Here is a 104,297-nt window from a genome sequence, read left to right as displayed (position 1 = left end):
CGCTCAGACAGACGCCAGTCCTTAATCCATTAAAAGCTGCGCTACTCGGCGCAGCCAGACGGGGAATTCAAACCCAACGTCAAAAGCAACAGCAACTTGGCTTCGCTGCGCTCGCCCTTGGTTTTGTTATTTATTTACATGCTGACGTAGTTCGGTCCGCCGCCGCCTTCCGGCGTGCGCCAGTTGATGTTCTGCAACGGGTCCTTGATATCGCAGGTCTTGCAGTGGATGCAATTGGACGCATTGATCTGCAATCTTGGGTTGCCCTCGTTGGTGACGATTTCATAGACCCCGGCCGGGCAATAGCGCTGTTCTGGCGCGTCGTACTGCGGCAGGTTGATGTCGACCGGGATGCTCTGGTCGCGCAGCACCAGGTGGCAGGGCTGGTCTTCCTCATGCATGACGTTGGTGAGGTAGACCGATGAGAGTTTGTCGAAGCTCACCACGCCGTCAGGCTTGGGATAGGCGATTTTGGGGCTGGAGGCTGCGGGCTTCAGGGTTTCATGGTCGGCCTTGCCGTGTTTGAGCGTCCATGGCGTGGTGATGCCGAACGAGGCCAGCCACATTTCAAAGCCCCCGTACATGCTGCCCAAGATGTTGCCGAAGCGCGACAGGGCGGGCTTGACGTTGCGCACGGCCTGCAGGTCTTTCCATATCCACGAGTTGCGGACTTTTTCCGGGTAGCTTTCCAGCGTGGCGCCGAATGTTTCCTGCGCCAAGGCGTCCACCACGGCTTCTGCCGCGAGCATGCCCGACTTCATGGCATTGTGCGAACCCTTGATGCGCGGCACGTTCATGAAGCCAGCGGTGCAGCCGATCAGCAAGCCGCCTGGGAAGGCCAGGCGCGGGATGGATTGCAGGCCGCCTTCGGTCAGCGCGCGGGCGCCGTAGCTCAGGCGCTTGCCGCCTTCCAGCAGCGGGCGGATGGCGGGGTGGGTCTTGAAGCGCTGGAATTCGTCGAACGGGCTCAGGTGCGGGTTGCTGTAGTTGAGGTGCACCACGAAGCCGATGGCCACGGTGTTTTCCTTGAGGTGGTAGATGAAGGAGCCGCCGCCCGTGCTGTTGTCCAGCGGCCAGCCTTGCGAGTGCATTACCAGGCCGGGCTTGGATTTTTCCGGCTCGATCTGCCAGATTTCCTTGAAGCCGATGCCGAACTTTTGCGGCTCGGACAGGGCGCGCAACTGGAAATGCTCGGTGAGGTCCTTGGTGAGCGAGCCGCGCGCGCCTTCGGCAAACAGGGTGTAGTGCGCGCGCAGTTCCATGCCCAGCGCAAAGCCCGGCTTCTCGTTGCCTTCCTTGTCGCGCCCCATGTCGCCGGTGATCACGCCTTGCACCACGCCGGCTTCGTCGTAGATGACTTCGGCGGCGCTGAATCCGGGGTAGATTTCCACGCCCAGCGCCTCGGCCTGCTCGCCCAGCCAGCGGCAGACGTCGCCCAGGCTGACGATGTAGTTGCCGTGGTTGTTCATGAGCGGCGGGATCAGCTTGGCGGGAATGTCGAAGCTCTTTTCCTTGCCCAATACCAGGAAGTGGTCGTCAGTGACGGGGGTATGGAGCGGGGCGCCTTTTTCCTTCCAGTCGGGAATCAATTCATTGAGGGCGATCGGGTCGATCACGGCGCCCGAGAGGATATGCGCGCCTACCTCGGCGCCTTTTTCCAGCACGCAAACGTTGATTTCGCGCTCCTGCTCCAGCGCCAGTTGCTTGATGCGGATCGCGGCGGAAAGCCCGGACGGGCCTGCGCCGACGATCAGTACGTCATAATTCATTACATCGCGTTGCATGCTAAAACTTTCATGGAATATACGGTATGTTGATTTCGTCGCTGCGCCGCACGTCGCGGGTCAGCAGCCGACAATGGTTGAGGAATTCGCGCACGGCGGCGGTCTGGTATTTCTTCTTGTGCCAGACGAACATGAACTGGCGTTTCAGGTCGAGCTCGGGCGTCGCCAGCGCTACCAGGTTGCCGCGCGCGATATCGTCCTTGAGCGCGAGGCGGGAGATGCAGCCCAGGCCGATGCCGGATTCCACGGCGCGCTTGATGGCCTCGGTGTGCTCCAGCACCATGCGCACGTGCAGGCGGCTGTGGTGATGGCGCAACGCATGGTCGAACGTCTCCCGCGTGCCCGAGCCATGCTCGCGCAACACCCAGCTCTCGGCGAGGATGTCCTCCAGGCTGGCGCTGCCCTGTTTGGCGAGAGGGTGCTGCGGCGAGCAGAACACGGTCAGCTCGTCTTCGATCCACGGTTCGACCTGCAGGTCGGGGTGGTGGCAATTGCCTTCGATCAGGCCGAGGTCGAGATCGTACATCGCCACCTGCTGCATGATGGAGTTGGTGTTCTGCACATGCAATTGCACCTGGCAATCCCGGTGCTGCTTCATGAACGAGCCGATCAGCAGGGTGGCGAGGTAGTTGCCTATCGTCAGCGTGGCGCCTACTTTTAGCAAGCCAAAGGCGGATTTTCCCTGTAAAATGCTCTCTATTTCAGCGGCGCGGTCCAGCACGGCGGCTGCCATTGGCAGCAGGCTACGGCCCAGTTCGTTGAGTTTCAGCACTTTACCCATGCGGTCAAACAGTTTGCAGTCAAACTGTCGTTCCAGTTCGGCAAGTGCAGTACTGGCGGCGGATTGCGACAATGACAAATCCTCGGCCGCTCGTGACACATTCTCCAGGCGTGCAATGGCAACGAATACTTCGAGTTGTCGTAAGGTGTGCTTCACCTGAGAATGATTCTCATATCGATGTGGTAGATATGTGATATAGTGATAATTGATTTAACAGATATTTTACCGCTGATTAAAATGTGCGGCAAATGATGGAGTGGGATCACAATATGAAAGTCTTAGTTGCTGTAAAGCATGTGGTGGATTACAACATCAAGCCCCGCGTGAAGCAGGATGGCTCAGATGTCGACATCGCCGGTGTCAAAATGGGCATCAACCCGTTTGATGAAATTGCCGTGGAAGAAGCGGTGCGCCTGAAGGAACGCGGCATTGCGACCGAAGTGGTGGCCGTGACCATCGGTAAGGCCAACAGTCAGGACACTCTGCGCCATGCATTGGCGATGGGTGCCGACAGGGTGGTGCTGGTCGAGACCGACGCCGAGCTGCAGCCATTGGGCGTCGCCAAGCTGCTCAAGGCCGTGGTGGAGCGCGAACAGCCGCGCCTCATCATCCTTGGCAAGCAGGCCATCGACGACGACCTGGGCCAGACCGGCCAGATGCTCGCCGCATTGATCAATGCAGGCCAGGGCACATTTGCTTCCGTCATCGACGTCAAGGGCGATGAAATCGAAGTTACGCGTGAAATCGACGGCGGCACCGACGTGGTGGCGCTCAAGCTGCCTGCGGTAGTCACCACCGACCTGCGCCTGAACGAGCCGCGCTTCATCAAGCTGCCCGCGATGATGATGGCGAAGAAAAAGCCGATCGACAACATCAAGGCGGCCGACCTCGGCATCGATATCGCCCCGCGCCTCAAGCAACTCAAGGTTGCCGACCCTGAGCCGCGCAAGCCCGGCATCAAGGTGGCGAATGTGGCTGAACTCGTTGAAAACCTACGTCTTGCGGAAGTCCTGTAATGAGCATCCTGATTCTGGCCGAACACGACGGCAAACATATCAAGCAATCCACCCGCCAGGCAGTCAGCGCCGCTGGCGCATGGCAACTCCCGGTCCACGTCCTGATCACCGGCTCCAATAGCGCAGCCCTGGCCAAGGAAGCCAGCGAAATCGCCGGCGTCGCTAAGGTGCTGCATGCAGAGGCAGCGCATTTCGAGCATCCGCTGGCTGAAGACGTAGCCGCCTTGCTGGTGCAGTTGGGCGCTGACTATAAGGTCATCCTTTCCGCGCATACCGCATTCAGCAAGAGCGTATTGCCGCGCGTTGCCGCTTTGCTCGACGTAGCGATGATTTCCGATGCGGTGAGCATTACCGCGCCGGCGACTTATGTGCGCCCGATCTACGCAGGCAACGTGCTTTCCACCGTCGAAAGCAGCGATGCCATCCAGGTGGTGACCATCCGCGCAACTTCCTTTGCCGCTGCTGCAAACGGCGCCAATGCGGAAGTGTCTGCGGTGAGTGTGCCTGCAAGTGCCGGTCTCAGCCGCTGGATCAAGGAAGACAAGACCGTGTCCGACCGTCCAGAGCTTTCCTCCGCGCGCGTCGTGGTTTCCGGCGGCCGCAGCCTGGCCGAGCGCTTCAATGAACTGCTTGAGCCGTTGGCGCACCGCTTTGGCGGCGCATTGGGTGCGACTCGTGCTGCCGTGGATGCCGGTTTTGCCCCCAACGACATCCAGGTCGGGCAGACTGGCACCATCGTGGCGCCTGAGCTGTATTTCGCGATCGGCATCTCCGGCGCGATGCAGCACTTGGCCGGCATGAAGGACAGCAAGATCATCGTCGCGATCAACCACGATCCCGATGCGCCTATCTTCCAGCATGCGGATTACGGCCTGGTCGCCAACCTGTTTGACGCCGTGCCCGAGCTGACCGCCGCCTTGAGCAAGTAACCAAAAATTTTAAAGAGAATCGAATATCAATGAGCGCATTTAATTCCGAGAAAGTATTGAGCGTTAAGCACTGGAACGACAGCCTGTTCAGCTTTACCACCACCCGCAACGAATCCTTGCGTTTCGAGAACGGCCAGTTCGTGATGATCGGCCTGCAGGTGGACGGCAAGCCGCTGATGCGCGCTTACAGTATCGCCAGCCCCAACTACGCGGAAAACCTCGAGTTCTTCAGTATCAAGGTGCCGAACGGCCCCCTGACTTCCCGTCTGCAACACCTGAAGGTGGGCGATGAATTGCTGGTCAGCCGCAAGCCGACCGGCACGTTGCTGCTGTCCGACCTGAAGCCCGGCAAGCACCTTTACTTGCTCTCCACCGGCACTGGCCTGGCGCCGTTCATGTGCCTGATCCAGGACCCTGAAATCTACGAACGTTTCGAGAAAGTGATCCTGGTGCACGGCGTACGCCGCATCAACGACCTAGCTTACGAAGAGTTCATCACCAAGGAACTGCCGGAAAACGAATTCTTTGGCGAACAGGTCAAGAACCAGTTGATCTACTACCCCACCGTGACCCGCGAAGAGTTCCGCAACCAGGGCCGCCTGACCGACCTGATGGAAAACGGCAAGCTGTTCCAGGACATCGGTCTGCCGCCACTCAACCCCGAGACTGACCGCGCCATGCTGTGCGGCAGCCCGCAAATGCTGGTCGATACCTGCAAGATTCTCGATGCTGCAGGGCTCAAGGTATCGGAGCGCATTGGTGATGTCGGGGATTACGTGATCGAGCGGGCGTTTGCCGAGAAGTAATCCTCAAGGTAAGTAGTTGTCGTTTTATGAAAAGCTGGCATAGCAATATGCCAGCTTTTTTATTGAGCGCAATCTGGCGCCCACATATGCAAAAGAAGCGGAGGGGTTGAGTGATTGGACTATGAGCAGAGTCATTATTCTTTCATTTGATGGTGATTGAATGAGCAACTCATAAACAAGAAAAATAATTCTCAATGAAATACTACAAAGCATTGATTGCCGTTCTGATTTGGATCGGCGCTATGTCGGTCTCTACCGTTTCCCATGCAGGTGTGACTTTATGTGCTGAAGGGGGCTGCAATATAGAAGTTATCTATCCTGTAGAGGTGATAGAGATAGGTCCCATTGCTGAGTTTCCTGTACATATCAGGCCCAGCGCATTACAGCTTATTCCATTCAAAAATGAGGACGGGTGGAATTATGCGTTCGCGCTTTCTACACAGGCTGTCGCTAGTTTGAAGCTGCCTTATTTTGGTGATTGGTCGCTTGAGCAGGCGGTGATCCCAGATAATTGGTCTGTGGCGATCGGTTACGACGGCGAAGCGTTGTTGCCTGTAGCCTATTGGAACAGAACAAATGAACAGGCGGATACCGGAACAATTTTACTAAGCTATGTATCGCAATATGCACCTGCGCTTGCTGGTCTCACTATCTTGACGACATACGACAAGCAATTTCAATATGAATTATGGATTCCGTTATCGCCGGAAGCAATGCTGGCTGGATTTGGACCAGCCACTTTACCAGTCCCTGAACCGTCTAGTGTCGCGTTGCTATCTCTTGGTTTGATATTGCTTTTCGCACGCCGCCGCCAAGCTGCTTGGCAGCGTTAAGGCACCGGATACCTAGGCGGTCCAGGCGGCGGCCTGCGGCGCTGCATGTCCAGGTAGCGCATGTCGCCATCGCCGAAGAATTCCTTGATCAGGAAGTCCTCCAGGCCGGCGCTGTCTTCCATGCGCGCGGACAATACCACCACGCGGCCCATTTGCCTTGATTCCCAGTTGAAATCGCCTGAGTAGTGGCGGCGGATCAGTTCTATCATCTTGCGCACGGTGGCGCGTTGGATGTCTTCGCCCGCCTTGGCCTCGATCTGGAATACCTCGCGCTTGGCGGTGCTGAAATCGTTGATCCAGCCACGGAATTCAAAGGTTGAAGTGTAGTTGCTCATGCTGAGGATGCGGAAGACGCCGCTGGCACCTGACGACAGGTTTTTCTTGATGGTTTCATCGCGCTTTTCTTCATCAGACAGCGAGCGGCTGCCGGATTCGCGCTGGGCGCGCTGGTTTTCCATCATCGCGGCATAGTTGTTGTCCGTGGCGCGGCGGTATTCGCGCATGGCGGCCATATAGGAAGACATGTCAGAATATTGCGAGGGATCGGGCTCCTGCGGGCGCGGCGTCGGGGCGGGCTGCGGCTCAGGGCGGGGAGCCGGTTTTTGCTCGGGCTGGGGCAGCGGCTTGCTCTTGCCGGTCACGACGGGAGGCGTGGGCTTGCTTTGCTTGGGCTGCCTGGGCGTGGGTTTGCTGGCGGCAGGCGGCGGAGGCGGGGGTGCAGCAGCTGGCGGCGGCGCCATTTCAGGTTGCGGTTTTTTCTCCGGCTGTGCCAGGCTCACGACCAGCTCTTTTTGCCCGCCATCCTGCTCGGACTCTTCCCCTTGGTCCATCGTCGGCATGATAAAGCCGAAGAACAGGATCAAGTGCAATATCAGGGAAAATATCAACGCATACAGCGTGCGGCGGCTGATGCGGAATTCGATGTATTGCTCCCGGTCGGCCGGCGATTGCCAGGGGAGGTCGGAAGGGTCCAGCTGAGTGGGCGCCTTGCCGAAACGGCTCGCGATCAATGCATTGAGATGGCGAAACAGGCGCGGTGCAGCCACGGTAAATTCAGTCCGGGGTTCTTAGGTTGGTTAGTTGGGGTTGAGGCGCGCCAGTGAGCGGTTGACGGCAATATAGGAACCCAGCCAACCCAGCACCACAGCGCATGCGATTACTCCCAGGCTGATTTCCCAGCCAGGTAACACTAAGATGAAGCTGCTGCCATAAAGTTCTGCCAAATCTGCCACCGAGAGGTTAAAGATTGTAAGAATGCCGTTGACGAACCCCAGCGCAAGCAGGCTGCCGCCGAAGCCGTACAGCGTGCCAGCGTAGAGGAAGGGGCGGCGGATGAAGCCGTCGGTGGCGCCTATCAGTTTGCTGACTTCGATTTCTTCGCGCTGGGTGGCAATCTGCAGGCGTATGGTATTGCCGATAATTGCCACCAGTGCAAACCCGAGCAGGCCGGAGAGCACCCATACCGCTTTCTTGCCCAATTGCAGCAGCGCATAGAGGCGTTTAGCCCAGTCGGCGTCCGCCAGCACGTGCTCTACGCCAGGCAGGCCCTCGATTTCATGCTGCAAGCGGGCGATGCCGTCGGGCGAATGGTCTTTGGGTTCGATAAAGAAGGCATCGGGCAGCGGGTTCTTTTCCAGCTGGCTTGCGACATCCTGTTCTTGCTGCATTTCCTGCCAGGCCGCTTGCTTGCTGACGAATTGCTGTTTTGCAATGCCCGGGTGCTGTTGCAGTTTTTGCTTGAGTTCCTGAACCGCGGCTGCCTCGGCATCCAGTTTCATGAAGACGCTGATCTGCGGCTCGTTCCTGACCCCGCCTGCCAGTTGGTTGAGGTTGTCGATCACGACATACAGGATGGCGGGCAGGCTCAGCGCGATGCCGATGACGCTCCAGATCATGAGGGTGGAAAGCTTGTTGCGCATGATGCGCGACAGGACGAGGCGCCAGACCTGGGTGTGCTGGTTGATCCAGTGTTTCATGATACCGAGAGCTTTCCGTGGTCGAGGTGCAGGACTTTCGCCGGGATGTTCTGGATGCTGTGCGCATCATGCGTAGCGATGATGACAGTGGCGCCGACCTGCTGAAAGGCGCTAAACAGCTTCATGATGTCGGTGGCATATTCCTCGTCGAGATTGCCTGTGGGCTCGTCGGCAATGAGGATGGCCGGGCGACTGACCACGGCGCGGGCAATGGCGAGGCGCTGCTGTTCGCCGCCTGACAGCGTCACGGGGATGGCCTTTTCCTTGGAAAGCAGGCCAACCTTGTCGAGCGCCGCGCGGATGCGCTTGGCGGCTTCCTGGCCGGTAATGCCGTTGATGTAGAGCGGCAGGGCGACGTTCTCGAAGCAATTGCGGTCGTAGAGCAGTTTGTGGTCCTGGAACACCAGGCCGAACTTGCGGCGCAGGTAGGGGAGCATGCGCGGGCGCAGCTTGCTGATGTTCTGGTTGCCGATGAGCACGGTGCCGCTGGTCGGGCGCTCGATCCCGGCCATCAGTTTGAGCAGGGTGCTCTTGCCCGCGCCGGAATGCCCGGTGACGAACACCAGCTCGCCTGCCGCGATCTCGAAAGTCACATGGCGCAAGATCTCGTCGCTGCCGCGGTAACGCTTGTTGACCTGGTCGAAACGTATCATGCGCGGAAGGTTTCCTTATTCGAGCAAGGCATGTGATTCAAGTAGCGCATTATTCAAACAATGCTTCTATGAACTCGCTGGCCTTGAACGGGCGCAGGTCGTCAATGGATTCGCCCACGCCGATGTAGCGGATGGGCACGGGGCGCGATTGGGCGATCGCCGCGATCACGCCGCCCTTGGCGGTGCCGTCCAGCTTGCTCAGCACAAGGCCGGTGACGCCCAGAGCATCGTCGAACGCCTTGACCTGGGTGACGGCGTTCTGCCCGGTGTTGGAGTCGAGCACCAGCAGGATCTCATGCGGCGCGCCGGGCAGCGCCTTATCGATGACGCGCTGCACTTTGCGGATCTCCTCCATGAGGTTGAGCTGGGTCGGCAGGCGGCCCGCGGTGTCTGCCAGCACGATATCGATGCCGCGCGCCTTGGCCGAGTTGACGGCATCGAAGATCACGGCAGCCGGGTCGCCGCTTTCCTGCGCGATCACATGCACGTTGTTGCGCTCGCCCCAGGCCTGCAATTGCTCGCGTGCCGCGGCGCGGAAGGTATCGCCCGCCGCGATCAGCACGGATTTGCCTTGCGCCTGGAATAGGTTGGCAAGCTTGCCGATGGTGGTGGTCTTGCCTGCGCCATTGACGCCGGCCAGCATGATGACGAAAGGTTGCGCGGTGGCGGTATCCAGCGGCTTTTCCAAGGGTGCGAGCAGTTCCAGCAAGGATTGCTTGAGCGCTTCCTTGAGCTGGGTGGTGTCGTTGAGGTTCTGGCGCTTGACGCGGGTGCGTATCTGCTCAAGTAATGTCTGGGTGGCGGCGATGCCGACATCCGAAGTGAGGAGGATGGTTTCCAGCTCCTCGTAGACGTCCTCGTCAATCTTGCCGCCGCCGAACAGGCTGGCCAGTTGCAGGCCTAATTGGCTGCGGGTCTTGGCCAGGCCGCGCTTCAAGCGTTCCGTCCAGCTCAAGGTCGGTTTTTCCTGGGTGGGGACCTGGGGCGTTGCCGGCGCTATGTTCTCCGGTTCGGGAGTTGCGGCAGGCGGATTTTTGTCTTTTTTGAAGAAATCGAACATGAAATGTGTTTTTAGCGGTAAGCAGATATTTTAAAGCAAAACAAGGCGCTTGCAGCGGCTTAAACTGGTTATTCTGACCATATCTTCAGGTATTTTTACCTATCGGCAACATTACTGCCATATATCGCATGCATATACCTGCCCTATGAAAAGATCGTGAACAGGCTCTAAGAACTAATGTTGAAATGGCTGTGTCAGAGCATCGTTGCATGGCATGTCGCCACAGGTGCGGCCAGGCAAGCGCATTAGTGCAGGCTCAGGCACTACCGCTATAATGCATGAATAATGCGGCTAAAGGAGAATCGCAAGGTGTTTATTCGAGGAATGTGGCTCGCGCTGGCGTTGATGCCGATCGCAGCCCAGGCAGCAGATACGCACGAGTTCAAGCTCGACAACGGCATGCGGGTGATCGTGCAGGAAGACCACCGGGCGCCAGTGGTGGTGTCGCAAGTTTGGTACCGCGCCGGCAGCGTGGATGAAGTCAACGGCAAGACCGGCGTCGCGCACGTGCTGGAGCACATGATGTTCAAGGGCACCAAGGCCGTGCCGCCAGGACAGTTCTCGCGATTGATCGCCGCTGCAGGCGGGCGCGAGAACGCCTTCACCGGCACCGACTATACCGCCTATTACCAGCAGCTGGAAAAATCGCAATTGCCGTTGGCGATCAAGCTGGAAGCCGACCGCATGGCCAACCTCCAGCTGACCAAGGAAGAATTCTCCAAGGAAATCAAGGTGGTGATGGAGGAGCGCCGCTGGCGTACCGATGACAAGCCGCAAGGCATGCTCAACGAACAGTTCAATGCGGTCGCCTACCAGGCCCATCCTTACGGCCGCCCCATCGTCGGCTGGATGAACGACCTCGAGAACATGACCGTGGAGGATGCCCGCGAGTGGTACCAGACTTGGTACACGCCGAGCAATGCCATCCTGGTCGTGGTGGGCGATGTCGATCCGCAGGGCGTGCTCAAGCTGGCCAAGCAGCATTTTGGCGCCATCAAGCCGCATGCATTGCCCGCGCGCAAGCCGCAGCTCGAGCCTCAGCAGATCGGCGAGCGCCGTACCGTGGTGAAGGTGCCTGCCGAACTGCCTTACGTGCGCCTGGGCTTCCATGTGCCGGTATTGCAGGATGCGAACAAGGACTGGGAACCGTACGCGCTTGAAATCCTCGCCGGCGTGCTGGATGGCAACGCCTCGGCACGGCTCAACCAGAACCTGGTGCGCCAGCAGCAGCTGGCAGTGGACGTGGGCGCCGGTTATGACCTGATCCAGCGCGGGCAGGTCGGGTTGTTCGAACTGGAAGGCACGCCCAGCGAAGGCAAGACCGTGGCCGAGCTGGAGGCTGCCCTGCTGAACGAAGTGGAGCGTATCAAGCAGGAGGGGGTGACCGACGAGGAGCTGCAACGCGTCAAGGCGCAGGTGATTGCGGCGGACGTATACCAGCGCGATTCCGTGTTCTACCAGGCCATGCAGATCGGCCGCCTGGAAACCACCGGTTTCTCATGGCGCACGCTGAAAAGCTACCCTGCCAAGCTGAAGGCGGTGACGCCGCAGCAGGTGCAGGATGTCGCCCGCAAGTACCTGGTCAGGGACAGCATGACGGTTGCGACCCTGGACCCACAACCGATTGACCCCAATGCAAAACCAAAAGGCAAGCCACATGCGCATTAATCTCTCTTTTGTCCGGCGTGCGCAGCAGGCGCTCGTCATTGCAGCCGGGCTGCTGTCCGCCCTCCATGCACAGGCCGCCCTCAACATTCAGCACTGGCAGACCGGCAACGGCAGCGCGGTCTATTTCGTCGAGAACCATGACCTGCCTATCATCGACATCAGCACCAATTTTGCCGCAGGCAGCGCCCGCGACGGCGGCAAGCCGGGCCTGGCGGGCATTACCCGCTATCTCATGACCTTGGGGGCCGGCGGCCTGACCGACCAGCAGATTTCCAACGGCATGGCCGATGTCGGCGCGATACTCGGCGGAGAACTTGATGCGGACAGGGCGGCGTTCAAGCTGCGCACCCTGAGCAGCGAGCGTGAGCAAAAGGCGGCGCTGGATATCTATACGAAAATCCTCCATCAGCCGGATTTCCCCGAGGCAACGCTCAAGCGTGAAAAAGCCCGGATCATTGCCGGCCTCAAGGAAGCTGCCACCCAGCCTGCGAGCATTGCCAACCGCACCTTCCTCAAGGCCTTGTACGGCAACCATCCCTATGCCGTGGAAGAAGACGGCGAGCCCGAATCGGTGAATGCGCTCAGCCAAGCGGACCTGCAACAGTTTTACCGCCAGTATTACGGCGCGAAAAATGCCGTGATCGCCTTGATGGGCGACATGACGCCGGAGCAGGCGCGTGCGATCGCCGAGCGCATTTCCGCGGGCTTGCCGGACAGTCCTGCCGCTGCAGCCCTGCCCGAGGTGGCTTACCCGCAAGCGGCGGTGGAGCGCCGTATCGCGCACCCGGCAAGCCAATCCCACATTATGCTGGGCTATCCTGGCAACAAGCGCGGCGACCCCGATTATTTCGCCCTCTATGTCGGCAATTACATCCTGGGCGGCGGCGGTTTCGTTTCGCGCTTGACCGAGGAGGTGCGCGAGAAGCGCGGGCTGGTGTACAGCGTCTACAGCTATTTCATGCCGATGCAGCAGCTCGGGCAGTTCCAGATCGGCCTGCAGACCAAGCGCGACCAAGCCGAGGATGCGCTCAAGCTGGTGCGCGAAACCCTGGCGAACTTCATCAGCAAGGGCGTGACCGAGGCGGAGCTCAAGGCCGCCAAGCAGAACATCATCGGCGGGTTCCCGTTGCGTATCGACAGCAACAGCAAAATCCTCGACTACCTGGCCGTGATCGGTTTCTACAAACTGCCATTGAATTACCTGGATGAATTCAACGCCAAGGTGGAAGCGGTGACGGCGGCCCAGGTCAAGGATGCGTTCAGCCGCCGTATCGACCCCGACAAACTGGTGACGGTAGTGGTAGGCGGTACCGAGAGTGGCGGCAAGTAACCGCGTACGCATCAGCGGCGGCGAATGGCGCAGCCGCCTATTGAGCTTCCCGGATGCGCCGGGCTTGCGGCCTACGCCAGATCGCGTGCGCCAGACCGTGTTCAACTGGCTGGGCCAGGACATGCACGGGCGGCGCTGCCTCGACCTGTTTGCCGGCACCGGCGCGATGGGGTTCGAGGCTTTGTCGCGCGGCGCCAGCGCCGTGGTGCTGGTGGAGAAATCCGCGCCTGCTGCGAAATCTTTGCAGCAGAACCAGTCCCTGCTCAAGGCAGGCGCCGCGCGCATATTACAGCAGGATGCCGTGCAGTTCCTGGCGCAGAACCGCGAACGCTTCGACGTGATCTTCCTTGACCCGCCCTACCAGCAGGGTTGGCTGCCCAAGCTTCTGCCCCATCTCCCAAGCCACCTGGCTGAGGGCGGATTGGTCTATGTGGAGGCCGAGTTTGCCCTCGATGACGAGCTGCCGTGGCAGGTCGTCAAGCATGGCAAGGCGGGCAATGTTTTCTATCACCTGTTAAAATTGGCAGACAGATCAACCGATTGACAGGCAGCTTGCCTGCTTCGCCTTGTAAGGATTGTGCATTTGAGCCAGCTGAAAGTCGTCTACCCAGGCACCTTTGACCCGATCACCCGCGGCCACGAGGACATCGTGCGCCGTGCCGCCGGCTTGTTTGATCATGTGATCGTGGCGGTCGCCAGGAGCCCGGGCAAGCATCCCATGTTTACGCTGGATGAGCGCGTGGAACTGGCTTCCAGCGTCTTGTCCGATTGCTCCAATGTGGAAGTGCTGGGGTTTTCCGGCCTGTTGATGCAGTTCGTGCGCGAGCAGGGCGCGCGCGCCGTGGTGCGCGGGCTGAGGGCGGTATCGGATTTCGAGTACGAGTTCCAGCTCGCCGGCATGAACCGCCAGCTCTTCCCCGAGATGGAAACCATCTTTCTCACCCCGGCCGAGCAGTATATGTTCGTCTCCGCCAGCCTGGTACGCGAGATTGCCCAGCTCAAGGGCGATGTCAGCCAGTTCGTCTCCCCCTTGGTGCAGGAGCGCATTGCGCTCAAGCTGGCGTGAGCGAGGCAGGGAGTCCGCCATGGCGCTGATGATCACCGATGAATGCATCAATTGCGACGTTTGCGAGCCCGAATGCCCGAACGGCGCGATCTACCAGGGCGAGGAAATCTACGAGATCAATCCCAGCCTCTGCACCGAGTGCGTTGGCCATTTCAACAATCCGCAATGCCAGGATGTTTGTCCGGTGGCTTGTATCCCGCACGATCCCGACCGTGTGGAGACACAAGAGCAACTACACCAGAAATACCTGCGGATCATGCTGGTGAAGCAGGCTTGAGCTTGCCTGTAACCAAGCCGTACTTTTCATCCTGGTAAAGATAGTTTCCTTCCAGGCATATTTTTTGCCTGTCTCGGATGTCTATCGTTTTCCATGCAGCCTCTTCGCCAGGCTGTTCTTCTACCATGAAGCTGATTACCTCCTTGCTGGCCTGGATATGCCCGGCCTTGTCAGAACCCGCACAGGGCGAGGGTTTGCAACCGCAGCCGCCAGCAGTGGGGGCGGGCCAGGCGAGCCGGCATCTGGCTGCATTGGCCTTGCGCCTCGGGCATTTGATGCGGCAATTGCTGAATACCGAAAGCACCCAGTCGGCGCGTTTTACCGAGGTGGAGAGCCGACTTGGTGCAATGACGGCGGAAGTCGGGCAAACCACTGCCCGCATGCGGCATAGCCTGGAAGAGGCCGAAGCCTTGCGCAGCAAGTCGCAGGAGGATTTTTCCCTGGCCAGCAGCGAAATTTCCCAGGGCTTGCTGGGGCTGGAGCAGGCCCTGGCCAGCAAGTTGTCGCGCGTCAACGAGGTGGTGCAGGGGCTGGAGCGTATCGGGCGCGAGCTGGAGCTGATCGCGATCAATGCCGCGATCCAGGCTGCGCATGCAGGCGAGGCCGGGCGCAGTTTCAGCGTGGTGGCGGAACATGTGCGTGAACTGGCGCGGCATACTGTCAGCAATTCCAATGAAGTCTCGTTGATGCTGGATTTCAGCGATTTCCAACAGCAATTGATCGGCTTCGGCCATTCCAGCCGAGACAACGTGGAGCGGGTAGACAGGGATACGGCGCAGGCTTTTGGCACCGTGCAACAAACCTTCCGCGAGATCAGCGCTTCCATGCAGACCTTGCTGGAGCACGGCAATGTCATCGAGACCATGCATCAACTGGATCGCGGCAGCTATGCGGCACAACGCCGGAAAGTCGGCTGGGCGCAGCAGCTCGCCACTGACCTTGCAGGGCTGGAAACCTGCCCTGACTTGCAATTGGGCGATGCGCTGTCCTCGTTGTTGCGCGCTGATGGCGGCTACAAGCCGCCAGGCTACGACCGCCTGGCGGATATCCAGTCGCGAGGCGTGTTGCGGGTGGCGATAGAGCCTGCCTTCAAGGGATTGTCGTTCCGCCTGCGGCCTGGGGAACCCTTGCGCGGGCTGGATGTGGAATATGCCACGGCCTTTGCCCGCGCGATAGGCGTCGAGGTCGAATTTATCGAGCACCCCTGGGACCAGTGCGTGGAGTTGCTGCATATCGGGCGCGAGCGTGGCGAACCGGAGGCCGATGTCGTCTGGAGCGCGCTGCCGCCGAGTGCCAGCTACCACCAGGTGGCATATTCCGAGGCCTATACCTACCTGCATTACATGCTCGCCAGGCGCAAGGGCGACCAGCGCATTGGCGGGTTGTCCAGCCTGGAAGGAAAGGTGCTGGGCTGCATCAACGACCCGGCGGCATTTGCCACCCTGGAAGCGGCAGGCTTGCGCTGGAGCAAGCACGGCAAGGCCGAGCGTGGCGCCGTCAGGCTGGCCAACCTCATCGGCTATACCGACCAATCCATCATTCACGATGCGCTGGCCAGCGGCAAGGTCGATGCCTTTGCCGTCGATCAACCCATATTCGCCTGGGCCTGCAACGGGCAAGATAGTCCTTGGCATGGCCGTATCGAGCTGTTGCAAGGCAATCTTGCGGCCAGTCCCTGGTACTACGTGGCGGCGGTGGCAGATGACCCATCCAGCTATACCTTGTTGCGCGAGATCAACCGGTTCATCCGGGAATTCCGCAATACCCCTGAACGCCAAGCGCTCGAAAAACGCTGGCAGTTTCATGTGGTCGAAGGCCATGCGGGCTACCGGGACGAACCGGGGAAGCTGAGAGGGGAGGAGGAGCTATACCAGGATTGGCTTGCACGCATGAACCCTCAGGCGGCATCGCTGGGGGCGCGCGTCGAGGCCCATGCATGAATCAATCCTGCCTGGAAGAATTGCACTGGAGTCTCGAAGCCTCCTGACTCGATCATTGACGCAATCCTGCCCGGCGCAAGCACTCCGACATCATTGGCATAGGCTTGGCGCATGCGCTCCATTCCCTCAGGCGAAATGTCTGCCGCCGCCATCATGTTCATCCACGCACGCAGCAAGACCTCATATTCGGGCGACTCCACATCCGAAGCCAGGTCGGAGCTTGCCAGCATCCCTCCCGGCTTGAGTTTGCGTGATATCTCTCGAAAGAACCCGGAGCGCGCGGTTTGATCGAGAATGAATTGCGAGACCAAGAAACAAGTGGCTGCTTCATATAGCCCGGTGTCCGCAAGCGAATCCAGATAGCCTTCGTGGAAATGGCAACGGGACGCGACTCCCTCCTGTTCCGCCCGTTGCCTGCACACGTCCAGCATGGGGCCGGAAGGCTCTACCGCAGTGAACCGCCACTGAGGGTTCTTCTGGGCAAGATGAACCAGTTCCGCCCCTGTGCCGACGCCGACACAGAGGATGAGGGCGTCTTCCGGCAGCCCGGCAAACAACGAGTCCAGCAGCAAGTACAAGCAGTTGCGGATAGGCAAGGTCTTGACCCATTGCGCGTCGTAGCCTGCAGCCTGCTGGTCGAATATTGCCTTGATCTCGTCTTTGCGCATCTCGCTCTCCATGTCATTGCCGCCTAATATCCAGGCTCAACTGGCTGACCATTTCTTTTCTGTTCCGCCAACCTCAAGCGCATTGGATATTGAATGAATCGCTACCCGTCAACTGGCGCATGCGGAGTTTGCAGCACAAGCTGGTAGAACGCCAAATCAAGCCAGCGGCCGAATTTGAAGCCGGCTTGCTTAATGGTGCCGGCGTGGCTGAACCCGAGCCTTCGGTGGAGCATGACGCTAGCGCCATTGCTTTCATCAATGCCTCCGATCATGACGTGGTATTGCTGCTCCAAGGCTTTTGCGATGAGTCGCTCCATGAGGATTCGTCCCAGGCCCTTGCCGCGATGATCTCGGCGGATATAAACCGAATGCTCAATAGAGTATTTGTATGCAGGCCAAGCGCGAAAGGTACCGTAGCTTGCAAACCCAAGAAGCTCGCCATCCGGTGAAATTGCGCCAATAACGGGGAAGCTGGACGCTTGCTTGGCCTTGAACCACTCCGACATATTTTCAAGGCTGCGCGGCTTATAATCGTATAGCGCGGTGGAGTTTGCAATGGCCTCGTTGAGTATCGAAAGGATGGCCGAGGCGTGTATTTCTTCGGTACAGGTCACGAACTCCACGAAATTTCTCCTTGACTGAAAGGTTGAGCTCCCTTAGGGCATCAACCATGACAAACCACAGGTGACCAGCAAAGCCGTAAGAAAGAATAGCGGGATCAGGAATATTGCAAAGACCAGACAATGAATCAGCACATGAAGACCATGTGCGCTTCGCAGATGTAAGGACTCGGCTACCTGAAAGGCAATGGCGCTGGATAACTCCTAGGGAATGGCCCCTGCGGCTGAAAAAAGAACGTCACCGATCATGATGCCGTCTCCAAGACCGTACTAGATCGAGATCGCAGCATCGTATGAGAGCATGGCGGGACAAGTCAATTTCTTTAACCCGCAATAGGTGAAAATTCATTGCGGTTATAATGAGTTTTTCATCATCGATCAATGGAGGAAAGCGCCGTGCGCATATTGCATACCATGTTACGGGTCGGCGACCTGGAGAAGTCGCTGGCGTTCTATACCAATGTGCTCGGCATGAAATTATTGCGCCGTCACGAGTATCCCGATGGCAAGTTCACGCTGGCCTTCGTCGGCTATGGCAGCGAAAGCGACCAGGCGGTGATCGAGCTGACCTATAACTGGGATACCAGCAGTTATGACAAGGGCAATGCCTACGGCCATATCGCCATCGAGGTTGACGACGCCTATGCCGCCTGCGAGGCGGTCAAGCAGGCGGGCGGCAAGGTGGTGCGCGAGGCCGGCCCCATGATGCACGGCACGACGGTGATCGCCTTTATCGAGGACCCGGATGGATACAAGGTGGAATTCATCCAGAAGGGCACCTGGACTCCGGCTTGAACCAAGCCTTTGCGGACGAATCCCGTGACTGACGAAATGAGATTCCTTCGATAGGTGGGCAGCACGCCCAATGATTGTCTGCAACAGCGGGATACTGCCGGAGGCAGTCAGTCACATGCATCGATAATAAAGGAGCAGCCGATGTCACCAGCCTTACCCCTGGCCCGTCCAGGCCAATCCCAGGATTTGTTGCAGGACCTTATCCGCTACGCACAAGGCTTGCCCGCTGTGCGTACGGGCGTGGCGCATCCTTGTGATGCCGTCAGCCTGGCAGCGGCACTGGAAGCGAAAGCGCTGGGGCTGATAGCGCCTGTGCTGATCGCTCCGCGCAGCAAGCTGGAGTCGGTGGCGCAGCAGGAGGGGCTGGTGCTGGGTGATGTCGAGATCGAGGATGTGCCGCATAGCCATGCGGCTGCGTCAAAAGGGGCGGAGCTGGCGGCTGCGGGAGAGGTGCAGGCGCTCATGAAGGGCAGCCTGCATACCGACGAGCTGATGTCCGCCATCCTGCCTTCCAGCGCGGGGTTGCGCACCAAGCGCCGGGTGTCGCATTGTTTCCTCATGCAGGTGCCGACCTATCCGCGCGCGTTCATCATCACGGATGCGGCGATCAACATTGCGCCCGACCTCTTGGCCAAGGCGGATATCGTGCAGAATGCCATCGACCTTGCCAGGGTGCTCGGCGTCGAGTCTCCCAAGGTCGCCTTGCTGGCGGCAGTGGAGACGGTTTCCCCGCACATGCCGGCGACGATGGATGCGGCCATCCTCTGCAAGATGGCGGACCGCGGGCAGATCGCCGGCGGCGTGCTCGACGGGCCGCTGGCGTTCGATAACGCCATTTCTTCCGAAGCTGCGCAGATCAAGGGCATCCATTCCGAGGTGGCAGGCGCGGCCGACATCCTGGTGGCGCCGGACCTGGAAAGCGGCAACATGCTTGCCAAGCAGCTCGAGTATCTTGGCAATGCGCATAGCGCCGGCATCGTCGTCGGCGCGAAAGTGCCGATCGTCCTCACCAGCCGGGCCGACCCCAAGCTAAGCCGGCTGGCATCCTGCGCGGTCGCCGCCATCCTCGCACAGCATTACCGGGGGAATCCGCCATGAGCAAGCTGGTGTTGGTGTTGAACTGTGGTTCCTCCAGCATCAAGTTCGGCCTGTTCGACATCGGCCACGCCGAGATTCCGCGCAAGCCGCGCTGGAACGGTAAGGTGGACGGTATTCTTGGCCCCAATCCCAGCTATGGGGACAGCCTGACCAAGCCCCACCAGGTTGAGCTCGGCAGCGAGCATCCCTATTCCGAGGCGTTGCGCTACATCATCGACCGCATGCAGGCGCAACTGCACGGCGACAAGCTGGCGGCGATAGCGCACCGCGTCGTGCATGGCGGCAGCCGCTATTTCAAGCCGGTGCGTGTGGATGAGGAAGTCTTGCGCGACCTGCGCAGCTACATTCCCCTCGCACCGCTGCACCAGCCTTTTGCGTTGGAGGCGATAGAGCGGCTGCTGGAAATCGACCCCGGCCTGCCGCAGGTCGCCTGTTTCGATACCGCCTTCCACCATACGCTGCCCGAGGTCGAGCAAGTGCTGCCATTGCCCTATGCGGCGTTCGAGCGCGGCATCAGGCGCTATGGTTTCCATGGCCTGTCCTACGAATACATGGCTGTGCACCTGCCCGAATTGGCTGGAGACCGGGCCAGCGGGCGGGTGATCGTTGCGCACCTGGGCAGCGGCGCCAGCCTGTGCGGCATGCAGAACCTGCAGAGCGTGGCGACCACCATGAGTTTTTCCGCGCTGGACGGCCTGATGATGGGCACGCGCTGCGGCGCGCTCGACCCCGGCGTGCTGCTGCATATGATGGAGGTGGAACACCTCACGCCTGCGAGGGTGGGGGAGATGTTGTATCACGAGTCAGGGTTGCTGGGCGTGTCCGGCATCGCTTCCGATCCGCGCATCCTCCTGCAATGCGAGGCAGCGGAGCCGCGCGCGCGGCTGGCGCTGGAAGTGTATGTGCGGAGCATCGTGTGCGAGATCGGCGCCATGACGGCGGCGCTGGGCGGGCTGGACATGCTGGTGTTCACGGCCGGGATAGGCGAGCACAATGCGGCAATCCGCGAGCGCGTGGCGCAGGGGCTGGCGTTCCTGGGCGTGCGGCTCGATGCTGCGGCCAACCAGTCGCATGCCACGGTGATTTCCTCTGCCGCAAGCGTCATCCCGGTGCTGGTCGCCCTGACCAATGAGGAGTGGCTGGCGGCACGCCACGCACAGGCAGTCCTGCAATCGGGATTGTAAGGCTTTGTAAGCTGCCGCAAAAGTAAAGCGACCGGTATGTAGGGTTGTGTAAATTAGTTTGCGGCAAGCGAAACGGGCAAATAATATTATGCGCAAGAATACAGCTTGATCGTGGCGGTTAAGGTATCGCCAGACTGCTTCCATTTTTCAATTTATGTCTTAAATTCCTATGTCCAGCCCATTATTGAAAACCCTGCGCCCCTGGTTAATCTTGTCTATCGTATTGGCTGCTGTTGCGTATGCATTGTGGAAATATGTGCCCTTGTCTTCTTCCCCTAATCAGGGGTCGCCGGGGATGGGACAGGGGATGCCGCCGGGCGGTCCTGGGGCAGGCGGGCCGCGGCCCGGAGGCGGTTTTCCCGGCGGTGGCCGTCGCGGCATGTTCGGGGAGAGCATGCTGGTGAATGTCGGAGAGGTCGTAGAGGCACCGCTTTCCGTGCAACTGGAAGCGGTAGGTACGGTGACTTCGCTCAATACCGTGAACGTGACGGCCCGGGTGGAAGGGCAGTTGAGCCGGATATTGTTCACCGAGGGCCAGGAGGTCAAGCAGGGCGACGTGCTGGCCGAGATAGACGCCCGTCCTTACGAGGCCGCGCTCAAGCAGGCCGAGGGTATCGTGAGCCAGTACCGGGCCCAGCTCAAGAATGCCGAGATCGATCTTGCCCGCTATCAGGAACTGAAGGACGAGGACTCGATCGCGATCCAGACGCTGGATACGCAGGCAGCGTTGGTGCGCCAATATCAAGGCAACCTGGACAATGCGCTGGGTCAGCTAGAGGCCGCCAAGCTGAACCTCGACTTTACCAAGGTGCGGGCACCTATCAGCGGCCGCATCGGCCTGCGCCAGGTCGACGTCGGCAACCAGGTTGCCGTTAACGCCACCACCCCGATCACGGTGCTGACGCAGACGCGCCCGATCAGCGTGGTGTTCAGCCTGCCGGAGCAGCAGCTTTCCACGGTGAGGCGCCAATTGAAGCAGAATCCCGACAAGTTGGTGGTCGAGGCGCTGGACCGCCAGCGCCAGGTGCGCATTGCCAAGGGCAAGGTGGCGAGCATCGATAACCAGATCGACGTCACCACCGGCACGTTCAAGTTGCGTGCGCGGTTCGATAACGACGACGACAGCCTGTACCCCAACCAGTTCGTCAATGTGCGCCTGCATGCCGCAGAAGTGACCAATGCGCTGCTGATCCCAAGCGGTGCCTTGCAGCGCGACGACCAAGGGACCTACGTTTATACGATCGATACCGAGAAAAAGGTAGCCAAGCAGCGCGTCACGGTCGGCATCAGCCAGGCCGAGCAGGTGGAAATACGCCAAGGGCTGAATGCAGGGCAGCGCATCGTCATCGACGGCGTGGATCGGCTGTCGGACGGCATGGTGGTGCGCGTTGCGGGCGAGGATGACGCCCAGCCTGCGGCAGGCGCCCCTGGCGAGCGCAGGCGAGGCCAATGGCAGGGCGGCCAGCCTGGGCAAGCCGGCGGAGACAACCAGAACAGGGCAGGTGCCCAGGGCCGGGGCCCGCGCTCATGAATCCCTCCCGGATTTTCATCGAAAGGCCGGTTGCGACTACGCTGCTGATGCTGGCCTTGCTGATCTCCGGCATCCTGGCCTACCGGCTGCTGCCTGTCGCCTCGCTGCCGGAGGTGGAGTATCCGACGATACAGGTCAAGACGCTGTATCCGGGCGCAAGCCCGGAGGTGATCAACTCCATGATCACCGCCCCGTTGGAAAGCCAGCTCGGCAGGATAGCCGGCCTGGACGAGATGTCGTCCAGCAGCGCGGGCGGCGCTTCGGTGATCACGCTGCGCTTCAATCTCAACACCAGCCTTGGCATTGCCGAGCAGGGCGTGCAGGCGGCGATCAATACCGCTTCCAACCTGTTGCCTAGTGACTTGCCGAGCCAGCCGGTCTACAGCAAGGTTAACCCCGCGGATGTGCCCGTGCTGACCCTGGCGGTGACGTCGGACGCCTTGTCCATGCCCAAGGTGCAGGACCTGGTCGATACGCGGCTGGCGCAGAAGATTGCGCAGATTTCCGGCGTCGGCATGGTGAGCATCAGCGGCGGACAGCGCCCGGCCGTGCGCGTGAGCGCCAATTCCACGGCATTGGCGTCCTACGGCCTCAGTCTGGAGTCCATCCGCACCGCGATTGCCAGCAACAACCTCAACGGCTCCAAGGGCAGCTTCAACGGGGCCACCCGTTCCACCACCATCGATGCCAATGACCAGATGCGCAGCGTGGAGGAGTACCGCAACCTGATATTGAGCTACCAGAACGGGGCGCCGATACGCCTCAAGGACGTGGCGCAGGCTTATGACGGCGCCGAGAACGAATACCTTGCCGCCTGGGCGGACGACAAGCCGGCCGTGATCGTCAATATCCAGCGCCAGCCGGGCGCCAATGTGATTGACGTGGTCGAGCGCGTGCGCGAGCTGTTGCCGGATCTAGAGGAAAGCCTGCCCGAGAATGTGAAGGTTTCCATCCTGAGTGACCGCAGCCATACCATCCAGGCCTCGGTCAAGGATACGCAGTTCGAGCTGTTGCTCGCGATCGCGCTGGTGGTGCTGGTGACTTTCCTGTTCCTGCAAGATGGACGCGCGACCCTGATCCCGTCCATTGCCGTGCCCTTGTCGCTGATCGGCACCTTCGGCGTCATGTACCTCTCCGGCTTCTCCCTCAACAACCTCACCTTGATGGCCTTGACGATCGCCACTGGCTTCGTCATCGATGACGCCATCGTGATGCTGGAGAACATCGAGCGCTACATCGAACAGGGCGACAATCCGCTGCAGGCGGCATTGAAGGGGTCCAAGCAGATCAGCTTCACCATCATCTCGTTGACGATTTCGCTGGTCGCGGTGTTGATTCCGCTCCTGTTCATGAGCGACATCGCGGGGCGCCTGTTCCGCGAGTTTGCATTGACCCTGGCGATCGCCATCCTGGTGTCGATGCTGATCTCCCTGACGTTGACCCCCATGCTGTGCTCATTGTGGCTCAAGCATGTGCCCGATACCGAGAAAGGCCGGTTCTCCCTGGCCGGCGCGCGCATGATGCAGGGCGTGATCGACGGCTATGGCCGCGCATTGAAATGGGTGCTGGCGCACCAGCTGCTGACATTGCTGGCGGCATTGGTGACGCTGCTCATCACCGTCTTGCTCTACCTCTACCTGCCCAAGGGCTTCTTCCCGACCCAGGATACCGGGCTGATTCAGGGCATCAGCGAGGCGCCGCAGTCGGTGTCCTTCGCCGCCATGGCAAAGAAGCAGGAGCACCTTGCGCGCGTGATCAAGCGCGACCCTGCGGTGGAAAGCGTATCTTCCTATATCGGGGTGGACGGCACCAATGAGGCGCTCAATACCGGGCGCGTGCTGATCAACCTCAAGCCGCATGCGGATCGGGACGTCAATGCCAGCGAAGTGATCGCCCGCCTCAAACAGGCCACGGCGGACATCCCCGATTTCAAGCTCTACCTGCAGCCGGTGCAGGACTTGACCATAGAGGACAAGACCAGCCGCACGCAGTACCGCTTCCTGCTTACCGATCCTGACATTGCCGTATTGCAGTCGGCGATGCCGCGCGTGATGGAGAAACTGCGCCAGTTGCCGCAGATCACCGACGTTGCGAGCGACCTCCAGGACAAGGGCCTGCAGGCATACCTGGTGATAGACCGCGACAATGCCACCCGTCTCGGCGTGACCGTTTCCAATATCAATGCGGTGCTGTACAACGCCTTCGGCCAGCGCCTGATTTCCACCATCTATACCCAGGCCAGCCAATACCGCGTGGTGATGGAAGTGCCGCCTAACTTCCGCAGCGGCCCGGAAGCATTGGCCAATCTCTATGTGCCGGGCAGCAGCACCGATAGCGCGGGCAATACCGTGACCACCCAGGTGCCGCTCAATGCGCTGGTGCGGGTGGAGGAACGCAACACCCTGCTCACCATCAACCATATCAGCCAGTTCCCGGCCGCGACCGTGTCTTTCAACCTGGCGGACCGCGTCGCGCTCGGGGATGCGGTAAGCGCCATCCGCGAGGCGGTGGCCGAGCTGCAATTGCCGGGCAGCGTACAAACCCGCTTCCAGGGTGCGGCGCTCGCTTTCGAGGCTTCGCTGTCCAATACTCTGTTCCTGATCCTGGCAGCGCTGGTGTGCATGTATATCGTGCTGGGAATACTCTACGAGAGCTTCATCCACCCTGTCACCATCTTGTCCACCTTGCCTTCCGCCACGGTCGGGGCCTTGCTGGCCTTGTGGGTGCACGGGCAGGAGATCGGCATGGTGGCGATCATCGGCATCATCCTGCTGATCGGCATCGTCAAGAAAAACGCCATCATGATGATCGACTTCGCCCTGGCTGCGGAGCGCGAGCAAGGGCTCAAGCCGGTGGACGCGATCTACCAGGCCAGCCTGCTGCGTTTCCGCCCGATTCTGATGACGACGATGGCTGCATTGTTCGGCGCCTTGCCATTGATGTTCGCGACGGGCGCCGGGGCGGAATTGCGCCAGCCCCTTGGTATCACCATGGTGGGCGGCTTGCTGCTGTCGCAGTTGCTGACCATCTTCACCACGCCGGTGATCTACCTGTTGTTCGACCGCCTGGTGCGCCGCCGTGCCAGGGTGGAAACCCGCATCAGCGATGCGGATGAGGAACTGGCGTGATGCTGGCGGACGGTCGCATATGAAGCGCATCATTTCCTGGTCCAAGCTCAGGAGCGACGAGCGCGGACCTGCCACCTTGTTCATTCTGCGGCCGGTCATGACCCTGCTGGTGTCGCTGGGCATGATGCTTGCAGGCTGGCTGGCATTCGGCCTGCTACCGGTTGCGCCGCTGCCGCAAGTAGATTTCCCCACTATTAGTGTCACGGCGTCGCTTGCAGGCGCCAGCCCGGAAACCATGGCTTCCTCGGTAGCGACGCCACTGGAGCGCAGCCTGGGCCGGATTTCCGGCATCAGTGAAATGACCTCGTCCAGTTCGCAGGGAAGCACGTCGATTACCTTGCAGTTCGACCTTGACAAGGATATCGACGTGGCCGCGCGCGAAGTACAGGCCGCGATCAATGCCGCTGCGAGTATGCTGCCTAGCGGCATGCCGAACCGGCCCAGTTACCGCAAGATGAACCCAGCGGATATGCCGAGCATGGTGCTCACCATGACCTCGAAGACCAAGAGCATGGGCGAGCTGTACGACCTGGCGTCCAATATGGTGTCGCGCAAGATTTCACAGGTGCAGGGCGTGAGCCAGGTCAATGTCGCCGGAAGTTCGCTGCCTGCGGTGCGCGTGGATATCAACCCCGACGCCCTGGTGCAGCAAGGGCTGTCACTGGATTCGGTGCGCAACGTCATCAGCGCCGCCAACGGCAACGGCCCCAAGGGCTATCTGCAGAACGACGAATATAGCTGGCAGCTGGATGCGGACGACCGCCTGCTGCGGGCCAAGGATTACCGCTCGCTCATCATTGCCACCAACAATGGCGCGATCACGCGCTTGAGCGATGTCGCCACGGTGTACGACTCGGTGGAGGACATCCGCAACGTGGGTTTCCACAACAACCAGCGCGCGATTTTGTTGATGGTGAGCCGTGAGCCGGGCGCCAATATCATCGAGATGATAGACCGTATCCGCACGGAGCTGCCGAGCATCCAGAGCAGCCTGGGCGAGGACATCAAGCTTGCCGTGGTGGAGGACCGCAGCCCGAATATCCGCGCCTCCCTGCATGAGGCTGAATTGACGCTGGTGATCGCGGTGGCGCTGGTGATCCTGGTGGTGTTCCTCTTCCTGCGGAACGGCCGCGCGACATTGATCCCTGCGCTGGCCGTGCCGGTATCGCTGATTTCGACGTTTGCGGCCATGTATCTTTGCGGTTATTCGCTCAACAACCTCACCTTGATGGCCTTGATCATCTCCACCGGCTTTGTCGTGGATGACGCCATCGTGGTGGTCGAGCATATCAGCAAGCGCATCGAGCAGGGCGAAACCCCGTTCAGGGCGTCGCTGCGCGGCGCGCGCGAGGTCGGCTTCACCGTGATTTCCATGAGCCTGTCGCTGGTGGCGGTATTCATCCCGCTATTGTTCATAGGCGATATCACCGGCCGCCTGTTCCGCGAGTTCGCGGTGACGCTCTCGGTCGCAATCCTGCTTTCGCTGTTCGTCTCGCTGACGCTGACGCCGATGCTGTGCGCCTACCTGCTGCGGCGCAAGGACGCCATGGCGATGGAGGGCGAGAACGCTGCAGGCCAGCCCAGGGAGGGCTTGTTCCAGCGCGTGCAGCGCCGCTATCGCCGGAGTCTGGCCTGGGCACTGAATCATTCATTGTGGATGATGGTGATTTTGCTATTCACCATTGCGGTCAACGTCTATCTTTATATCGCAATCCCCAAGGGCATGTTCCCGGACCAGGATACCGGCCGCCTGTTCGGCAACGCCCGCGCTGACCAGGGCGTATCGTTCAATGAATTGCAGAGAAAGCTGGAAGCGTTCCGCAGCATCCTGCTCACCGATCCCGCGGTGGACCAGGTGATGGGGATGTCGGGCAGCGGGCGCGGCCCGGGCGCCTCCAGCAATTCCGGCAACTTCATCATCATCCTCAAGGACATCCATGAGCGCGAACCTGCGGAAACCATCATTGCACGTTTGAGGCCCAAGCTGGCGCAAGTGCCCGGGGCCTCCATGTTCTTGGTCAACATGCAGGACCTGCGCATTGGCGGCCGCTCTACTGACTCCAGTTACCAGATGACGCTCAAGAGCGACGACATCAAGGACCTGCGCAAGTGGGAAAACAAGGTGCTGGAAACCATGCAGTCCGTGCCCGAGATCACCGATGTCGGCGGGGGAGGCCGCAGTCGTGCGGTGCAGGTGTACCTCAATATAGACCGCGAGGCGGCCAAGCGCCTGGGCATCGACGTGGAAATGGTGATCGCGCTGTTGAACAACTCCTACGCACAGCGCCAGATTTCCACCATCTACGAGGACCAGAACCAGTACCGCGTCGTCATGGGCGTGGACGACAAATACATGCAGAGCCCCGATATCCTGTCCAGCCTCTATGTGCTCACTACCAGCGGAGCGCGCGTGCCATTGTCCAATTTCGTGACGCTGGGATACAACACTTCTCCTGCATCGGTGCAGCACGAAGGCCAGTTCGCCTCTATTACCTATTCCTTCAACCTGCCTGAAGGCGGCAACCTGGAACATGCCAAGCAGCAGATCAGGAACGCGCTGGCCGACCTCAAGATGCCGCTCAACGTGCAGGCGACCTTTTCCGGCACGGCCAGCGCCCAGGGCAAGGTGCTCAAACAGATGCCGTGGCTGATTTTGGCTGCGCTGGTCTCGGTCTATATCGTGCTGGGCATGCTGTACGAGAGTTACGTGCACCCGCTCACCATCCTCTCGACCTTGCCCTCCGCCGGCGTGGGCGCCTTGCTGGCCCTGATCCTGTTCGATACGCCGCTGACCCTGATCGCCTTGATCGGCATTATCCTGCTTATCGGCATCGTGAAGAAAAACGCCATCCTCATGATCGATTTCGCGCTGGTGGCGGAGCGCGAGCGCGGCCTGTCGTCCAAGGATGCCATCATGGAGGCCTGCCAGCAGCGCCTGCGCCCCATCCTCATGACCACCATGGCGGCATTGCTGGGCGCCTTGCCGCTCATCATGGGCACTGATGGCGATGCGCCATTGCGCCGGCCGCTCGGTATTGCCATCGTCGGCGGCCTGCTCTTGAGCCAACTGCTCACGCTATACACCACGCCCGTGGTCTACCTTTATTTGGATCGTCTACGCTTGTGGGTGTTGCGTCGCAAGCCCCAGGCTGCAATGTTGGAGAAAATGGAATGAGTCCCTCTTCTGCCAAGCTCGGCATCATCAGCTTGTCCGTACTATTGTCCGCCTGCATGGTCGGCCCGGATTACCATAGGCCGCAGACCGTGGTGCCTGCCGCATTCAAGCACCAGGAGGGCTGGAGCATCGCCGCTCCAGCGGACGAGGCGCCGAAGGGCGAGTGGTGGGAGCGGTACGGCGATAGCGAACTGAACCAGCTTGTGGCACGGCTCAACGACAGCAACCAGACCGTGGCCCAATACGAGGCGCAGTACCGCCAGGCATTTGCCCTTGCGCAAAGCGCCCGCGGCGCCTTATGGCCGCAACTGGATGCAACCGTGGGCAAGACCAGGGCGGGGCAGGGCACCGGCAGTTCGACCTCCAGCCAGGCGGTGCAGACCAGCGGCATACGCACGACGTATAACGCCGCCCTTAACGCGAGCTGGGAAATCGATATCTGGGGCCGCCTGCGGCGTACCCTGGAGGCAAACAAGGCAAGTGCCGATGCCAGCTTCGCCACCCTGGCGGCGATGCGGCTCAGCATGCAGTCCGAGCTGGTGCAGAACTATCTGCAGATCAGGGTGATGGACCAGCAAAAGCGCCTGTTGACGGAAACCGTGGATACCTATCGCCGTGTGGTGCAACTGACCGAGAGCCAGTACAAGCGCGGCGTGGTGGCGAGCGCCGACGTGGCTGCGGCCACCACGCAGCTCAAGAATGCGGAGGCCGACCTGGTCGACCTGGTCTGGCAGCGGGCGCAGCTGGAAAACGCCATTGCGGTGCTGATCGGGGAGGCGCCGGCGAATTTCAGCGTGGCTGAAAGCGACCAGATGCCGCAATTGCCCATCGTACCGGCATCGGTGCCCAGCCAGTTGCTCGAGCGCAGGCCGGATGTGGCGGCAGCGGAGCGCTCGGTCATGGCGGCCAATGCCAATATCGGCGTTGCCAAGTCCGCTTATTATCCTAGCCTGACCTTGTCCGCGACCGGCGGCTACCGCAGCAGCACGTTCAACGACTGGATGAGCATGCCGAACCGCTATTGGTCGGTCGGGCCGCAGCTTGCGATGACCTTGTTCAACGGCTTGCAGAACAAGTACAACGTCGTGCAGTCCGAAGCCAGCTACGATGCCGCGGTGGCAACTTACCGCCAGACGGTGTTGACCGCATTCAAGGAGGTGGAAGATTATCTGGTGGCTCTGCATACTCTGGGCGAAGAATCCGCATTGCGCGAGGAATCGGTAACGGCGGCGCGCAAGGCGCTCAAGCAATATACCAACCAATACCGCGTGGGCCTGATCGGCTTCCTGGACGTGGTGACCGCGCAAACCACCGCGCTCAACAGTGAGCGCACCTTGCTTACCTTGCAGCAAAGTCGCCTGATCAGCAGCGTGCAGTTGATTGCCGCGCTGGGCGGAAGCTGGGAAGGCTTGCCGGTACAGGACTGAGAGGCTGTTTCCTGGCTTTGGCCTGGCCGCTAGCCATGCTGATCCGGCGAGCTGAATCATATGCCGGCTTGCCTGTCTGACTTCCGAGAAGGAGGCAGATGGTTACAATAGGTATGAATACCGGCCATTCATTCACGGATGGGCTGGTCCTGGACGAGCTGGCGGCTGGGATACGCCAGTGCAGACTATGCTCGCCCTATCTCCCGCTTGAGCCGCGTCCCGTGTTGCAGGTCGGCGCTACGGCACGCATCCTGGTCGCCTCACAGGCTCCAGGCCGCAAGGCGCATGCATCCGGGCGGCCTTTCACCGATGCGAGCGGCGAAAGGCTGCGGGCCTGGCTGGGCATGCCGCGCGATGTATTTTATGACCGCAGCCAAGTGGCGATTGTACCCATGGCGTTCTGTTACCCCGGCACCGGCCGGGCCGGTGACCTCCCGCCCAGGCCGGAGTGCGCGGCAGCATGGCGGGCAAGGCTGCTGCAATATCTGCCCCATCTGCAACTGACGCTGGTCATTGGGCAATATGCCATGGCGTACCACCTGCCCCATGCCGGGAAAACCGTCACCGACATCGTAGGCAACTGGCGGCAATATTGGCCTGACACCGTGCCCTTGCCGCATCCCAGCCCGCGCAACAATCTATGGCTGCAGCGCAATCCGTGGTTTGAAGCGGAGTTGATTCCGCAGCTGCAGCAGCGCGTCGGCGCCATTCTGCAACAGGGTTAGACGCTTCTGACAGAGTTGTCAGCGATTGGCTGACAGACTGGAGCCGACAGGGTTGCTAGAGTCGGGATTCACTACAATCTGAGCCGGAGATATATCGTGAATATCCTTGACCCGATTATGCATACCCTGATGCCCGAGACGGATCAATACAGTGGCGTGGAACCCAAAACCCGGGCATTTCTCGAGGAGCTGGCGGCATCCGACAGCAAGCCGGTGGAAGAGTTGAGCCCGGAAGAGGCGAGGAAGGTACTGAGCGACCTGCAGGCCGGCGTGGATGTCGAGCTGGGCGGCGTGACCGTCGAGGAACGGGAAATCGCGATCGAGGGCCACTCCATCCATCTGTTCATCGTCAAGCCGGCCGATATCGCCATTGACCCGCCCGTGGTCATGTTCTTCCACGGCGGCGGCTGGGTGCTGGGCGACTTTCCTACCCATCAGCGCCTGGTGCATGACCTGTGCGTAGCCTCAAACTGTGCGGTGGTCTTCGTCGACTATTCCCGCTCGCCGGAGGTGAAGTACCCTACTGCGATCATCGAATGCTACCTTGCCACCAAATGGGTGGCGCAAAACGGCGCGGAAATCGGCGTTGACCCAGCCCGCCTCGCGGTTGCCGGCAATAGCGCCGGAGCCAACATGGCGACTGTCGTCTGCATGATGGCCAAGGAAAAACGCGAGCCCTTCATCAAACACCAGACCCTGTTCTGGCCCGTGACCGATGCCAGCTTCAACACCGAGTCCTACCAGCAGTTCGACGATGGCTATTTCCTTACCCGCAACATGATGAAATGGTTCTGGGACAATTATCTTGAAAACAAGGATGCACGCGAGGAGGTTTATGCGTCGCCGCTCAATGCCAGCCTGGAACACCTGGCAGACCTGCCGCCCGCGTTGATTCAGACTGCAGAATTTGATGTCTTGCGTGACGAGGGCGAAGCTTATGCCCACTTGTTGACGGATGCCGGCGTGAGCGTGACCTGTACCCGCTACCTGGGGGCGATCCATGATTTCGGCCTGCTCAACCCGCTTGCCAAGACTCCGCAGGCATATGCCTCCATCATGCAGGCTGCGGGGGAAATCAGGAAGCATATTTAACAGCACAGTCCTGGACGGAGGGCATCGACTGTCGGCTGGTTTTAGCCACAGGTTTGACAGAAACGGTGCCTTCTGTTTATGATTAACTCCATTATGCAAATCCAGCAGTCCGCATCATTCGTGTTTTCTTCCTTGGCTTTCCTTAGCCTGGGCCTGCTGCTGCGCTTCGCGCGCATCTAATCCTACCTCTTCCTGCCAGTTAGTTTGTTTTGTCCTCGTCGTTGGAGGGCGGAACGATATTGTTTGAATTCCGGTTTATTTCAGAAAGTATTTGCATCATGCGTCACACGCCATATCATTTCCGGCAGTTCCGACTGCCCCGCGGTTGTCAGGCCTTGCGTGAGCGGTAGCCTGCCAGCCGTGGATATTGTCATGCCGCTGACCAAAGTGATATATCGAACTGAGACCTTGAGAGAATAATGATGTTAAAGAATCCAAGCAGCAAATACCGCCCGTTTACCCCGATTGATTTGCCCAACCGGCAATGGCCGGCCCGCACCATCACCCAGGCGCCGATTTGGATGAGCACCGACCTGCGCGACGGCAACCAGGCCTTGTTCGAGCCCATGAACGCCGAACGCAAGATGCGCATGTTCAAGATGCTGGTCGAGATCGGCTTCAAGGAAATCGAGGTGGCATTCCCTTCCGCCTCGCAGACCGATTTCGATTTCGTGCGTACCTTGATCGAGAACGGCCATATTCCCGATGACGTGACCATCGAGGTGTTGACCCAGGCGCGCGAGGACTTGATTCGCCGCACGTTCGAATCCTTGCGCGGCGCAAGGCGCGCAATCGTCCATGTCTATAACGCGACTTCCCCCGTGTTCCGCGAGACGGTGTTCCGCACCGACAAGGCCGGGGCCAAGAAGATTGCCACCGATGCTGCCCGCCTGATCAAGCAGCTTGCGGACGAGCGCCCGGAAACCGAATGGGTGTTCCAGTACAGCCCGGAAACCTTCACCGCGACCGAGCTGGATTTCGCCAAGGAAGTCTGCGATGCCGTTACCGACATATGGCAGGCCACGCCCGAGCGCAAGGTGATCCTCAACCTGCCCGCGACGGTGGAAATAGGTACACCGAATTATTACGCCGACCAGATCGAATGGATGCACACCAACCTGGCGCGCCGCGACAGCGTCATCATCAGCGTGCACCCGCACAATGACCGCGGCACCGCGGTGGCGGCGGCGGAGTTGGCTGTGATGGCGGGCGCGGACCGTATCGAGGGCTGTCTCTTCGGTCACGGTGAGCGCACCGGCAATGTCGATTTGGTGACCTTGGCGCTCAATCTCTATACGCAGGGCGTCGATCCCGGTTTGGACTTCTCCCAGATCAACAGCATCGCCCGCACCGTGGAGGACTGTACCCAGTTGCCGGTGCATGCACGACATCCCTATGCAGGCGATCTCGTGTTCACGGCATTTTCCGGCTCGCACCAGGATGCGATCAAGAAGGGCTTCGCCGTACAGCAGCCTAATGGCCTCTGGCAAGTGCCTTATCTGCCGATTGACCCGCATGACGTGGGCCGCACCTACGATTCCATCATCCGCGTCAACAGCCAGTCGGGCAAGGGAGGCATTGCCTACTTGCTGGAATCTGGCTATGGCCTCGCCATGCCGCGCCGCATGCAGGTCGAGTTCAGCGGCGCCGTGCAGCGTCTCACCGACAGCAGCGGGCAGGAAGTGAACGCCGAGGGCATCTGGCAACTGTTCAATGAGGAGTATATCTCGGCGGATGAGCCCGTGCGCTATATCGACCATGTGCTCGACGAGCAAGACGATATCCAACACATCAAGCTTACCGTGCGTATCCACGGCGTGGAAACCGTGCTCGAAGGCCGTGGCAACGGCCCGATCGACGCCTTGGCGCATGCTTTCGGCAGCAAGTTCCGTATCCATGACTACGAGGAGCGCGCCCTCGGCGCGGGCGCTGCCGCCAAGGCCGTGGCGTTTGCCGAGCTGGAGAAGGATGGGCAGCCCGGCACCGTGTATGGCGCGGGAATACACGACAACCTGGTCACGGCCTCCATCCTTGCCGTGATCAGCGGCATCAACCGTTTGTACCAGCGCCTCGATGAGGCTGCGCAGCATACGTTCCTGCCGCGATGAGTAGTTAACGCTGACGATCGAAACAAAAAGCCCGCGAATAATCGCGGGCTTTTTGTTATCTGCTATGTCTCCGGATATAGCGCACGATGATCAGGCGGTGCGCCAGCCACGCCCCTATGCCGCATCCCGCCATGACGGTCACCATCGGGAAGGTCGTGCCGTCGTGCAATAGATTGACGAGGCCGCCTGCAATGGTGGCCAGGCCGAACTGCAGCGATCCCATCAGGGCGGACGCCGTGCCTGCCTGCTGGCCGTGGGTGGCCAGCGTGGCTGCGCCCGCATCGGGTCCGATATAGCCGATGCTGGCGACAAAGAGGAAAATGCCGATCAGCAGCAAGGGCAGGGTGATGTGCCCGGTGAGCGACAGGCCCAGCAGCAACACGCCGATGCCGCCAGGCAGCCACAGGGCGCGTGAGAGCAGCACGGTGGCCCTATGCTTCTTCAGGCGCCAGGCATTGATCTGGCTGACCAGGATCAGCCCTGCGGCGTTCAGCCCGAATATCCAGCCATAATGCTGCGCTGGGATGTGGTAATACTCGATGAAGACAAACGGCGAACCGGCAATATAGGCAAACATCCCGGCACGCGCCAGGCCGCCGCTCAGCGTATAGCCGATGAACCTGCGGTCTATCAACAGCTTGCCGTAGTTCCGTATGATGCGGCCCAGCGCCAGCGGCGGTTCGTGGCGCGTGTCATGGGTTTCCTCGAGCTGGAAATACACCGCAATCAAGCCCAGGATGCCAGCTACGCCCAATGTGACGAACAGGGCGCGCCAATCGAATACTGTAACGATCCAGCCGCCGATTAGCGGCGCGAGGATGGGCGCCAGCCCCATCACCAATATCAGCATGGAGAATGCGCGCGCCGCATCATTCGCGCTGCAGCGGTCGCGGATGACCGCCATCGTTACCACCATACCAGCACAGCCGCCCAATGCCTGCAGGAAGCGCCAGAAAATCAGCTCGGGGATGCTACTGGTAAACGCGCAGCCGAACGACGCCAGGATATAAATCACCAGCCCGACAAGCAATGGCAGACGCCGCCCGAAGCGGTCGCTGAGCGGGCCGTAGAACAACTGGCCGACCGCCAGCCCGACGAAATAACTCGCCAGCGTCAGCTGTGCGCTGCCTGCCTGAGCGAGCAGGCTTTTCTCGATCGCGGGAAAGCCTGGCAGGTACATGTCGATCGACAGCGGCGCAAGGCCGGTGAGGGCTCCCAATAGCAGCAGCCAGCCGCTCATGAGGGAAATGTTGGAATTAGAGGGGGCAATATTTTTGTTGGACATGGAATATAGGTTTGTCTTTGCAGATGACAGGCTGCAAATGCAGCAATCTGCTATGGATATAACAGATGACAAGCAAGGATGAGTTTAGTTTGGGGCCGAATGAAAATTATTTGGTGCCGGACTCTTGCACATGAATATGGACGTTTTGTCCAAGTAATTTATGCTATGCCGAGTACTGAATAATTAAAAAGAAAAAGCACGGGTTGTACCGTGCTTTTTCTTTCATTTCAGGGTTTACTGAAAGAAATCCTTCACCTTGGTCATCCAGGATTTGGCCCGTGGGCTGTGTTTCCCGGAATCCTGTTGGTTGATGTCTTCCAGTTCGCGCAACAGCTCCTTCTGGCGCTCGGTCAATTTGACAGGCGTTTCCACCACGACATGGCACATGAGGTCGCCCATGTCGCTGCTGCGCAATGGCTTGATGCCTTTGCCACGCAGGCGGAATACGGCGCCGGTCTGGGTTTCCGGCGGCACCTTCATCTTGGCGTGGCCGTCCAAGGTCGGGATTTCGATCTCGCCGCCTAGCGCCGCAGTGGTGAAGCTGATCGGCATTTCGCAATGTAGGTTGGCGCCGTCGCGCTCGAAGATTTCGTGCTTCTTCAAATGCACTACGACATAGAGGTCGCCCGGAGGGCCGCCGTTGACGCCAGCTTCGCCCTCGCCAGAGAGGCGGATGCGGTCGCCTTCGTCCACGCCTGCCGGAATCTTGACCGACAGCGTCTTGTGTTGCTTGACGCGGCCGCCGCCATGGCAGGTCGGGCAGGGTTCCTTGACCATCTTGCCAGAACCGTGGCATTTCGGGCAGGTCTGCTGCACGGAGAAGAAGCCCTGCTGCATGCGCACCTGGCCGTGGCCGCCGCAGGTGGTGCAGGTGACGGGCTGCGTGCCGGGGCGTGCGCCCGAGCCGTGACAGGTTTCGCATTCCGCCATGACGGGGATGCGGATCTTGGTCTCGGTGCCGCGTGCGGCGTCTTCGAGCGAGATTTCCATGTTGTAGCGCAGGTCTGCGCCACGGTAGACGTTGGAGCGTCGGTTGCCTCCACCGCCGCCACCGAAAATATCGCCAAAGATGTCACCGAACGCATCGGCAAAATTGCCGAAGCCGCCGGCACCTGCTCCAGCTCCCGCGCTCGGGTCCACGCCGGCATGGCCGTATTGGTCATAGGCGGCGCGCTTCTGGTCGTCGGACAGGATTTCGTAGGCTTCCTTGGCTTCCTTGAAGCTTTCTTCGGCCTTGGGGTTGTCCGGGTTGCGGTCCGGATGGAATTTCATCGCCAGCTTGCGGTAAGCCTTCTTGATGTCATCATCCGAGGCATCGCGGTTGACGCCCAGTACCTCGTAATAATCTCTTTTTGCCATATTTCTCTACTAACAATAAATGAGGCACAGCAGGGAAAACCCTGTGTGCCTCATGAGGTTACATGGTAAAGGATTTACTTCTTGTCATCCTTGACTTCCTCGAACTCGGCATCCACCACGTCGGCGTCCACGGTCTTTTCCTGCGGCTCGGCTTGCTCGGTACCGGCTTCGGCCTGGCTCGCGGCGTAGACCTTTTCGCCCAGCTTCTGGGATGCCTCGATCAAGGCGTTGGTCTTGCTCTCGATGGCGTCCTTGTCGTCGCCCTTGACGACGTCTTCGAGCTCCTGCACGGCCTTCTCGATGGCTTCCTTCTCGGCGGCGTCGAGCTTGTCGCCGTGTTCGCCCAGGGACTTCTTCACGCTGTGGATCGCGCCGTCGGCGCTGTTGCGCGCGTCTACCAGTTCACGCAGCTTCTTGTCTTCATCTGCGTACTTGGCCGCATCTTCTTCCATGCGCTTGATCTCTTCATCGGACAAACCGGAGTTCGCCTTGATGGTGATCTTGTTTTCCTTGCCGGTCGCCTTGTCCTTGGCCGATACGTGCAGGATGCCGTTGGCGTCGATATCGAAAGTGACTTCGATCTGCGGCATGCCGCGCGGTGCAGGCGGAATATCGCTCAGGTTGAACTGGCCCAGGCTCTTGTTGCCGGAAGCCACTTCGCGCTCGCCCTGCAGCACGTGGATGGTCACGGCGGACTGGTTGTCGTCGGCTGTCGAGAACACTTGCGATGCCTTGGTCGGGATCGTGGTGTTCTTCTGGATCAGCTTGGTCATCACGCCGCCCAGGGTTTCGATACCGAGGGAGAGCGGGGTGACGTCGAGCAGCAACACGTCCTTGACGTCGCCTTGCAGCACGCCGCCCTGGATGGAGGCGCCGACCGCTACGGCCTCGTCAGGGTTCACGTCCTTGCGCGGCTCCTTGCCGAAGAATTCCTTCACTTTTTCCTGTACTTTTGGCATACGGGTCTGGCCGCCGACCAGGATCACGTCCTGAATGTCGGAAACCTTGACGCCTGCGTCCTTCAATGCCACTTCGCAAGGCTTGATGGAGCGCTCGATCAGGTCTTCCACCAGGCTCTCGAACTTGGCGCGGGTGATCTTCACCACCAAGTGCTTGGGCCCGGAAGCGTCAGCCGTGATGTAAGGCAGGTTGACTTCGGTCTGTGTGCTGGAGGAAAGCTCGATCTTGGCCTTTTCGGCAGCTTCCTTCAGGCGTTGTTTTGCCAGCAGGTCGTTGCGCAGGTCGAGGCCGTTTTCCTTCTTGAACTCGTCGGCCAGGAAGTCGATCAGGCGGTTGTCGAAGTCTTCGCCGCCGAGGAAGGTGTCGCCATTGGTGGACAATACTTCAAACTGGTGCTCGCCGTCGATCTCGGAGATTTCGATGATGGAGATGTCGAACGTGCCGCCGCCCAGGTCATACACCGCAATCTTGCGGTCGCCTTCCTGCTTGTCGAGGCCGAAAGCCAGCGCAGCCGCGGTCGGCTCGTTGATGATGCGCTTGACATCCAGGCCGGCGATACGGCCGGCGTCCTTGGTGGCCTGGCGCTGTGCGTCGTTGAAGTAGGCCGGCACGGTGATGACGGCCTCGGTGACTTCCTCGCCCAGGTAGTCTTCCGCGGTTTTCTTCATCTTGCGCAGCACTTCCGCGGAGATTTGCGGAGGCGCCAGCTTGCTATCGCGCACTTCCACCCAGGCATCGCCATTGTCTGCCTTGGTGATGGTGTAGGGCATCAGGCCGATGTCCTTTTGCACTTCCTTCTCATCGAAGCGGCGGCCGATCAGGCGCTTGACGGCGAACAGGGTGTTCTTGGGGTTGGTCACCGCTTGGCGCTTGGCTGGCGCACCAACCAGGATTTCGCCGTCTTCCTGATACGCAATGATGGATGGCGTGGTGCGGGCGCCCTCGGCATTCTCGATCACGCGTGGCTTGCCGCCTTCCATCACGGCTACGCAGGAGTTGGTGGTGCCTAAGTCAATACCAATAATTTTTCCCATTGTCTTGATTCCTTGTGTTCTTTTAACTCTAAAAGTGGATAACTATGTTGCCAAAGTGGGGATAGGCGATGCGATTTCAAGCCTGGTTTGCAAAAATCATCTGCAAAATCCCGATGGCAAAGCTGGATGATTTATTTTGCAACCATGACCAGCGCCGGGCGCAGCACGCGATCGTTGAGGGTGTAGCCCTTCTGCAGTACATTGACTACGGTGTTGGCTTCCGCATCGCTTTCAACCGCGCCGATCGCCTGATGCTTGTTGGGGTCGAATTTCTCGCCGACCGGGTTGATCTCGACAATGCTGAATTTCTCGAATACGGAAGTCAGTTGCTTGGCAGTGAGCTCAACGCCGTCGCGATAGCTTTCCAGTGTGGCGGAACCCACGTTCAGTGCGGCATCCAGGCTGTCCTTGACGGCGAGCAGCTCGTTCGAGAACTTTTCCAGCGCGAACTTGCGCGCCTTGTCGATATCATCCGCTGCACGGCGGCGAATGTTTTCGCCTTCCGCCTTGGCATACAGCACGGCGGCTTGCTGCTCGGCCAGCTGGGCTTCCAGTTCGGCAATCCTGTCATCAATCGAACCTGCTGCACCAGCTTCTTGCGCTGGGGTGGCGGCATTTTCCTGCAGGTCGGTTTCTGGCGTCTTGTCTTCGTGTTGCATGATAGTCCCTGTTGGTGATGATGTAACAACGAAGCAAATGGGGGTATATGCCCGGATTACAAGAGGGGCGGAGTAATTTTATTCGAGCGGGATTGGGTGAACCGGCTAGCGTACTATTGTGCCGTGACCTGCGCCAAGGCCTCCAGCACGGCATCGACTGCCGGAACCTGGCCTTGTCCGCCGAGGTTGCTGATTTTGTGCTTGTCTTGCGCAAGCACCCCCGTCAGCCGCGGGTCGGTGTCGGTATAGATCGCCACGGTGGGCCGGTTGAGCGCAGCGGCGAGATGCACCAGGCCGGTATCGACGCCGATCGCGGCATGGCTGCTGCCGATCACGGCAGCGAGCCGGGTGAGGGACAGCCGCGGCAACACCACGCAGCCGGGGACGGCGCTGGCAATGCGCTGCGCGCGGGCCTCCTCGATTGCGTTCCCCCAGGGCAGCACCAGTGCCAGGCCTTGACCGAGCAAAGCGTTGCCCAGCTGGGCCCAGTGGTTTTCCGGCCAGAGCTTGGAGTCCCGGCTGGTGGCGTGCAGCCCGGCAATATAACGGCTGGGCAATCCCAGCGCGGCGTCGGGAGCTACGGCATGAATCCTGTAGTCCGGCGGGCTGGATGGAATGGCATAGCCCAGCGCGCGTGCCGCCAGTTCTCGGTTGCGTGCGACTGCGTGCTGGCCGCGTGCCACGGGGTGGCGTTGCTGGTAGAGCAGGGCCGCCCAGGATTCCCGCGCGGATGCGCTGTCCTGTCCATGATAGGCGCCGCGGGCTTGCCAGCCGATCAAGGCGCTTTTCAGCAGGCCTTGGGTGTCGATGACATAGTCGTAATCGTGCGCGCGTAACTGGCGCCGCATGTGGCGGATTTCCTGCCAAGTGTTGGCCTGGAACAAGTGCTTGCGCCAGCGCCGGACTGCGACAGTAATGACTTCGCTTACGCTCGGATGCAGCCTCGGAATATCGGCAAAACTTTCTTCCACCACCCAGTCTATCTCCATGCCGGGAAACATGGCCTTGATGTCCGTAATGGCGGGCAGATTGTGGATGACATCACCCAAGGAAGTGGTTTTGATCATGAGCAAACGAGGCATGGGCGGCATTTTCGCATACAATTCAGCTTCTTTTCCCAATTGAAGGCTAGAGCCATTGAAGTTTGCTTTCCTGATCTTCAAATATTTCCCTTATGGCGGCATGCAGCGCGACATGTTGCGCACTGCCACCCGGCTTGCCGAGGCCGGGCATTCCGTGGACATTTTCACCATGTCTTGGGACGGCCAGATGCCAGGGGAGAGCCTGCCGGAACGTAATATCCGTGCGCACATCATGCCGGGCAATGGCTGGTTCAATTTCCAGAAATATCAGGATTTCATCCGCCAGGCGCAAGCCCGCATTGCGTGTGAACCCAGCTTCGACCTTATCGTGGGGTACAACCGCATGGGCGGCCTGGACGTGTATTTTGCCGCCGATCCCTGTTTTATCGAGCGCGCCCATAGGCAGCGCAACTGGCTGTATCGGCTGACGCCGCGCTACCGCTGGTTCCAGAAGATAGAGCAGGCCATTTTCTCGCCGCAGGCGAAGACGCAGATGCTGATGGTGGACATGGCGGAAAAAGCCGTATTCCAGCGCTGGTACCAGACCCAGGACGACCGTTTCCACTACATTCCGCCCTATCTTTCCGGCGAACGCCTGCAATTGCATGACCGTGCGGAAATGCGCGCCTATCTGCGCAATGCATTCAGCCTGCCGCCGGAGACGAAGATTGCCCTGCTGGTGGGCTCAGGGTTCTACATGAAAGGGCTGGATCGCGCCGTGCAGGCCTTGGCGAGCTTGCCTCCCGACATGCGCAAGGATTTCAAGCTGATCGCGATCGGGCAGGACAAGCCTGCGTCGTTCATCAGGATGGCAAATAAGCTCAAGGTGGCGGACAACCTGATCATTTCACGCGGCAGGCCCGACATCCCGCAATTGATGCAAGGCGCGGATTTCTACCTGCATCCGGCCTACCGGGAAAATACCGGGTTGGTTATCCTGGAAGCGCTGGCGAGCGGCTTACCGGTGCTGGCGACCGCCAGCTGCGGCTATGCGGTGCATGTCCAGGAGGCCGATGCCGGGCAAGTGGTGCCGGTGCCGTTCGAGCAGGCGACATTAAATCGGATGCTGTTGGAGATGGTGTCGCTTGTGCATGCAAGGGACACCCGGTTGGAGAGGTGGCGCGACAACGGTTTGCAATATGCGCGCAGATTGATGGCGGAAAACGACGGCAGCGCCGAGGCTGCGATCATGCTGCGGATTGCCGGGCAAAAGCAGGAGGCTGCGATATGACTTGCGAAGCGTTGCAGTTGTCGCCGGAACTGGCACAGGCGCTGGGGGAGGGCGACGTATTCGCGCGCGTGATGGCGCTGGAGGGGGAAGTGTTCCGCGATGTGCCGGGACGCAAGACCATACGCGTGAAGATTGTCGGCCAGCCCTATTTCATCAAGCAGCACTTCGGCGTGGGCTGGGGGGAGATTTTCAAAAACCTGTTGGCGCTCAAGGTGCCCGTGGTCAGTGCGAACACCGAGAAGCTGGCAATAGAAAAGCTGGGCGAGATCGGCATTGCCACCACGCCGCTGGCAGGTTTTGGCAGCCGGGGGTGCAGCCCGGCAAGCCGGCAATCTTTCCTCATCACCCGCGACCTAGGCGAGATATTGTCGCTGGAGACCCTGGCGGACCAGTGGATGCAGGCGCCGCCCGAGCCGCGCTTCAAGCGCCGCTTGCTGCTGGAAGTCGCCGCCTTGGCAGCGCGTCTGCATGACAGCGGCCTCAATCACCGCGATTTCTATATCTGCCATATCTGCCTTGACCTGCCGCGGCTCAGGCACGGAGATATCCATTTGTACCTCATAGACCTGCACCGGGTCGGAATTCGTGAGACAATCCGCTCCCAGGATCGCATGAAGGATATAGCAGCATTATATTTCTCTGCGATGAATGCGGGACTAGTCCCCAGGGATTATCTGCGTTTCCTGCGCCGTTACCGTGGCAAGCCGATCAGGCAGGTCATGCGCGAGGAGCGTGATTTCTGGCAGCAGGTGCAGGCCCGCGCCATCAAACTTTATATCAAATTACACAAGGTTGAGCCTGGGCTGCACCAGATTGGCGGTATGATCGGCTAATGCATGGCAGCTCTGGCGTACAGCCGGAAAATCTATGCAAATGCCATTCAATTTCGCCTGGAAGCGTTCCGACTGGAGCGCTTGGTTCAACTACTACCTGTTCTTCTTCTATTTCTCCGGCATCACGCACATCCTGCTGCAAATCAGCGGGGCGACCATCTTTGTCGGCATGCGCCAAGCAGTCGTGATGAGCCTGCTGTGGCTGATACCGGTCATGCTGGTGCCGCGCCACGCACGCAAGATAGCCGCCGTGATCGGGCTGGTGCTATGGGTATTCTCGCTGGTCAGCCTCGGGTATTTCTGTATTTATGGGCAGGAGTTCTCGCAAAGCGTGATGTTCACGATTTTCGAGTCCAACCCGGCCGAGTCCAGCGAGTTCATTGCCCAGTACTTCGTCTGGTGGATGATCCCGGTATTGCTGTTGCATAGCGGAGTGGCGTACTGGCTCTGGCGCAGGCTGGGACTGCTCCAGATCAGCGTGCGCGCGGCTTGGGCAGTGACCGCTGGCATCCTGGTCTTGCTGTTCGTGCAGCCGATGTTCAAGCAGTTGGTGCTCAACAAGGCAAGCCTCGACGATGCCGTGGAGAAATTGCAAACGCGCATGGAGCCTGCCGTGCCCTGGCAGATGGTGATAGGCTACATCCACTACCGCAAGCAGCTTGCCAATATGGAAACCTTGCTCGAGCAGAACAGCAGGATTCCACCGCTATCCAACCTGCAGGACGCCAACGCCGGCCAGCCTGCGACTTTGGTGCTGGTGCTGGGCGAATCGACCAACCGCCAGCGCATGAGCCTGTACGGCTACCATCGCAAAACGACGCCCAAGCTGGACGCCCTGCGGCAAGAGTTGAGCGTGTTCGACAATGTGGTGACGCCACGGCCCTACACGATAGAAGCACTGACCCAGGCCCTGACTTTTGCGGACCAGGAACATCCCGAGCTGTATCTTACCAAGCCTTCGCTCATGAACATGATGCGCCAGGCGGGTTATAAGTCGTACTGGATCACCAACCACCAGACGATTACCAAGCGCAATACCATGCTGGCCAACTTCTCCAAGCAGACGGACGAGCAGTTCTACATGAATAACAGTCGTGCACAGAACTCCCGCGAGTATGATGCCAATGTATTTGCCCCGTTCGAGGAAGTGCTGCGTGACCCTGCGCCCAGGAAATTCATCATCGTGCATTTGCTTGGTACGCATATGAAATATGAGTACCGTTACCCTGCGGAATTTGACGTCTTCAAGGGGCGCGAGGGCGTGCCCGCGATACTGAACGAGGGGCAGGCCAAGGTCTATAACCAGTATGATAATGCCGTGTTTTACAATGATTACGTGATGTCCACCCTGATTGAAAGCCTGCGCGAGCGCGCCCCGAACAGCCTGCTGGTCTATTTCTCCGACCACGGCGAGGATGTCTACGATGCACCGGGCCATGGCATGCTGGGGCGCAACGAGGCCAAGCCCACCCTGCCTATGTATACGGTGCCTTTCATCATATGGGCGTCCGAGCAGTGGAGGGCCGGGCATGACATGCGCTTCGACGGCATGCTCGAGCGCCCCTACAGTAACGCGCATTTCATCCATACCTGGGCGGATCTGGCCGGCTTGAGCTTCGACGGCTTCGAGCCGTCGCTCAGCATTGTGAATGCGCAATTTAAGGAGCACCCATTGCTGGTTGGCGACCCGTATCAGCCTGACACCATCCGTCCGCTGGACATTCATGCCCATGACTGACCCCGCTGCGCCCTCCATCCCTGATTTGCAGCAATATGCAAAAGGGGCTGCTGCTGCAACATTCGGCCTGGTGCTGGATGACGGCAGCGAATTGCAGTCGTTGGAGGTCGTGCGTCGTGTCCCGGGCAAGCGCCTGGTTTGCCGCGGCTTGCTGAACGGGCAGGCCATTTACGCCAAGTTTTTCATCGGCGGCCAGGCGGCCAAGTATGCGGCGCGCGACAAGCGCGGCTCCCTCTGGCTGGCGCAGGCGGGGCTTGCAACACCTGCCTTGCTGCTTGAGTCCCGTGTGGCAGCTCAGAGAGGCGAAGTCCTGCTTTACGCAGCCGTTCCAGCCCGTAATGCCGAACATGCTTGGCAAAGCCTCGATGCCGAGGGGCGTCTTGCGCTGGCCCGGCGCCTGGTCGCGGAGGTTGCCAGGCATCACCGCGCGGGACTGCTACAAACGGACTTATACCTAAAAAACTTCCTGGCGGATGCGCAGGCTATCTATACCCTGGATGGTGACGGCGTACGGCAGCTGCGCGCCTTTGGCAGGCAGCGGCAACAATGGGACAACCTGGCGCGGCTGATCTCGAAGTTCGATGTCGATGCAGTGTCTGCCTGGTTGCCCGGCCTATTGCAACAATATGCGGCCACGGCAGGCGAGCAGCCGCCCGATATCGGCAGAATGCAGCGGCTTATCGCGCGGCACTGGCAATACGAGATGCGCCAGTACGCGAGGAAAGTGCAGCGCCCGTGTACCGATGTCTATGTGGAGCAGACATGCCGGCATTACCTGGCGGTCAATCGCGCCAAGGACAGCCAGGTGTTGCGGCAGGTATTGGCCGCGCCCGACGGTTTGCTCGATGCCGCAGGCGCATTGCGGCTCAAGAGCGGGAATACCTGTACCGTGGCTGCGATTGAAATTGATCAGCGCAACATGGTGATCAAAAGGTACAATATCAAGAATTTCTGGCATGGCCTGGGCCGTGCTTGGCGGCCTTCCCGGGCTATGCTGTCATGGGCCAATGCCTTCCGCTTGCAGTTGAAAGGCATTGCTACCCCGACGGCCGTGGCCGTGCTGGAGCGCCGGTGGCTGGGTTTGCGGCGCGAGGCTTATTTGCTGACCGAGTTCGTGCATGCCTGTGATGCGGCGGAGTTCTATGCCGATGCGTCAATCGATCAGGAAGCGCGCGAGCAGGTAGCGCGGCGCATCGCCAGGCTGTTTTTCCAGTTATTTTGCCTGCAGCTGGAGCACGGCGATTTCAAGGCGACCAATGTCTTGATACATGACCAGCATCCGTTGCTGATCGATTTGGACAGCATGCGGCAACATAGGTGCAGAAAGCGGTTTGAGCGCAGGCACGTGCGCGACCTGCAGCGGTTCTTCAAGAACTGGCAGGCCGACGCCGAGACCAGCTGGTTGCTGACAAAGGCCTTCAGGGCGGTTTATACGGATGGTCGCGTGCTGGACCAGGCGGGCATCGTAGTTAAATAAAGCGAAAAAGACGAATGATCATTCTAGGTTTATCAGGTGCGTTGGGGCATGACGCCTCGGCTGCCATTATTGTGGATGGAAAAATTGTAGCGGCTGCGGAAGAAGAGCGTTTCATCCGCGACAAGCATGCCAAGAACAAGTTTCCCCTGGAAGCGGCAAAATACTGTCTGCGCGAGGCCGGGGTGCGGCCCGAGCAGGTCGATATCGTCGCGTTTCCCTATGGCGAGATTCCATTGAGCAGCGGCGCGCGCTGGCATTATGCCAAGCGCTACTGGTATGCGCCCGACCGCGCGCTCGATGCCATCTTCAACGGCAACCGCCGTTTCCGTCGCAACCGCGACAAGTCGCTGGACCTGATGCGCGAGCTTGGCCTGACCAAGGCGCGCTTCGTGCCCGTCGAACACCATCTGGCGCATGCCAGCAGCGCCTACCACCTGAGCGGATTCAAGGAAAAGACCGCGATCGTCGGCATCGACGGCAAGGGCGAATACGCCACGACCTTCTTCGGCTACGGCGAGAACGGCAAGATCCACAAGATCAAGGAGTTCTACGATCCGGACTCCCTGGGCGGCATGTACGGCGCGATTACCGAGTACCTCGGCTTCGAGATGCTGGACGGCGAGTTCAAGGTCATGGGCATGGCGCCTTATGGCGATCCTAAACGTTACGATTTGTCGCGCCTGGCTAGATTCGAGAACGGCGAACTCGAGATCAATACCGATTACGTCAACGTAGTCGGCTTGCGACGCTACAAGGAAAAAGGCAAGGGCTTCTACTTCACGCCCAAGCTGATCGAGTGGCTGGGCCCCAAGCGCCAGGGCGACGAGATCGACGACCCCTATATCCATTACGCCGCCTCCGTGCAGCAGTTGCTGGAAGACATTGTGCTGGAAATGATCGAGTACTATCTCGGCGACATCATCCGCGAGACCGGCCGCATTGCGATGGCAGGCGGCGTGGCGCTCAACGTCAAGCTCAACCAGCGCATCATTGCCTTGCCGCATGTGAAAGAGCTGTTCGTGCAGCCTGCATCCGGCGACAACGGTACCTCGCTGGGTGCCGCCAGCTATGTGGCTGCGGAGATGGGCGAGCCGCTGGAGCCGATGCGTCATGCCTACCTCGGCCCGTCGTTCACCACAGAGGAGTGCCTGGCAGCCTGTGAGGCGCATCCTGCCAAGCCCAAGTTCCAGCGTGTTGAAAACGCGCCGCAGAAAGGCGCCGAGATTCTGGCTGCGGGCAACCCGCTGGCCTGGTTCCAGGGTCGTATGGAGTTCGGCCCGCGCGCACTGGGCTGCCGCAGCATCCTCGGCGATCCCAGCCATCCCGGCGTGGCGGACCGCATCAATGCGCAGATCAAGTACCGCGAGCGCTGGCGGCCGTTCTGTCCCAGCATGCTGGACCGGGTTGCCGCCGATATTCTGCAGACAGACCATCCTGCGCCTTACATGACGTTTACTTTCGATGTGGCCGAGCACTGGAAGCCGCGCATTCCAGAGGTCGTCCATGAGGACGGCACTGCACGCGCGCAGATCGTGACCAGGGAAACCAATCCGCGGTATTACGCCTTGATCGAGGAACTCGAACGCCTGCGCAATGTGCCTGTGGTGCTCAATACTTCATTGAACCGGCGGGGCGAACCGATGATTTGCAGCCCGACGGATGCACTCAATATGTTCTACGGGTGCGATCTCGAATATCTTCTGATGGAAGATGTCCTCGTGACCAAAAACTAGGCCGGGCAGGGCTTGCAGCGAGAGAACAGATGTTGCAAGCCCATGGTTTTTTTACCTTATCCCAGTCGTGGTTAATTTGACGATGCCCGGCGCTTTCAGCGATAATTCCCGGCTAAATTCAACTTTTCAGCAGCACACCATTAATGACACAAACCCTGATAGAAGTCACCGAGCGCATTCGGGAACGTAGTGCGCCGACCCGCAAGGCCTACCTGCAACGCATCGACCAGATCATCAACCGCACGCGCGGCGCTGACCGCCTGGGCTGTGCGAACGTGGCGCATGCCTTTGCCGCCCTGCCTAACAACGACAAGTTCCGCGTCGTGGCGGAAAAGGCGCCGCATATCGGTATCGTGACGGCTTACAACGATATGCTGTCGGCACATCAGCCATACGAGACCTATCCCAATATTATCCGGGACGAAGCGCGCAAGCATGGCGCAACCGTGCAGGTGGCGGGCGGCGTGCCCGCGATGTGCGACGGCATTACCCAGGGCGAACCCGGCATGGAGCTGAGCCTGTTCTCGCGCGATACCATCGCGATGAGTACGGCGGTCTCCCTGTCCCACGATGTGTTCGATGCGGCCTTGATGCTTGGCGTGTGCGACAAGATCGTGCCGGGGCTGCTGATCGGCGCCTTGCATTTCGGCCACTTGCCGACCGTTTTCGTGCCTGCGGGCCCGATGGCGACCGGCATAGACAATACCACCAAGTCCAAGGTGCGCGAGAAATACGCCCAGGGCCTGGTTGGCCGTGACGAGCTGCTGGCTTCCGAGTCCGCCGCCTACCATGGCGCCGGTACCTGTACCTTCTTCGGCACCGCCAACAGCAACCAGATGCTGATCGAGGCGATGGGGCTGCATGTGCCGGGCGCCGCCTTCGTGCATCCGCACGACGATATGCGCGAGCTGTTGACCCGTGAGGCGGTCAAGACCGTGCTGTCCATCACCAAGGGGCAGCGCTTCACGCCAATCGGCAAACTGGTGGATGAGCGCGTCATCGTCAATGCGATCGTGGCGCTGCTGGCCACCGGCGGCAGTACCAACCACCTGATTCACTGGGTGGCCGTGGCCCGGGCGGCCGGTATCATCATCGACTGGTCCGATTTCTCCAAGCTGTCGCAGAACACCCCGTTGCTGGCACGCGTTTATCCTAACGGCACAGCCGACGTGAACCAGTTCCAGGCGGCTGGCGGCCCAAGTTTCGTGATCCGCGAGCTGGTGGATGCCGGCTATATGCATGGCGACGTGAGTTCCGTCGTGATCGGCGGTTTGCGTGATTTCGGCAAGAAGCCGGTCAAGTCCGACGACAGCCTGATCTGGGTCGACTTGCCGAAGGAAAGCCCCGATGAAACGATCGTGCGCAACGCCTCCAAGCCGTTCAGTTCCTCTGGCGGCCTGCGCCTGTTGACTGGCAATTTGGGCCGTTCCGTGATCAAGAGTTCTGCCGTGCCGGAAGACCGCCAGATCATTGAAGCCCCTGCCATTGTGTTCAACGGCCAGGAGGAATTGCTGGCAGCGTTTGAGCGCGGCGAGCTGGAAAAGGATTTCATCGCCGTCGTGCGCTTCCAGGGACCGCGCGCCAACGGCATGCCTGAGCTGCATAAGCTGACCCCGCCGTTGTCCGTGTTGCAGGGCAAGGGCTTCCGCGTCGCGATCGTGACCGATGGCCGCATGAGCGGCGCTTCCGGCAAAGTGCCGGCCGCGATCCACTTGAGCCCGGAAGCGGTTGCCGGCGGCGCAATCGGCAAGATCCGCACTGGCGACATGATCCGCCTTAATGCGATTGTCGGCACGCTCAACGCCCTGGTAGACGATGAGGAATGGCAGGCACGCACTGTGGCTGTGATGACCGAGGCGCAGCGCAACAACAATGGCCATGGCATTGGCCGCGAATTGTTCGGCGGGATGCGCAAGAACGTGCACTCGGCCGAAGAAGGCGCCGTCACCTGGCTCTAGCCATTTGAAATGCGCGGGGGACTGCGTTTTTTCGCAGGCCGTACTAGCGTACTGCCTGCGCTCAAACGACTTGTCCGCCGCGATTTTGAAATGGCAATATAGTTTGCCTTCCCACTTGTAGATTTTTAATAATCAACCATAGGTATATAGAACATGAGCACACTCGATTTAGCCAACCATGGCCCAGTCATCCCGGTCATTGTCATCAACAAGGTGGAAGACGCGGTGCCGATGGCGGAAGCATTGCTCGAAGGCGGCATCAAGGTGCTGGAAGTGACCTTGCGCACGCCAGTGGCCTTGCAGGCGATGGAAGCCATCGCCAAGGCCGTGCCTGATGCGATTGTCGGCGCTGGCACGGTTCGCAGCATCAAGGATGCGCAGGCTGTGAAGGATGTCGGCTGCAAGTTCGCCGTCAGCCCCGGCTATACCAGCGAGATCGGCCGTGCGGCGCGTGAGATCGGCCTGCCATTGCTGCCGGGCGTTTCCACCGGCAGCGAGATCATGCAGGCGAATGCCGATGACTACTATTTCCTCAAGCTGTTCCCGGCTGTTGCCGTGGGCGGCATCAACTTGCTCAAGGGTTTTGCCGGCCCGTTCGGCGATGTCAAGTTCTGCCCCACTGGCGGCGTGACGGTGGAGTCCGCCCCGCAGTTCCTTGCACTGCCTAACGTCGTGGTTTGCGGCGGCACCTGGCTTACGCCTGGCGATGCCGTGGCGCGCAAGGATTGGGCGCATATCACCAAGCTGGCGCGCGAAGCCAGTGCAATCAAGGCCGCAGCTTAACTAGCTCATCACAGGCCCCTCGGGGCCTGTGTTCTTCATACTTCCGGCATGTTTTGCCTTCCCAGTGGCATCAACCTTCAGGGCGCGCTATGCTGAATCTCGAGCAATACCACACATGGGTGTTTGATTGCGATGGCGTCATCCTCAACTCCAACCATCTCAAGATCGAGGCGTATTACGCCACTGCCAAGAACTTTGGCGCGGACGACCAGCAGGCGCAGGCGCTGGTGGATTACCATATCAAGCTGGGCGGTATTTCCCGCTTTGTCAAATTCGAGTATTTTCTCAAGCAAATCCTGAACAAGCCGTTTGCTCAGGATGATGTGGAATTCCTGTTGCAGGATTTCGGCCGCGAGGTGCGAGAGCGCCTGGCGAGTTGTGAAATTGCGCCTGGTCTGCAGGCACTGCGTGAAAAAACCGCAGCCAGCAATTGGCTGGTGATTTCAGGTGGGGACCAGGAAGAGTTGCGTGCCATTTTTGCCGAGCGTAAGCTGTCCCCATTATTTGACGGCGGCATTTTTGGCAGCCCTGACAACAAGGACGAGATCATGGCGCGCGAAATCGGCCGCGATAATATCCGCCGGCCCGCGATTTTTATTGGCGATAGCCGCTACGATCATGAGTCTTCGAGCCGTGCCGGCCTGGATTTCGTCTTTCTGCACAAATGGACCGATTTTCCCGGTTGGCAGGCTTATTGCGCCAGCCAGGATATTGCCACATTGCCCGATATCAACGCCTTGTTAACGCATACATGCTGATTCCCCGCCTGAATATTCGCAGCAGCCACCTACTTACCCCAGAAGACTTTGCGCAATTAAGCCGGAATGCCAAGGTGCTCGAGCAGGATGAGCGCGGCATCAAAGTGCTGCAGATGGAGAATGGCAATATCCTCAAGGTGTTCCGCGTGCGCCACACCTTTACCTTGGCCCGCGTGTATTCCTATGCGCGCCATTTCTGCCGCAATGCGGATAGGCTCAAGCGGCTCGGCGTTCCTACGGTCGAGATCGTGCAATTGTTCCATTTCGAGGAAAGCACCGATACTGCCGTACTCTACCAGCCATTGTTGGGTCATACATTGCGGCAATTGCATATCTCGGGCTTGACGGATCATGCCCTCATGGAAAATTTGGGGCGCTTTGTCGCGCAATTGCATGAGGATGGCATTTATTTCCGCTCGCTGCATTTCGGCAATGTCGTCAAGACGCCGGAAGAAAGGCTTGGCTTGATCGATATCGCCGACCTCAAGGTATATCACCATAGCCTGACCAATTGGCATCGCGCGCGCAATTTCCGCCATCTACAGCGTTATCGGGATGATTGGATGTCGCTCTCTATGGCTGAACGCAAGGCTTTTGCGGATGGCTATTTCACAGCGGCGCAATTGTCGCCCAAAGCCGCGTCTGCGCTTAGGCAGAAGCTGAAGTTTTTACCCGGTGCTTGAACATGTACGTACTGCATATCTGCCATAGCTATTATCCTCCCTTCCTCGATTGCGCCCGCCAATATGCTGCCTTGTTCAAGGATAGTCCCTACAAGGTGGTGACGGTCTACCTGACTGGGAAACCTGATCCCGAGGTGGAGCGAGGCAGCGCTTCCGATGAGGTGGTTTTCCTTGGTTATAGCAGCAAGCAAGTAAAAGGGCTCAAACTGGGGGCGATTGCGAAAATCCGGCAATTGGTGAAAAGCCGGAACTTCACATTTTGTATTGCCCATCGCGCCAAGCCGACCTATGTGGCATTGCTCGCTACCGATCTGCCCGTGGTGAGCGTACACCATAACTACAATGACTACGGGCGGTTCACCCGGCGCATCCTCGTCAATTTTTACCGCAAGCGTATATTGATGTTATGCGTGTCGAATTCCGTGCGGGACGAAATGCGCCAGCACCTCAAAAACTGGCCAGCCGAGCAGATTCAGACTTTGTATAACCGCATTGACGTGGACGCGGTCAGGCAATCCCTGTTGCCCAGGCAGGAAGCACGCCGCCTGCTTGAATTGGAAGAGGATACTTACGTAATCGCCAATGTCGGCCGCTTGCACCGGGACAAGGACCAAGCGACCTTGTTGCGTGGATTTGCCCAGGCACTGCCGGGGTTGCCTGCGAACACCCTATTGTTGATCCTGGGTAAAGGCCCGCTAGAGAAGGAGCTGAAGGCATTGGCGAGTGAGCTGGGTATTGCCGGAAAAGTCCGCTTTGCGGGCCAAGTACCAGAAGCAAGGCGGTATTTTCGTGCGTTTGATACATTCGTCTTGACCTCGGATCATGAACCTTTCGGTATGGTATTGCTTGAGGCAATGGCGGCGGAACTGCCCATTATCTGCAGCAATAGTGGAGGCGGGGCAGAGGTAGTCGGGAGTTTTGCGCCTTTATTTACGCTTGGAGACGCATCGAGTTTGTCGCATGCCATCGTGGAAACAGTTGTAGCTTGCCAACAATATCCACGGCAGATCTCATCTGCAATATTAACTGATACCTTCTCCGATGAGGCAGCAAGACTACGATTTTTTGAATTAATTCATCGGCTTGAAATAGTGGCAAGCTAATACGACGTAGGTAGTGCTTTCAAGGGTATAAAGACAAGACATGAAAAAGATTTTAATGCTCGATGGTATCTCGGGCGTGCCGTTAGGCAAGGATTTAAGCCAAGCCTTTCAGAATATTGGCATTGAAACTGCCTATTATGATCTGTTGAAAATGCCAAAGATTGCATGGTATGGCTCTAAATCCGCCTTCGCGAAACTGCTAAATCGTGCACGTGATAATAGCGGCGATGCCTTTTTTCATTTACCCAAAGGCAAGCTTGGTGCACTCGAGAAATTAATAGAAGAAACCAGGCCGGATACTCTCTTGGTCGTCGGTTTTATATACAAGTTCATTCACCCAGCAGCTCTGTATGCTTTGGCACAACGTCACAATGTGGAGCTATATTTGTATGACACAGATAGTTGCAATCTCTACACCAAACGTCGGGAATTCATTTTTTTTCTAGAGCATGAGCTTCCGGTATATAAGAAAATATTCTCGTGTTCGAAAGTCACCGCTGACTTTTTCAATAAAACTAGAAATCTCGATGCTAAATTTGTTCCATTTGGTGCGAATTTTATTGCTAAACCAAGCAGTTCGGATGAGGGTAAAAAGCATGATGTTTTATTCGTTGGCAGTGGGGATCTGCGCAGGATATTAGTGCTGGAAAGTGTAAGTGAACATATTTCCATTTTTGGCAACCGATGGAAGCGGAATTATCCATTAATGTCGAAGGCGTTGATCGAGCGGGTAGATGATCATGCAGTTTGGGGCAGTGATCTATATGAGTTACTGCAGAGCTCTAAAATCATACTGAATATCACGCGTGGTCCTTATTATGCTGCTGGTACCGGTGTAAACCTAAGAATTTTCGAGGCGCTGGCAGCAGGCTGCTTCTTGATCACGGATTATTGTGATGAAGTCGCTGAGCTCTTTAAGCCCGGGGAGGAAATTGAAACCTTCAATGGTCCTCAGGAGTTGCAGGAAAAGGTAAATTTCTATCTGGCTCACCCAGAGAAGCGTATGGCAATCGCCCAACAAGGACATGCCGCTTATCTCAAGAGTTTTACATGGGAGGCCAGGGCGCAGGAGATGCAGATGCTTATGCTGCAATAAGTCAAGAGGCCTCAAATAAATTGATACTTAAGTGGCTGTTTTTGCCAGCTTGGATGGGCTATGTAACTCTTGTGCGATCAATAAAGCTAAAGGTAAATGGAAGACTAGCCAGCGCTGGCTTGTACTATGAAACAAGCTGCTTCCATCAAAGCATAATCCTAATGCACCCACCATGAAGTACCAAGCTGCCCAGGATTTTTCTTGTAAACCTCTAATGATCGCCCATACGGTAAGCGTTACTAATGGTATGAACCCAACTATGCCTGCTTTATAAAACTGTGTGACGAATGCACTATGCGAGTGCAGGATATCTACTTGATCTTGTGTAATAAAAGTAAACTTGTGTTCCGGCCCACAGCCGAGCCAGACGCCACAGCGCAATGTTTCCGCAATAAAGCCGTCCCATATTTCAAAGCGATAGAATTTGCGTGTGAGCAAGCTATCACCAATAGAACTAAAGAAGATCAGCCCAATGATCATCATGATAAATACTAATCCAACCGAAATCAGAGATACCATGAGCTTGCGATTGAATAATCCTTGGCGGTAAAGGGATAGGCTAGCCAATAGAGTAATTAATGCCCAAATTCCAATGATGCTTCTTGTTTGTAGTATGGTTAGGGAAAAAAATAGCACCAATATGTGTGCAATCAGTACTTCACGATAGCGCTTAGCCCTCATACCTAGGAATGTGATGATGGCCATCATGCCTCCCATGGTATTAGTGACGTAAATGACATTTTCTAGTTTTGCATATAGCTCGCCAAGTCTTGAGCCTAATGTCCAACTGCCTTGTGCATATTGAAGGATGGCATTGAAAATGACGTATGTAATGAGCAGCCCTAGCAACGCCCAGGCAGCTTTGTAAACTGTTTCATCAAGGAGCAGCGGTAATCGTGCAACTGCGAGATAAAACAACAACACAACAGCGCCAAATTTGGCTTGTTTCCAGGGGCTGCCATCGCCAATGCAGGCAGATAAAATCAGTGAAAATATAACGACCACAAGCATTTTTGCTAAAGGGTGCTCAAGAAGTTTATTGATTTCTTTAAGTTGCAACGACAGCAAGACAGGAATAAACAAGATGAGATAGCCCACATTGTTGTGGGCTTGTGAGCCAGCGATTACGAGAAAGCTGATGACCCATGCACTAATCGAGAATAGTGCAAACGTTGGGCTACGGAAAAACTGGAGAAGCCTCATGAGAGTCTTTCTTAAATATTTAATGTGGTTTCGATGAGCTGGCGGTAGCTTTGGCGATAATGATTAATGCCATGGTGTTTTACCAGATAGCGGAATCCATACTCTCCCTTTTGTTGGAGCGCATGGATATCCATAGATAAATAGGCACGTAAGGCTTCGGCAAGGCCATCGACATCTTTGGGTTTTACGGCGATCCCACCAGCCCCCAAAATAATATGACGTAATTGTGGAATATCCGAAGCAATCAGAGGTAGGCGACCAGCCATTCCTTCCATCAACGCTAGCGGCAGGCCTTCTTGCAGCGAAGGGAGCGTCCAAATGTCAAAGGCTTTGGCATATTGTGCCGCATTGTCGCGCCATCCCAGCATATTTACACGATCAATAATATTAGATTCCTTAATCAGTATATTGAGCGCACCTTCTTCTTTGCCATTCCCAATGATTGCCAATCGAGCCGAGGGAAATTCATCCTTGATACGTGCGAAGGCGGAAATAAGATAGCGATGCCCCTTGACGGCTACTAGTCTGCCGAGTGCACCGACGATGATGGCATCCTGGGGTAGTCCGAGACGTTCCCTTGCGATATGCTTTTCCAATTGTTGTGTTGCTACCTTATCTATGTCGATGGCGTTCTGAATGGTGACAGTGTTGTTTGTTTTGAAGCCTGAGTGATATGCAATCAGTTTTTCTCGAACAGTCTCTGATACACCGACAAAGCGCCAGCGCTGGTCAGCTAGTAGCTTGACCTGTAATTGCCGATATTTGCGTTTGTATTCATCCATGCTGTGTGCAATGCCAATGCATAAAGGAACGCGCATGATTTTGTTGAGCTGGAGTACTAAACTGATTACCTTGAATCTGTTACAGATAATGACATCAGGGCGATTCTTTTGACAGAATCGGTAAAGTTTCCACATAGCTTTCAGGCGCAGGCCAGTGACGTCCTTTTCTTTTAAGTCGAAATATTCAATATGTTCGGCAATACTGCTTGGTTGCGTGCTCGTGGGACGGCCAGACAAATAGCCTGAGAACACTTCATATTGCTCTGCTGGCAAGCCTTTGACGATTTGCTCGGCTAGATCGGAGGCGTCATTTGGCTTTACATTGTAATTAGGCTGTAGCTGTAATACTTTGATGCGGTTTTTCATTGTTCAGTATTCAGTGAGCAGTGCTGAAATAACGTTTGTAGGCTGAATCTGCCTCAAGCAGTTCAAATGCCCCAACGGACATTCCCGCTGAAAACACGGGCTGCATTCTAGGCCGAGGTACTCAATGACAGCCTTGCTGCTCATCGGCGGCGTGTGATGCGGGTCGGAGGAGCCGTAGATGGCGACGAGTTTCTTGTCTAGCGCTGCCGCGACATGCATGAGCCCGGAGTCGTTGCTGACCACGGCGTCGCATAGCGACATCAGGTCGATCGCATCCCCTAGTTTGGTTCTTCCGCCCAGATCCAGGCAAACCATGTTGCTCAGGCGGTTGATTTCTGCGGTAAACGGGACGTCCTTCTCGGAGCCGAATAGCCAGACTTGCCATCCGTGTGCATATGCGGCGCGTGCAACCTCGGCATAATATTCTATCGGCCAGCGCTTGGCTTCACCGTACTCAGCCCCTGGGCACAAGCCTAACACCGGGACTTGCGGAATATCGACTTCTAATCTCTTTAGGCAGGTCTGGGCATTTTCCTTGCTGGCCACCAGGCTGGGATTGGGGATCGCAGATGGAATCCCTGCATCTGCATTGACGCCGAGGGCGACAAAACGGTCCACAGTCCTTGGCAGCTTGGTTTTGTCGAGAAGACGGATGTCGTTGAGTAGGCCGTAGCGCATTTCACCAAGGAAACCGGTGCGGCGCTTGATGCCGCTGGTAGCGGGCAGGATTGCTGATTTCAGGGAGTTGGTGAGCATGATGGATTGCGTGTAGTGCCTATCCTTCAGGCTGCGGCCAAAGCGGATACGTTCCTTCAGCGCCAGTTGGCCGTGCTTGAAAGGCAGTGCGATGGATGCATCGACTTCCGGCATGCGTTCCAGCAAGGGCAGGGTCCATGCCGGCGCTGCGACTTCAATGATACAGTCCGGCTTTTGCTGCTTGAGGGTCTTGAACAGGCTTTGCGCCAGCACCATGTCGCCTACCCAGGAAGGGCCCATGACGAGGATTTTGTCTTGCCGGTTGTTGGCCATCTAGCGAACCTCGGCCATCAGGATGCAAGCTTCCTGATGATATTGCTGGTGCTACGGCCCGGGACGACATCGATCAAGGCGACCTTGCCGCCCCAGGATTTGACTTCCGCGCCGCCTACCACTTGGTCTTCCGTGTAGTCGCTGCCCTTGACGATGACGTCAGGGCGGAGGGCCTTGATCAGGTCGATAGGCGTATCTTCATCGAACAGGATGACGGCATCCACGGATTCGAGCGCGGCAAGCACACGGGCCCTGTCTTGCTCATGGATCACCGGGCGGGTCGGGCCTTTCAACGCACTCACCGAGCGGTCCGTGTTGAGGCCCAGTACGAGGCGGTCGCCGGTGTTGCGGGCTGCCTCCAGGTAAGTGACATGCCCGGCATGCAGCAGGTCGAAGCAACCATTGGTAAAGACGATACGCTCACCGTGATTGCGCCAGGTTCTTACCCGGGCTAGCAGGCTGTCCAGGTTGCAGACCTTGTCCGCCTGCGCTGCGGATTGCTGGGATTGCAGCTCATGCTCCAGTTCCGCCTTGGTTATCGGCATCGTGCCGACCTTGCCCACCACGATGCCTGCCGCGATGTTGGCGAGCTCGATCGCATCGTGCAGGGGAAGGCCGTGTGCCAAGCCTGCAGTGAGTGTGGCGATCACGGTGTCGCCGGCGCCTGAAACGTCGTAGACCTGGCGTGCAGTGGCAGCCAGATGCGCGCTGCCCTGGCGATCCAGCACGGTGATGCCTTCCTCTCCGCGGGTGACGGCGAGGAATTCGAGCTGCAGCACGCTGCGCAGCTGTTCTGCAGCAGCAAGCAGTGCCTGGTCGTCATGGATGGCGACATGGCAGGCTTCGGCGGTTTCGCGTTTGTTCGGGGTTAGCCCGCTCGCGCCCTGGTATTTGCTGTAGTCGCGCCCCTTGGGATCGACCAGTACCGGGATATTGGCGGCTGTGGCTTGCGCAATTACCGACTGGCACAAGGTTTCGCTCAGTACGCCCTTGGCATAGTCGGAAAGGATGACGGCGGCTGGCCCGTCCGCCAGTGCCGTGCTGATGGCGGCTTGCAGGGCAAGTTGTTCTTCTGCTGCAAATACCGAGGCATCTTCCTGATCCAGGCGCATCATTTGCTGGTGGCCGCCAAGGATACGGGTCTTGGTGATGGTGGGCCTGAGCGTGCTGCGATGGACGTGCTGCGTATCGGCGCCGATATCGCGCATCAAGCCGAGCAAGGTCTCTGCTTCGTTATCCTGCCCAATCACCCCCGCAATCCTGGTCTTGATCCCGAGGCCGGCCAGGTTGGCCGCCACGTTGGCCGCGCCCCCGGCACGCTCGTCCTGGGACTTGAGCAACACGACAGGCACCGGCGCTTCGGGCGAGATGCGCTGCACATCGCCGAACAGGTAGCGGTCCAGCATCAGGTCGCCGATAACCAATATCCACACCGGATCATGTCCGAAGCGATGATGAATGGTATTGAGGAAGAACTCGCGCATATGGGTAATGTTGTTGAATTGTTAGTCAGCTTCCACCAGGTCGCACAGGCTATGCCCGATCAGAATATGGGCTTCCTGGATGCGGGGGGTGTCGCTGGTGGGCATGGTCAGCACATGGTCGCAGAGGCTCGCGAGCTGGCCGCCGCTGCCACCAGTCATGGCCACGGTGACGGCGCCGATTTCGCGCGCCTTTTCTATGCCCAGCACCACATTGCGGCTATTGCCCGAGGTGGAAAAACCAATCACCAGGTCTGCGGGCAAGCACAGCGCTTCCACTTGGCGGGAGAAAATAAAGTCGAAGCCATAGTCGTTGCCGACCGAGGTGAGGATGGAGGTGTCCGTAGTCAAGGCTATGGCTGGCAATCCACGGCGCTCTTTCTTGTAACGACCGACGATTTCCGCGGCGATATGCTGGCTGTCGGCAGCGCTGCCGCCGTTGCCGAACAGCAATATCTTGCCGCCATTGGCGAGGCAGGCGCGCATCGCTTGCGCCACATCGGCGATTTTGGGGAGCAAGGGCTCCAGCGCCGCAATGACGGCCTGGTGTTCGCTAAAAGCTTGTTTCAAGGTGTCGACAGCATTCATGGTGTTCTCCTGGCCAGGCTCAGCAATAAGGGTCGGCTTGCATGAGGTATTGCTGGACATAATCCTGCACACCTTGCTCCAGCGTGTGGAACGGGGCGGTGTAGCCTGTATTGCGCAACTTGCTGATATTGGCCTCTGTGAAATATTGGTACTTGCCCATGAGGTCTTGCGGCATGTCGATGTATTCAATGCTGGGTTCGCGGCCCATGCTGGTCATGACGGCGGTGGCCAGGTCCTTGAATGCGCGCGCCTCGCCCGTGCCGATGTTGAACAGACCGGAATGCTGCGGTTGCTCGAGGAAATGCGCCATCACGGCCACGGCGTCCTTCACGTAGACGAAGTCGCGCAATTGCATGCCATCCTCAAAGCCAGGCTTGTGGCTCTTGAACAGCTTGACATGGCCTTGCTCGCGGAACTGGTTGAAGGTGTGGAAGGCGACGCTGGCCATGCGTTCCTTGTGGTATTCATTCGGGCCATAGACATTGAAGAACTTGAATCCGCACCATTGCGGCGGGGTTGCCAGCCCTTCGCTGGATTGGCGCAAGGCCCATTGGTCGAAAAACTGCTTTGAATAGCCGTAGCCGTTGAGCGGCCGCAACTGGTCGATCGCCGACTCCTCGTCGTCATAGCCAAACTCGCCTCCGCCATAGGTGGCGGCGGAGCTTGCGTAGAGGAACGGCACTTCATTTTCTGCACACCAGCCCCACAGCAGTTGGCTGTAGCGGATATTGTCCTGTACCAGCTTGTTGAAGTCGCGTTCCGTCGTGGCGCTGATGGCGCCCATATGGATGATGGCGTCTATTTCGCCGATCTTGGGCAGCCAGCCGAGCAGCTCGTCCTTGTCCAGGTAGTTGGCATAACGGCGATGGCAAAGGTTTTGCCATTGTTCGGGGTGCGCAATGCGGTCTACGATCACAATATCGTCGCGTTGCAGCACGGTATTGAGATGCCAGGCCATCATGCTGCCTATCATGCCTGCGCCGCCAGTGATGACTATCATGGTTTGAATCCGTTTCTAGCTAATTCGAGAGTATAACAAAAGCCCATTCCTTCTTGGGCGGGGTTTGACGAAGATTAGCGCAGCGTCATCCAGCCCTGCAGGTTGTCGAGGGCGATTTTACGCATGGCTTTTATCCAGGTGTCGCTGTCGTTGAGGGCTGGAATGTAGTGGTATTCGCCGCCGCCGGCTTCGAGAAACAGGCTCTTGCCTTCCATGGCGATCTCCTCCAGGGTTTCCAGGCAGTCGCTGGAAAAGCCCGGGCATACCACATCCACGCGGCGCAGCTTCTGTTTGCCTAGCGCTTCAATGGAAGGTGCGAAGTAGGGCTGCAACCATTCCGCAGCGCCGAATCGCGACTGGAATGCGATCAGGTACTGGTCTTCCGTCAGGTCCAGCGCCTGGGCGATTAATTTACCGCTGGCCTGGCATTGGTCGTAATAGGGGTCGCCCAGGTCATAAGTGCGCCGCGGCACGCCGTGGAAACTCATGACCAGCTTGTCGGGCTTGCCGTGCTGGTGCCAATGGAGCCGGATGCTTTCCGCCACTGCGTTGATATAGGCCGGGTGCGTGTGATAGTCGCGTATGGTGCGGATTTCCGGCATGTTGCGGGTACGGATCAGCGTGCGCATCGCCTCGTCAAGCGCAGAGGCGCTGCTGCTCGCGGCATATTGCGGATAGAGCGGGAACAGCAGGATGCGGTTGCAGTTCTTTGCCTTGAGCTTCTCGATGGCGGACTGGACCGAGGGTCGGCCGTAGCGCATGCCGAGCTCCACGGCATAAGGCGAAGCCACCTGCTCGTGCAGGTAGCCCTCCAGCAGCCTGGCCTGCTTCTGGCTGTTCACCATCAAGGGCGAGCCGTCCTTGTCCCATATCGTGGCGTATTTATGCGCGGATTGCCGCGGGCGCAGTACCAGAATGACGCCATTGAGGATGAACCACCAGATGAAGCGGGGAATCTCGATGACGCGGCGGTCGCTGAGGAATTGCCGCAGATAGGGGCGCAAGGCCTTGGCGGTGGGCGCTTCCGGGGTGCCCAGGTTCATGACCAGGATGCCAGTGCGTTCAGGCTCCTGGGCGGGAATGTTCGGCTCTTTCAGGTAAAAAGACATGCACGTTCCTCTTGTTGGGTCACAGCTTGCCAGGGGCGCCGCCTAGCTGGCCGTCGCAATGCCGAAGGCCAGTCTGGCATGGCTCAGTGGTTGTTGGACAATGCATTCGAAAGTAGTTTCGCCGTGATGTCCACGATGGGGATCACACGCTCGTAAGCCATGCGCGTCGGGCCGATCACGCCCAGCGTGCCGATGGTTTGCCCGTTGGTTTCATAAGGGGCGGTCACCATGCTGCATTCATCGAGCGGCAGGTAGCCCGATTCCCCGCCGATGAAAATCTGTACGCCGCTTGCTTTCTGGCTATGGTCCAGGAGTTGCATGAGCGAGGTGCGGCGCTCGAATATCTCGAACAGTTTGCGCAGGGAGCTGACATTGGCGGAAAGATCCTGCACATTCAGCAGGTTGCGCTCCCCCGCAATGACGACGCCGTCCTTGTCGTTGTCCGCGGTCTTGCTGCTGGCCTCCAGCGCGGCGGCCATCAGGCGGGTCATGTCGGACTGCATCTGCTTCAGTTCCTCGTGCAGCTTCTGCTTGACTTGGTCCAGCGTGTTGCCGGCATAGTTCTGGTTGAAGAAATTGCTCGCCTGCGTGAGGTCTGCCGCGCTATATGGCTTGTCGGCGAGGATGATGCGGTTCTGTACCGTGCCGTCCGTCGTGACGATGATGACCAGGATGCGCTTTTCCGATAAAGGTAGGAACTCCAGGTGGCGGAATGCGATGCTCTGGCGCTTGGGGATCAAGACCAGGCCGGCGAAGTGCGTCAGGCTGGACAAGAGTTCAGCGGCAGAGTTGATGAGTTCCTGCGGGTCAGGGGACGACAGCACATGCTCCAATTTGCGGATTTCCTGGTTCTGCAGCGGCTGCACGGTGAGCAGGGTATCCACGAACAAGCGGTAGCCGCGCTGGGTGGGAATGCGGCCGGCAGACGTGTGCGGGCTGGCGATAAAGCCATGGTCCTCGAGCTCCGACATGATATTGCGGATCGAGGCCGGGCTGAGGTCGAGCCCGGAGGCCACCGACAGCGTGCGCGAGCCTACAGGCTGGCCGTCGCTGATGTAGTGCTCTATCAGGGTCTTCAGCAATATCTGGGCGCGTTTGTCTAGCATATTCTTATAGATGAGGGTGTGACATTGCTAATTCAATGCATAAATTCAATGCATATCGACAGGCTTCAATGAATGAAAAAATTATCCGATACAGGCCGGTCTTGCGCAATCTATTATTGATCCCGATGATTGATTTGACATGCGGCAGGGTTTTACGCGCCAATCTTCTATGATTTAATGCCAGCCATGAAAAGTGCGTTCCAGACAGTGGCATTGATCGGCAAGTACATGAACCCGGAAACCCGGGATCAGATTCTTGCCTTGGCGCGTTTCCTCGGGGAACGCCATATCGGCGTGTTCATCGAGGAAAAAACGGCGCAGCATTCCAGCATCAAGGGCTATACCACGCTGCAGATGAACGCCATAGGCGCTTATGCCGATCTGGCGATCGTGCTGGGCGGCGACGGCACCATGCTGACGGTGGCGCGGGCGCTGGTGGATTACAAGATTCCGCTGGTGGGCGTCAATCGCGGCCGTTTCGGCTTCCTGACCGATATCAATTCGGACCATATGCTGGAAAGTGTGGCCGCTATCCTGGACGGCGTGTTCGATACCGAGCAGCGCATCCTGCTCGAGGCGTGCATCGTGCGCGAAGGCATAACTGTCGGGCAGGGGTACGCCTTGAACGATGTGGTCGTGAACAAGAACGGCCTGGCGCGCCTGATCGAGCTGGAAATCCATATTGATGGGCACTTCGTGCAAAAGCAGCGCTCTGACGGCCTGATCGTCGCGACCCCCACCGGGACAACGGCTTATTCATTATCCGCCGGCGGGCCCATCCTGTATCCCACGCTCGATGCGATCGCCCTGGTCCCCATTTGTCCGCATACGCTGAGCAACCGCCCGATTGCGATCAGCAGCGCCAGCGACGTGGTGATCCAGGTCGTGCACGCCGAGGATGCCAGCGTGCACCTGGACGGGCAAATGAAGATGGCGTTGCAGCCTGGCGACCATGTACAGGTCAAGCGCGCGAAAAACACCATAACATTGCTGCATCCGCCGGGGCATAACCATTTCGACGTCTTGCGTGAAAAGTTGCATTGGGGATAGTAGGCATGCTCACAGAAAATTCATATCCGCGTTGCCAAGACAGAGGGAACAGGCCCTAGATGCTGCAAACACTCTCGATCCGTGATTTCGTCATCGTCGACAAGCTCGAGCTTGAATTCAGCCCCGGCTTTACCGTATTGACCGGTGAAACCGGCGCCGGGAAATCCATCCTGATCGATGCATTGTCGCTGGTACTGGGCGCGCGCGGGGAGGGCGGCATTACGCGCGCCGGAGCGGAAAAGGCCGAGATCAATGCGGTGTTCGATATCGCAAATCTGCCGGATTTGCAGGCATGGCTGCGTGAAAACGAGATCGACGCGGATGATGCGCAATTGTTGCTGCGCCGCGTCATCTATGCCGACGGGCGCTCGCGCGCCTTTATCAACGGCTCGCCTGCGACCATTCAGCAATTGCGTGACATAGGCGAGTTCCTGGTCGATATCTATAGCCAGCACGCCCATCATGCCTTGCTCAAAGCCGGCACGCAGCGGCAGGTGCTGGATGCCTATGGCGGTTTGCAAAGCCAGGCGGCGGAAGTCGCCAGCGCCTATCAGGCCTGGCAGGTGCTGTACCGCAAGCGGATGGATGCCGAGAAGAATGCCGAAGCCTATGCCGCAGAGCTGGCCGAGTTGCGTGACCAGGTGCGCGAGCTGGCTGCGCTGGCGCCCTCCGCCGATGAGTGGGAACCATTGCAGCAGGAGCATGTGCGCCTCGCCCACGGTGCCAGCATATTGGCCGGCGGTGAGGCCTGCCGGGAATTGTTGAGCGAGGGCGAACTGGCCGCGATCAGGCAGTTGAGCAGCGTGCAGCACAAACTGCAGGAACTGGTGGCGTACGACAGCGGATTGCAGGAGGCGCTGGACACCCTGGAAGGCGCCGTGATCCAGCTGGAGGAAACCGACCGTTTCCTCAACCGGTATTTGCAGCGCGCGGATCTGGACCCTGAGCGCCTGAACGAGGTTGAAAGCCGTATCCAGGCCTTGCATGCCGCGGCGCGCAAATACAGGGCGCGGCCGGAAGAGCTGCCTGGGTTGCTCGCATCGTGGCAAGCGCGCATGGCGGAGCTTGAGTCCGCAAACGACAACGGCCAGTTGCAGCAAGAGGAAGAACATGCGCGCGCCGGCTATGACGCGTTGGCGCAGCGCTTGAGTGCCGCGCGCCAGCAGGCAGCGCTAAGCCTCGGCGACAAGATCAGCGCCGAAATGCAGCGGCTCTCATTGAGCGGCGGGAAGTTTGCCGTGGCGCTCAATGCACAGGAGCCCGCAGCGACAGGAAATGAACAGGTTGAGTTCCTAGTGGCCGGCCATGCCGGCGTGGCGCCGCGCCCTTTATCCAAGGTGGCTTCGGGCGGCGAGCTGTCGCGTATCAGTCTGGCGATTCGCGTCGTCACGGCGCAGCAGGGCGATACGCCGACCATGATTTTCGACGAGGTGGATGTCGGCATCGGTGGCGGCGTGGCCGAAGTGGTCGGGCAACTGCTCAAGACATTGGGCAGCCAGCGGCAGGTGCTGGTGATTACCCATTTGCCGCAGGTGGCGGCGCAGGGCGCCCAGCATCTGCGCGTGAGCAAGCATTTGCATGATGGGCAGACACTGAGCCGGATCGAGGCGCTGACGCATGCGCAACGCGTCGACGAGGTGGCGCGCATGCTGGGCGGGGTGGAGATCACCGAGACGACGTTGCAGCACGCGAGCGAGATGTTGGCTGCCAGTGCTTGAGCCGGCCGGGCATGTAAAAATCTGGAATGGCGGCAATATGCCTGAAAACCGGCTTTGATGTCGTGGTATATTACGCCATTTCTTGCCAAAGTCGTGGTGTGATGCGTCATATAATTCTTTTAGCTGCGCTGCTGTGCGCAGCCTGCAGCTCTGCACTGCCTTCCTTCAAGCCTTACAAGATGGACATCCAGCAAGGCAATGTCGTGACATCGAAGATGATGTTGCAATTGCGGCCTGGCATGACCAAGTCGCAGGTGCGCTTCATCATGGGCTCGCCATTGATCCAGGATAGCTTCCACCGCGACCGCTGGGATTATTTCTACCAGATGCGCAAGGGCGGCAAGGTCGTAGAGCAGCGCCGGGTCATCATGGAATTCGAGAACGACGCCCTGAAGCGTGTGCGCGGCGACGTCATTCCTGCCTCGCCGGAAGATACTGCGGTGACGGCGGCAACGCCTGCCGCACCTATCGTGGTAGAGCCGAAAGCGCCTGAGAAGAAAGGCATGCTCGATCGCCTGAAATTCTGGAAAAGCGACGATGAGCAGCCCAGTGGGGCCGAGTATTACGACATGAAGCCGACAACCCCGGTCGTGCAGGAAGATCCTGTTGCGCCGAGAAAGGTTGTGCCGGAGCTGGCGGCTCCCGGCGTTGCGCCTGCAGCTGCTCCAGCTACAGTCCAGCCGTCGACACCTCAGTCCGCTACCCAGCCGGCGCCAGCGAAACCTGCGGCCAAGCCCGCAGCGCAACCTGCCGCCGGTGCAGCTGCGGCAACCCAGCCAACCGTTGATGCGGATGAAGAAGAGGATGATGACGACTTGCCATCTGAGGATGAGCCCGGCTACTTCGAACGCATGCTGGAAAAGATCGGCTTCTAGGTTTGCGGGATAGCTCACTTAAGCTTGCGTGGCAGTTTAATCAATCAATGAATGTGGTTTGAAAATGCAAAAAATCGTCATTGCCGGTTGTTCCGGCCGCATGGGGCATGCCCTGCTCGAAGGAGTGTTTGAGGATGAAGGGCTGAAATTGCATGGCGCGCTCGATCGTGCGGATAGTCCGCAGATTGGACGCGATGCCGGCGAGCAGTTCGGACGCGATGCCGGCGTCAAGATCACCGCTGATATCGCCGAGGCAATCAAGGGAGCGGACGTACTGGTGGATTTCACCCGCCCGGAACCCAGCCTGGAATACCTCGAAGCCTGTCGCCAGGCAGGCGTAAAGCTGGTGATTGGCACCACTGGCTTCAGTAACGAGCAAAAGCAGCAGATCGAGAGTGCGGCGCACGACGTGGCCATTGTGTTTGCGCCGAACATGAGCGTTGGCGTGACATTGCTGATCAACCTGGTGCAGGCCGCGGCCAAGGTGCTGGACCAGGGCTACGATGTGGAAATCATCGAGGCGCATCATCGTTTCAAGGTGGATGCGCCTTCCGGCACGGCGTTGCGCCTGGGCGAAGCGGCCGCCGAGGCACTGGGCCGCAACCTGGATGAAACTGCCATCTATGGCCGCCAGGGTGTGACGGGCGAACGCGATCCGAATACCATCGGCTTTGCCACGGTGCGCGGCGGCGATGTGGTGGGAGATCATACCGTGCTGTTCGCCGGCATCGGCGAGCGTGTGGAATTGACGCACAAGGCGTCCAGCCGCGCCACTTTCGCGCTGGGGGCATTGAGGGCGGCGAAGTTTCTCGCTGACCGCAAGGCCGGGCTGTACGACATGCAGGATGTGCTTGGCCTGAAAAAATAGCGAATCGGCGGCTTGCGGTCGTGCCGAATGGCCGTAGTATGAAAATTGTTTAATGCGCGCGTTGAAGGCAATGCTGCTTTAGGCTATAATTCTGCAAAAATTAAAGCGGGATGGGCGGGAGCCCGTCCCGCTTTGCACATCCGCTTTCCGTGCTTGTCTTTGTGCGGAATATCAAATAGTTACAAGGAGTTAGAATTGCCGCAAACCCCAGCCGTACTTGTGCTCGCAGACGGGACAGTGTTCAGGGGCATTTCAATCGGTGCCTTGGGTGAGACTGTAGGGGAGGTGGTCTTCAACACCTCCATTACCGGTTATCAGGAAATTCTCACCGACCCATCCTATACCAAGCAAATCGTGACATTGACCTACCCGCATATCGGCAACGTCGGGGTCAATGTCGAAGATGTCGAGTCCGGGCATGTCTACGTAAGCGGCCTCGTCATTCGCGACCTGCCCTTGCTGAGCAGCAGCTGGCGCAGCGAGAAACCCCTGTCAGAATACCTGGCCGAAAACAACGTGGTGGCCATTGCCGATATCGACACCCGCAAGCTTACCCGCATCCTGCGTGAAAAGGGCGCGCAGGCCGGCTGTATCATCGCCGGCGAGGTGGACGAGGCGCGCGCGCTGGAGTTGGCGCGCAGCTTCCCTGGCCTGGCCGGCATGGACCTGGCCAAGGTGGTCAGCCGCAAGGACGCCGGCACATTTGATCTGGGCGAATGGAAGCTTGGGGAAGGCTATGCCGCCCAAGATCATGCCAAGTTCAACGTGGTCGCTTTCGACTACGGCGTCAAGCACAACATCCTGCGCATGTTGGTGGAGCGCGGCTGCAAGGTCACTATCCTCCCAGCCCAGGCGACTGCCGAGGAAGCGTTGGCGTTGAATCCCGACGGCATCTTCCTTTCCAACGGCCCGGGAGACCCGGAGCCTTGCGATTATGCGATCAAGGCCATCAGCACATTGGTCGATACCGGAGTGCCGGTATTCGGCATCTGCCTGGGGCACCAGTTGCTGGCCCTCGCGAGCGGCGCCAAGACCGTCAAGATGAAGTTCGGCCATCATGGCGCCAACCATCCGGTGCAGGACCTGGACGACAAGCGCGTGTTCATCACCAGCCAGAACCATGGCTTTGCGGTCGATCCCGAAAGCCTGCCAGCCAACCTCAAGTCTACCCATGTCTCCTTGTTCGATGGCAGCCTGCAAGGGATCGCCCGTACCGACAAGCCTGCGTTCAGCTTCCAGGGGCACCCCGAAGCCAGCCCGGGCCCTAACGAGATGAGCTACCTGTTTGACCGCTTCATCAACCTGATGGGACAGCAAAAGCAATAAATACCATGGCAAAACGTACCGATATCAAATCCATACTCATCATAGGCGCCGGCCCGATCGTGATCGGCCAGGCCTGTGAATTCGACTATTCCGGCGCCCAGGCCTGCAAGGCGTTGCGCGAGGAAGGCTACCGCGTCATCCTGGTCAACTCCAACCCGGCGACCATCATGACCGATCCGGACATGGCGGATGCAACCTACATCGAGCCCGTCACCTGGCAGATCGTCGAGAAGATCATTGCCATCGAGCGCCCGGATGCGCTGTTGCCTACCATGGGTGGACAGACCGCGCTGAACTGTGCATTGGACCTGGCCAAGCATGGCGTGCTGGAAAAATACAATGTCGAGCTGATCGGCGCTTCCAAGGAAGCCATCGACAAGGCCGAGGACCGCGAGAAGTTCAAGCAGGCCATGACCAAGATCGGCCTCGGCTCCGCCCGCTCCGCAGTAGCGCACAGCATGGAAGAGGCGCTGCAGGTGCAGGCCTCGATCGGTTATCCTGCCATCATCCGTCCGTCGTTCACCATGGGTGGCAGCGGCGGCGGCATTGCCTACAACCGTGAAGAGTTCATCACGATTTGCGAGCGCGGCCTCGAGGCCTCCCCGACCAGCGAGCTGCTGATCGAGGAATCCCTGCTCGGCTGGAAAGAATACGAGATGGAAGTGGTCCGTGACAGCAAGGACAACTGCATCATCATCTGCTCCATCGAGAACCTTGACCCGATGGGCGTGCATACCGGCGACTCGATCACTGTGGCGCCGGCGCAGACCCTGACCGACAAGGAATACCAGATCATGCGCAACGCCTCTCTGGCGGTATTGCGCGAGATCGGCGTGGATACCGGCGGCTCCAATGTGCAGTTCGCGATCAATCCCGACGACGGCCGTATGATCGTGATCGAGATGAACCCGCGCGTGTCGCGCTCATCCGCCTTGGCCTCCAAGGCCACTGGTTTCCCGATTGCCAAGGTGGCAGCCAAGCTTGCGGTTGGTTTTACGCTAGACGAGCTGCGCAACGAGATTACGGGTGGCGCGACACCGGCTTCCTTCGAGCCTTCCATCGATTACGTCGTCACCAAGATCCCGCGTTTCGCGTTCGAGAAATTTCCGCAGGCCGATTCCCGTCTGACGACTCAAATGAAGTCGGTGGGCGAAGTGATGGCCATTGGCCGTACTTTCCAGGAATCATTCCAGAAGGCCTTGCGCGGCCTTGAAGTGGGCGTGGATGGCCTGGACGAAAAGACTGCCGACCTGGACGAAATCCAGAAGGAGCTTGGTGAGCCCGGCCCTGAGCGTATCTGGTATGTGGGCGATGCGTTCCGCGCCGGCCTGACGGTGGACCAGGTATTCGACCTTTCCAAGATCGACCGCTGGTTCCTGGTGCAGATCGAGGACATCATCAAGCGCGAGCAGGCGCTCAAGGGCCGTCACCTCGCCGACCTGGACCGCGACGCGCTGTTCCAGCTCAAGCGCCGCGGTTTCTCCGACAAGCGCCTCGCCAGGCTGCTGGGCACAGACCAGCATGCCGTGCGCGCCTATCGCCAGGCGTTGAACGTGCGTCCGGTCTACAAGCGCGTGGATACCTGCGCCGCAGAATTCTCGACAGACACCGCCTATATGTACTCCACCTATGAGGAAGAGTGCGAGGCGCAGCCGACCAGCAAGAAGAAGATCATGGTGCTGGGTGGCGGACCAAATCGTATCGGCCAGGGCATCGAGTTCGACTATTGCTGCGTGCATGCCGCCTTCGCGATGCGCGAGGATGGCTATGAGACCATCATGGTCAATTGCAACCCGGAAACCGTTTCCACCGATTACGACACTTCCGACCGCCTCTATTTCGAGCCATTGACGCTGGAAGACGTGCTGGAAATCGTGGCGCTGGAAAAGCCGGAGGGCGTGATCGTGCAGTATGGCGGACAGACTCCGCTCAAACTCGCGCGCGACCTCGAAAAGGCCGGCGTGCCCATCATCGGCACCAGCCCGGACGCGATCGACCGTGCGGAAGACCGCGAGCGCTTCCAGCAGATGCTGCAGGAACTCGACCTGAAGCAGCCGCCCAACCGCACGGCGCGTACGCCTGAAGAGGCGATCCGCCTGGCGCAGGAAATCGGCTATCCATTAGTAGTGCGTCCTTCCTACGTACTGGGCGGCCGCGCGATGGAAATCGTGCACGAGCAGGCACAGCTGGAGCGCTACATGCGTGAGGCCGTCAAGGTTTCCAACGAGTCCCCGGTATTGCTCGACCGCTTCCTCAACGATGCGCTCGAAGTGGATGTGGATGCGCTTTCCGACGGCGAAGACGTCATCATCGGCGGCATCATGGAGCACGTCGAGCAGGCCGGCGTTCACTCAGGCGACTCCGCATGCTCGCTGCCGCCATACAGCTTATCGGCTGCGATGCAGGACGAGCTGCGCGAGCAGACCGTCAAGATGGCCAAGGCGCTGGGCGTGGTCGGGCTCATGAACGTGCAGTTCGCTATTCAGGGCAATACCGTTTACGTGCTGGAAGTCAATCCGCGCGCGTCCCGCACCGTGCCCTTCGTGTCCAAGGCCTGCGGCCTGCAGCTGGCCAAGATCGCGGCGCGCTGCATGACCGGGCGCAAGCTCAAGGACCAGGGCGTGACCCGCGAGGTCGTGCCGCCTTACTATTCCGTGAAGGAAGCGGTATTCCCGTTCATCAAGTTCCCGGGCGTGGATACCATTCTTGGGCCGGAAATGAAGTCTACCGGTGAAGTGATGGGGGTAGGCAAGACCTTTGCCGAAGCCTTCGTCAAGTCGCAGCTCGGTTCCGGCACCAAGCTGCCCAAGGGCGGCAAGGCGTTCATCAGCGTACGGCGCGAGGACCGCGAGCGCGTGGTCGAAATCGCACAGGCCCTGGCCGGACTCGGGTTCCAGCTGGTGGCTACGCGCGGCACCGCTGGCGCGCTGACCGAGGCCGGATTGAGCGTGACGCCGGTGAACAAGGTGGCGGAAGGGCGCCCGCACATCGTGGACATGATCAAGAACGGCGAGATCAGCTTCATTGTCAACGTGACCGAAGACAAGCGTGCCGTGGCGGACTCCTATGAAATCCGCCGCAGCGCCCTGCAGCAGAAGGTGACGTATTACACTACGCTGGCTGGCGCCAAGGCCGCCTGCATCGGCATGGCGCATATGCAGGAACTGGAAGTGCAGTCCTTGCAAAGCTTGCATAAACAGCTTTCTAAGTAATAACATAGTTACTGACCAGACCACGCCTGTACAAGCAGGTGTGGTTTTATTTTTATCCGGCATGCCTGTTGCGGTTCGTTTCGGCAGGCAATGCATTGTTTTCAAGCAAGTTGTGGATGCCAAGGAATAACAAATGAATCAAATCCCAATTACCGTCAAAGGCGCTGAACTCCTTAAGGCCGAATTGCAGCGCCTGCGCAGCGTGGACCGGCCTGACGTGATTCAGGCCATTGCGGAAGCGCGCGCCCAAGGCGATCTTTCCGAAAATGCGGAATATGATGCGGCCAAGGAGCGCCAGAGCTTCATTGAAGGCCGGATTGCCGAAATCGAGGCCAAGCTTTCCAATGCGATGGTCATTGATCCCGCAACCCTGAATGCCGAGGGCCGCTGCGTATTTGGCGCCACGGTTGAGGTTGAAGACCTGGATAGCGGGGACGTGGCGACCTATCAGATCGTAGGCGACGACGAGGCGGACATCAAAAGCGGCAAGATTTCGATTGGTTCGCCGATTGCCCGTGCATTGATCGGCAAGGTCGAGGGGGATGTTGCTGAAGTGGCGGCTCCTGGCGGCCTGCGTTCCTACGAAGTGCTCAACGTGCAGTATATCTAGAGAGGCTAGGCGAATGAATGCATGGTCTGACAGGTTGGCATTAATCGTCATTACCCTTTGGGTAGGAGCCTTGTGGATAGTCGGCTATGTCGTGGCGCCCAGCCTGTTCAGCCAACTTGCTGCAGACAAGCCATTGGCGGGAAATCTTGCGGGACGTTTATTCGAACTGGTGGCCTATATCGGCTTTGCAAGCGCGGTCTACTTGCTGCTGCACCGCCTGCTGCGTTCAGGGGTTTTTGCATTCAAGCAAGGCTTTTTCTGGGCTGTGGTCATCATGCTCCTGATCGCGATCGGCGGACAGTTCGTCATACAGCCCATGATGGCGGATCTGAAGGCGCAGGCATTGCCTGCCGATGTAATGCATAGCGACTTCGCGGACCAGTTCAGCCTGGTACACGGCATCGCCAGCGTGGGCTACTTGGTTCAGAGCCTGCTTGGCCTGGTGCTGATATTCAAGGCAAGGCCGTAACGGAGAAAAGCCGCAATTCACAATGATGATGAGTTGCGGCTTTTGTCTTAGGTAAGGGCTCGTTCTATTTCGGAATGGCGATCTTGGGCTGCTCGGCCTGGCGGTAGATGATCAATTGCTTGCCGATATGGTGCACGGGAATGGCGCCGGTCTTCTCGCAGATTTCCTGCAGCATGGCGACGCGGGCCGCCCGGTCGTCGCCGAATACCTTGATCTTGATCAGCTCGTGCGACTTCAGGCTGACCTCAATCTCTTTCAAGACCTGTTCCGACAGGCCGTTATTACCTATCATCACTACAGGATGCAGGTCGTGGCCCAGGCCACGCAAAAAGCTGATTTGTTTGGAATTCAATTGATTTATCTTGTTGATTCGAAAAGGCTCGCAGTTTAGCAGATGAAACGCCGACCTACCAGTAAAGCTTGGTTGCAGGAACATGTGAATGACGAGTTCGTCAAACGTGCCCAGCGTGACGGCTACCGTGCCCGTGCCGCCTACAAATTGCTCGAAATTGATGAAAAAGACCAATTGATCAAGCCGGGCATGACCATCGTCGATCTGGGCTCTGCGCCTGGCAGCTGGTCGCAAGTGGCAGTCCAGCGCCTTGCCGGCCAAGGGCGCGTGATTGCGCTGGACATTCTGGAAATGCCGCCGGTGCCTGGCGTCGAGTTCATCCAGGGGGATTTTCGCGAGGAGGAAATCCTGCGGGCCCTTGAAAAAACCCTGAACGGAAAGCCGGTAGACCTTGTAATTGCCGATATGGCCCCCAATATCAGTGGCATCAGCGACGTGGACCAGGCAAGGGCGGCCTACCTCACCGAGCTTGCACTGGAGTTTAGCCGGGAATGGTTGAAACCGGGGGGCAATTTCCTGGTCAAAGTGTTCATCGGCTCCGGCTTCGACGAGATTGTGCTGGCAATGCGAGAAAGTTTCGAGAAAGTGGTGACGCGCAAACCTAAGGCGTCGCGGGACCGCAGCAGTGAAGTTTATCTTCTGGGCCTGAAGCGCAAGAATGCCTGAATTGTAGGGCATGACGGTGCAAATAGGTTTAGAATAAAGCAGTAAACGTCCATATGAATAAGGATCAGGACTTTGAATAACATCGTAAAGAACGTTGCCATCTGGCTGATTGTGGCCCTGGTGCTCATGACGGTTTTCAACCAGTTCGGCCCCAAGGGTTCTTCCGAGAGCCAGGTGGTGTATTCGCAGTTCATCAATGAGGTGAAAGAGGGCAGGATCGCCAAAGTCACCATCGACGGACGCGTGCTGCGCGGCGTGACCAACGAAGGCCGCAAGTTCAATACCTATGCGCCTTCCGACCCATGGCTGGTGTCCGATCTACTCAAGAACAACGTGACGGTGGAAGCCAAGCCCGACGAAGAGCCTTCCATTCTCATGAGCATTTTCGTGTCATGGTTCCCCATGCTGCTCCTGATCGGCGTCTGGATTTTCTTCATGCGCCAGATGCAGGGCGGCGGCAAGGGCGGTGCGTTCTCGTTCGGCAAGAGCAAGGCGCGCCAGCTCGATGAAAACTCCAACCACACCACTTTCGCGGATGTGGCCGGTTGCGACGAAGCCAAGGAAGAAGTTTCCGAACTGGTGGAATTCCTGCGCGACCCGACCAAGTTCCAGAAGCTGGGCGGACGCATCCCTCGCGGCGTGCTGATGGTGGGCCCTCCTGGGACCGGTAAGACCCTGCTTGCCAAGGCCATCGCCGGCGAGGCCAAGGTGCCTTTCTTCACGATTTCCGGTTCCGACTTCGTTGAAATGTTCGTCGGCGTGGGCGCGGCGCGCGTGCGCGACATGTTCGAGCAGGCCAAGAAGAATTCGCCTTGCATCATCTTTATCGATGAAATCGATGCCGTGGGCCGTCACCGTGGCGCAGGCACCGGCGGCGGCAATGACGAGCGCGAACAGACCCTTAACCAGATGTTGGTTGAGATGGACGGTTTCGAGGCCAATTCCGGCGTGATCGTGATCGCTGCGACCAACCGTGCCGATGTGTTGGATAAAGCCCTGCTGCGTCCCGGCCGTTTCGACCGCCAAGTGATGGTGGGCCTGCCCGACATCCGCGGCCGTGAGCAAATCCTCAAGGTGCACATGCGCAAGGTACCTATCGATGCCGACGTCAAGGCAGATATCCTCGCGCGCGGCACGCCCGGCTTCTCGGGCGCCGACCTGGCCAACCTGGTGAATGAGGCAGCGTTGTTCGCTGCGCGCCGTAACAAGCGCACCGTGGATATGCAGGACTTCGAGGATGCCAAGGACAAGATATTCATGGGCCCAGAACGCAAGTCCATGATCATGCGCGAGGAAGAGCGCCGCAATACGGCTTACCACGAATCCGGCCATGCCGTGGTTGCAGCCCTGCTGCCGCACGCCGACCCTGTGCACAAGGTGACCATCATGCCGCGTGGCTGGGCGCTGGGCCTGACCTGGCAGTTGCCGGAGCATGACCGCATCAGCAACTACAAGGACAAGATGCTGGAGGAAATCTCCATTCTGTTCGGCGGCCGCATTGCGGAAGAAATCTTCATGAACCAGATGTCGACCGGCGCTTCCAACGACTTCGAGCGCGCCACCAAGATCGCACGCGACATGGTGACCAAATACGGCATGTCCGATGTATTGGGTACCATGGTGTATGCAGGTAGCGAGCAAGATTCGTTCTTCGGCAGCATGTCTTCCAAGACCGTGTCCGAGGCGACCCAGCAAAAGGTGGATGCGGAAATCCGCCGTATCCTGGATGAGCAATATGCCGTGGCGCGCAAGCTGCTGGAAGAAAACCGCGACAAGGTGGAAGTCATGACGGCCGCTTTGCTGGAGTGGGAAACCATCGATGCCGAGCAAATCCAGGACATCATGGAAGGCAAGCCGCCACGTCCGCCCAAGCCAGCGCCATCCAGCAGCAAGCCTGCCGCCGATAGCGACAATGGCGGCGGCACGACCACAGAGCCAGCGCCGCAGCCTGCTGCAAAAGCCTGATTCAGTTCCCGCTTCTAGGCCACATTGACTCGAAAGCAAATACTTCGGGACTTGTGGCCTTTATTGTTTCTGTCTGTTGATGAACTATGCCAATCTCTAACCAATTCATTTGCGGCAAGTACCAGCTTGACCTCACCCGGCCCCATGTCATGGGCATCGTCAATGTCACTCCGGATTCCTTTTCAGACGGCGGGCGCTATGCCTCGACCGAGCTGGCCGTCTCGCATGCCTTACAACTGGTAGCCGAGGGAGCCGATATTCTCGACATCGGCGGCGAGTCGACCCGGCCCAATGCGACGCCAGTCGGGCTGGAGGAGGAGCTGGAGCGGGTGATTCCCGTAATAGAGAGCCTGGCAAGGGAAGTCGATGTACCGCTTTCCATTGACACCTACAAGCCGCAAGTGATGCGCGAAGCGGTGAAAGCCGGTGCCGCCATCATCAACGACATTCGCGGCTTGCAGGAGCCTGGCGCATTGCAGGCGGCTGCGGAAGGCAATGCCGGGGTTTGCGTCATGCATATGCAGGGGACCCCGCAGACCATGCAGCAGGATCCGGTTTATCAGGACGTGGTGCAGGAGGTAAAGGCATTCCTGCTGCAGAGGTTGCAGGCATGCGAAGCGGCGGGCATCCCTGCCGAACGCATCGTGCTCGACCCGGGCTTCGGTTTCGGCAAGCGCACGGCGCATAATATTGCCCTACTCAACGGCCTGCAGGATATCCTGGCGCTGGGCCGCCCCTTGCTGGTCGGCTTGTCGCGCAAGTCCGTGCTTGGGCAGATCGTCGGTAGCGATGTCGATCGAAGGCTGCATGCCAGCCTGGCGGCGTCGGTGATTTCGGCAATGAAGGGCGGCCGTATCGTGCGGGTGCACGATGTGAAGGCCACGGTGGATGCGCTAAAGGTAGTCGATGCAGTCATCAATGCATGAGCGGCGCTGGTAAAAAAACTAACGAGTCATAAAAAATGAGCAGAAAATATTTCGGTACTGATGGTGTGCGCGGCAAGGTGGGGACGTTTCCCATCACCCCTGATTTCGTCATGCGCCTTGGCTATGCGGCCGGTCGTGTGTTGACGCGTATGGACCACCACCTGGCGCCCGGCACCAAGCCGCTGGTGATCATCGGCAAGGATACCCGCATCTCGGGATATATGTTCGAGACGGCACTGGTCTCCGGCCTGTGCGCAGGTGGCGTCAACGTCCGTATTACTGGGCCTTTGCCGACGCCCGCCATCGCGCATGTGACGCGCGCGCAGCGTGCGCAGGCCGGCATTGTGATCTCGGCATCGCATAACCCGTTCGATGATAACGGCATCAAGTTTTTCTCGGCGCAAGGCACCAAGTTGCCGGACGAGGTAGAGCTGGCTATCGAGGCCGAATTGGACCAGCCCATGGAGCTGGTCCCGACGGAACAGATCGGCCGGGTGAAGCGGATTGACGACGCCGCAGGCCGCTATATCGAATTCTGCAAGAGCACCTTCCCGAATGCACTGGATTTGCGCGGGCTGAAGATCGTGCTCGATTGCGCCAACGGCGCGACCTACCATGTGGCGCCGCCTGTGTTCCACGAGTTGGGCGCCGAAGTCATCAGCATCGGTACCCAGCCGAACGGCCTGAACATCAACCTGGACGTCGGCTCCACCCATCCGGAGTCCTTGCAGCAGGCCGTGGTAGAGCACCAGGCCGATCTGGGCATTGCGTTCGACGGCGATGGCGACCGCGTGGTCATGGTCGATAGCCAAGGCCAACTGCTGGATGGCGACCAGCTGCTCTATATCATCGCCCACCATCGCCATCAACGTGGCCGGTTGGGTGGCGGAGTGGTTGGCACCCTCATGACCAACCTGGCACTCGAACATGCGCTGAGCAAGGAAGGCATCCCATTCCAGCGCGCCAAGGTCGGGGATCGCTACGTGCTGGAACTGCTCAATGCCAATGAATGGCAACTGGGCGGGGAAAACTCCGGGCACATTCTCTGCCTGGACAAGCACAGCAGTGGTGATGGCATCATCGCCGCATTGCAGGTGCTGCATGCCTTGCGCGCCTCCGGCCTGAGCCTGGCCGATTGGGGCAGGCGCTTGCCGCTCTATCCGCAGGTGCTCATCAACGTCAAGGTCGCGCAACGCATTGACCTGGATGGCAATAATGTATTGCAGGCAGCCGTGAAAGCTGCCGAGGAGACATTGAACGGTAGCGGTCGCGTCTTGCTGCGCGCTTCTGGTACGGAGCCCAAGATTCGCGTCATGGTCGAAGGGCAGGACCGCTCCCTGGTGCAGAGCTTGGCCGAGAATATTGCCGCTGTGGTGCGGCAAGCGGCAGGAAACTAAGAGCCGCGAACAAAACTCTCCTGGCATCGTTGCTCTGCCTTGCCGTACACCTTGTACTGTCTGCGGCAGAGCGCCTAGCCAGGACCAACGTTGCTGGGTTTTATTAGCCTCTCTCAAAGCGGCTGTCATCATAAATTCAGCGTAGTGACACGGTTTTGTCATGAGGGAGTGCCAATCTGCGCCCATGCATAACCGACCGCTGACAAATTATCTTGAACGTATCTGTGCGCTGGATAGTGCCTTGTGCATCAAGGCCAATCGCAGCAGCCATTACCGTTTGGTACGCTGGAGTTTCCGTTTGGTGAGCCGCCTGGGCGATGGCGTGTTCTGGTATGCCATCATGCTGGGCCTGATCCTCACACAAGGAGAGGCTGGCATTGCGGCCAGCCTGCATATGATGATCGTAGGCCTGAGCGGAACGTTGATCTACAAATGGCTCAAGGGCAAAACTCTGCGTCCGAGGCCTTATGCAGTGCACCAGGACGTGTGGCTGGCGGGAAAACCGCTCGACAAGTTCAGCTTCCCCTCGGGCCATACCCTGCACGCAGTCGCATTCAGCATGGTCGCCTTGGCCTATTATCCGGAACTCAGCATGCTGGTCCTGCCGTTTGCCGTATTGGTGGCGATGTCGCGCGTGGTGCTGGGGTTGCATTATCCGAGCGATGTGCTGGCAGGAGCTGCAATTGGCGCCTTGATCGCCTCGGTATCTTTCTTATTCGTCTAGCTGTTTCTATTTTCCTCACATCATCGCAATGGCGAGCGTAGCGATGCCAAATTGCTGTTGCTTTTGACGTTGGGTTTGGTTTCCCCGTCTGGCTGCGCCGAGTAGCGCAGATCTGTCTGGAAAAAGAGCTTGCGTCTGTCTGAGCGAAGCGAGTTCAGCAAGCTCCCAGACAGATTGAGCAACGCAGGGGACCGGGAGCTTGCTCCCGGCGTAGACTCCGGGGTCGCCTTTTGTTTGGTTCCTTTATTTTGGCGAAGCAAAATAAAGGGACTCGCTGGCAAGCGAAAGGCAACAGCTCAATGGATTGCGATGGGGGCAAGACCATGTTTGCTTAACTCATTATTCAAACCCCAGACCCACCGATCTCCACGGTTTTTAGTCTTCATCCATATTGTGATTGGCGAGAGGACGGGTTTCGCCTCGCCGGGCGAGTATCTTTCTTTTGCTTCGCCAAAAGTAAAGATACGAAAGAAAACGCAGTTTCGGCTTTAATGGGGACTGGCTGAACTCGCTAACGCTTAGACAGACGCCAGTCCTGTTTCCATTAAAAGCTGCGCTACTCGGCGCAGCCAGACGGGAGGAGAACCAAAGCTACTTGGCATCGCTATGCTCGCCCTTGCAGAATAGGTCAGTAAAAGTATTCGATCGGGCTATTGAGCCTGCGCTTGAGGTCAGCCAGGCAACGCTTGCGCCAACGTTGCATCTGTTCGCTGGAAACGTGGTTGAGTTCCGGCTCCCAGTGCGGCCTGCCGCCTTGCAATAGGGTGCCGATATGGCTGAGGGCGCTCTGGGTTCTGGCTATATAGAAGGCGAAATTCCGGAACAGGCGCTTATCCATTAAACGCATGCCATGGTAGATCATGCCTGGCAGGCGGGATACGCGCAGCAGACGGTCGGCTTTTCCCAGCCTGGATATGGTGCGGGTGGCTTCAGCCGGACTGCAGTTGAAGTAGGGGGCGATAAAATGTCCCAAGGTATGCCGATGGTTGAGCAGCAGTTGTGCAGGAGTATGCTCCAGCAAAGGGGCCAGGTAGGCATCCATGGCCCATTCCGCGCCGATGTGCGTGATCATGCTGCCTTCCATCCACATGGCTTCATGGGCGGGAACGAAGTGGTTGTGCGCGATGACGTCTATGTAGAGGTGGCTGGCGTAGCCGATGGCAATCGCGGTTTCCTCATCGTCGCTGGCATTGGCCAGCATTTGGTGGGCGTTTTCCCAGTAATGGCTGTGGCTGAAGCGCGGCGATACGATGGCGAGGTCCGGCAGGCACGCTCCCGCCATCACCAGTTGCGGGAAGCGGCTGATGGCGCGTTGCAGGCGCGGGTCGAGCAAGGGCATGGCCCAGAGCAGCGAGTGGGCGAAGTAGACATGGGTGACCAGGCCCCAGGCCTGGGCGTCCGCACTGTAGCCCACGATCGGTGTGAACCACAGCAATGAAGTCAATATCTTGCCGGTATTCATGCCGCTAATGTGCTGGCCGGCGATGAATGGATTGTGGCAAATCCGTGATGTTATCGTGACAATGGCAGGGGCTGCCGGCAATTTGCTATACTGCCGCGCTTAATCTCCCACATACCGTTCCGAGGAACTCATGGAAAGTCCGTATAAGGGCAAGACCGGTTTGCGCCGCCTGATCAATGCGTTTGGCTACTCTGTCGACGGGCTAGCGGCTGCTTACCGCAATGAGGACGCGTTCCGTCAGGAAGTGCTCATGGCGGTGATTATGATTCCCTTGGCCATTTACCTTGGCAGCGATGCGATTGCCAAGGCCTTGATGATAGGCAGTGTGCTGCTCGTGATTATCGTCGAATTGCTCAACTCGGCGGTTGAGGCGACGGTAGACCGGATTTCGCTGGAAAATCACCAGCTTGCCAAACGCGCCAAGGATATCGGCAGTGCCGCCGTATTGATTTCCCTGATCAACCTGGTGGTGGTCTGGGGCCTGTTGATCTTCGGCTAGCGTATTTTCTGGCCGCGCCTCACCAAAGCGGGGCGGAGAGCAGGCGCAAGCCGATGCTGAGCCAGCGCTCGTCGGTATTGCTGTGCATGCGGTTGCCGTAGGTGGTGTCGATCTGCACCCGGTCCTGCGCCAGCCAATAGCGCAGGCCTGCCTGGTAATAGGGACGCGAGCGATGGTCGCCATAGGTTTCCGCAATCAGGTCCAGTTTGCCTGCCAGCGGGATTTCCGAACCGAATCCCCAGGTCATGTCGGTCCGGCTTTTTTCCTTGTCGTGCAATGCGCCCAGGTTGGCGTGCAGGATCAATTTGTCGCTGAAGAATGAGGCGCTGACCGGGATATAGGCATAGGTATTGCCCACCATGCTGGAATTGTTGTTCAGCCTGGGGTGCCGGGCATAACCTATGACCAGCCCGTAGCCGTAGCTGTTGGTTTCCAGCGGCTTGAACAATGCTTTCGCCTGCATCATCAGGTCGGTATTCTGCGAGGCGCTGTCTTCACGCGTCATGGCCCCCCCGAGCGTCAGTTCCAGGTTCTCCGCCGGGCTGCATCCGGGCAACGCCCAATATTCCGTACTGTCACGGTTGCGCTTTGCCCATGATTCGAGCTGGCAGCTTTGCGGATCGACAACACGCGCATCGTCCGTGACCATGGGGCGTGCAGCCATGGCGGGCGGGGCCGCTAATATGGCAAGCGATACGAATACGCAGAAAAGATGCTTCATGGCGCAAGTCTAGTCAAAAAATGTGACGGGTGCATGGCAATTCATGGAAGCGTCACAATCCTCCGGTATCTTCACTGCCATGTGTTCTCAATACTGGAGCATAACCGCTTGAAGATATTATTCATCTCTGATGTGTACTTCCCCCGGGTCAACGGTGTATCCACCTCGATTCGCACTTTTGTCAGCCAGATGCAGGCCTTGGGTCACGAGGTGCACCTGATCGCCCCGGATTATGGCGTCGCAACGGAAGATGAGGCTTGGATCAAGCGTATCCCTGCACGCAATATCTATTTCGACCCCGAGGACAGGTTGATGCGCTACGGTGTCGTACTCAAGTTGCTGCCGGAGCTGCGCGAAGAGAATTACGATGTCGTGCATATCCATACCCCGTTCGTGGCGCATTATCTCGGCATCAAGCTCTCAAGGCTGCTGGACATTCCCTGCCTGGAAACCTATCACACCTTCTTTGAAGACTATATGCACCACTACCTGCCATGGATACCCAGGTCCATGGCCCGCAGGATCGCGATCAATACCTCGCGGCGGCAGTGCAATGCAGTCAACGCAATAATTGCGCCATCGCAGCCCATGCTGGACGCATTGCGCAGTTATGGCGTCAAAACCAGCGCGGAAGTGATTCCCACCGGCTTGCAGGAAAAAAGCTTTGAAGAAGCCGACGGTGAGGTTTTTCGCGACCGTTACGGCATCTCGCGTCAGCGGCCGGTGGCCTTGTTCGTGGGTCGCGTCGCGCACGAAAAGAATATCGATTTCCTGCTGCGCATGGCCAATGAGCTGCGGCGCCAGCAGCCCGACATGCTGCTTGTCGTTGCCGGTGAAGGGCCGGCGCAAAAACACTTGCAGGCCTTGAGCGCCGAGCTGGCGCTGGGCGACAACATCAAGTTCATCGGCTACCTGGACCGCAACACCGAACTGAATGCCTGCTACAAGGCGGCGGATGTCTTCGTGTTCGCCTCCAAGACCGAGACGCAAGGACTGGTGCTGCTGGAGGCGATGGCACAAGGCGTACCCGTCGTGGCACTGGCGGAGCTGGGCACCAAGTCCATCCTGATAGAAGGGGAGGGCGCGATGATCGCCCCTGAGGATGAGCGTATTTTTGCCTCCAAGGTGTTCAGCCTGTTTGCCAACCCAGGCAAGCGCGCCAAGCTGGGCCAGGCAGCCCGGCAATATGCGGTAAAGCGCTGGACCGCACGCTTGCAGGCCGAGCGCATGCTGCAGTTTTACCAGCGCGTGCAAAGCCGCAGCGCATTCCATGCAATGAACATGGACAACAACCTCAAAGCCCGGGGCGGCTAAGAGCGGCTGACAAAACTCAGTGAAACGATTCTGGCTAGGCGCTCTGTCGAAGGTAGTATATGGAGTACGGCAAGGCAGAGCAACAATGCCAGAAGGATTTTGTTCATGGCTCTAAGCGGTAGGCTCTGCTTCGCCCAAGATGCCGGCTTGATGCTAAGCTAGCCTTATCTGGCATGGTGAGGAGGCAATGTGAGAGTGATCGTCCTGGGCAGCGGCGTGATCGGAGTGACGACTGCCTGGTATCTTGCCGAGGCCGGGCATGAAGTCATCGTGCTGGACCGGCAGCCCGGTCCTGCGCTTGAAACCAGCTACGCCAATGCCGGGCAGGTTTCTCCCGGCTATTCCAGCCCCTGGGCAGCGCCCGGCGTTCCCCTCAAGGCGCTCAAATGGATGCTGCGCCGCCATGCGCCATTATTTATCAAGCCGGACGGTACCTGGCAGCAGCTGCGGTGGATGTGGCAACTGCTGCAGAATTGCACGGCCGCGCGTTACGAGCAGAACAAGGCGCGCATGGTGCGCCTGGCCGAATACAGCCGCGATTGCCTGGATCGGCTGCGTGCCGATACCGGCATCGAATATGAGGGCAGGCAGGGTGGTACCCTGCAACTGTTCCGTACCCAGGAGCAGCTGGATGCCGCAGTGCGGGACATCGAAGTATTGCGCTTTGCCCATGTACCTTTCGAGTTGCTGCCGAGATCATTGCTGTCTAAGGCAGAGCCTGCCCTTGAACGTGTTAATCAGAAGCTGACGGGCGGCTTGTGGCTGCCGCATGATGAAACCGGGGATTGCCACCTGTTCACGACCCGCCTGGCGGAAATGGCCGCGGCCAGGGGCGTACAGTTCCGCTACGGACAGGACATCACCCGTCTCGATATTGAATCTGGCAGTGTCCAGGGCGTGGTGGTGAATGGTGAGCGATTGCAGGCGGATGCCTATATTGTCGCCTTGGCGGCCTACTCGACCAGTTTTCTCAAGGGCGTGCTCGACTTGCCCGTTTATCCAGTCAAAGGCTACTCAATCACCATTCCCATTATTGACGAGGCCTCAGCGCCTGTTTCGACAGTGTTGGATGAAACCTACAAGACCGCCGTGACGCGCTTCGACAATCGTATCCGCGTGGGCGGCATGGCCGAATTGGTCGGGTTCGACCACCGCCTCAGTCCAAGACGGGAAGGCACGTTGAAACTGATCGTCGACGACCTGTTCCCCGGTGCCGCCGACCTGAGCCAGACTAATTTCTGGACCGGCCTGCGCCCCATGACCCCCGACGGCACCCCCATTGTCGGAGGCACGCCCTTGCCAAACCTCTACTTGAATACCGGTCATGGCACGCTGGGCTGGACCATGGCTTGCGGATCAGGGAAACTGCTTGCCGATATCATCTCGGGTAAGGAAGCGGATATCCAGCATGACGACCTGGGGCTGGATCGATATGCAAAATAAAAAAGCCGGAGCAATCCGGCTTTTCTGACATTGCCTGAAAACTCGATTAGCCGAACTTGCCGGTAATGTAGTCTTCGGTTTCCTTGCGGCTGGGGTTGGTGAAGATCTTGTCGGTGTCGTCATACTCGATCAGCTCACCCAGATACATATAGGCCGTGTAGTCGGAAACGCGCGCGGCCTGCTGCATGTTGTGTGTCACTACCAGGATGGTGAGCTTGTTGCGCAGTTCGGACATCAGCTCTTCGATGTTGGCGGTGGCGATCGGGTCCAGCGCCGAGGTCGGTTCGTCGAACAGCATGATCTCGGGATCGGTCGCCAATGCGCGGGCGATACAGAGGCGCTGTTGCTGGCCGCCTGAGAGGTTGAAGGCCAGGTCGTGCAGGCGGTTTTTCACTTCGTCCCAGAGGGCAGCGCCCTTGAGCGCTTCTTCTACCTTGTCGTCCACCACGCGCTTGCTGCGCTCGCCGCGTACGCGCAAACCGTAGGCGACGTTTTCGTAAATGGACTTGGGAAACGGGTTGGGCTTCTGGAACACCATGCTGATGCGCATGCGCACTTCGATCGGGTCGACGCCATTGTCGAGGATGTTGGTGTTGTCCGGGTGCATGACGATCTGTCCGTCGTACTTATTGCCGGGGTAGAGGTCGTGCATGCGGTTGAAGCAGCGCAGGAATGTGGACTTGCCGCAGCCGGATGGGCCGATCAGGGCCGTGATGCGCTTTTCGTACAGCGGCATGGTGATGCCCTTGAGCGCCTTGTGACCGCTGCTGTAGTAGAAGTTAAGGTCACGTGATTCGGCTTTTACCGGGCTAGTTGTTGTTACCATGATGTCAATATCCTGATTCTGAATTCGTTCTGTTTTATATGCTGTTCTAGTTGGCTTACCACTTGATGTTCTTGCGGATGCGGTAGCGCAGCCAGATCGCCGTGCCGTTCATGAGCAAGGTCACGACGATGATCAAGGCGCCGGTAGCCGCAGCGTTGATGTGGAAGGCATGGTCGGGGCGCGACAGCCAGTTGAACATCTGGATAGGCAACACGGTGAAGCCGGATTGCAGCCATTCAAAATTGATGAACGGCGCCACATCGCTGACTGGAGATGGCGGCAGGAAGGCGATAAAGGTCAATGCGCCGATCGTGATGATAGGCGCGGTTTCGCCCAGCGCACGCGCCATGCCGATGATGATGCCGGTCAGGATGCCGCCGGAGGAGTAATGCAGCACATGGTGGAAAACCACCTGCCATTTGGTTGCCCCTACGGCATAGGCCGCTTCGCGGATGGAAACCGGGATGCCGCGGATGGATTCGCGCGTGGTCACGATGACGATAGGCAGGATGAGCAAGCCAAGGGTCAGGCCCGCGGTCAGGATGCTTTCGCCAAAGCCCAGGCCATAGACGAACAGGCCGAGTGCCAGCAGGCCATAGACGATCGAAGGTACGCCAGCCAGATTGGTGACGTTGATCTCGATCAGATCGGAGAACCAGTTCTTGGGGGCGTATTCTTCCAAGTAAATACCGGCAGCCACTCCCATGGGAACGGCAGAGAAGAATGTCACCAGCATGACCAGCAGGGAGCCCACCCAGGCCGATAGCAAGCCGGCACTGGCTGCACGGCGGGATGGATAGTTGGTCAGGAAGTCAAGGTTGAAGCGGGGATAGCCGTCTGCCACCAAGTCGATGAACAGGGTGAGCAGGGTAAGCAGGCCTATCATCAATGCCAGCAAGCCAACGATGGAGAAAATGAAGTCGTTGCGTTTGTGCTTGCGGATCATGGTCCGCACTTCGGCGAGGTTTTCCAGTACGGATGCTTGTGTCGTCATGATTAATATACCTCGCGGAATCTCTTGCGGGTGAGGTGGCCGATAATGTTGAATGTGAGCGTCATCAGCATCAGCACCAGGCCGGCAGCAAAAATACTTTGGTAACCGATGCTGCCGTGCGGCAGGTCGCCCATGGCGACTTGCACGATGTAGGCGGTAATTGTGGCCGCGCTTTCCATCGGGTTGAAGGTCAAGTTGGGTTGCTGGCCAGCGGCGAGCGCTACCACCATGGTTTCACCTACGGCACGGGAAATACCCAGGATGTAGGCTGCGATGATGCCGGAGATGGCGGCAGGCGTCACCACGCGGATGGCGGTCTGGAAGCGGGTCGCTCCCATGGCGTAGGAGCCCTCGCGCATGCTCATTGGCACGGCGCGCATGGCGTCTTCCGCCATGGAGCTGATATAGGGAATGATCATGATGCCCATGACGATACCTGGCCCGAGCATGTTGAAGCCAGGCAGTTCCGGGAAGATTTTTTGCAGCAGAGGCGTGACGAACAGCAGGGCAAAATAGCCGAACACCACGGTCGGCACGCCGACCAGCAATTCCAGGATGGGCTTGACGATTTCACGGGTACGGTGCGAAGCGAATTCCGAGAGGTAGATCGCGCCTATGGTACCCAGGGGAATCGCCACGGCCAATGCGATGGCCGAGGTGGTCAGGGTGCCGGACACCAAGGGCAGGATGCCGTAATGCGCGTTCTCGAACAGGGGCGTCCATTCCGTATCGGTCAGGAAGTCCCACAATGATACATGCTCAAAGAAAGTGAAGGATTCATACAGCAGAATCACGACGATCGAAATCGTGGTGGCGACGGCGGAAAGCGCCGCCAGCATCAGGATGAATTCAATGACCCGCTCCAGGAGGTGACGGCGCACATTCTTGGCCAAGCGGGCACTGATGGGGAGTTCGGCGGGTTTTTGTAACACTTGAGAGACCATGATCACATTGATAATCCGTGCATTGTAACGGAATGCAGTTATGCGGGCGATGCCGGGAAGCCTGAAAATATCCGGCTTTCCGGCATCGTAAGTATTACTTGATACGCTTCAGCAGATCAGTGATCTTGACGCCCACTTCAGGCTCGCCGCCAAAGCCGGTGCCGACTTTCTGTGCCTTCCAATGCTCGTTGACCGCAGCGTATTCATGCGCAGGCAAGGCGACATATTTCACTTCCTCGACTAGCTCCTTGCTGTTCGCCAGGTAGAAATCGATGAACGCTTTGACGTTGGGATTGTTTTTTGCGGCCGTTGCGCTGACGTAGATAAAGAGCGGGCGTGACAACGGTTGGTACGTACCGTTCATCACGGTTTCGCGGGATGGCAGCACCGCAGGCGCGCCAGCCTTGGCCACGATAGGCACGGCCTTCACGCGCTTGCTGTTCTCTTCATAATAGGCGAAGCCGAAATAGCCGGTGGCGGCGACATCGCTGGCAACGCCCTGCACCAGGACGTTATCGTCCTCGGAGGCGGTGAAGTCGCCGCGGCTGGACTTGGCCTTGCCGACAATCGCCTCGGTGAAGTAATCGAACGTACCGGAATCGGAACCGGCGCCGAACAGCTTCACTGGAGTGTCGGGCCAGCTTGGGTTGACTTGCTTCCAGGTCTTGATCTTGCCTTGCGCTTCAGGCTCCCAGAGTTTCTTCAGTTCTTCGACGGTGAAGCTCTTAATGAATGCGTTTTTCGGGTTAACCACCACGGTCAGGGCGTCATAAGCCACCGGCAGTTCGATGAATTCGATGCCGGCTGCCTTACAGGCTTCGATTTCCTTGGTCAGGATAGGACGTGAAGCCTCGGAGATGTCGGTTTCGCCGCGGCAGAATTTCTTGAAGCCGCCGCCTGTGCCGGAAATGCCGACGGTCACCTTGATGCGCTTGGCCTTCTGGAATTCTTCGGCCACCGCTTCAGTGATTGGGTAAACGGTGCTGGAGCCGTCGATGCGGATAATGTCGTTTTTTGCTGGCGCTGCTTCTGCATGGGGCATGGAGAATACAGCGGCAACGAGGGCAGCAACACCTGCTGCCTTCAGTAACTGGCTTGGAACAAATTGGGATTGCATATAGGCTCCGTAGATTGGTCAAGTGTTGCCTGGAGCCTCAATATCAATTATGCCCCGATGACAACCCGGCAAATATAAAGCGTAAATATTTCATATTTGTGACAAATAGGCAAAATGTCATGCTGCCGAGCCTGCCTTGCGGTGAGCGCGCCTGGCTTCCGCGAGCGGGCAGGCGAGCAGCGCAATGCCAAGTATCAGCAGTATATAGGAGGCAGGTTCGGGAACGGCGCTGACCTGGGCCACAGCGAGGGCCGGCAATGTGCTGGAGCCGGAAGGCGTACCCACCCAGTTCAATTTCTGGTGGATTGCCTCGTCGGGATCGGTAGGAGTGTAAAGCAGCATGGTGATATCCAGCCAGTCGTGATAGGCCGATGGCTGGACGTAGCAAGACTTGTTGGTACGGCAGATGGCGGAGGCGATGCCGCCCAGGATCAGATCATCTTCATCGTATGCGCCCAGGAATAACCCGCTGCCGCTATCCCCGCCTTGCACGATCGCGCTGCCGCTGGGCGTGCTGTCGGTGATGATCCAGTGCACGTTGTAATTTCCGACGCGTGCAATATTGTCGGTCAGCGTGGTTTCCACATAGCGTCCATCGCCGTTCCCGCCCGCATTGGCCAACGTCACCGTGCCATATGGCTCGACATCCTCGATATAGGCCAGGTTCAGCGCCGCATAGCTGTCGGCGACAATCGGCGTGGCCAGGTGCAGGAGCGCCAGGTCGTTGCCGGGGAACTGGTAATTGGGAAGCACGAATTTATCATCGATCACGGCGTCGCCGTACCCCGAAGAAAACACCTTGCCGGTCGTGGCCGCATGCCCGGCAGTCAACACCCAATTGGGCGCCACCAGCACGCCGTCGGCGCCGCCCACAATTTGCCCTACCAGGCCAAAGCCGGTGGTAGGGGCACTGCCAACCAGCGCCAGCGCCGGCTGGGCGAAGGCCAGGCTGCCGATGAGCATGAGGTACGCGGGATGGGGTATACGCATGGTGCATCCTAATTAAAAGAAGGGATACGTTGGATTCTAGATAAAACCCGGGCGGGAGAATACATGACTGCGGGCATGGGTATTCTGCACAGCAAACAGCGGCCGTCTGGGCATTAATGTATAATTACGCGCTTTGAATTCAGTCAGTTCGGACATTGCATGGAAGCGGAACAACTTAATCTCATCGCCAACCGCCTGGATGACCTTGCGGAGCGTCACCAAGCCCTACGGGGGTATCTTTGACTTCGAAATCAAGCAGCAACGCCTGGAAGAGGTTTCACAGCTTTTAGAAGACCCCAACATCTGGAACGACAACGAGCGCTCGCAGAAGCTGGGCAAGGAGCGCCGCGAGCTGGAGTTCGTCGTCAAGTCGCTGACCGACGTCGATAACGGCGTCCGCGACAGCCGCGAGCTGTTCGAGATGGCGCGCGAGGAAAACGACGACGATACCCTGCGCAGCATAGACGCCGATACGCAGGCGCTGGAAAAGATCGTCGCGGAAATGGAGTTCCGCCGCATGTTCGCCCACCCGATGGACCCGAACAATTGCTTCCTCGACATCCAGGCCGGCTCGGGCGGCACCGAGGCGCAGGACTGGGCCTCCATGCTGTTGCGCATGTATTTGCGCTATTGCGAGAACAAGGGCTTCAAGGTCGAGGTATTGGAAGAGTCCGAGGGCGACGTGGCCGGCATCAAGAGCGCCTCGCTGAAAATCTCCGGCGACTATGCCTATGGCTTCCTGCGCACCGAGAGCGGTGTGCACCGCCTGGTGCGCAAGTCGCCGTTCGATTCCGGCAATCGCCGCCATACCTCGTTCGCCAGCGTGTTCGTCTACCCCGAGGTGGACGATTCCATTGTAGTGGAGATCAACCCGGCCGACCTGCGTATCGACACCTACCGCGCCTCCGGCGCGGGTGGCCAGCACATCAACAAGACCGACTCCGCGGTGCGTATCACCCACTTGCCGACCAATACCGTCGTGCAGTGCCAGAACGACCGTTCGCAACACCGCAACAAGGACGAGGCGATGAACATGCTGAAGGCGCAGCTGTACGCGCTGGAGCTGCGCAAGCGCAACGAAGAGAAACAGGCGATGGAAGACGCCAAGACCGATATCGGTTGGGGGCACCAGATCCGTTCCTACGTGCTCGACCAGTCGCGCATCAAGGATTTGCGCACCAATGTCGAGGTCGGCAATACCCAGGGGGTGCTGGACGGCGACCTGGATCCGTTTATTTCTGAAAGTTTGAAGCAGGGAGTGTAAGGGTGAGTGACGCACAAAATTCCAAGACGGCGAATGAAGCAGCTGAAGCAGCCAGCGCGCAGCAGGATGAAAACCATGTGATCGCCGAGCGCCGCGAGAAGCTCAAGGCGATTCGTGAGCAGGGCGTGGCTTTCCCCAACGACTTCAAGCCCGAGCATGCCGCGCAAAGCCTGCATGACAGTTACGACCCGGTCGAAGGCGAAGAGCTGGAATCCCAGGCGCTGGGCGTGGCGATCGCCGGCCGCATGATGCTCAAGCGCGTCATGGGCAAGGCCAGTTTCGCCACGGTGCAGGACAAGAGCGGCCGCATCCAGGTGTTCGTCACCAGGGAAAATGTCGGCGAAGAAACCTACGACGCCTTCAAGAAGTGGGACCTGGGCGACATCATCGCGGCACGCGGCACCCTGTTCAAGACCAAGACCGGCGAGCTTTCCGTCAAGGTGAGCGAACTGCGCCTGCTGACCAAGTCCCTGCGTCCCTTGCCGGAAAAATTCCACGGCCTGGCAGACCAGGAAACCAAATACCGCCAGCGCTATGTCGACCTGATCGTTTCCGAGGAAACCCGCAAGACCTTCGTGGCGCGCAGCAAGATCGTCGCGGCGATCCGTGCCTTCATGCTCAGCCACGAGTTCCTGGAAGTGGAGACGCCCATGCTGCATCCGATTCCCGGCGGGGCGGCTGCCAAGCCGTTCATCACGCACCACAATGCGCTGGACATGCAGATGTACATGCGGATTGCGCCCGAGCTCTACCTCAAGCGCTTGATTGTGGGCGGCTTCGAGCGCGTGTTCGAGATCAACCGCAACTTCCGCAACGAAGGCCTGAGCGTGCGCCACAACCCGGAATTCACCATGATGGAATTCTATGCGGCCTACACGGATTACAAATGGCTGATGGACTTCACCGAGAGCTGTATCCGCGCTGCGGCGATCGCTGCCTGCGGTTCTGCCGTGGTGGAGTACCAGGGACGCGAGCTCGACCTGGGCAAGCCGTTCGAGCGGCTGACCATTGTCGGCGCGATCCAGAAATACGCGCCGCAATACACCTTGGAGCAATTGAGCGACCAGGCTTTCCTGCGCCAGGAGCTGAAGAAATTCGGCGTGGAGGCGTTTGCCCACCTTGGCCTGGGCGCCTTGCAGCTGGCCTTGTTTGAAGAGACGGCAGAAAGCCAGCTCTGGGACCCCACCTATATCATCGATTACCCGGTCGAAGTCTCGCCGTTGGCGCGCGCATCCGATACCGATCCTGCGATCACGGAACGGTATGAGCTGTTCATCACTGGTCGCGAGATCGCCAATGGCTTCTCGGAACTGAACGATGCGGAAGACCAGGCGGCGCGCTTCCATGCCCAGGTGGCTGCCAAGGAGGCCGGGGATGACGAGGCCATGTATTACGATGCGGACTTCATCCGCGCGCTCGAATACGGCATGCCGCCGACAGGCGGGTGCGGCATCGGCATCGACCGCCTGGTGATGCTGTTGACCGATAGCCCCAGCATCCGCGACGTGATCCTGTTCCCGCATATGCGGCCGGAACACTAACCTTGCCAAGGCCGGTCATACCGGCCTTTTTTATTGCTTGCATAGTTCCGCAATTGTTGTCTGTCAGCGACAAGCGCTTTATTTGTAGGACTCAATGACGCTTTTCAGCTGCCGTGGCCGCACGGCTGATATAGCGTTGTTTGTCGCCTGTATCCCATACGGCTTTAATCCTCACCATGCTGGATCGCTGAGATGGCGAGGCCCGCGATGTCGTACATCAGCGACATTTTGAGCAGCAATCTCTTGTTGAATATGAATTTATTTTCATAATAATTTGATTATGAACAATTAATATTGCGTGGCATATACCTTGCTGACTGTCGATGGTCTTGGCTTATTGATCAAATAAGCCTGTCTGTCATCAATAGAGAGGTTTTTTCCATGTTAAACAAGCAAGGTCTATTCAACCGCACTTCTACTCCCCAAAGCAGCTCCAGCGTCAATCCAGTTTCTACTCCCTTGAATAGCAAGCCGGAAACCACCTCGGTGCCTTACCAGGCCACGCCAGTCACGAATACCGCGGCTTCCGCCTCCAAGCCCGAGACGTCATCGGCAGCAGGCGTACACGCCGATGCCCAGACCGGCAGCCGCCTGATCGTCGGGCCCGACGTCAAGTTGAAGGGGGCCGAGATTCAGGACTGCGACATTCTCGTGGTGGAAGGGCGTGTCGAAGCTACGATGGATAGCCGTGTGATCCAGATCGCGGAGCATGGTGCTTTCTCCGGCAAGGTGGGCATTGATGTGGCCGAGGTCCATGGCAATTTCGAAGGCGAGTTGACGGCACGCAGCCAGCTGATCATTCATTCCACCGGCCGTGTGAGCGGGAAAATCCGTTATGGCAAGATCCTGATTGAAGAAGGAGGGGAGCTGTCTGGCGATATCGCTTCCCTCTCTGCGGATGAAGGCAATAGCAAGGTCAAGCGTATCCAGTCTGCATAGGCGGTGCCCCGAGACAATAAAAAAGCCCCGTCAGGGGCTTTTTTATTGTCTTCTCAAGCTATCAAATGCCGTTGGCAGCCGCCGCCTCCTTGGCGTGGTATTTGCCAATCAGGCTATCCCATTCGATAGTGACATTGCCGCCAGTCATCTGATACTGCTTTTGCCAGCCATTGAGCAGCTCAATGCATGCATGATCGATGTATTCGAGATCATCAAACTGCACATGGATATCGCGACCGGCTTCCAGATGATCCAGCACGGAAACCAGCTTGGGGATGCCGAGCTGCGTGGCGGAGCCCTTCAGGTGCAGCGTGGTTTGCTTGCTGTGGGGCTGGTGCTCTGCCTTGATGGAGACATGGGAGAACACGTACAGCAGTTTTGCAATCGACAATGCCAGGCCGGTCACGACGCCTGCCAGCAGGTTGAAGCTGACAATTGTGATGATGGTGATGATGTAGATCGCAAGTTCGGCCTTGCCGTAAGCCAGCAGCTCCTTGGCCACCTTGGGGTAGGCCAGTTTGTAGCCGGTGTAAACCAGTACACCGGCCAGGGTGGCGACCGGGATGTATTCCAGTGTAAACAGGAAAATACTGATGAACAGCAGCAGCCACAAGCCGTGCAGAATGGTGGAAACGCGGGTGGTGGCGCCTGCTTCGACGTTGGCGCTGGATCGCACGATCACCCCTGTCATCGGCAGCGCGCTGAGGAAGCCGCAAATGGCGTTACCCACGCCTTGCGCCATCAGCTCGCGGTCGTACTTGGTACGGGCGCCCTGGTGCATCTGGTCGACTGCTGCGCAAGACAGCAGGGACTCCGCGCTGGCAATGAAGGCGAGCGACACGACCGCGAGCAGCACGCCGGCTGTCATGGATGCCTCGACAGTGCTCATCGTGGGGGTAATGATGGTGCCCAGGATGTTCTGCAGGTTGGTGGGGCCGTCGAACAGGTCGGTGAGGTACTTGATGTCGAAGCTGAACAGGTTGGCGACAATCACCGCCAAGATGACCCCGATCAACGCGCCTGGAATCAGCTTGAGCCGTGCAGGGGCATAGCGCGTCCAAAGGACGATGGAGGCGATGGTGATGATGCCGGTGATGGCGGCATAGATATTGCCGCCGTGCGTTTCGAACGTTTCCAGCAGGCCGTTGGGGATGTCCAGCAGATTCTTGATGCCGCTCGACAAGGGGTCGCGATCCAGCATGATGTGGAATTGCGAACCGATGATCAGTATGCCGATACCGCCCAACATGCCATGGATCACTGCGGGCGAGATGGCGCGGAACCAAACCCCCAGCTTGAACACGCCGGCGAGAATCTGCACAAAGCCCGCAGCCAGAACGATCACGCCATAAATGGCAAGGCCGAACTCGGCGACGATATCGGCCACGATCACGACCAGCCCGGCGGCCGGGCCGCTAACGGTCAACGGGGAGCCCGAAATCGAGCCGACCACCAGTCCGCCGATAATGCCCGTGATGATGCCGGCTGTCGGCGGGAGGCCTGAGGCAATCGCGATGCCAAGACATAATGGCACTGCCACCAGAAACACCACAATGGAGGCAAAGAAGTCTTTGCTGAGGCTGCCCGCTTTTACTTCAGCCGTATTGCTTTGAGTTGTCATGCTAGTTTAATCCTGAGAAAGAGGTAGTCGCGGTTCGCCTAGTTCTGCACCAAGGGATGGTCTGCGCTGAATATCTGGTAGGTCTCGGGGAAATCCACCTTGGCTGTGGCCAGGTCGTATACGCCGCCGACAATGCCGATTTCGCCTTTGTTCAAGAGCTCTCGCAGGATGTCGCTGGAGTTCCAGATGGTGTCGATCTGGGTTTTGACGTTGAGTTCGCACACATGGCCGACAAAGGCATCGTTCGAGGATGAGCGGTTTTCCTTGGTCTGCTTTTCAGCTTCGACGGCAGGAAAGATCATCTTGGTGATTTCGCCGATATGGCCGCCGGAGAAACCGTCGCAGGCTGCCTTGACTGCGCCGCAATTGGTATGGCCAAGCACGACGATCAGCTTGCTGCCCAGGTATTTGCATGAGTATTCCAGGCTGCCAATCGCCTTGCGTGAGGCAATGTTCCCTGCCAAGCGCACGCTGAAAAGATCGCCCAGGCCCTGATCGAAAATCAATTCTGTCGAGGTGCGTGAATCGCTGCAACTGAGGATGGCGGCAAAAGGATGCTGCTTGTCCTTGGTGATGTTCACTACGTTAAGCAAATCCCGGTGGGCCGAAATATTCTGGGTGAAGCGTTCGTTGCCTTCCAGCAGGATGGCCATGGCTTCTTGCGGCGACATTTTGTCGCGGTCTTTTAGTGGGTGTTTGTACATGTTTTTACTTCCCCTGCTAAGTTAAAAATTTATCGTATTAATAGATGATGTATGGGTAAACGGTCTTATGAAAGACAGGATCGGAATTATTTTGTTCCGTATAAATATGATTATTATAGGTAAATTTTATTGTTTCTATAAAAAACTTATTGTAAAGAAATGTAAGTTTATGAAAGGATTTGGCAAAAATTTCATCGCATCATGCAGTTAAACCATGACGGTTTGATGAAAATAATGGAAAGGAAGGAGGTTTTCTAGTTCTTTTTTGATGCCGGAATTTACCTGTATGTCATAAAACTGTCATTTTCAGTACATCATTCAGTCACATTGCAACCACATACTGCACGCCATATTGCCTTGGAAGCCAAGCTCCATCAGCGATAGGCGGTCTTGCCGCCATGAGCAAGTATCAAGTTCTGATACATAGTCCTAAATAAAATAAGTGCATGGATTGTAAAGTGATTGCGATGACAACAGGGAAAACGGCCCGCAAAGCCTTAGCGACAGCAGTAATGCTGGCAACGACATCAGCCACTGCAATGGCGGATGCTCAAGTGTTGGAGTTGTATGTGGACTCCACGACCAAACAGATTTTCTCCGAACCCGGACCTAACCGGGTGAAAATGGGAACCTTCAAACCAGTTGATAGCACAGCAGAGGCCAAGAGCGAGAACGCTGCCAGCATCGATCTGGTTGAAATGAAGCAGGAGCTGGAACTGAGGCAAAGAGAGCTGGAGGAAAAGCTCGACAAGATCGCCATGGCGCCTGCGCCAAAGCCTTCCAGTTCCGGCAAGAGCTGGGCTGACACCATGAAGGTGCGGGGCTACATGCAGATCCGCAGCAACCCCATCATCGGCGGCGACAAGGAGATTGCCCACCAGGCGGACCGCTCGATTGGGGATAACACCAACTTCCTGATCCGCCGTATGCGCCTGATTTTCTTCGGCGATATTGGCGAGCGCCTGTCCTATTATATCCAGCCAGATTTTGCCAGCCGTACAGGCGATGGTACTGGCAATATTGCTCAGTTGCGCGACGCTTACGGCGATATCTACTTGACCAAGGACCGGATACACCGTTTGCGTGTCGGCCAATCCAAGATTCCCTACAGCTTCGAGAACCTGCAGTCGAGCCAGAACCGTATCGCGCTTGACCGTAACGACGCATTGAACAGTTGCTGTAAGGATGAGCGTGACCTGGGCGTGTTCTACTACTACACGCCGAAAGACAAGCAGGAGATGTTCAAGTACCTCGTGGACAGCGGCCTGAAAGGCTCGGGCAACTACGGCGTATTCGCCTTCGGCGCCTACAACGGCACCGGCGCCAACCGCTCCGAGAACAACGACAATCTGCATTTGGTCTCGCGTTTCACTTATCCGGTCAAGTTCGAGAATGGACAGATTTTCGAAGCGGGTATCCAGGGGATTTACGGCACCTTCAAGCCGAGCAGAAGCGGCACGGTGGCGGCAGATTCCAAGACCGACGGCTTCAAGGATCAGCGCGTTGGCGTTCACGCTGTGCTGTATCCTCAGCCTTTCGGCCTGCAGGCGGAATGGAACTGGGGCAAGGGGCCTTCGCTGAACGACGCGGGCACCATGGTTGAGGAAAAATCTCTCAACGGCGGCTACATCCAGGCCATGTACCGGATCAAGGATTTCTACGGCTACGGCGTCATGATCCCGTTCGTGAAATGGCAGTACTTTGACGGCGCGCAGAAATTCGAGACCAACGCGCCGCAGAACCATGTCAATGACTGGGAAGCCGGTTTCGAGTGGCAGCCTGTGCCGGAGATCGAATTCACGGCTTATTACTCCAAGCTGGACCGCAACAACCTGGCGACCGCGCCATACTCGAAATACAACACCGATATATTGCGATTCCAGTTGCAATACAACTTCTAAAACCGGTTCAACACACGCTTCAGCCCGCCATGCGCGGGCTTTTTATTTGTTGAAAGATTTTTAACCGCAGTTGTAGGAATTTACTACTACAATGCGTAGATTATGTATATATCAAGTCACCAGTCTGCTCAACGAACCAGGCCGATCCGATATTTGCTGATCTCGGTGGCGATAGCCCTGGGATATTTCCTCCTCGGGCATAGCACCATCCAGCTCGGGACGCCCGCCACCTTTTCCACCTTCATCTGGCCGCCCGCCGGGTTTGCGCTGGCGGTATTGATCCTGGGCGGGGCGCGCATGCTTCCCGGATTGCTGTTCGGGGTGGTGGCGACACAATATAGTGCCGGACTGCCCTTCGCCGCAGCGCTCTTGGTCGGCACCGGCGCGCTCACCGGCGCTGTCGCAGGCTACTACATCCTCAAGCGCTACCTCAGGTTCGAGCCTGCGATGACGCGCCTGCGCGACCTCATGGGGATGGTGCTGGTAGGCGCGGTTTTCAGCCCATTGCTCAGTGCAAGCCTGGGTAGCCTGGTGCTGCAGTTATTCGACGTCGTGCAGGGCCCGGACCTGTATGTCACCTGGCTGCAGTGGTGGATGGGGGACGCCCTGGGCATTATCCTGTTGACGCCTGCCGTCCTGGCTTGCTTCCACTACGAGCCTATCCGCTGGACCAAGGCTAGGGTATTGGAAGCCGTCGCTTTGGCCGGCATGCTGCTGGGCTTGTGCTTCCTCGCGTTCAATGACCTGTTGTCCCAGGCAGGGGAACTGGAAGCCAAGGCGTTCCTGGTCTTTCCGTTGGTGATCTGGGCGGCGTTGAGTTTTCATCAACGGGGGGCGGCCGTAGCCTCCCTGTTGATCGTCATGACGGCCTTGTGGGGCGGTGGAGGCTACCACGGCTATTTCAGCATGGAAATTAGCAATGCGGCCTTGTTCAATTATTGGATGTTTGCGTTGGTGACCGTGTCGATAGGCGTGGGCTTGTCGGGCCTGCATGTTGGGCGCCTGCATGCGGATGAGCAGCTCAGGCGGCAACTGGGGCTTTACAACGCGCTGAGCAATGCCCAGTCCGATGCCGGCGAAGGCGTGGTGGTGATCGAGGACGGCAAGATCATCTACGCCAACGAGGCCCTATGGAAAATTGGCGGATACGATGCCCGTGACATCCCGATGGGTTCAAGCTTCCTCAGCCTGATCCATCCGAGCGATCGCGAGCGCGTGGCCCAGCATTATGCGCAACGCATCCGCGGCGAATATACGCCGAGCCGTTATGAAGCGATGGCGATCAGCAAGTCGGGCAAGCCCATCCCGATCGAGGTGGCGGCGGCCAACTATCGTGACGGCAGCGAGCGCGTCGTGGTGCTGATCATCGATATCAGCAGCCGCAAGCAGGCGGAGGAGGCCTTGCTGCAAAGCCGGGCGGAATATCGCGAGCTGGTGGAGTCCGTGAAGGCCGTGGTGTGGCGGGCGACGCCGGATGCGGCCTTCACTTTCGTCAGCCAGGAGGCAGAAAGCCTGCTGGGATACCCGATACAGGAATGGACGGGCAATCCCGGTTTCTGGGCGGAGACCATGCATCCGGACGACCGGGAGTGGGTGGTCGACTTCTGCGCCTGGGAAACCCAGCAGCTCAAGGACCATGTATTCGAATACAGGATGCTGGCCGCGGACGGCAGAGTAGTCTGGCTGCAGGATATCGTGCGCGTCATCCCTGACCGGTTCGGCAAGCCGCAGGAATTGCTCGGCGTGATGCTGGACATCACCGCCCGCAAGGCCGCGGAAGCCAGCCTCAACCTCTCCAAGCAGGTGTTTGACAATACCAGCGAAGCCATCCTGATCGCGGATCGCGACCTCAATATCCTGGAGGTCAACCAGGCCTACCTGGACATGACCGGATGTGAACGCGGGGATTGCATCGGCGTGCGCTTGTCCCTGCTGGATGAGCCCGGCGACGGCGGGCAGACGATCGGCAGCCTGGTACAGCAGGATGGGAAATGGATGGGCGAATTGCTCGCCCACAAAAAGAGCGGCGAATACTACCCGGAATGGGTGTCCATCAGCACCGTGCACGATAGTAACGGCATCTTGCAGAACTACGTCGTGGTGTTGACGGATATCAGCCAGCGCAAGCAATCCGAGGAGCGGCTGCAGTTCCTCGCCACGCATGACGGCCTGACCGGCCTGCCCAATCGCGCATTGCTACAGGAGCGCACCGACCTGGCCTTGTTGCGGGCGCAGCGCTATCAGCAGCGGATCGGGGTGCTGTTCATCGATCTCGACCGGTTCAAAATCATCAATGACACGCTGGGCCACCAGGCCGGCGACATGCTGCTGCAGGAGGCGGCGAGCCGGTTGAGGGAGTGCTTGCGGCAGACGGATACCATTGCCCGCCAGGGCGGGGACGAGTTTGTGGTGCTGGTGGAGGACTTCACCGAGCAGCAATACCTGGCTGGCGTGGCGCGCAAGATCATGCATGCGCTGGCGCAGCCGTTCATCCTGATGCAGCAGGAGCTGTACATCAGCGCCAGCATCGGCATCAGCGTCTATCCCGAGGACGGCGTCGATATCTTCTCCCTGCTCAAGAATGCGGACATGGCCATGTACCGCGCCAAGGACGACGGCAAGAACACCTTCCATTTTTATTCCGCGGAAAGCAACGCCAGCAGCGTCAGCCGCCTGACGCTGGAAAACAGCCTGCGTCGCGCACTGGAACGCAACGAATTCACCTTGCTGTACCAGGCCAAGCTGGACCTGGCCGAGCAGGGCATCATCGGCGCGGAAGCCTTGATCCGCTGGCATAGCGCAGAGCTCGGCCTGGTGTCTCCCCAGGACTTCATCCCAATTGCCGAGGAAACCGGCCTGATTATCGAGATCGGCGAATGGGTGCTGCAACAGGCATGCCGCGACGCCTGCCGCTGGCAGGCAATTGCAGGCCGTCCGGTCCGGGTGGGCGTGAATATTTCCGCGCGGCAGTTCCGCGAGGACAGCCTGCACAAGGCGATCAGCAATGCATTGGAGAAAAGCGGCCTCACGCCGGATTGCCTGGAACTGGAAATCACGGAGAGCATGATCATGCAGAATGCGGAACGCGCCAGCCAGATGCTGCAGCATTTCCGCGACCTGGGCAGCCATGTGCTGATCGATGACTTCGGCACCGGTTATTCATCGCTGGGCTATCTCAAGCATTTCCCCATCGATTCGTTGAAGATCGACCGATCCTTCGTGCGCGACATCCCGCAGGATAGCGACGATATGGCGATTACGCAGGCCATCATCGCCATGGCGCACAGCCTCAAGATCAATGTGGTGGCCGAAGGAGTGGAAACCCAGGCGCAGCTCGAATTCCTGCGGGGGCAGGGATGCGACCAGCTGCAGGGGTATATCTTCAGCCGTCCACTCGCGGGGGAGGATTTCCTCGGCATGCTGCGCTTTGACACGGCGCGGCGCGCAGGGCGCACCCATATCCGTGGTTTGCAGCTTGAGGAGCCCGGGCTGGCCGAGGCCTGAGCCGGGGATGGTTCCGGCTAGTGGGGCGGCTCCTTGGCCAGGTTGAGGGAGTAGATCGGTATTTCCACCACGATATCCTCGTCCCCGACGATGGCCTGGCAGGAAAGGCGGGAATTGGGTTTAAGCCCCCAAGCCTGGTCCAGCATGTCCTCCTCTATTTCCTCAGGCTCGGATAGCGAGTCGTAACCCTTCTGGATATAGACATGGCAAGTGGTGCAGGCGCATACGCCGCCACATGCGCTGTCGATCTCAATGTCCTGCTTGTGCAGGTTATGGCAGATTGACCTGTCCGGCTGCGCTTCGAACGTCTTGCCCTCAGGGCAGTATTCCGGATGGGGAAGAACAGTAATTTTTGCCATGGCCTAGAGTTCCAGAGTATTCAGTGATTGCCCGGCAAGCGCCTGCCTGACCGAGGCATCCATGCGGCGCGCGGCAAAGGTTTCCGTCGCGTGGTTGAGGGCATCGACGGCCTGGTTGATCGCGTCGCTGTCCTCCTGTCGCGCACAGTTGCGCAGGTTTTCCATTTGCGCGGCGATCTCGGTTCTTTCCTCGTCGTTCAGCAGCGCGGCGCCATCCTGGCGCAGGGCTGCTTCGATCGCTTCCAGCAGCCTGGCGGCATCGACCCTGGCTTCCTGCAACGCGCGGGCGTGCTTGTCCGCTTCCGCAGATGTGAAGGAGGCTTGCAGCATGCTGGTGATCTGGTCTTCGCTCAGGCCGTAGGACGGCTTGACCACGATATTGGCATGGGCGCCGCTGGCCTGTTCCTGCGCCGATACCGAGAGCAGCCCGTCGGCATCGACCTGGAACGTCACGCGAATGCGTGCCGCGCCTGCCGCCATCGGTGGGATGCCGCGCAATTCGAACCTGCCCAGCGAGCGGCAATCCGTCACCAGCTCGCGCTCCCCCTGCAGAACGTGGATGCTCATGGCCGTCTGGCCGTCCTTGAAAGTAGTGAAATCCTGCGCGCGCGCGATAGGCAAGGTGGAGTTGCGAGGAATGACTTTCTCGACCAGCCCGCCCATGGTTTCCAGCCCGAGGGATAGCGGGATAACGTCCAGCAGCAGCAGTTCGTCGTCATGACGGTTGCCCGCGAGGATGTTGGCCTGGATGGCGGCCCCGAGCGCGACGACCTGGTCCGGGTCCAGGTTGGTCAAGGGTTCCTGCCCGAAAAAGCCGGTGACGGCCTGGCGTACTTGCGGCATGCGGGTCGCCCCGCCGACAAGCACAATGCCCTTCACGTCCTCCACCGCCAGCGAGGCGTCCCGCAATGCTTTGCGTATCGGGGTCAAGGTGCGGTTGAGCAGTTGCTGAGTGAGGCTGTGGAATTCCGCCTGGCCCAGGGTCAGGTTCACTATTTCGCCATCACTGAGCACGGCGGTGATATTGGCGCTTGCATGCTCGGTGAGCCATTCCTTGGCTTCCTTGGCCTTGGTCATCAGCAGGCGCGTATCGGCAGGATTGAGGGGCTGCAGGCGCGCCTGTTCCAATATCCAGCAGAATATGCGGCGGTCGAAGTCGTCCCCGCCAAGCGCGGAGTCGCCGTTGGTCGACAGTACCTCGAAAACGCCCTTGGTCAGGCGCAGGATGGAAACGTCAAAAGTGCCGCCGCCAAGGTCGTAGATGACGTAAATGCCTTCCGAGGAATTATCCAGGCCATAGGCGATGGCGGCCGCCGTCGGCTCGTTCAACAGGCGCAGCACGTTCAACCCGGCAAGGCGGGCGGCATCCTTGGTGGCTTGGCGCTGGGCATCGTCGAAGTAGGCCGGCACTGTAATGACGGCGCCGGTCAGTTCTCCACCAAGGACCTGCTCGGCACGCGTTTTGAGCGTTTTCAGGATTTCGGCGGAAACCTCGACCGGGCTCTTGATCCCGGCGCGGGTTTCAATTTGCACCATGCCCGGCATTTCAACAAAGCGGTACGGCAGATGGTTGGTATCCCCGATATCACCCAGGCCGCGCCCGAGGAAACGCTTGACCGATACGATAGTGTTCTGCGGGTCCTGGCTTTGCTGTAGCTGGGCAGGGTGGCCTACCTCGATCTGGCCGTCGGCGGTGTAGTGCACGACGGAAGGGAGTAATGCATGTCCGGCTTCGTCCAGCAAGACCGTGCTCAGTCCGCTGCGCACCGTCGCGACAAGGGAATTGGTCGTGCCCAGGTCTATGCCCACCGCCAGGCGATGCTGGTGCGGCGCAGTGCTCATGCCGGGTTCTGATATCTGTAGTAAAGCCATAGCTTGCCGTTACTCGTCTTCCAGTTTGCTTATCTTAAGTTCGACATCGCTGCGTATCTTGTCGACGAAACTCAATTTGCGCACAATGTCAGCGGATTCCTGCCATGCATGTTGCCGGTCCAGCGTGTCGGCCAGCGCCTGTTCCAGAATCTTGGCCTGTTCGCGCATGTCCTTGAGCAGGGCGTCCAGGGCCGTGACGTCGCCCTCGTCAAACGCTTCTTCCACTGCTTCACGCCACTCCATTTGCAGCATGAGGAAGTCGGCGGGCATGGCCGTGTTGCTTTCCTCCTCAGTGTCCACCCCTTGCAATTGCAGCAGGTACCGAGCGCGCGACGTTGGGTGCTTGAGGGTACGGTAGGCCTCGTTGACCTGGGTTGCCCACTGCATGGATTGCATGCGCTCGTTGGGCGAGGCCGCCACGAAACGGTCGGGATGCACTTCTGTCTGCAGTTTTCGGTAGTGCTGGTCCAGCAACGCCATATCCACGGCAAACCGGGCTGGCAAGCCAAATAACTCAAAGTGGTTCTGCTGTATATTGAACATAAAGGGTGGAGATTGAACAGGAGAGGCAGCCAGGCTACTGCTGGCCGCCAGCGACATGGGAAAGCTGGCTATACCGTAAAGCTTTCACCGCAGCCGCATTCGTCCTTCACGTTCGGGTTGTTGAACTTGAAGCCTTCATTGAGGCCTTCCTTGGCAAAATCCAGTTCCGTGCCATCGATGTAGACCAGGCTTTTCGGATCGACGATCACCTTGACGTCATGGCTTTCAAACACCAGGTCTTCCGGATGAATGTCGTCAACGAATTCCAGGGTGTAAGCCATACCGGAACAGCCCGTCGTCTTGACGCCCAGGCGCAGGCCGACGCCTTTGCCGCGGTTGGCGAGGAACTTCTGCACCCGCTTGGCTGCAGTTTCTGTCAGCGAAATTGCCATGCATGACCTCCTTCAGGCTGCCTGCTCGTCCTTGACGCCCCGTTTGGCCTTGAGGTCCGCCACTGCTGCACGGATGGCGTCTTCTGCCAGCACGGAGCAATGGATCTTGACTGGAGGCAGCGCCAGCTCTTGTGCGATGTCGGAATTCTTGATTTCCATCGCCTGGTCGAGGGACTTGCCCTTGATGAGCTCGGTCACGAGCGAGCTGGATGCAATCGCGGAGCCGCAGCCATAAGTCTTGAACTTGGCGTCCTCGATGATGCCGTTGTCATTGACCTTGATTTGCAGTTTCATCACGTCGCCGCAAGCAGGAGCACCTACCATGCCGGTGCCGACAGAGGGATCGTTCTTGTCCAGAGAACCTACGTTACGTGGGTTCTCGTAGTGGTCGAGTACTTTGTCTGAATAAGCCATTTTTCTACTCCTCAATATTGCCAATATGCCGCTGTTATTGAGTCACTAGCGTTGCACATTGGCAGGTGCATTTATCAATCTTGCCACCTGTGTGGCCAACCAACTTGTTGCCTTGGGTATTCCCTAATGCGCTGCCCACGCCACTGTGTTCAGGTCCACACCTTCCAGATGCATTTCCCAAAGCGGGGACAATTCGCGGAGCTTGCCGATCTTGCCTTTCATCAGTTGCACGGTGTAATCGATATCCTCTTCCGTCGTGAAGCGCCCGATCGAGAAGCGGATGGAGCTATGCGCCAACTCGTCGGAGCGTCCCAGCGCCCTCAGGACATAAGAGGGCTCCAGGCTGGCCGAGGTGCACGCGGAACCGCTGGAAACGGCGATGTCCTTGACCGCCATGATCAGCGATTCGCCCTCGACAAAGTTGAAGCTGATGTTCAGGTTGTGGGCGACGCGGTGTTCGAGATCGCCGTTGACGTAAACCTCGTCAATTTCCTGCAAGCCCTTGAGCAACCTGTCGCGCAACTGGCGAATGCGTACGTTCTCGCTATCCATTTCCTCACGGGCGATACGGAAAGCCTCGCCCATGCCGACGATCTGGTGCGTTGCCAGCGTGCCTGAACGCATGCCGCGTTCGTGGCCGCCGCCATGCATCTGAGCCTCGATGCGCAC

Annotated in this window: 89 protein-coding genes (1 of these 89 running past the window's edge); 52 read left to right on the top strand and 37 right to left on the bottom strand. The window is 58.5% G+C overall.

Annotated features, from left to right (window positions below; all coding sequences use genetic code 11):
• Nucleotides 1-134: 134 nt before the first annotated feature.
• Together ACJSDX_RS08805 and ACJSDX_RS08800 are read right to left on the bottom strand one after the other, a co-directional pair.
• Entirely contained in the window at nucleotides 135-1,784 is a 1,650-nt protein-coding gene (locus tag ACJSDX_RS08805; RefSeq protein ID WP_407994378.1) for an electron transfer flavoprotein-ubiquinone oxidoreductase, read from the bottom strand.
• 10 nt (nucleotides 1,785-1,794) lie between these two features.
• Nucleotides 1,795-2,721, bottom strand: a complete 927-nt coding sequence (locus ACJSDX_RS08800; RefSeq protein ID WP_407994377.1) for a LysR family transcriptional regulator — start codon at nucleotides 2,719-2,721, stop codon at nucleotides 1,795-1,797.
• Nucleotides 2,722-2,834: 113 nt separating this feature from the next.
• Here ACJSDX_RS08800 and ACJSDX_RS08795 point away from each other — a divergent pair, with 113 nt between their 5' ends.
• The 4 genes from ACJSDX_RS08795 (at nucleotide 2,835) to ACJSDX_RS08780 (ending at nucleotide 6,149) form a co-directional block, all read left to right on the top strand.
• The gene (locus ACJSDX_RS08795) at nucleotides 2,835-3,581 is read left to right on the top strand and encodes an electron transfer flavoprotein subunit beta/FixA family protein (RefSeq protein ID WP_407994376.1); all 747 of its coding nucleotides are present in this window, start codon (nucleotides 2,835-2,837) and stop codon (nucleotides 3,579-3,581) included.
• Nucleotides 3,581-4,510, top strand: coding sequence for an electron transfer flavoprotein subunit alpha/FixB family protein (locus ACJSDX_RS08790; RefSeq protein ID WP_407994375.1), 930 nt, complete (start codon nucleotides 3,581-3,583; stop codon nucleotides 4,508-4,510). The genes ACJSDX_RS08795 and ACJSDX_RS08790 overlap by 1 nt, the downstream gene beginning before the upstream one ends.
• A 29-nt stretch (nucleotides 4,511-4,539) precedes the next feature.
• Entirely contained in the window at nucleotides 4,540-5,316 is a 777-nt protein-coding gene (locus ACJSDX_RS08785) for a ferredoxin--NADP reductase (RefSeq protein WP_309564666.1), read from the top strand.
• A 194-nt stretch (nucleotides 5,317-5,510) separates the two neighbouring features.
• Nucleotides 5,511-6,149 carry a PEP-CTERM sorting domain-containing protein gene (locus ACJSDX_RS08780; RefSeq protein ID WP_407994374.1) on the top strand — a complete coding sequence of 213 codons (639 nt, stop codon included), beginning with the start codon at nucleotides 5,511-5,513 and terminating at the stop codon, nucleotides 6,147-6,149.
• Here the strand turns inward: ACJSDX_RS08780 and ACJSDX_RS08775 are convergent.
• Genes ACJSDX_RS08775 through ftsY form a run of 4 tightly spaced genes read right to left on the bottom strand, consistent with a single transcriptional unit; the run spans nucleotide 6,146 to nucleotide 9,838 of the window.
• The gene (locus tag ACJSDX_RS08775; RefSeq protein WP_407994373.1) at nucleotides 6,146-7,195 is read right to left on the bottom strand and encodes a hypothetical protein; all 1,050 of its coding nucleotides are present in this window, start codon (nucleotides 7,193-7,195) and stop codon (nucleotides 6,146-6,148) included. The two genes, ACJSDX_RS08780 and ACJSDX_RS08775, sit on opposite strands and share 4 nt — an antisense overlap.
• 30 nt (nucleotides 7,196-7,225) lie before the next feature.
• Nucleotides 7,226-8,125 carry a permease-like cell division protein FtsX gene (ftsX, locus tag ACJSDX_RS08770; RefSeq protein WP_407994372.1) on the bottom strand — a complete coding sequence of 300 codons (900 nt, stop codon included), beginning with the start codon at nucleotides 8,123-8,125 and terminating at the stop codon, nucleotides 7,226-7,228.
• Nucleotides 8,122-8,778: a cell division ATP-binding protein FtsE gene (gene ftsE, locus ACJSDX_RS08765; protein WP_407994371.1), complete on the bottom strand. Its 657-nt coding sequence runs from the start codon at nucleotides 8,776-8,778 to the stop codon at nucleotides 8,122-8,124. Before ftsE ends, ftsX begins: the two co-directional genes overlap by 4 nt.
• A 49-nt stretch (nucleotides 8,779-8,827) precedes the next feature.
• Entirely contained in the window at nucleotides 8,828-9,838 is a 1,011-nt protein-coding gene (gene ftsY / locus ACJSDX_RS08760; RefSeq protein ID WP_407994370.1) for a signal recognition particle-docking protein FtsY, read from the bottom strand.
• 324 nt (nucleotides 9,839-10,162) lie between these two features.
• Here ftsY and ACJSDX_RS08755 point away from each other — a divergent pair, with 324 nt between their 5' ends.
• The 6 genes from ACJSDX_RS08755 to ACJSDX_RS08730 all read left to right on the top strand — a co-directional run bounded on the left by ACJSDX_RS08755 (nucleotide 10,163) and on the right by ACJSDX_RS08730 (nucleotide 16,119).
• Nucleotides 10,163-11,506: a M16 family metallopeptidase gene (locus tag ACJSDX_RS08755; protein WP_407994390.1), complete on the top strand. Its 1,344-nt coding sequence runs from the start codon at nucleotides 10,163-10,165 to the stop codon at nucleotides 11,504-11,506.
• Nucleotides 11,496-12,836 (top strand): M16 family metallopeptidase, encoded by a 1,341-nt coding sequence (locus ACJSDX_RS08750; protein ID WP_407994369.1) that lies wholly within the window; start codon nucleotides 11,496-11,498, stop codon nucleotides 12,834-12,836. The genes ACJSDX_RS08755 and ACJSDX_RS08750 overlap by 11 nt, the downstream gene beginning before the upstream one ends.
• Nucleotides 12,823-13,380: a 16S rRNA (guanine(966)-N(2))-methyltransferase RsmD gene (gene rsmD / locus ACJSDX_RS08745; protein ID WP_407994368.1), complete on the top strand. Its 558-nt coding sequence runs from the start codon at nucleotides 12,823-12,825 to the stop codon at nucleotides 13,378-13,380. The genes ACJSDX_RS08750 and rsmD overlap by 14 nt, the downstream gene beginning before the upstream one ends.
• Nucleotides 13,381-13,419: 39 nt before the next feature.
• The gene (coaD, locus tag ACJSDX_RS08740; RefSeq protein WP_309564674.1) at nucleotides 13,420-13,902 is read left to right on the top strand and encodes a pantetheine-phosphate adenylyltransferase; all 483 of its coding nucleotides are present in this window, start codon (nucleotides 13,420-13,422) and stop codon (nucleotides 13,900-13,902) included.
• Nucleotides 13,903-13,921: 19 nt separating this feature from the next.
• On the top strand, nucleotides 13,922-14,179 hold the full coding sequence (locus tag ACJSDX_RS08735; protein WP_309564675.1) for a YfhL family 4Fe-4S dicluster ferredoxin: 258 nt from the start codon (nucleotides 13,922-13,924) through the stop codon (nucleotides 14,177-14,179).
• 125 nt (nucleotides 14,180-14,304) lie between these two features.
• Entirely contained in the window at nucleotides 14,305-16,119 is a 1,815-nt protein-coding gene (locus ACJSDX_RS08730; RefSeq protein ID WP_407994367.1) for a methyl-accepting chemotaxis protein, read from the top strand.
• On the opposite strand, the gene ACJSDX_RS08725 is transcribed toward ACJSDX_RS08730, so the two are convergent.
• Both ACJSDX_RS08725 and ACJSDX_RS08720 read right to left on the bottom strand, forming a co-directional pair.
• Nucleotides 16,077-16,787 carry a class I SAM-dependent methyltransferase gene (locus ACJSDX_RS08725; RefSeq protein ID WP_407994366.1) on the bottom strand — a complete coding sequence of 237 codons (711 nt, stop codon included), beginning with the start codon at nucleotides 16,785-16,787 and terminating at the stop codon, nucleotides 16,077-16,079. The genes ACJSDX_RS08730 and ACJSDX_RS08725 overlap by 43 nt on opposite strands.
• 101 nt (nucleotides 16,788-16,888) lie before the next feature.
• Nucleotides 16,889-17,410 (bottom strand): GNAT family N-acetyltransferase, encoded by a 522-nt coding sequence (locus tag ACJSDX_RS08720; protein WP_407994365.1) that lies wholly within the window; start codon nucleotides 17,408-17,410, stop codon nucleotides 16,889-16,891.
• A gap of 393 nt (nucleotides 17,411-17,803) precedes the next feature.
• Here ACJSDX_RS08720 and gloA point away from each other — a divergent pair, with 393 nt between their 5' ends.
• The 10 genes from gloA to leuA all read left to right on the top strand — a co-directional run bounded on the left by gloA (nucleotide 17,804) and on the right by leuA (nucleotide 33,670).
• Nucleotides 17,804-18,202, top strand: a complete 399-nt coding sequence (gene gloA / locus ACJSDX_RS08715) for a lactoylglutathione lyase (RefSeq protein WP_309564679.1) — start codon at nucleotides 17,804-17,806, stop codon at nucleotides 18,200-18,202.
• Between the two features lie 141 nt (nucleotides 18,203-18,343).
• Nucleotides 18,344-19,300, top strand: a complete 957-nt coding sequence (locus ACJSDX_RS08710) for a bifunctional enoyl-CoA hydratase/phosphate acetyltransferase (RefSeq protein ID WP_407994364.1) — start codon at nucleotides 18,344-18,346, stop codon at nucleotides 19,298-19,300.
• Complete coding sequence (locus tag ACJSDX_RS08705) at nucleotides 19,297-20,484, top strand: acetate/propionate family kinase (protein ID WP_407994363.1); 1,188 nt, start codon at nucleotides 19,297-19,299, stop codon at nucleotides 20,482-20,484. Before ACJSDX_RS08710 ends, ACJSDX_RS08705 begins: the two co-directional genes overlap by 4 nt.
• A gap of 169 nt (nucleotides 20,485-20,653) precedes the next feature.
• Entirely contained in the window at nucleotides 20,654-22,015 is a 1,362-nt protein-coding gene (locus ACJSDX_RS08700; protein ID WP_407994362.1) for an MdtA/MuxA family multidrug efflux RND transporter periplasmic adaptor subunit, read from the top strand.
• On the top strand, nucleotides 22,012-25,143 hold the full coding sequence (locus ACJSDX_RS08695; RefSeq protein WP_407994361.1) for an MdtB/MuxB family multidrug efflux RND transporter permease subunit: 3,132 nt from the start codon (nucleotides 22,012-22,014) through the stop codon (nucleotides 25,141-25,143). Before ACJSDX_RS08700 ends, ACJSDX_RS08695 begins: the two co-directional genes overlap by 4 nt.
• Nucleotides 25,144-25,162: 19 nt before the next feature.
• Nucleotides 25,163-28,318, top strand: a complete 3,156-nt coding sequence (locus ACJSDX_RS08690) for a multidrug efflux RND transporter permease subunit (protein WP_407994360.1) — start codon at nucleotides 25,163-25,165, stop codon at nucleotides 28,316-28,318.
• Nucleotides 28,315-29,745, top strand: a complete 1,431-nt coding sequence (locus ACJSDX_RS08685; RefSeq protein ID WP_407994359.1) for an efflux transporter outer membrane subunit — start codon at nucleotides 28,315-28,317, stop codon at nucleotides 29,743-29,745. Before ACJSDX_RS08690 ends, ACJSDX_RS08685 begins: the two co-directional genes overlap by 4 nt.
• A 98-nt stretch (nucleotides 29,746-29,843) precedes the next feature.
• A complete protein-coding gene (locus ACJSDX_RS08680; protein ID WP_407994358.1) occupies nucleotides 29,844-30,470 on the top strand; it encodes a uracil-DNA glycosylase family protein in 627 nt (208 codons plus the stop codon).
• Nucleotides 30,471-30,566: 96 nt separating this feature from the next.
• Nucleotides 30,567-31,562, top strand: a complete 996-nt coding sequence (locus tag ACJSDX_RS08675) for an alpha/beta hydrolase (RefSeq protein ID WP_407994357.1) — start codon at nucleotides 30,567-30,569, stop codon at nucleotides 31,560-31,562.
• Nucleotides 31,563-31,984: 422 nt separating this feature from the next.
• On the top strand, nucleotides 31,985-33,670 hold the full coding sequence (gene leuA / locus ACJSDX_RS08670) for a 2-isopropylmalate synthase (RefSeq protein ID WP_407994389.1): 1,686 nt from the start codon (nucleotides 31,985-31,987) through the stop codon (nucleotides 33,668-33,670).
• Between the two features lie 55 nt (nucleotides 33,671-33,725).
• Here leuA and ACJSDX_RS08665 read toward each other — a convergent pair whose 3' ends face one another.
• From ACJSDX_RS08665 to waaC, 5 genes are all read right to left on the bottom strand, one after another.
• The gene (locus ACJSDX_RS08665) at nucleotides 33,726-34,955 is read right to left on the bottom strand and encodes a Bcr/CflA family multidrug efflux MFS transporter (RefSeq protein WP_407994356.1); all 1,230 of its coding nucleotides are present in this window, start codon (nucleotides 34,953-34,955) and stop codon (nucleotides 33,726-33,728) included.
• A 234-nt stretch (nucleotides 34,956-35,189) separates the two neighbouring features.
• Nucleotides 35,190-36,314, bottom strand: coding sequence for a molecular chaperone DnaJ (dnaJ, locus tag ACJSDX_RS08660; RefSeq protein ID WP_309564697.1), 1,125 nt, complete (start codon nucleotides 36,312-36,314; stop codon nucleotides 35,190-35,192).
• Between the two features lie 74 nt (nucleotides 36,315-36,388).
• A complete protein-coding gene (dnaK, locus tag ACJSDX_RS08655; RefSeq protein ID WP_407994355.1) occupies nucleotides 36,389-38,308 on the bottom strand; it encodes a molecular chaperone DnaK in 1,920 nt (639 codons plus the stop codon).
• Nucleotides 38,309-38,439: 131 nt separating this feature from the next.
• Nucleotides 38,440-38,967, bottom strand: coding sequence for a nucleotide exchange factor GrpE (grpE, locus tag ACJSDX_RS08650; RefSeq protein ID WP_407994354.1), 528 nt, complete (start codon nucleotides 38,965-38,967; stop codon nucleotides 38,440-38,442).
• Nucleotides 38,968-39,080: 113 nt separating this feature from the next.
• Nucleotides 39,081-40,034, bottom strand: a complete 954-nt coding sequence (gene waaC, locus ACJSDX_RS08645; RefSeq protein ID WP_407994353.1) for a lipopolysaccharide heptosyltransferase I — start codon at nucleotides 40,032-40,034, stop codon at nucleotides 39,081-39,083.
• A gap of 70 nt (nucleotides 40,035-40,104) precedes the next feature.
• Here waaC and ACJSDX_RS08640 point away from each other — a divergent pair, with 70 nt between their 5' ends.
• The 11 genes from ACJSDX_RS08640 to ACJSDX_RS08590 all read left to right on the top strand — a co-directional run bounded on the left by ACJSDX_RS08640 (nucleotide 40,105) and on the right by ACJSDX_RS08590 (nucleotide 53,442).
• Nucleotides 40,105-41,280 carry a glycosyltransferase family 4 protein gene (locus ACJSDX_RS08640; protein ID WP_407994352.1) on the top strand — a complete coding sequence of 392 codons (1,176 nt, stop codon included), beginning with the start codon at nucleotides 40,105-40,107 and terminating at the stop codon, nucleotides 41,278-41,280.
• Nucleotides 41,277-42,113: a lipopolysaccharide core heptose(I) kinase RfaP gene (rfaP, locus tag ACJSDX_RS08635; protein ID WP_407994351.1), complete on the top strand. Its 837-nt coding sequence runs from the start codon at nucleotides 41,277-41,279 to the stop codon at nucleotides 42,111-42,113. Before ACJSDX_RS08640 ends, rfaP begins: the two co-directional genes overlap by 4 nt.
• 34 nt (nucleotides 42,114-42,147) lie before the next feature.
• Nucleotides 42,148-43,851 carry a phosphoethanolamine transferase CptA gene (cptA, locus tag ACJSDX_RS08630; RefSeq protein ID WP_407994350.1) on the top strand — a complete coding sequence of 568 codons (1,704 nt, stop codon included), beginning with the start codon at nucleotides 42,148-42,150 and terminating at the stop codon, nucleotides 43,849-43,851.
• The gene (locus tag ACJSDX_RS08625; RefSeq protein ID WP_407994349.1) at nucleotides 43,844-45,328 is read left to right on the top strand and encodes a lipopolysaccharide kinase InaA family protein; all 1,485 of its coding nucleotides are present in this window, start codon (nucleotides 43,844-43,846) and stop codon (nucleotides 45,326-45,328) included. The genes cptA and ACJSDX_RS08625 overlap by 8 nt, the downstream gene beginning before the upstream one ends.
• Nucleotides 45,329-45,342: 14 nt before the next feature.
• Complete coding sequence (locus ACJSDX_RS08620) at nucleotides 45,343-47,061, top strand: carbamoyltransferase family protein (protein ID WP_407994348.1); 1,719 nt, start codon at nucleotides 45,343-45,345, stop codon at nucleotides 47,059-47,061.
• A gap of 143 nt (nucleotides 47,062-47,204) precedes the next feature.
• Nucleotides 47,205-49,019, top strand: a complete 1,815-nt coding sequence (edd, locus tag ACJSDX_RS08615; RefSeq protein WP_309564705.1) for a phosphogluconate dehydratase — start codon at nucleotides 47,205-47,207, stop codon at nucleotides 49,017-49,019.
• 153 nt (nucleotides 49,020-49,172) lie between these two features.
• Nucleotides 49,173-49,802, top strand: a complete 630-nt coding sequence (gene eda, locus ACJSDX_RS08610; RefSeq protein WP_309564706.1) for a bifunctional 4-hydroxy-2-oxoglutarate aldolase/2-dehydro-3-deoxy-phosphogluconate aldolase — start codon at nucleotides 49,173-49,175, stop codon at nucleotides 49,800-49,802.
• An 89-nt stretch (nucleotides 49,803-49,891) separates the two neighbouring features.
• Nucleotides 49,892-50,560, top strand: coding sequence for an HAD family hydrolase (locus ACJSDX_RS08605; RefSeq protein ID WP_407994347.1), 669 nt, complete (start codon nucleotides 49,892-49,894; stop codon nucleotides 50,558-50,560).
• Nucleotides 50,554-51,243, top strand: a complete 690-nt coding sequence (locus ACJSDX_RS08600) for a BUD32 family EKC/KEOPS complex subunit (RefSeq protein WP_407994346.1) — start codon at nucleotides 50,554-50,556, stop codon at nucleotides 51,241-51,243. Before ACJSDX_RS08605 ends, ACJSDX_RS08600 begins: the two co-directional genes overlap by 7 nt.
• A gap of 71 nt (nucleotides 51,244-51,314) precedes the next feature.
• Nucleotides 51,315-52,346, top strand: coding sequence for a glycosyltransferase (locus ACJSDX_RS08595; RefSeq protein ID WP_407994345.1), 1,032 nt, complete (start codon nucleotides 51,315-51,317; stop codon nucleotides 52,344-52,346).
• A gap of 40 nt (nucleotides 52,347-52,386) precedes the next feature.
• Nucleotides 52,387-53,442 (top strand): CgeB family protein, encoded by a 1,056-nt coding sequence (locus ACJSDX_RS08590; RefSeq protein ID WP_407994344.1) that lies wholly within the window; start codon nucleotides 52,387-52,389, stop codon nucleotides 53,440-53,442.
• Between the two features lie 27 nt (nucleotides 53,443-53,469).
• Here ACJSDX_RS08590 and ACJSDX_RS08585 read toward each other — a convergent pair whose 3' ends face one another.
• The 8 genes from ACJSDX_RS08585 to hrcA form a co-directional block, all read right to left on the bottom strand.
• Entirely contained in the window at nucleotides 53,470-54,645 is a 1,176-nt protein-coding gene (locus ACJSDX_RS08585) for a hypothetical protein (RefSeq protein WP_407994343.1), read from the bottom strand.
• 11 nt (nucleotides 54,646-54,656) lie between these two features.
• The gene (locus ACJSDX_RS08580; protein ID WP_407994342.1) at nucleotides 54,657-55,793 is read right to left on the bottom strand and encodes a glycosyltransferase; all 1,137 of its coding nucleotides are present in this window, start codon (nucleotides 55,791-55,793) and stop codon (nucleotides 54,657-54,659) included.
• 3 nt (nucleotides 55,794-55,796) lie between these two features.
• Nucleotides 55,797-56,822: a lipopolysaccharide heptosyltransferase II gene (gene waaF / locus ACJSDX_RS08575; protein WP_407994341.1), complete on the bottom strand. Its 1,026-nt coding sequence runs from the start codon at nucleotides 56,820-56,822 to the stop codon at nucleotides 55,797-55,799.
• 17 nt (nucleotides 56,823-56,839) lie between these two features.
• Nucleotides 56,840-58,306 carry a bifunctional D-glycero-beta-D-manno-heptose-7-phosphate kinase/D-glycero-beta-D-manno-heptose 1-phosphate adenylyltransferase HldE gene (hldE, locus tag ACJSDX_RS08570; protein ID WP_407994340.1) on the bottom strand — a complete coding sequence of 489 codons (1,467 nt, stop codon included), beginning with the start codon at nucleotides 58,304-58,306 and terminating at the stop codon, nucleotides 56,840-56,842.
• A gap of 21 nt (nucleotides 58,307-58,327) precedes the next feature.
• Nucleotides 58,328-58,891, bottom strand: coding sequence for a D-sedoheptulose 7-phosphate isomerase (locus ACJSDX_RS08565; protein WP_407994339.1), 564 nt, complete (start codon nucleotides 58,889-58,891; stop codon nucleotides 58,328-58,330).
• 19 nt (nucleotides 58,892-58,910) lie between these two features.
• Nucleotides 58,911-59,891: an ADP-glyceromanno-heptose 6-epimerase gene (gene rfaD, locus ACJSDX_RS08560; protein WP_407994338.1), complete on the bottom strand. Its 981-nt coding sequence runs from the start codon at nucleotides 59,889-59,891 to the stop codon at nucleotides 58,911-58,913.
• Between the two features lie 74 nt (nucleotides 59,892-59,965).
• Complete coding sequence (gene hemH, locus ACJSDX_RS08555) at nucleotides 59,966-61,000, bottom strand: ferrochelatase (protein WP_407994337.1); 1,035 nt, start codon at nucleotides 60,998-61,000, stop codon at nucleotides 59,966-59,968.
• A gap of 83 nt (nucleotides 61,001-61,083) precedes the next feature.
• The gene (gene hrcA, locus ACJSDX_RS08550) at nucleotides 61,084-62,106 is read right to left on the bottom strand and encodes a heat-inducible transcriptional repressor HrcA (RefSeq protein WP_309564718.1); all 1,023 of its coding nucleotides are present in this window, start codon (nucleotides 62,104-62,106) and stop codon (nucleotides 61,084-61,086) included.
• A 186-nt stretch (nucleotides 62,107-62,292) separates the two neighbouring features.
• Here hrcA and ACJSDX_RS08545 point away from each other — a divergent pair, with 186 nt between their 5' ends.
• The 8 genes from ACJSDX_RS08545 (at nucleotide 62,293) to ACJSDX_RS08510 (ending at nucleotide 72,234) form a co-directional block, all read left to right on the top strand.
• Nucleotides 62,293-63,156, top strand: coding sequence for an NAD kinase (locus ACJSDX_RS08545; protein WP_407994336.1), 864 nt, complete (start codon nucleotides 62,293-62,295; stop codon nucleotides 63,154-63,156).
• A gap of 59 nt (nucleotides 63,157-63,215) precedes the next feature.
• On the top strand, nucleotides 63,216-64,874 hold the full coding sequence (recN, locus tag ACJSDX_RS08540) for a DNA repair protein RecN (RefSeq protein ID WP_407994335.1): 1,659 nt from the start codon (nucleotides 63,216-63,218) through the stop codon (nucleotides 64,872-64,874).
• Between the two features lie 101 nt (nucleotides 64,875-64,975).
• A complete protein-coding gene (locus tag ACJSDX_RS08535; protein WP_407994334.1) occupies nucleotides 64,976-65,749 on the top strand; it encodes an outer membrane protein assembly factor BamE in 774 nt (257 codons plus the stop codon).
• 64 nt (nucleotides 65,750-65,813) lie between these two features.
• On the top strand, nucleotides 65,814-66,617 hold the full coding sequence (gene dapB, locus ACJSDX_RS08530) for a 4-hydroxy-tetrahydrodipicolinate reductase (RefSeq protein ID WP_407994388.1): 804 nt from the start codon (nucleotides 65,814-65,816) through the stop codon (nucleotides 66,615-66,617).
• Nucleotides 66,618-66,812: 195 nt separating this feature from the next.
• The gene (gene carA / locus ACJSDX_RS08525) at nucleotides 66,813-67,943 is read left to right on the top strand and encodes a glutamine-hydrolyzing carbamoyl-phosphate synthase small subunit (protein WP_407994333.1); all 1,131 of its coding nucleotides are present in this window, start codon (nucleotides 66,813-66,815) and stop codon (nucleotides 67,941-67,943) included.
• A gap of 5 nt (nucleotides 67,944-67,948) precedes the next feature.
• Complete coding sequence (carB, locus tag ACJSDX_RS08520; RefSeq protein WP_407994332.1) at nucleotides 67,949-71,155, top strand: carbamoyl-phosphate synthase large subunit; 3,207 nt, start codon at nucleotides 67,949-67,951, stop codon at nucleotides 71,153-71,155.
• Nucleotides 71,156-71,288: 133 nt separating this feature from the next.
• On the top strand, nucleotides 71,289-71,765 hold the full coding sequence (gene greA / locus ACJSDX_RS08515) for a transcription elongation factor GreA (RefSeq protein WP_309564725.1): 477 nt from the start codon (nucleotides 71,289-71,291) through the stop codon (nucleotides 71,763-71,765).
• A 13-nt stretch (nucleotides 71,766-71,778) separates the two neighbouring features.
• Entirely contained in the window at nucleotides 71,779-72,234 is a 456-nt protein-coding gene (locus ACJSDX_RS08510) for a DUF4149 domain-containing protein (RefSeq protein WP_407994331.1), read from the top strand.
• Between the two features lie 64 nt (nucleotides 72,235-72,298).
• Here ACJSDX_RS08510 and ACJSDX_RS08505 read toward each other — a convergent pair whose 3' ends face one another.
• Nucleotides 72,299-72,595 (bottom strand): YhbY family RNA-binding protein, encoded by a 297-nt coding sequence (locus tag ACJSDX_RS08505; RefSeq protein WP_407994387.1) that lies wholly within the window; start codon nucleotides 72,593-72,595, stop codon nucleotides 72,299-72,301.
• A 33-nt stretch (nucleotides 72,596-72,628) separates the two neighbouring features.
• On the opposite strand from ACJSDX_RS08505, the gene rlmE reads away from it, so the two are divergent.
• The 5 genes from rlmE to ACJSDX_RS08480 all read left to right on the top strand — a co-directional run bounded on the left by rlmE (nucleotide 72,629) and on the right by ACJSDX_RS08480 (nucleotide 78,264).
• Nucleotides 72,629-73,252 (top strand): 23S rRNA (uridine(2552)-2'-O)-methyltransferase RlmE, encoded by a 624-nt coding sequence (rlmE, locus tag ACJSDX_RS08500; protein WP_407994330.1) that lies wholly within the window; start codon nucleotides 72,629-72,631, stop codon nucleotides 73,250-73,252.
• Between the two features lie 72 nt (nucleotides 73,253-73,324).
• Nucleotides 73,325-75,217 carry an ATP-dependent zinc metalloprotease FtsH gene (ftsH, locus tag ACJSDX_RS08495; RefSeq protein ID WP_309564728.1) on the top strand — a complete coding sequence of 631 codons (1,893 nt, stop codon included), beginning with the start codon at nucleotides 73,325-73,327 and terminating at the stop codon, nucleotides 75,215-75,217.
• Between the two features lie 86 nt (nucleotides 75,218-75,303).
• A complete protein-coding gene (folP, locus tag ACJSDX_RS08490; RefSeq protein ID WP_407994329.1) occupies nucleotides 75,304-76,143 on the top strand; it encodes a dihydropteroate synthase in 840 nt (279 codons plus the stop codon).
• Nucleotides 76,144-76,178: 35 nt separating this feature from the next.
• A complete protein-coding gene (gene glmM / locus ACJSDX_RS08485) occupies nucleotides 76,179-77,540 on the top strand; it encodes a phosphoglucosamine mutase (RefSeq protein WP_407994328.1) in 1,362 nt (453 codons plus the stop codon).
• A 184-nt stretch (nucleotides 77,541-77,724) separates the two neighbouring features.
• The gene (locus tag ACJSDX_RS08480) at nucleotides 77,725-78,264 is read left to right on the top strand and encodes a phosphatase PAP2 family protein (RefSeq protein WP_407994327.1); all 540 of its coding nucleotides are present in this window, start codon (nucleotides 77,725-77,727) and stop codon (nucleotides 78,262-78,264) included.
• Nucleotides 78,265-78,892: 628 nt separating this feature from the next.
• Here the strand turns inward: ACJSDX_RS08480 and ACJSDX_RS08475 are convergent.
• Nucleotides 78,893-79,726, bottom strand: a complete 834-nt coding sequence (locus ACJSDX_RS08475) for a zinc dependent phospholipase C family protein (RefSeq protein WP_407994326.1) — start codon at nucleotides 79,724-79,726, stop codon at nucleotides 78,893-78,895.
• Between the two features lie 130 nt (nucleotides 79,727-79,856).
• On the opposite strand from ACJSDX_RS08475, the gene ACJSDX_RS08470 reads away from it, so the two are divergent.
• Nucleotides 79,857-80,225: a diacylglycerol kinase gene (locus ACJSDX_RS08470; protein ID WP_407994325.1), complete on the top strand. Its 369-nt coding sequence runs from the start codon at nucleotides 79,857-79,859 to the stop codon at nucleotides 80,223-80,225.
• Between the two features lie 19 nt (nucleotides 80,226-80,244).
• Here ACJSDX_RS08470 and ACJSDX_RS08465 read toward each other — a convergent pair whose 3' ends face one another.
• On the bottom strand, nucleotides 80,245-80,946 hold the full coding sequence (locus ACJSDX_RS08465; protein WP_407994324.1) for a PA4824 family protein: 702 nt from the start codon (nucleotides 80,944-80,946) through the stop codon (nucleotides 80,245-80,247).
• A 108-nt stretch (nucleotides 80,947-81,054) separates the two neighbouring features.
• On the opposite strand from ACJSDX_RS08465, the gene ACJSDX_RS08460 reads away from it, so the two are divergent.
• Nucleotides 81,055-82,260: a glycosyltransferase gene (locus ACJSDX_RS08460; protein ID WP_407994323.1), complete on the top strand. Its 1,206-nt coding sequence runs from the start codon at nucleotides 81,055-81,057 to the stop codon at nucleotides 82,258-82,260.
• 189 nt (nucleotides 82,261-82,449) lie between these two features.
• A complete protein-coding gene (locus ACJSDX_RS08455; RefSeq protein WP_407994322.1) occupies nucleotides 82,450-83,703 on the top strand; it encodes a D-amino acid dehydrogenase in 1,254 nt (417 codons plus the stop codon).
• A gap of 46 nt (nucleotides 83,704-83,749) precedes the next feature.
• Here the strand turns inward: ACJSDX_RS08455 and pstB are convergent, their stop codons facing one another.
• The 5 genes from pstB to ACJSDX_RS08430 form a co-directional block, all read right to left on the bottom strand.
• Nucleotides 83,750-84,529: a phosphate ABC transporter ATP-binding protein PstB gene (gene pstB / locus ACJSDX_RS08450; protein ID WP_407994321.1), complete on the bottom strand. Its 780-nt coding sequence runs from the start codon at nucleotides 84,527-84,529 to the stop codon at nucleotides 83,750-83,752.
• A gap of 55 nt (nucleotides 84,530-84,584) precedes the next feature.
• Nucleotides 84,585-85,523 carry a phosphate ABC transporter permease PstA gene (gene pstA / locus ACJSDX_RS08445; protein WP_309564738.1) on the bottom strand — a complete coding sequence of 313 codons (939 nt, stop codon included), beginning with the start codon at nucleotides 85,521-85,523 and terminating at the stop codon, nucleotides 84,585-84,587.
• A gap of 2 nt (nucleotides 85,524-85,525) precedes the next feature.
• Nucleotides 85,526-86,467, bottom strand: a complete 942-nt coding sequence (gene pstC / locus ACJSDX_RS08440; protein ID WP_309564739.1) for a phosphate ABC transporter permease subunit PstC — start codon at nucleotides 86,465-86,467, stop codon at nucleotides 85,526-85,528.
• Between the two features lie 94 nt (nucleotides 86,468-86,561).
• Complete coding sequence (locus tag ACJSDX_RS08435; RefSeq protein ID WP_309564740.1) at nucleotides 86,562-87,584, bottom strand: PstS family phosphate ABC transporter substrate-binding protein; 1,023 nt, start codon at nucleotides 87,582-87,584, stop codon at nucleotides 86,562-86,564.
• Nucleotides 87,585-87,701: 117 nt separating this feature from the next.
• A complete protein-coding gene (locus ACJSDX_RS08430) occupies nucleotides 87,702-88,574 on the bottom strand; it encodes a trypsin-like serine protease (RefSeq protein WP_407994320.1) in 873 nt (290 codons plus the stop codon).
• 159 nt (nucleotides 88,575-88,733) lie between these two features.
• On the opposite strand from ACJSDX_RS08430, the gene prfB reads away from it, so the two are divergent.
• The 3 genes from prfB (at nucleotide 88,734) to ACJSDX_RS08415 (ending at nucleotide 92,318) form a co-directional block, all read left to right on the top strand.
• A protein-coding gene (gene prfB / locus ACJSDX_RS08425) for a peptide chain release factor 2 (RefSeq protein ID WP_407994319.1) occupies nucleotides 88,734-89,838 on the top strand; the annotation gives its coding sequence in 2 pieces (ribosomal slippage) (nucleotides 88,734-88,814 and nucleotides 88,816-89,838; 1,104 coding nt in all).
• A gap of 2 nt (nucleotides 89,839-89,840) precedes the next feature.
• On the top strand, nucleotides 89,841-91,379 hold the full coding sequence (lysS, locus tag ACJSDX_RS08420) for a lysine--tRNA ligase (RefSeq protein ID WP_407994318.1): 1,539 nt from the start codon (nucleotides 89,841-89,843) through the stop codon (nucleotides 91,377-91,379).
• Between the two features lie 381 nt (nucleotides 91,380-91,760).
• Nucleotides 91,761-92,318: a bactofilin family protein gene (locus ACJSDX_RS08415; protein ID WP_407994317.1), complete on the top strand. Its 558-nt coding sequence runs from the start codon at nucleotides 91,761-91,763 to the stop codon at nucleotides 92,316-92,318.
• Nucleotides 92,319-92,379: 61 nt separating this feature from the next.
• On the opposite strand, the gene ACJSDX_RS08410 is transcribed toward ACJSDX_RS08415, so the two are convergent.
• Together ACJSDX_RS08410 and ACJSDX_RS08405 are read right to left on the bottom strand one after the other, a co-directional pair.
• Nucleotides 92,380-93,939: a SulP family inorganic anion transporter gene (locus tag ACJSDX_RS08410; RefSeq protein ID WP_407994316.1), complete on the bottom strand. Its 1,560-nt coding sequence runs from the start codon at nucleotides 93,937-93,939 to the stop codon at nucleotides 92,380-92,382.
• Between the two features lie 38 nt (nucleotides 93,940-93,977).
• The gene (locus tag ACJSDX_RS08405; protein ID WP_407994315.1) at nucleotides 93,978-94,643 is read right to left on the bottom strand and encodes a carbonic anhydrase; all 666 of its coding nucleotides are present in this window, start codon (nucleotides 94,641-94,643) and stop codon (nucleotides 93,978-93,980) included.
• 539 nt (nucleotides 94,644-95,182) lie between these two features.
• Here ACJSDX_RS08405 and ACJSDX_RS08400 point away from each other — a divergent pair.
• Both ACJSDX_RS08400 and ACJSDX_RS08395 read left to right on the top strand, forming a co-directional pair.
• The gene (locus ACJSDX_RS08400; RefSeq protein WP_407994314.1) at nucleotides 95,183-96,544 is read left to right on the top strand and encodes a porin; all 1,362 of its coding nucleotides are present in this window, start codon (nucleotides 95,183-95,185) and stop codon (nucleotides 96,542-96,544) included.
• Between the two features lie 102 nt (nucleotides 96,545-96,646).
• On the top strand, nucleotides 96,647-100,048 hold the full coding sequence (locus tag ACJSDX_RS08395; RefSeq protein ID WP_407994313.1) for a bifunctional diguanylate cyclase/phosphodiesterase: 3,402 nt from the start codon (nucleotides 96,647-96,649) through the stop codon (nucleotides 100,046-100,048).
• Nucleotides 100,049-100,065: 17 nt separating this feature from the next.
• Here the strand turns inward: ACJSDX_RS08395 and fdx are convergent, their stop codons facing one another.
• The 6 genes from fdx to ACJSDX_RS08365 all read right to left on the bottom strand — a co-directional run.
• On the bottom strand, nucleotides 100,066-100,407 hold the full coding sequence (fdx, locus tag ACJSDX_RS08390) for an ISC system 2Fe-2S type ferredoxin (RefSeq protein WP_309564749.1): 342 nt from the start codon (nucleotides 100,405-100,407) through the stop codon (nucleotides 100,066-100,068).
• Between the two features lie 3 nt (nucleotides 100,408-100,410).
• Entirely contained in the window at nucleotides 100,411-102,279 is a 1,869-nt protein-coding gene (gene hscA / locus ACJSDX_RS08385) for a Fe-S protein assembly chaperone HscA (protein ID WP_407994312.1), read from the bottom strand.
• A 9-nt stretch (nucleotides 102,280-102,288) separates the two neighbouring features.
• A complete protein-coding gene (hscB, locus tag ACJSDX_RS08380) occupies nucleotides 102,289-102,822 on the bottom strand; it encodes a Fe-S protein assembly co-chaperone HscB (protein ID WP_407994311.1) in 534 nt (177 codons plus the stop codon).
• A gap of 68 nt (nucleotides 102,823-102,890) precedes the next feature.
• Nucleotides 102,891-103,214, bottom strand: a complete 324-nt coding sequence (iscA, locus tag ACJSDX_RS08375) for an iron-sulfur cluster assembly protein IscA (protein WP_309564752.1) — start codon at nucleotides 103,212-103,214, stop codon at nucleotides 102,891-102,893.
• A 12-nt stretch (nucleotides 103,215-103,226) separates the two neighbouring features.
• Nucleotides 103,227-103,628 carry a Fe-S cluster assembly scaffold IscU gene (gene iscU / locus ACJSDX_RS08370; protein WP_309564753.1) on the bottom strand — a complete coding sequence of 134 codons (402 nt, stop codon included), beginning with the start codon at nucleotides 103,626-103,628 and terminating at the stop codon, nucleotides 103,227-103,229.
• A 123-nt stretch (nucleotides 103,629-103,751) separates the two neighbouring features.
• A protein-coding gene (locus ACJSDX_RS08365) for an IscS subfamily cysteine desulfurase (protein ID WP_407994310.1) crosses the window boundary here: on the bottom strand, nucleotides 103,752-104,297 show its 3' portion. 672 nt of this gene lie beyond the right edge of the window; only the last 546 of its 1,218 coding nucleotides appear in the window; its start codon lies beyond the right edge, outside the window; its stop codon occupies nucleotides 103,752-103,754.

The organism is Methylobacillus draconifructus, from assembly GCF_045984355.1.
Lineage (GTDB): Bacteria > Pseudomonadota > Gammaproteobacteria > Burkholderiales > Methylophilaceae > Methylobacillus > Methylobacillus flagellatus_A.
This window is presented reverse-complemented; position numbering and strand designations above follow the sequence as displayed.

Excerpts from the sequence above, each read along its gene's own strand:
- ACJSDX_RS08600 (WP_407994346.1), top strand. The coding sequence starts at position 50,554 with ATGCTGATTCCCCGCCTGAATATTCGCAGCAGCCACCTACTTACCCCA.
- rfaP (WP_407994351.1), top strand. The coding sequence starts at position 41,277 with ATGACTTGCGAAGCGTTGCAGTTGTCGCCGGAACTGGCACAGGCGCTG.
- recN (WP_407994335.1), top strand. The coding sequence starts at position 63,216 with ATGCTGCAAACACTCTCGATCCGTGATTTCGTCATCGTCGACAAGCTC.
- ACJSDX_RS08790 (WP_407994375.1), top strand. The coding sequence starts at position 3,581 with ATGAGCATCCTGATTCTGGCCGAACACGACGGCAAACATATCAAGCAA.
- hemH (WP_407994337.1), bottom strand. The coding sequence starts at position 61,000 with ATGTCTTTTTACCTGAAAGAGCCGAACATTCCCGCCCAGGAGCCTGAA.
- ftsY (WP_407994370.1), bottom strand. The coding sequence starts at position 9,838 with ATGTTCGATTTCTTCAAAAAAGACAAAAATCCGCCTGCCGCAACTCCC.
- ACJSDX_RS08700 (WP_407994362.1), top strand. The coding sequence starts at position 20,654 with ATGTCCAGCCCATTATTGAAAACCCTGCGCCCCTGGTTAATCTTGTCT.
- ACJSDX_RS08510 (WP_407994331.1), top strand. The coding sequence starts at position 71,779 with ATGAATGCATGGTCTGACAGGTTGGCATTAATCGTCATTACCCTTTGG.
- pstC (WP_309564739.1), bottom strand. The coding sequence starts at position 86,467 with ATGGTCTCTCAAGTGTTACAAAAACCCGCCGAACTCCCCATCAGTGCC.
- ACJSDX_RS08535 (WP_407994334.1), top strand. The coding sequence starts at position 64,976 with ATGCGTCATATAATTCTTTTAGCTGCGCTGCTGTGCGCAGCCTGCAGC.
- eda (WP_309564706.1), top strand. The coding sequence starts at position 49,173 with ATGAGCACACTCGATTTAGCCAACCATGGCCCAGTCATCCCGGTCATT.
- ACJSDX_RS08435 (WP_309564740.1), bottom strand. The coding sequence starts at position 87,584 with ATGCAATCCCAATTTGTTCCAAGCCAGTTACTGAAGGCAGCAGGTGTT.
- ACJSDX_RS08705 (WP_407994363.1), top strand. The coding sequence starts at position 19,297 with ATGAGCAAGCTGGTGTTGGTGTTGAACTGTGGTTCCTCCAGCATCAAG.
- ACJSDX_RS08735 (WP_309564675.1), top strand. The coding sequence starts at position 13,922 with ATGGCGCTGATGATCACCGATGAATGCATCAATTGCGACGTTTGCGAG.
- ACJSDX_RS08710 (WP_407994364.1), top strand. The coding sequence starts at position 18,344 with ATGTCACCAGCCTTACCCCTGGCCCGTCCAGGCCAATCCCAGGATTTG.
- ACJSDX_RS08680 (WP_407994358.1), top strand. The coding sequence starts at position 29,844 with ATGGTTACAATAGGTATGAATACCGGCCATTCATTCACGGATGGGCTG.
- leuA (WP_407994389.1), top strand. The coding sequence starts at position 31,985 with ATGTTAAAGAATCCAAGCAGCAAATACCGCCCGTTTACCCCGATTGAT.
- ACJSDX_RS08400 (WP_407994314.1), top strand. The coding sequence starts at position 95,183 with ATGGCGGATGCTCAAGTGTTGGAGTTGTATGTGGACTCCACGACCAAA.
- dapB (WP_407994388.1), top strand. The coding sequence starts at position 65,814 with ATGCAAAAAATCGTCATTGCCGGTTGTTCCGGCCGCATGGGGCATGCC.
- ACJSDX_RS08465 (WP_407994324.1), bottom strand. The coding sequence starts at position 80,946 with ATGAAGCATCTTTTCTGCGTATTCGTATCGCTTGCCATATTAGCGGCC.
- waaF (WP_407994341.1), bottom strand. The coding sequence starts at position 56,822 with ATGGCCAACAACCGGCAAGACAAAATCCTCGTCATGGGCCCTTCCTGG.
- ACJSDX_RS08620 (WP_407994348.1), top strand. The coding sequence starts at position 45,343 with ATGATCATTCTAGGTTTATCAGGTGCGTTGGGGCATGACGCCTCGGCT.
- ACJSDX_RS08625 (WP_407994349.1), top strand. The coding sequence starts at position 43,844 with ATGACTGACCCCGCTGCGCCCTCCATCCCTGATTTGCAGCAATATGCA.
- iscA (WP_309564752.1), bottom strand. The coding sequence starts at position 103,214 with ATGGCAATTTCGCTGACAGAAACTGCAGCCAAGCGGGTGCAGAAGTTC.
- ACJSDX_RS08805 (WP_407994378.1), bottom strand. The coding sequence starts at position 1,784 with ATGCAACGCGATGTAATGAATTATGACGTACTGATCGTCGGCGCAGGC.
- ftsE (WP_407994371.1), bottom strand. The coding sequence starts at position 8,778 with ATGATACGTTTCGACCAGGTCAACAAGCGTTACCGCGGCAGCGACGAG.
- ACJSDX_RS08545 (WP_407994336.1), top strand. The coding sequence starts at position 62,293 with ATGAAAAGTGCGTTCCAGACAGTGGCATTGATCGGCAAGTACATGAAC.
- edd (WP_309564705.1), top strand. The coding sequence starts at position 47,205 with ATGACACAAACCCTGATAGAAGTCACCGAGCGCATTCGGGAACGTAGT.
- ACJSDX_RS08480 (WP_407994327.1), top strand. The coding sequence starts at position 77,725 with ATGCATAACCGACCGCTGACAAATTATCTTGAACGTATCTGTGCGCTG.
- ACJSDX_RS08725 (WP_407994366.1), bottom strand. The coding sequence starts at position 16,787 with ATGCGCAAAGACGAGATCAAGGCAATATTCGACCAGCAGGCTGCAGGC.
- pstA (WP_309564738.1), bottom strand. The coding sequence starts at position 85,523 with ATGACGACACAAGCATCCGTACTGGAAAACCTCGCCGAAGTGCGGACC.
- cptA (WP_407994350.1), top strand. The coding sequence starts at position 42,148 with ATGCAAATGCCATTCAATTTCGCCTGGAAGCGTTCCGACTGGAGCGCT.
- waaC (WP_407994353.1), bottom strand. The coding sequence starts at position 40,034 with ATGATCAAAACCACTTCCTTGGGTGATGTCATCCACAATCTGCCCGCC.
- ACJSDX_RS08785 (WP_309564666.1), top strand. The coding sequence starts at position 4,540 with ATGAGCGCATTTAATTCCGAGAAAGTATTGAGCGTTAAGCACTGGAAC.
- rfaD (WP_407994338.1), bottom strand. The coding sequence starts at position 59,891 with ATGATAGTCATCACTGGCGGCGCAGGCATGATAGGCAGCATGATGGCC.
- grpE (WP_407994354.1), bottom strand. The coding sequence starts at position 38,967 with ATGCAACACGAAGACAAGACGCCAGAAACCGACCTGCAGGAAAATGCC.
- hldE (WP_407994340.1), bottom strand. The coding sequence starts at position 58,306 with ATGCGCGAGTTCTTCCTCAATACCATTCATCATCGCTTCGGACATGAT.
- ACJSDX_RS08395 (WP_407994313.1), top strand. The coding sequence starts at position 96,647 with ATGTATATATCAAGTCACCAGTCTGCTCAACGAACCAGGCCGATCCGA.
- ACJSDX_RS08755 (WP_407994390.1), top strand. The coding sequence starts at position 10,163 with ATGTGGCTCGCGCTGGCGTTGATGCCGATCGCAGCCCAGGCAGCAGAT.
- iscU (WP_309564753.1), bottom strand. The coding sequence starts at position 103,628 with ATGGCTTATTCAGACAAAGTACTCGACCACTACGAGAACCCACGTAAC.
- rlmE (WP_407994330.1), top strand. The coding sequence starts at position 72,629 with ATGAAACGCCGACCTACCAGTAAAGCTTGGTTGCAGGAACATGTGAAT.
- ACJSDX_RS08580 (WP_407994342.1), bottom strand. The coding sequence starts at position 55,793 with ATGAAAAACCGCATCAAAGTATTACAGCTACAGCCTAATTACAATGTA.
- fdx (WP_309564749.1), bottom strand. The coding sequence starts at position 100,407 with ATGGCAAAAATTACTGTTCTTCCCCATCCGGAATACTGCCCTGAGGGC.
- hscB (WP_407994311.1), bottom strand. The coding sequence starts at position 102,822 with ATGTTCAATATACAGCAGAACCACTTTGAGTTATTTGGCTTGCCAGCC.
- ACJSDX_RS08750 (WP_407994369.1), top strand. The coding sequence starts at position 11,496 with ATGCGCATTAATCTCTCTTTTGTCCGGCGTGCGCAGCAGGCGCTCGTC.
- ACJSDX_RS08430 (WP_407994320.1), bottom strand. The coding sequence starts at position 88,574 with ATGCGTATACCCCATCCCGCGTACCTCATGCTCATCGGCAGCCTGGCC.
- ACJSDX_RS08405 (WP_407994315.1), bottom strand. The coding sequence starts at position 94,643 with ATGTACAAACACCCACTAAAAGACCGCGACAAAATGTCGCCGCAAGAA.
- ftsX (WP_407994372.1), bottom strand. The coding sequence starts at position 8,125 with ATGAAACACTGGATCAACCAGCACACCCAGGTCTGGCGCCTCGTCCTG.
- folP (WP_407994329.1), top strand. The coding sequence starts at position 75,304 with ATGCCAATCTCTAACCAATTCATTTGCGGCAAGTACCAGCTTGACCTC.
- ACJSDX_RS08410 (WP_407994316.1), bottom strand. The coding sequence starts at position 93,939 with ATGACAACTCAAAGCAATACGGCTGAAGTAAAAGCGGGCAGCCTCAGC.
- ACJSDX_RS08565 (WP_407994339.1), bottom strand. The coding sequence starts at position 58,891 with ATGAATGCTGTCGACACCTTGAAACAAGCTTTTAGCGAACACCAGGCC.
- dnaJ (WP_309564697.1), bottom strand. The coding sequence starts at position 36,314 with ATGGCAAAAAGAGATTATTACGAGGTACTGGGCGTCAACCGCGATGCC.
- ACJSDX_RS08695 (WP_407994361.1), top strand. The coding sequence starts at position 22,012 with ATGAATCCCTCCCGGATTTTCATCGAAAGGCCGGTTGCGACTACGCTG.
- ACJSDX_RS08795 (WP_407994376.1), top strand. The coding sequence starts at position 2,835 with ATGAAAGTCTTAGTTGCTGTAAAGCATGTGGTGGATTACAACATCAAG.
- hscA (WP_407994312.1), bottom strand. The coding sequence starts at position 102,279 with ATGGCTTTACTACAGATATCAGAACCCGGCATGAGCACTGCGCCGCAC.
- ACJSDX_RS08605 (WP_407994347.1), top strand. The coding sequence starts at position 49,892 with ATGCTGAATCTCGAGCAATACCACACATGGGTGTTTGATTGCGATGGC.
- ACJSDX_RS08590 (WP_407994344.1), top strand. The coding sequence starts at position 52,387 with ATGAAAAAGATTTTAATGCTCGATGGTATCTCGGGCGTGCCGTTAGGC.
- ACJSDX_RS08690 (WP_407994360.1), top strand. The coding sequence starts at position 25,163 with ATGAAGCGCATCATTTCCTGGTCCAAGCTCAGGAGCGACGAGCGCGGA.
- pstB (WP_407994321.1), bottom strand. The coding sequence starts at position 84,529 with ATGGTAACAACAACTAGCCCGGTAAAAGCCGAATCACGTGACCTTAAC.
- ACJSDX_RS08585 (WP_407994343.1), bottom strand. The coding sequence starts at position 54,645 with ATGAGGCTTCTCCAGTTTTTCCGTAGCCCAACGTTTGCACTATTCTCG.
- ACJSDX_RS08730 (WP_407994367.1), top strand. The coding sequence starts at position 14,305 with ATGAAGCTGATTACCTCCTTGCTGGCCTGGATATGCCCGGCCTTGTCA.
- dnaK (WP_407994355.1), bottom strand. The coding sequence starts at position 38,308 with ATGGGAAAAATTATTGGTATTGACTTAGGCACCACCAACTCCTGCGTA.
- carB (WP_407994332.1), top strand. The coding sequence starts at position 67,949 with ATGGCAAAACGTACCGATATCAAATCCATACTCATCATAGGCGCCGGC.
- ACJSDX_RS08665 (WP_407994356.1), bottom strand. The coding sequence starts at position 34,955 with ATGTCCAACAAAAATATTGCCCCCTCTAATTCCAACATTTCCCTCATG.
- ACJSDX_RS08685 (WP_407994359.1), top strand. The coding sequence starts at position 28,315 with ATGAGTCCCTCTTCTGCCAAGCTCGGCATCATCAGCTTGTCCGTACTA.
- glmM (WP_407994328.1), top strand. The coding sequence starts at position 76,179 with ATGAGCAGAAAATATTTCGGTACTGATGGTGTGCGCGGCAAGGTGGGG.
- greA (WP_309564725.1), top strand. The coding sequence starts at position 71,289 with ATGAATCAAATCCCAATTACCGTCAAAGGCGCTGAACTCCTTAAGGCC.
- ACJSDX_RS08470 (WP_407994325.1), top strand. The coding sequence starts at position 79,857 with ATGGAAAGTCCGTATAAGGGCAAGACCGGTTTGCGCCGCCTGATCAAT.
- hrcA (WP_309564718.1), bottom strand. The coding sequence starts at position 62,106 with ATGCTAGACAAACGCGCCCAGATATTGCTGAAGACCCTGATAGAGCAC.
- ACJSDX_RS08415 (WP_407994317.1), top strand. The coding sequence starts at position 91,761 with ATGTTAAACAAGCAAGGTCTATTCAACCGCACTTCTACTCCCCAAAGC.
- ACJSDX_RS08475 (WP_407994326.1), bottom strand. The coding sequence starts at position 79,726 with ATGAATACCGGCAAGATATTGACTTCATTGCTGTGGTTCACACCGATC.
- ACJSDX_RS08780 (WP_407994374.1), top strand. The coding sequence starts at position 5,511 with ATGAAATACTACAAAGCATTGATTGCCGTTCTGATTTGGATCGGCGCT.